This window comes from Vibrio sp. UCD-FRSSP16_30 (assembly GCF_001676025.1).
Lineage (GTDB): Bacteria > Pseudomonadota > Gammaproteobacteria > Enterobacterales > Vibrionaceae > Vibrio.
This window is the reverse complement of the sequence record NZ_LZFW01000079.1, coordinates 57,672-148,490: the sequence shown is the minus strand read 5'-3', so window position 1 is coordinate 148,490 and position 90,819 is coordinate 57,672. Positions and strand designations below refer to the sequence as shown.

73 protein-coding genes, 1 tRNA gene, 1 other RNA gene and 1 pseudogene (1 of these 76 cut by a window edge) are annotated in these 90,819 nt (G+C 42.8%); 50 read left to right on the top strand and 26 right to left on the bottom strand.

Annotated elements, in window-relative coordinates; genetic code table 11:
- The coding region (locus A9260_RS15795) for a cadherin-like domain-containing protein (protein WP_197488359.1) at positions 1 to 3,391 on the top strand (3,391 nt) is incomplete at its 5' end.
- Positions 3,392 to 3,651: 260 nt separating this feature from the next.
- Here the strand turns inward: A9260_RS15795 and A9260_RS15790 are convergent.
- The 5 genes from A9260_RS15790 to rpsU form a co-directional block, all read right to left on the bottom strand.
- Positions 3,652 to 3,727, bottom strand: a tRNA-Ile gene (locus A9260_RS15790).
- Between the two features lie 152 nt (positions 3,728 to 3,879).
- Complete coding sequence (gene rpoD, locus A9260_RS15785) at positions 3,880 to 5,724, bottom strand: RNA polymerase sigma factor RpoD (RefSeq protein ID WP_068700662.1); 1,845 nt, start codon at positions 5,722 to 5,724, stop codon at positions 3,880 to 3,882.
- A 96-nt stretch (positions 5,725 to 5,820) separates the two neighbouring features.
- The gene (gene dnaG, locus A9260_RS15780) at positions 5,821 to 7,584 is read right to left on the bottom strand and encodes a DNA primase (RefSeq protein WP_068700660.1); all 1,764 of its coding nucleotides are present in this window, start codon (positions 7,582 to 7,584) and stop codon (positions 5,821 to 5,823) included.
- A gap of 87 nt (positions 7,585 to 7,671) precedes the next feature.
- Positions 7,672 to 8,115 carry a GatB/YqeY domain-containing protein gene (locus A9260_RS15775; protein ID WP_068700657.1) on the bottom strand — a complete coding sequence of 148 codons (444 nt, stop codon included), beginning with the start codon at positions 8,113 to 8,115 and terminating at the stop codon, positions 7,672 to 7,674.
- A 25-nt stretch (positions 8,116 to 8,140) separates the two neighbouring features.
- Positions 8,141 to 8,356, bottom strand: a complete 216-nt coding sequence (gene rpsU / locus A9260_RS15770; protein WP_001145625.1) for a 30S ribosomal protein S21 — start codon at positions 8,354 to 8,356, stop codon at positions 8,141 to 8,143.
- A 221-nt stretch (positions 8,357 to 8,577) separates the two neighbouring features.
- Between rpsU and tsaD the strand changes: the two genes are divergently transcribed.
- Both tsaD and A9260_RS15760 read left to right on the top strand, forming a co-directional pair.
- Positions 8,578 to 9,597 carry a tRNA (adenosine(37)-N6)-threonylcarbamoyltransferase complex transferase subunit TsaD gene (gene tsaD / locus A9260_RS15765; protein WP_068700656.1) on the top strand — a complete coding sequence of 340 codons (1,020 nt, stop codon included), beginning with the start codon at positions 8,578 to 8,580 and terminating at the stop codon, positions 9,595 to 9,597.
- A gap of 171 nt (positions 9,598 to 9,768) precedes the next feature.
- Complete coding sequence (locus A9260_RS15760; RefSeq protein WP_068700654.1) at positions 9,769 to 10,404, top strand: alternative oxidase; 636 nt, start codon at positions 9,769 to 9,771, stop codon at positions 10,402 to 10,404.
- A 251-nt stretch (positions 10,405 to 10,655) separates the two neighbouring features.
- On the opposite strand, the gene plsY is transcribed toward A9260_RS15760, so the two are convergent.
- Positions 10,656 to 11,255, bottom strand: a complete 600-nt coding sequence (plsY, locus tag A9260_RS15755) for a glycerol-3-phosphate 1-O-acyltransferase PlsY (protein WP_068700650.1) — start codon at positions 11,253 to 11,255, stop codon at positions 10,656 to 10,658.
- Positions 11,256 to 11,426: 171 nt separating this feature from the next.
- Here plsY and folB point away from each other — a divergent pair, with 171 nt between their 5' ends.
- The 3 genes from folB to A9260_RS15740 are packed head-to-tail and all read left to right on the top strand — an operon-like array spanning position 11,427 to position 13,092.
- A complete protein-coding gene (gene folB / locus A9260_RS15750; protein WP_068700648.1) occupies positions 11,427 to 11,786 on the top strand; it encodes a dihydroneopterin aldolase in 360 nt (119 codons plus the stop codon).
- Positions 11,783 to 12,289, top strand: a complete 507-nt coding sequence (gene folK / locus A9260_RS15745; RefSeq protein ID WP_068700647.1) for a 2-amino-4-hydroxy-6-hydroxymethyldihydropteridine diphosphokinase — start codon at positions 11,783 to 11,785, stop codon at positions 12,287 to 12,289. Before folB ends, folK begins: the two co-directional genes overlap by 4 nt.
- Complete coding sequence (locus A9260_RS15740; protein WP_068700646.1) at positions 12,289 to 13,092, top strand: undecaprenyl-diphosphate phosphatase; 804 nt, start codon at positions 12,289 to 12,291, stop codon at positions 13,090 to 13,092. Before folK ends, A9260_RS15740 begins: the two co-directional genes overlap by 1 nt.
- Positions 13,093 to 13,157: 65 nt before the next feature.
- Here the strand turns inward: A9260_RS15740 and A9260_RS15735 are convergent, their stop codons facing one another.
- Positions 13,158 to 14,390 carry a multifunctional CCA addition/repair protein gene (locus tag A9260_RS15735; protein WP_068700645.1) on the bottom strand — a complete coding sequence of 411 codons (1,233 nt, stop codon included), beginning with the start codon at positions 14,388 to 14,390 and terminating at the stop codon, positions 13,158 to 13,160.
- A 181-nt stretch (positions 14,391 to 14,571) separates the two neighbouring features.
- On the opposite strand from A9260_RS15735, the gene A9260_RS15730 reads away from it, so the two are divergent.
- On the top strand, positions 14,572 to 16,206 hold the full coding sequence (locus A9260_RS15730) for an ExeA family protein (RefSeq protein WP_068700643.1): 1,635 nt from the start codon (positions 14,572 to 14,574) through the stop codon (positions 16,204 to 16,206).
- A complete protein-coding gene (locus A9260_RS15725) occupies positions 16,206 to 17,084 on the top strand; it encodes a general secretion pathway protein GspB (RefSeq protein WP_068700640.1) in 879 nt (292 codons plus the stop codon). The genes A9260_RS15730 and A9260_RS15725 overlap by 1 nt, the downstream gene beginning before the upstream one ends.
- A 46-nt stretch (positions 17,085 to 17,130) precedes the next feature.
- On the opposite strand, the gene A9260_RS15720 is transcribed toward A9260_RS15725, so the two are convergent.
- From A9260_RS15720 to A9260_RS15710, 3 genes are all read right to left on the bottom strand, one after another.
- The gene (locus tag A9260_RS15720; RefSeq protein WP_068700637.1) at positions 17,131 to 17,742 is read right to left on the bottom strand and encodes a TIGR04211 family SH3 domain-containing protein; all 612 of its coding nucleotides are present in this window, start codon (positions 17,740 to 17,742) and stop codon (positions 17,131 to 17,133) included.
- 155 nt (positions 17,743 to 17,897) lie between these two features.
- On the bottom strand, positions 17,898 to 19,163 hold the full coding sequence (locus A9260_RS15715; protein WP_068700636.1) for an inorganic phosphate transporter: 1,266 nt from the start codon (positions 19,161 to 19,163) through the stop codon (positions 17,898 to 17,900).
- Positions 19,164 to 19,208: 45 nt separating this feature from the next.
- A complete protein-coding gene (locus A9260_RS15710) occupies positions 19,209 to 19,889 on the bottom strand; it encodes a TIGR00153 family protein (protein ID WP_068700634.1) in 681 nt (226 codons plus the stop codon).
- 187 nt (positions 19,890 to 20,076) lie between these two features.
- Between A9260_RS15710 and A9260_RS15705 the strand changes: the two genes are divergently transcribed.
- From A9260_RS15705 to hldE, 3 genes are all read left to right on the top strand, one after another.
- A complete protein-coding gene (locus A9260_RS15705; RefSeq protein WP_068700632.1) occupies positions 20,077 to 21,594 on the top strand; it encodes a CYTH and CHAD domain-containing protein in 1,518 nt (505 codons plus the stop codon).
- Positions 21,595 to 21,715: 121 nt separating this feature from the next.
- Positions 21,716 to 24,580: a bifunctional [glutamate--ammonia ligase]-adenylyl-L-tyrosine phosphorylase/[glutamate--ammonia-ligase] adenylyltransferase gene (glnE, locus tag A9260_RS15700; RefSeq protein ID WP_068700627.1), complete on the top strand. Its 2,865-nt coding sequence runs from the start codon at positions 21,716 to 21,718 to the stop codon at positions 24,578 to 24,580.
- Positions 24,581 to 24,674: 94 nt separating this feature from the next.
- Positions 24,675 to 26,105 (top strand): bifunctional D-glycero-beta-D-manno-heptose-7-phosphate kinase/D-glycero-beta-D-manno-heptose 1-phosphate adenylyltransferase HldE, encoded by a 1,431-nt coding sequence (gene hldE, locus A9260_RS15695; protein ID WP_068700625.1) that lies wholly within the window; start codon positions 24,675 to 24,677, stop codon positions 26,103 to 26,105.
- Between the two features lie 110 nt (positions 26,106 to 26,215).
- On the opposite strand, the gene tolC is transcribed toward hldE, so the two are convergent.
- Positions 26,216 to 27,544, bottom strand: a complete 1,329-nt coding sequence (gene tolC, locus A9260_RS15690; RefSeq protein WP_068700624.1) for an outer membrane channel protein TolC — start codon at positions 27,542 to 27,544, stop codon at positions 26,216 to 26,218.
- Between the two features lie 264 nt (positions 27,545 to 27,808).
- On the opposite strand from tolC, the gene nudF reads away from it, so the two are divergent.
- From nudF to parC, 6 genes are all read left to right on the top strand, one after another.
- Positions 27,809 to 28,456, top strand: coding sequence for an ADP-ribose diphosphatase (gene nudF / locus A9260_RS15685; RefSeq protein WP_068700623.1), 648 nt, complete (start codon positions 27,809 to 27,811; stop codon positions 28,454 to 28,456).
- Positions 28,435 to 28,875 (top strand): DUF1249 family protein, encoded by a 441-nt coding sequence (locus A9260_RS15680; protein WP_068700622.1) that lies wholly within the window; start codon positions 28,435 to 28,437, stop codon positions 28,873 to 28,875. The genes nudF and A9260_RS15680 overlap by 22 nt, the downstream gene beginning before the upstream one ends.
- 34 nt (positions 28,876 to 28,909) lie before the next feature.
- Complete coding sequence (cpdA, locus tag A9260_RS15675; RefSeq protein ID WP_068700620.1) at positions 28,910 to 29,728, top strand: 3',5'-cyclic-AMP phosphodiesterase; 819 nt, start codon at positions 28,910 to 28,912, stop codon at positions 29,726 to 29,728.
- Positions 29,729 to 29,730: 2 nt separating this feature from the next.
- Positions 29,731 to 30,324 carry an esterase YqiA gene (gene yqiA, locus A9260_RS15670; protein ID WP_068700618.1) on the top strand — a complete coding sequence of 198 codons (594 nt, stop codon included), beginning with the start codon at positions 29,731 to 29,733 and terminating at the stop codon, positions 30,322 to 30,324.
- A 341-nt stretch (positions 30,325 to 30,665) separates the two neighbouring features.
- Complete coding sequence (parE, locus tag A9260_RS15665) at positions 30,666 to 32,546, top strand: DNA topoisomerase IV subunit B (RefSeq protein WP_068700615.1); 1,881 nt, start codon at positions 30,666 to 30,668, stop codon at positions 32,544 to 32,546.
- Between the two features lie 2 nt (positions 32,547 to 32,548).
- Positions 32,549 to 34,801, top strand: coding sequence for a DNA topoisomerase IV subunit A (gene parC, locus A9260_RS15660; RefSeq protein WP_068700613.1), 2,253 nt, complete (start codon positions 32,549 to 32,551; stop codon positions 34,799 to 34,801).
- Positions 34,802 to 34,889: 88 nt separating this feature from the next.
- On the opposite strand, the gene degS is transcribed toward parC, so the two are convergent.
- The 3 genes from degS to zapG all read right to left on the bottom strand — a co-directional run bounded on the left by degS (position 34,890) and on the right by zapG (position 38,039).
- Entirely contained in the window at positions 34,890 to 35,960 is a 1,071-nt protein-coding gene (gene degS, locus A9260_RS15655) for an outer membrane-stress sensor serine endopeptidase DegS (protein WP_068700679.1), read from the bottom strand.
- Between the two features lie 141 nt (positions 35,961 to 36,101).
- Complete coding sequence (locus A9260_RS15650; protein ID WP_068700611.1) at positions 36,102 to 37,472, bottom strand: DegQ family serine endoprotease; 1,371 nt, start codon at positions 37,470 to 37,472, stop codon at positions 36,102 to 36,104.
- 132 nt (positions 37,473 to 37,604) lie between these two features.
- Positions 37,605 to 38,039, bottom strand: coding sequence for a Z-ring associated protein ZapG (gene zapG, locus A9260_RS15645; protein ID WP_068700609.1), 435 nt, complete (start codon positions 38,037 to 38,039; stop codon positions 37,605 to 37,607).
- 119 nt (positions 38,040 to 38,158) lie between these two features.
- Between zapG and zapE the strand changes: the two genes are divergently transcribed.
- The 8 genes from zapE to sspB all read left to right on the top strand — a co-directional run bounded on the left by zapE (position 38,159) and on the right by sspB (position 44,497).
- On the top strand, positions 38,159 to 39,271 hold the full coding sequence (gene zapE / locus A9260_RS15640; RefSeq protein ID WP_068700606.1) for a cell division protein ZapE: 1,113 nt from the start codon (positions 38,159 to 38,161) through the stop codon (positions 39,269 to 39,271).
- Between the two features lie 262 nt (positions 39,272 to 39,533).
- Positions 39,534 to 39,962, top strand: a complete 429-nt coding sequence (gene rplM / locus A9260_RS15635) for a 50S ribosomal protein L13 (protein WP_021714364.1) — start codon at positions 39,534 to 39,536, stop codon at positions 39,960 to 39,962.
- Positions 39,963 to 39,977: 15 nt separating this feature from the next.
- The gene (gene rpsI / locus A9260_RS15630) at positions 39,978 to 40,370 is read left to right on the top strand and encodes a 30S ribosomal protein S9 (RefSeq protein WP_017026825.1); all 393 of its coding nucleotides are present in this window, start codon (positions 39,978 to 39,980) and stop codon (positions 40,368 to 40,370) included.
- 330 nt (positions 40,371 to 40,700) lie between these two features.
- Positions 40,701 to 41,291, top strand: a complete 591-nt coding sequence (gene petA, locus A9260_RS15625) for a ubiquinol-cytochrome c reductase iron-sulfur subunit (RefSeq protein ID WP_068700677.1) — start codon at positions 40,701 to 40,703, stop codon at positions 41,289 to 41,291.
- A complete protein-coding gene (locus A9260_RS15620) occupies positions 41,291 to 42,553 on the top strand; it encodes a cytochrome b (protein WP_068700604.1) in 1,263 nt (420 codons plus the stop codon). Before petA ends, A9260_RS15620 begins: the two co-directional genes overlap by 1 nt.
- Positions 42,553 to 43,290, top strand: a complete 738-nt coding sequence (locus tag A9260_RS15615) for a cytochrome c1 (RefSeq protein ID WP_068700602.1) — start codon at positions 42,553 to 42,555, stop codon at positions 43,288 to 43,290. Before A9260_RS15620 ends, A9260_RS15615 begins: the two co-directional genes overlap by 1 nt.
- An 83-nt stretch (positions 43,291 to 43,373) precedes the next feature.
- Positions 43,374 to 44,009 carry a stringent starvation protein SspA gene (gene sspA / locus A9260_RS15610; protein WP_068700600.1) on the top strand — a complete coding sequence of 212 codons (636 nt, stop codon included), beginning with the start codon at positions 43,374 to 43,376 and terminating at the stop codon, positions 44,007 to 44,009.
- A complete protein-coding gene (gene sspB, locus A9260_RS15605) occupies positions 44,009 to 44,497 on the top strand; it encodes a ClpXP protease specificity-enhancing factor (RefSeq protein WP_068700598.1) in 489 nt (162 codons plus the stop codon). Before sspA ends, sspB begins: the two co-directional genes overlap by 1 nt.
- Positions 44,498 to 44,606: 109 nt before the next feature.
- Here sspB and A9260_RS15600 read toward each other — a convergent pair whose 3' ends face one another.
- Genes A9260_RS15600 through A9260_RS15585 form a run of 4 tightly spaced genes read right to left on the bottom strand, consistent with a single transcriptional unit; the run spans position 44,607 to position 48,216 of the window.
- Complete coding sequence (locus A9260_RS15600; protein WP_068700596.1) at positions 44,607 to 45,416, bottom strand: BON domain-containing protein; 810 nt, start codon at positions 45,414 to 45,416, stop codon at positions 44,607 to 44,609.
- 28 nt (positions 45,417 to 45,444) lie between these two features.
- Positions 45,445 to 46,035 carry a phosphoheptose isomerase gene (locus A9260_RS15595; protein ID WP_068700594.1) on the bottom strand — a complete coding sequence of 197 codons (591 nt, stop codon included), beginning with the start codon at positions 46,033 to 46,035 and terminating at the stop codon, positions 45,445 to 45,447.
- 2 nt (positions 46,036 to 46,037) lie between these two features.
- Positions 46,038 to 46,406 (bottom strand): YraN family protein, encoded by a 369-nt coding sequence (locus A9260_RS15590; protein ID WP_068700591.1) that lies wholly within the window; start codon positions 46,404 to 46,406, stop codon positions 46,038 to 46,040.
- Positions 46,390 to 48,216, bottom strand: a complete 1,827-nt coding sequence (locus A9260_RS15585) for a penicillin-binding protein activator (protein WP_068700588.1) — start codon at positions 48,214 to 48,216, stop codon at positions 46,390 to 46,392. The genes A9260_RS15590 and A9260_RS15585 overlap by 17 nt, the downstream gene beginning before the upstream one ends.
- A gap of 62 nt (positions 48,217 to 48,278) precedes the next feature.
- Here A9260_RS15585 and rsmI point away from each other — a divergent pair, with 62 nt between their 5' ends.
- The 16 genes and pseudogenes from rsmI to lpxC all read left to right on the top strand — a co-directional run bounded on the left by rsmI (position 48,279) and on the right by lpxC (position 66,489).
- Positions 48,279 to 49,142, top strand: coding sequence for a 16S rRNA (cytidine(1402)-2'-O)-methyltransferase (gene rsmI / locus A9260_RS15580; RefSeq protein WP_068700586.1), 864 nt, complete (start codon positions 48,279 to 48,281; stop codon positions 49,140 to 49,142).
- A 64-nt stretch (positions 49,143 to 49,206) separates the two neighbouring features.
- An RNA gene (gene rnpB, locus A9260_RS15575) (RNase P RNA component class A) lies at positions 49,207 to 49,598 on the top strand.
- Positions 49,599 to 49,834: 236 nt separating this feature from the next.
- Positions 49,835 to 50,785, top strand: coding sequence for a 16S rRNA (cytosine(1402)-N(4))-methyltransferase RsmH (gene rsmH / locus A9260_RS15570; protein ID WP_068700583.1), 951 nt, complete (start codon positions 49,835 to 49,837; stop codon positions 50,783 to 50,785).
- Positions 50,782 to 51,117, top strand: coding sequence for a cell division protein FtsL (gene ftsL / locus A9260_RS15565; protein ID WP_068700581.1), 336 nt, complete (start codon positions 50,782 to 50,784; stop codon positions 51,115 to 51,117). The genes rsmH and ftsL overlap by 4 nt, the downstream gene beginning before the upstream one ends.
- Entirely contained in the window at positions 51,117 to 52,910 is a 1,794-nt protein-coding gene (locus tag A9260_RS15560) for a penicillin-binding transpeptidase domain-containing protein (RefSeq protein ID WP_082957164.1), read from the top strand. Before ftsL ends, A9260_RS15560 begins: the two co-directional genes overlap by 1 nt.
- A gap of 8 nt (positions 52,911 to 52,918) precedes the next feature.
- Positions 52,919 to 54,406, top strand: coding sequence for a UDP-N-acetylmuramoyl-L-alanyl-D-glutamate--2,6-diaminopimelate ligase (murE, locus tag A9260_RS15555; RefSeq protein WP_068700578.1), 1,488 nt, complete (start codon positions 52,919 to 52,921; stop codon positions 54,404 to 54,406).
- Complete coding sequence (locus tag A9260_RS15550; protein ID WP_068700576.1) at positions 54,403 to 55,764, top strand: UDP-N-acetylmuramoyl-tripeptide--D-alanyl-D-alanine ligase; 1,362 nt, start codon at positions 54,403 to 54,405, stop codon at positions 55,762 to 55,764. Before murE ends, A9260_RS15550 begins: the two co-directional genes overlap by 4 nt.
- A complete protein-coding gene (gene mraY / locus A9260_RS15545) occupies positions 55,761 to 56,843 on the top strand; it encodes a phospho-N-acetylmuramoyl-pentapeptide-transferase (RefSeq protein WP_068700574.1) in 1,083 nt (360 codons plus the stop codon). Before A9260_RS15550 ends, mraY begins: the two co-directional genes overlap by 4 nt.
- 3 nt (positions 56,844 to 56,846) lie before the next feature.
- The gene (murD, locus tag A9260_RS15540; RefSeq protein WP_068700571.1) at positions 56,847 to 58,190 is read left to right on the top strand and encodes a UDP-N-acetylmuramoyl-L-alanine--D-glutamate ligase; all 1,344 of its coding nucleotides are present in this window, start codon (positions 56,847 to 56,849) and stop codon (positions 58,188 to 58,190) included.
- 27 nt (positions 58,191 to 58,217) lie between these two features.
- A complete protein-coding gene (gene ftsW / locus A9260_RS15535) occupies positions 58,218 to 59,489 on the top strand; it encodes a cell division protein FtsW (protein WP_082957163.1) in 1,272 nt (423 codons plus the stop codon).
- A complete protein-coding gene (murG, locus tag A9260_RS15530; RefSeq protein ID WP_068700569.1) occupies positions 59,479 to 60,546 on the top strand; it encodes an undecaprenyldiphospho-muramoylpentapeptide beta-N-acetylglucosaminyltransferase in 1,068 nt (355 codons plus the stop codon). Before ftsW ends, murG begins: the two co-directional genes overlap by 11 nt.
- Before the next feature lie 28 nt (positions 60,547 to 60,574).
- Entirely contained in the window at positions 60,575 to 62,035 is a 1,461-nt protein-coding gene (gene murC / locus A9260_RS15525; RefSeq protein ID WP_068700567.1) for a UDP-N-acetylmuramate--L-alanine ligase, read from the top strand.
- Between the two features lie 126 nt (positions 62,036 to 62,161).
- Positions 62,162 to 62,938 (top strand): cell division protein FtsQ/DivIB, encoded by a 777-nt coding sequence (locus A9260_RS15520; protein ID WP_156684075.1) that lies wholly within the window; start codon positions 62,162 to 62,164, stop codon positions 62,936 to 62,938.
- Between the two features lie 2 nt (positions 62,939 to 62,940).
- Positions 62,941 to 64,209 carry a cell division protein FtsA gene (ftsA, locus tag A9260_RS15515; protein WP_068700564.1) on the top strand — a complete coding sequence of 423 codons (1,269 nt, stop codon included), beginning with the start codon at positions 62,941 to 62,943 and terminating at the stop codon, positions 64,207 to 64,209.
- A 29-nt stretch (positions 64,210 to 64,238) separates the two neighbouring features.
- Positions 64,239 to 65,229: pseudogene (gene ftsZ / locus A9260_RS15510) on the top strand (cell division protein FtsZ); the annotation flags it as partial.
- 342 nt (positions 65,230 to 65,571) lie between these two features.
- A complete protein-coding gene (gene lpxC / locus A9260_RS15505) occupies positions 65,572 to 66,489 on the top strand; it encodes a UDP-3-O-acyl-N-acetylglucosamine deacetylase (RefSeq protein WP_068700560.1) in 918 nt (305 codons plus the stop codon).
- Positions 66,490 to 66,575: 86 nt separating this feature from the next.
- Here the strand turns inward: lpxC and A9260_RS15500 are convergent, their stop codons facing one another.
- Positions 66,576 to 67,043 (bottom strand): DUF721 domain-containing protein, encoded by a 468-nt coding sequence (locus A9260_RS15500; RefSeq protein WP_068700557.1) that lies wholly within the window; start codon positions 67,041 to 67,043, stop codon positions 66,576 to 66,578.
- Between the two features lie 284 nt (positions 67,044 to 67,327).
- On the opposite strand from A9260_RS15500, the gene secA reads away from it, so the two are divergent.
- The 6 genes from secA to A9260_RS15470 all read left to right on the top strand — a co-directional run bounded on the left by secA (position 67,328) and on the right by A9260_RS15470 (position 77,309).
- Positions 67,328 to 70,057, top strand: coding sequence for a preprotein translocase subunit SecA (secA, locus tag A9260_RS15495; RefSeq protein ID WP_068700554.1), 2,730 nt, complete (start codon positions 67,328 to 67,330; stop codon positions 70,055 to 70,057).
- Between the two features lie 77 nt (positions 70,058 to 70,134).
- The gene (gene mutT, locus A9260_RS15490; RefSeq protein WP_068700552.1) at positions 70,135 to 70,539 is read left to right on the top strand and encodes an 8-oxo-dGTP diphosphatase MutT; all 405 of its coding nucleotides are present in this window, start codon (positions 70,135 to 70,137) and stop codon (positions 70,537 to 70,539) included.
- A 72-nt stretch (positions 70,540 to 70,611) separates the two neighbouring features.
- Positions 70,612 to 71,421 (top strand): 4-hydroxy-tetrahydrodipicolinate reductase, encoded by an 810-nt coding sequence (dapB, locus tag A9260_RS15485; RefSeq protein WP_068700550.1) that lies wholly within the window; start codon positions 70,612 to 70,614, stop codon positions 71,419 to 71,421.
- Between the two features lie 459 nt (positions 71,422 to 71,880).
- Positions 71,881 to 73,020, top strand: a complete 1,140-nt coding sequence (gene carA / locus A9260_RS15480; protein WP_068700548.1) for a glutamine-hydrolyzing carbamoyl-phosphate synthase small subunit — start codon at positions 71,881 to 71,883, stop codon at positions 73,018 to 73,020.
- 16 nt (positions 73,021 to 73,036) lie between these two features.
- Positions 73,037 to 76,267 carry a carbamoyl-phosphate synthase large subunit gene (gene carB, locus A9260_RS15475; RefSeq protein ID WP_068700546.1) on the top strand — a complete coding sequence of 1,077 codons (3,231 nt, stop codon included), beginning with the start codon at positions 73,037 to 73,039 and terminating at the stop codon, positions 76,265 to 76,267.
- Between the two features lie 247 nt (positions 76,268 to 76,514).
- On the top strand, positions 76,515 to 77,309 hold the full coding sequence (locus tag A9260_RS15470) for a TSUP family transporter (protein WP_068700543.1): 795 nt from the start codon (positions 76,515 to 76,517) through the stop codon (positions 77,307 to 77,309).
- Here A9260_RS15470 and A9260_RS15465 read toward each other — a convergent pair.
- The 6 genes from A9260_RS15465 to gltB form a co-directional block, all read right to left on the bottom strand.
- Complete coding sequence (locus tag A9260_RS15465; RefSeq protein WP_068700541.1) at positions 77,245 to 78,090, bottom strand: LysR family transcriptional regulator; 846 nt, start codon at positions 78,088 to 78,090, stop codon at positions 77,245 to 77,247. The two genes, A9260_RS15470 and A9260_RS15465, sit on opposite strands and share 65 nt — an antisense overlap.
- Positions 78,091 to 78,221: 131 nt before the next feature.
- Positions 78,222 to 78,836 (bottom strand): trimeric intracellular cation channel family protein, encoded by a 615-nt coding sequence (locus tag A9260_RS15460; RefSeq protein ID WP_068700538.1) that lies wholly within the window; start codon positions 78,834 to 78,836, stop codon positions 78,222 to 78,224.
- On the bottom strand, positions 78,836 to 79,537 hold the full coding sequence (gene mtnN / locus A9260_RS15455; protein WP_068700536.1) for a 5'-methylthioadenosine/S-adenosylhomocysteine nucleosidase: 702 nt from the start codon (positions 79,535 to 79,537) through the stop codon (positions 78,836 to 78,838). Before mtnN ends, A9260_RS15460 begins: the two co-directional genes overlap by 1 nt.
- 75 nt (positions 79,538 to 79,612) lie before the next feature.
- Complete coding sequence (locus A9260_RS15450) at positions 79,613 to 80,038, bottom strand: DUF1499 domain-containing protein (RefSeq protein WP_068700671.1); 426 nt, start codon at positions 80,036 to 80,038, stop codon at positions 79,613 to 79,615.
- A 142-nt stretch (positions 80,039 to 80,180) separates the two neighbouring features.
- Positions 80,181 to 81,647 (bottom strand): glutamate synthase subunit beta, encoded by a 1,467-nt coding sequence (locus A9260_RS15445; RefSeq protein ID WP_068700535.1) that lies wholly within the window; start codon positions 81,645 to 81,647, stop codon positions 80,181 to 80,183.
- 2 nt (positions 81,648 to 81,649) lie between these two features.
- On the bottom strand, positions 81,650 to 86,191 hold the full coding sequence (gltB, locus tag A9260_RS15440; RefSeq protein ID WP_068700532.1) for a glutamate synthase large subunit: 4,542 nt from the start codon (positions 86,189 to 86,191) through the stop codon (positions 81,650 to 81,652).
- A gap of 522 nt (positions 86,192 to 86,713) precedes the next feature.
- On the opposite strand from gltB, the gene A9260_RS15435 reads away from it, so the two are divergent.
- The 3 genes from A9260_RS15435 (at position 86,714) to A9260_RS15425 (ending at position 90,716) form a co-directional block, all read left to right on the top strand.
- Positions 86,714 to 87,667, top strand: coding sequence for a TIGR01212 family radical SAM protein (locus A9260_RS15435; protein WP_068700530.1), 954 nt, complete (start codon positions 86,714 to 86,716; stop codon positions 87,665 to 87,667).
- A gap of 113 nt (positions 87,668 to 87,780) precedes the next feature.
- Positions 87,781 to 90,150, top strand: a complete 2,370-nt coding sequence (arcB, locus tag A9260_RS15430; RefSeq protein WP_068700528.1) for an aerobic respiration two-component sensor histidine kinase ArcB — start codon at positions 87,781 to 87,783, stop codon at positions 90,148 to 90,150.
- A gap of 104 nt (positions 90,151 to 90,254) precedes the next feature.
- Positions 90,255 to 90,716 carry a hypothetical protein gene (locus tag A9260_RS15425; protein WP_068700525.1) on the top strand — a complete coding sequence of 154 codons (462 nt, stop codon included), beginning with the start codon at positions 90,255 to 90,257 and terminating at the stop codon, positions 90,714 to 90,716.
- An 85-nt stretch (positions 90,717 to 90,801) separates the two neighbouring features.
- Here the strand turns inward: A9260_RS15425 and arcA are convergent, their stop codons facing one another.
- Positions 90,802 to 90,819 carry the final stretch of a two-component system response regulator ArcA gene (gene arcA / locus A9260_RS15420; RefSeq protein WP_068700523.1) on the bottom strand. Its footprint extends 699 nt past the window's final position, so only the last 18 of its 717 coding nucleotides appear in the window; its start codon lies off the right edge, out of view; it ends in the stop codon at positions 90,802 to 90,804.

Sequence of the window (90,819 nt, the reverse complement as noted above, 5' to 3'; positions counted from 1 at the left end):
GATATCAGGTACGACTTCAGGCATTGAAGATCATCAAGTGGTGACCGTGAGCTTTAATGGTCAAGATTATACCGCGACTGTTAGCAATAACGCTTGGACACTCTCAGTGCCAGCGACGGATTTATCGGGCATTAAGGATGCGACGCCCCTGCCTATCACAGCGAATGTTATGGATGCAGCAGGTAACCCAGCACCGCAAGCAAGCCATACCATTGATGTGGATTTAAGTACTACCGCATCAATAAGCATCACAGATGGTTYGACCGGCGATGGTRTTATTAATGCAGCAGAGAGCAGTAGTGCACATATTGAGGGAACAGCCGAAGTGGGTGCGACATTATCGGGTTTGAGTATCCATGATAGTGCAGGCAACACGGTTAATATTTCTGCTAAAGATATGCCTAAGGTAGATAGTAATGGTCACTTTAGTTTAGATAATGTAGATGTGAGCAGCCTGACAGACGGTAAGTTGACGGTACAGGTGACTTCAACAGATGCTGCAGGCAACACGGCCTCAGCGTCAGGGCATATTGAACTTGATACGAATGTTGTTGTTTCAGGTACGCTGGATGATGGTCGTAGTCATACTGATACAACTCACCTATTCCAAGGTGACGGCTTTATTAATATTAATGAACAGATGCAAACCCGGTTGTATGGTACCTTGGAAGCTGGCGCTACATTGGAAGATGTCACATTATCTGATGGAACACATACTTATCATATTGCGCAGCATATTTTAGATGGAGTGAAGCCAGGACATTATTCATTGCATGTCAATTTATTGAGTGATCTTGTTGATGATAATGGTGACAAAGTAAATCTGAACTCTAATCAAGCAAGCTTGTTTACAGTAGGAGATAACACTCAGTTAGAGGTAAGAGTAACAGCGAAAGATAATGTAGGTAATACTGGTACTTCAATAAGCTCTGCTCAATTAGATACTCACGTTCATACTCCGGGTAAACCCGGCTTGACACATATTTCTGACGGTCGTGGTGGCCGTAGTAATCATGATCTTAATACAGTAGATGGCACACCAGGTATTTCCTTTACTGCAAATCAGCTAGATAAGACCTCAGAGAGTGTCCATATCTATGATACGTTCAAGCAACACCGCTATGAGATCGGAGAAGGGAACACTCATAAAGCCAACGAAATCGCATCAGGACACCACTTTGGTCAATTTAAAAGTGGCTATTATTTAGATGAGACTTCTAGTGTAATACGTAAGCTTGGAGTGGATGGCACACACATATATCAAGCTGAAATTCATGATGAGCATGGTAATGTTGGTCAAGGTGCAGCTACGGATATTATTATTGATACGCATATAGAAAAACCAATATTATCAATAAATAATCCGGCTGAAAATATCACGCCTGCAGGGTATCATCATGCAAGTAGTGGCGTAACGCCAGCAGATGATCTTTTAGTTAGTACTTTACGCCCAGATTTGAAGATTTCTAATATTGATAGTCATGAAAATTTGTGGAAGGTTGAGCTTATTGAAGGAAATAAATCACTCGGTATCGCAGCAAAAAATGAAAGTGGTGAATGGGGACATTTAGACAATAACGGGAAATGGGCGAATGGCTTGCCGAAAGGCTTTAGTCATAATGGCAATGAGTGGGTATATACGCCACAACATGATCTGAATTCTGGTCCTAATCAGTTTCAAGTTAAGGTAACTGATGTTGCAGGAAATCATATAGAAACGATACTGAAGCTAACACAACTGAATCATGCTCCAACAGCAGAGAACTCAGAGGTATCTGTTGCACAAAATAACAGTCATACTATGGCTATATCAGATTTTGGACACCCAACAGATCCAGATGCGGGTGATCATCTATCAGTTGTCATTGAGACCCTGCCAGATTCATCTCATGGAAAGCTATTATTAAACGGTTATGCAGTTCATGTTGGAGACAGTCTATCTATTAGTGAAATTGAAAATGGGCATGTAACATTTACAGCACCAGATTCTGTAACATTTAATGAGGAAGTTTCATTTCATGTAACTGATGGCAGGCTTAATTCTGAGACCCACTATATAAATATTCATGGTGCCACTATCAAGAACCAAGGTGGAAAAGTAGTCATGGAGCAGCAAGGACAGCGCTTGGTTTATGACTCCAGTGGTTTTGGATCAAGTAGAGAACAATCGCATAGTGATGGTGTGAATGACGGGCAAAGTGGTACAGAAAGCACACAGTACACGCGAGATCAACATGCAGGTATTAACTTCTGGAAGTTAGATTTTGCAGATTCAGTGCACTTAACGCAACACGTCGACAATGTGCATTATCGTATGGAGCTATTATCTGAAGATTCGAGTACTAAGCCCGGTACAGAGATTGGTTATTTCGATGGAAATAAATTTGTTGTTATATATCAAGAGCCTAAAAAATTAGATAAGTATCATACAGATCCGACTCAACCTGGTTATAAGGATGATCCACACTTACCCCAAAACCAGAGTGGTTCTATTTGGGAAACTAATTCCAATGGTGAAAAAGTTCTAATTATCCCTGATATCGCTATTCAACATGGGTTATATTTACATGGCGTTGGTGCCGATTCTAAGTCTGGGGATGCTAACGATATTACTTATCATTTCATTGCTCACGCACAGGTTAAGATTGGAGGCACAGATCAATCTCCAGCATTTACTGACTTAACTGATCCTGTTTATATCTATGTAAATAAAGATCGTGGTCTGGTTAAGGCCAGTGTAAAAGGAAGTGATAGCAGTCATAATAGTGGTGCACCACATAGTGACTGGCAGAAGGTAGCGCAGCAAGCTCATGACCATGCTCAGCAGCAAAATGATGAACCGATTCATAATGGGGCTCAGTCTGATGATGTAATATTAACGTTTAATTTCGATGATATTCCTGTGTCAGAAGTTAATAACAAACAACAAAGTAGCCATGTTGATAATCCATATTTAAATATGGTTCATAATAAAGGGATAAAATCTGTTCAGCATTCAAAGCATGATATACAGCATGAAGATCTCAACGATGGTGTGAGTCATAGTCAACCATCACACGATGCCAACCCATATCTTCATATGGCAGGCGTCGATCCCAAAGACGTAAAAACTGAGCACACAATCCACGATGACCATAATAAGTTGATGGATAAGCACTTTGCGCATAATCCATTAGCTGATGATTTCCACGATCCAAATCATGGGCAAGATACACATCATGATGCGTTTGCTAATCCGCTAGAGGATAAGCATGAGCATAAAATAGATAAACATCATCATGATGTTAAACATAACGCTCTTGATGACACGGGTATTCATGATGGTAACCATAAAGCGCATGACCACTTGGATAATCATTTGAGTGACCCAAATGCTCATCATAATAGTTAGTTAAGGGTTTTATCATTAATCAAAAACAGCCAAGCGAAAGCGAGGCTGTTTTTTTGTATATAGCCGTTGCTGACTAATACTGTTTTTCTACGCTATTTATGAGAGCAAACTTACATAGCTCTGCTATGAAAGTTTCAGCAGTTAATTATTGAGGATTAAGTAGCAGAGAAATAAAACCTAACTTAACCCCTAAGTGAACCCTTTTTGCTCCCCATACAAAAAAGCGCAGTAGGTATTAACCTGCTGCGCTTTCTATAATTTGGTGGCCCCTCGCAGACTTGAACTGCGGACCAATCGATTATGAGTCGAGTGCTCTAACCACTGAGCTAAGGGGCCTTGTAGGGTGAAGATTATATGAGATGGATGGGGGAGTGTCTAGATTTAGTCGCGAGAATAGAGCGCTTTTACGTATAGTTTTTATGCGATTAAACCATCAGATACAAAAAAGGTGAGCTAATGCTCACCTTTTGTACATATTGACTTGTTGTCTACTCGTCTAGGAAGCTGCGCAGAGTTTCTGAGCGGCTTGGGTGACGCAGTTTACGTAGTGCTTTTGCTTCGATCTGACGGATACGTTCACGTGTAACGTCGAACTGTTTGCCCACCTCTTCTAGAGTGTGGTCAGTGTTCATATCGATACCAAAGCGCATACGCAGTACTTTTGCTTCACGAGGTGTTAGGCCTGCTAGAACGTCTTTAGTTGCAAACTTAAGGCTAGTTGCCGTTGCAGAGTCTAAAGGAAGCTCTAGAGTAGTATCCTCGATAAAGTCACCTAGATGCGAATCTTCGTCGTCACCGATTGGTGTCTCCATTGAGATTGGCTCTTTAGCGATTTTAAGTACTTTACGAATCTTGTCTTCTGGCATTTGCATGCGCTCTGCCAGTTCTTCTGGAAGTGGCTCACGGCCCATTTCTTGAAGCATTTGACGAGAGATACGGTTTAGCTTGTTGATGGTCTCAATCATGTGCACAGGGATACGAATAGTACGCGCCTGATCAGCAATAGAACGAGTAATCGCCTGACGAATCCACCATGTCGCATAAGTTGAGAACTTATAACCACGACGGTATTCAAATTTATCAACCGCTTTCATCAAACCGATGTTACCTTCTTGGATAAGATCCAAGAACTGTAGACCACGGTTGGTGTATTTCTTCGCGATAGAGATTACAAGACGTAAGTTCGCCTCTACCATCTCTTTCTTAGCGCGACGAGCTTTAGCTTCACCAATTGACATACGACGGCTGATGTCTTTAATAGACTGAACCGTTAGTGATGTTTCTTTTTCGATGCTTTTAAGCTTTTGAATTGAGCGACGGATGTCTTCTTCGTTACGACGAATCTTTTCTTTGTAAGGTGCGTCAGAAGCTAGAGTTTTGTCTACCCATGCATCGCTTGATTCATTGCCAGTGAAAGTTTTTACAAATTCTTTCTTAGGCATGCCACCGTATTCTACGGTTTGGCGCATGATCAAACGCTCTTGTGTACGAACTCGCTCCATTGAGGTGCGAAGTTGAGTAACAAGATGATCAAATTGTTTTGGTGTCAGACGGAATTCACGGAAAACATCGTTAACTCGAGACGTTGCAACTTTAAAGGCTGCGCTATCACGGCCTTCTGTATTAGATACAAGTTGTAGGTCTTGGTAAGTCTTACGAAGATTAGTGAATTTTTCTAGAGCAAGCTCAGGATCAATACCTGTATCTTCCTCTTCTTCGTCTTCCTCATCGTCTTTGTCTTCTGAGTCATCAGCTTCAAGATCGGTTTTAGCCAGTTCAGAACCAACGTGAGTTGCCGTAGGGGCCGTTGTACCATCATCATCTGGGTCTACAAAACCTGAGATAATATCTGTTAGGCGAAGTTCTTCAGCTTGTACTTTATCGAACTGCTCTAAAACATACGGTATTGTGCCTGGAAACTCAGCAACAGATGCTTGAACTTGATTAATGCCGTCTTCGATACGCTTAGCGATATCGATCTCGCCTTCACGAGTAAGAAGCTCAACCGTACCCATTTCACGCATATACATGCGCACAGGATCGGTAGTACGACCAATTTCACTTTCAACGGTGCTTAAAGCGGCAACAGCTGCTTCAGCAGCATCTTCGTCGACTTCGGTGCTTTCGTCATTGATTGTGTCGTCATCAATCTCAGTGGCGTTTTCTACCACTTTGATGCCCATGTCATTGATCATCTGAATGATATCTTCGACTTGTTCTGAGTCGACTATTTCTGGCGGTAGATGGTCATTAACTTCAGCATAAGTAAGATAACCTTGCTCTTTGCCTTTAAGAACAAGTGCCTTAAGCTGTGACTGCCTATTTTGATCCATAGATGGTATCCAAATTCTGGTCTGGTGAAGGAACTAGTTTGCGAAATGCAGACCGGTAATTATAGCAAAGTTTTTACGTTACAAGCGTTGAGGGTCTCATGCTTTTAAATCTAGCATTAAAGCTAGCAGCTCCCTTTTTTCATCGACTGATAAGCCGATACTTCTTTCTTTCGCTTGTAGGGTTTCAATTTGCCTTTCGATACACTGATAAATTACTTTATCGAGTGAATCGCAAAAAATATCGTCGTGATTGTCTTCTTCTCGATAAGTGGGAAGATCCCAGCTTGCCAGAAGTGACAATATTCGTTCATCTTTCTCGTTTCGCCAGCATTCTAATAACTGGCCAGTGGTTATATGGGGACGATTTATACATTTATCAACCACATCGAGCAATAAACTTAGACCAGGTAGCTGAGTTTGCCTAATAGAATCTAAGTTTGGCATTAACTCCACATAATGTGGATTTTGCAGCAATAAAGCGATCACGACACGCATCGGTGTTCGCTCAATTTTTTTGTGTGGTGCTGGGCGTGAAGATTGCTCATCTGACTTTGCAATCAGTTGTTGCAGTTGCCTTTCATCGACCAACCCCAGTTTTCGACCCAGTAATTCGCGTAAATACATACGCAATGTACCGCCGGGTATTTTATTAATCAGAGGAATTGCTAGCGTGCTTAATTTCGCCATTCCTTCTCTGCTGCTTGTATCAACCTGTAGCATCAAGGTTTGAAACATAAACTCAGATAGCGTGGTTGCACTTGCAACTTGCTCTTCAAACGCTTGTTTACCATGTTGACGAATATAGGTGTCTGGATCTTCACCATCAGGCAAAAACATAAATTTAAGCTGACGCCCATCGTTTAAGAAGGGTAGTGCATTTTCCATCGCTCGCCATGCTGCATCGCGACCAGCGCGGTCGCCGTCATAACAACAAACAATGTTGCTGGTTTGACGAAACAACATTTGTAGGTGGTCACCTGTCGTGGATGTACCAAGCGAAGCCACGGCATAATCGACCCCAAACTGGGCTAGGGCGACCACATCCATATAACCTTCAACGACAAGAACATGCTCTGGTGAACGATGAGTTTGTAGAACCTCATATAGACCATAAAGCTCTTTGCCTTTATGGAATATCGGGGTTTCTGGTGAGTTGAGATACTTAGGTGTACCGTCACCAATAACTCGTCCACCAAAGGCAATAACACGACCACGGCGATCACGAATAGGGAACATAATACGCCCGCGGAAACGGTCATATCGGTTGCCTTTATCGTTTTCTATCAACATGCCGCCACTCACGAGAGCGTCTTGTGCCTGCTTTTGTTGACCAAATTGTTTTCGTACAGAATCCCATTCATCCGCTACGAAACCAATTTCAAATTTTTGTGCTATTTCTCCACTAAGACCTCGATTTTTAAGGTACTCAATCGCGGGTTTTCCGGCACTGGTTTTTAGCTGAGAGCGATAAAAGTTAGCAATACTACCAAGTAGGTCGTAAAGGCTGCGTTTTTGCTCTGTATTTGCTGTAGGCCCTTGGCTAAAACTGCCTTGGCGCTGTTCTCTTGGGACTTCGATGCCAAGATGTGAGGCAAGCTCATCGATGGCTTCAACAAACTCAAGACGTTCGTATTCCATCATAAAGTCGATAGCATTACCGTGCACACCACAGCCAAAGCAATGGTAGAACTGTTTTTCTTGGCTAACGCTAAAAGAGGGGGTTTTTTCGTTATGGAATGGGCAGCAAGCGCTGTAGTTCTTGCCTTTTTTCTTTAGTTTTACTCGCGCGTCAACGATATCGACAATATCCAGTCGAGCAAGTAGGTCATCAATGAAGGTACGGGGTATATGTCCAGCCATAGATCCTAAAGAATATGCTTGTGTGCAAGATACAAACAAGCCGTGCATTCAGAGAAAGCACGGCTTGCTTTAATTTTTAATCTGGGTCTAAGCGAGTTTAGAACGAACTAAACCACTTACTTGACCCATATCTGCGCGCCCTTGAATTTGAGGTTTGAGAACGCCCATTACTTTACCCATGTCTTGCATGCCCGCAGCACCAGATTCAGTGATTGCATTATCAACTAACGCAGTTACTTCTTCTTCAGATAGCGGTTGAGGCATAAATTCCTCAAGTACTGTAATTTCAGCTTTCTCAACATCAGCAAGATCTTGACGACCGGCAGATTCGTATTGAGCGACAGAATCGCGACGTTGTTTAACCATTTTAGTCATCACAGCAATGATATCATCGTCGGTCAGAGTAATCCTCTCGTCGACTTCACGCTGTTTAATTGCGGCTAAGGTTAAACGAATAGTGCCAAGGCGCGGTTTGTCCTTGGCTTTCATCGCTGATTTTTGCTCTTCTTTGAGATTATCAATAAGAGCCATTACTAGTTCCTAATTAAATTGGGGACTAGTAAAGACGAACGCGACGTGCGTTTTCGCGAGCTAGCTTCTTAGCGTGACGCTTTTGAGCTGCTGCTTTAGCGCGTTTACGAACTGTAGTTGGTTTCTCATAGTGCTCACGACGACGCACTTCAGAAAGAATACCTGCTTTTTCGCAAGAGCGCTTAAAGCGACGTAGAGCTACGTCGAACGGTTCGTTTTCACGTACTTTAACTACTGGCATATGCCTTTCACCTCAGGGGTTATTCGTTAATACTGGGTTCCACTTTCCGGGCAAATAAACTTGCAGGGGGAATTACCAGTTTGATCAAAAATGGTGCGGAATTTTAATCCGAACTGATAGTGTTTGTAAAGTATTTTATTGCGGAGAAAACGATCAATTATTTGTTTGAACAATTAGGACAAGGTAAACTTGCCACATATTAGAGACCTCGCGAGAAATGTATGCGTATTTTAGGTATTGAAACCTCCTGTGATGAAACAGGCATTGCTATTTATGATGATGAAAAAGGTTTGCTATCCCACCAACTGTATAGCCAAGTAAAACTGCACGCCGATTACGGTGGTGTGGTTCCAGAATTAGCCTCTCGCGATCATGTGAAAAAAACCATTCCACTGATAAAAGAAGCGTTAAAAGAAGCCAACTTAACCTCTGATGACATTGATGGTATTGCTTATACGGCAGGTCCGGGTCTTGTGGGAGCATTACTTGTGGGAGCCACTATTGGTCGCAGTATTGCGTATGCATGGGATGTCCCAGCAGTGCCTGTGCATCACATGGAAGGTCATTTACTTGCTCCAATGCTAGAGGATAACCCACCGCCGTTTCCTTTTATTGCTCTATTAGTTTCGGGTGGTCACACCATGATTGTGCAAGTAAAGGCGATTGGTGAGTACCATATTTTAGGGGAATCGATTGATGACGCAGCAGGTGAGGCGTTTGATAAAACCGCTAAATTAATGGGTTTGGACTATCCTGGTGGGCCATTATTGTCACGTTTAGCTGAAAAAGGAACCCCAGGGCGCTTTAAATTCCCTCGTCCTATGACAGATAGACCAGGTCTTGATATGAGTTTCTCTGGGCTAAAAACATTTGCCGCTAATACTATTTCGGCTAATGACAATGATGATCAAACTCGCGCTGACATTGCTTACGCCTTTCAAGAGGCGGTCTGTGCGACTCTCGTGATTAAATGTAAGCGTGCCTTGTTACAAACGGGTATGAAGCGCATCGTGATTGCCGGTGGCGTTAGTGCCAATAAGCAATTGCGTTTAGAGCTTGCTGCACTGGCTAAAAAGGTCGGTGGTGAAGTCTATTATCCGCGTACTGAATTTTGTACCGATAATGGTGCGATGATTGCTTATGCGGGTATGCAACGTTTGAAGAATGGTGAAACATCGGATCTTGCTGTAAAAGCACAGCCTCGCTGGCCAATCGATCAACTTAAACCCGTTACTGATTAGCTTTAAGACCTAGATCTGTTTAAGCGCTCTCATTTGTAGGGCGCTTTTTTTATGTTTAAATCATTTTAGATTGAAAATAGTTTAAACTTTAAACGCTTATTTAACAAAGGCTTGCGCTAGATCAATAAAAAGGTATATTAAATGCATCTTTAGATTGAAAAGCGAAGCAACATGACAGACTTCCAAGTAACTCACCGAACGACTAAGAAAGTAAGCGATTATATTGCTTATAAAATCACCCAAATATTAAAATTCACTTTGAATGTATTTTATGGAAAAAAATACGCTAAAAGAGCCGTGATCCTTGAAACAATTGCCGCTGTTCCTGGCATGGTGGCAGGTATGTGTAATCACCTTAAAGCACTGCGCCGAATGAAAGATGATGAGGGTTGGATTCGAGAGTTACTCGATGAAGCAGAAAACGAACGTATGCACTTGATGATCTTTCTTGATATCGCTAAGCCTAGTTGGGTTGAGCGTTTGTTAGTCCTTTTAGGGCAAGGTACGTTTATTGTTGTGTATGGCACACTTTATCTTCTATCTTCAAAAATTGCGCATCGTATTGTGGGTTACTTCGAAGAAGAGGCGTGTAAAAGTTATACCGAGTATTTAGAGAAAATTGATTGTGGTGAGATTGAAAATGTAATTGCGCCAGAAATTGCGACTAAATACTATAATTTGCCTGCGGATGCTAAATTAAGAGATGTGATCTTATTGATTCGTGAAGACGAAGCTAAGCATCGAGACAGAAATCACGAATTTGCTGACTCATACCAATCGCGTGATCTTCCTGCGCATCAGAGCTAATGCTCTTTGATTGATTGGTTATAATTGGTTGACTAATTGATTTGAATAACAGAACCAGCTAGGGCGAACGCATGAGTGAACGCTTTTCGACCAATCATGTGCATCATCTCCACAAGACGCCGTGAAATCATCCTTGATGGCTTCATTGTGGCATCCATGCCACAAAGACTTGTTCCGATAATGCACATGATTTTGTTCAAATAACGTTCGTGATCTCACCCAGCAGAACCAGCCCTTTGAGGCTGGTTTTTTTAACTCTGATTTTTCTTTGATCCCAATTTGGGTTCATCTCCAGCCAATAAACGTTTTATATTACCTTGATGACGCCAAATAATAAGGCAACAGAGCATGGCTACAGGCAGGGTGTATTGCGGTTTAATCATCCAAGTATAAAACGGAGCGATGAGAGCGGTAACTAAGGCCGCGAGTGAAGAATACCGAGAAACTAATGCGGTAATTAACCAAGTGCCCATTAGCATGCCGGTGAGATCAAACCCAATGGGCGCTATTGCTCCAACCGCTGTTGCCACGCCTTTTCCCCCTTTAAAATGGAAAAAGATCGGATAAATGTGGCCGATACAGGCAGAAATACCAATTAGACCTAACATGACCGGTTGTAAATCAAGATAATAGGCCGACCATACCGGAATGGTTCCTTTCGCCATATCAAAAATTAGCACCAGTGCTGCGGGTAACCGACCGCCAATTCTCAGAACATTGGTCGCTCCAGGGTTATTTGAGCCCGAACTTCTAGGATCTGGCAGGTTAAATACTCGGCAAATTAAGACGGCACTCGACACCGAGCCTAGTAAATAGGCCAGAATAATCATGAGTAGAGCCGTTGCTGACATAGGGTTCCTTTACACTTTGTAGCTATTATCGCGTTAATCGGATGATAGTTAGGTATCTGATGTAGTATATTACGTTTTTTTATACTTTTGGCTTATCCGACCTCAATCTTTGTATTTGAACTTGTTTTGCAAGTATTTGCTACAGAAAGAGGCAATTAAAGGATCGAAATAATGAATCAAGACAGAGTCTTCATTGAACAACTTGAAGTGATCACCACCATTGGTGTTTATGATTGGGAGCAAGAAATTAAGCAAAAATTGGTGCTTGATATTGAAATGGCTCACAACAATCAACCAGCGGGCAAAAGTGATGATGTTGAAGATGCATTAGATTATTTCTCTGTTAGCCAAGCGGTTTTGAGCCACATTGAAAACGGCCGTTTCTTGTTAGTAGAGCGTGTTGCAGAAGAAATTGCCGCTCTTATTATGAATCAGTTTAATGTCCCTTGGCTGCGAATAAAGCTGCGTAAGCCTGGCGCTGTGCCTCAAGCGGCAAGTGTTGGTGTGGTCATTGAACGAGGTTCATTGTGACCCAAGCCTATCTAGGCATAGGAACAAATATTGATCGAGACAAATATGCCAAAGTTGCCATCATAGAATTGCAACGTTTTGGGCGTAATCTGCAAGTCTCGACGATTTATCGTTGCCCTGCTTCAGGGTTTAACGGTGCCGAGTTTTATAACTTTGTTATTGGGCTTGATACCGACTTAGCGCTCGCAGATTTCAGCCATCAGTTACGAGCTTTAGAGTTGGCCTGTGGTCGTCCTGAAGATGCTAAAAAACAGCAAGATCGTACTTTGGACATAGATATTCTTTTGTTTGGAGATGTGCTTAGTCAACATTCTCCACAGTTGCCAAGAAGCGATATTGTTAAGTTTAATTTTGTTTTACAGCCGTTATACGAACTTTGTCCTGAGCTGATAGTGCCGGGTGATGGCCGTAGCATTGAGCAAATTTGGCAACAACAATTTTTGTCTATGGGTGGTATGAGCAATCTTACTGCTACCTCTTTACCTTTAAGTGATGATTATTAATGAGTTATTTAGAAGCATTTGCATTGGCCTTAATTCAAGGGCTGACTGAATTTTTACCTATATCGAGCTCGGCTCATCTTATTTTGCCTTCAGCTGTATTAGGTTGGGAAGATCAAGGCTTAGCTTTTGATGTTGCGGTACACGTTGGCACCTTGTTTGCCGTGGTTATTTATTTTAGACATGAAGTTGTGACCCTTTTGCGCGCATTTTTCGGCTCTGTGTTTAAACAGCAACAGAATAAAGAATCTAAGCTGGCTTGGATGATTATTCTGGCCACTATTCCCGCGGGCCTAGCCGGATTGTTTTTGAATGATCTTATTGAGCTGTATTTACGCAGTGCTTGGGTCATAGCCTGTACGACGATTATTTTTGGTTTACTGCTATGGCATGCCGATAAAGTTTCGACCTTATCTAAAGATGAGTATCAAGCCACTTGGAAAAAGACTTTAATTATTGGTATTGCTCAGGCGATGGCGATGATTCCGGGTACTTCACGCTCTGGTGCAACTATCACCGCTGCTTTGTACCTTGGCTTTACCCGAGAAGCTGCCGCTCGATTCTCGTTTTTAATGTCGATCCCAATTATTACCCTAGCGGGCGGATATTTAGGCACTAAGCTCGCTCTTAGTCCTGAACCGATGCACCTAGGCGTGTTGTTCACTGGGATTTTAGTGTCATTTGTTAGTGCTTATATTTGTATTCACTACTTTTTGAAACTGATCTCACGTATGGGAATGACACCGTTCGTTATCTATAGATTAATATTGGGTGCAGGCTTATTCGCCTTTTTGCTTACCCAGTAATATCAACGAACTATGCGCCCCAAGTTAAAGCTCTTTGAGTTAAAGCTTGGGGCTTTTTAAATCCCTTAATCCCATAACCAATTTTGTTTAACGCCCTCTATCGCTTCTACTCGACGCTTATTGAGTTCTTCTCGTATCTCTTTTCCATTAAACCCATCTTGGATGACTTGTTGCACGTTAACCGCTAAAGCACTTTGATAGGCCGCTTCAATGTAATCAGGCTGCGGATATGGGCTCGAAGTATGTCCTAGGCGACCTTGGCTATCGGCCTGACAGGTAATTAACACCTGTTGTAATACTTTGGGCTTTCGCCATACATCAAAACTATCAAGCACTCGCAGCAGGGTGGAAGCTTTTAATTCTTTTGCTCTGTGGATATTTGAATGCTGTTTACAAACATGCAGTGCTAGTTCTTTGTATTGATTTGGTACTCGCAGGCGCTGACATAATTTATCGATGATAGTTAGGCCAGTATGACAATGCATTTTATGGCTTGGCCATTCAGTTTGTGGTGTGACGCCTTTACCTAAGTCGTGCAGTTGTGCGGCAAAGCGAATTTCGGATTCATCAGTAAGCTGCGCGGCACGTTTAGCGACCATTAATGTGTGAATGCCAGTATCAATTTCAGGGTGCCACTTTTCGGTTTGAGGCACGCCAAATAAACGGCTTAATTCAGGAATGATGACATCTAGTGCGCCACACTGCTGTAGAACTTCAATGAAGATCTGCGGATCTTGAGTTAACAATGATTTATGCCATTCTTGCCAAACTCGCTCTGCTGTTAATGTTTCTAGCTCCCCAGAGTTAACTATTTGCGCCATTAAATTTTGCGTCTCTTCGGCTACGCTAAACCCTAAATGATGAAGTTTGGCGGCAAATCTTGCCACTCTCAGTACTCGCAGGGGATCTTCGGTAAATGCATCCGAGACATGTCGCAGAAGTTTGTTTTGTATATCTTGTTGACCACCATAAGGGTCATAAAGCTTGCCGGATGCATCTTGAGCGATGGCATTAATAGTAAGATCGCGACGAATAAGATCTTCTTCTAAGGAGACATCTTGAGCAAAGTAACAATCAAAGCCAGTATAACCACTGCCAGATTTTCTCTCAGTGCGAGCTAATGCATACTCTTCATGAGTCTTGGGATGCAAAAATACAGGGAAATCTTTGCCTACAGCCTGATAGCCGAGATCGAGTAATGCTTGTGGCGTACTGCCAACAACAACCCAGTCTTGATCGTAGTTATCAATGTTGAGCAGTTTATCTCGAACTGCGCCGCCCACTAAATAGGTTTGCAAAATAGATCCTCTCTTTTAGCCTGCATAATTCGCGCTATTATCGCTTGATAGTATACCAATAGTATATCTCTAATCCTTCTCAGAGTTACGTGCATCACCTGCTGGCAAAGGATTGCTTTACTTTCTTTGTTTCAGTGGTAGCGTGACCTCATCAGAAAAGAAGTGTGTACAGAAGTGCTAAATGTATAAGGATTTTTTTGGCTTTTTAGACGAGCCGTTTTCAATTGTTCCTAGTTCTAAATATTTATTCTTGAGCGCGCGTCATCGCGAGGCACTATCACACCTGCAAATTGGGATTAATAGTGGCGGTGGTTTTGCCATGCTGACCGGAGAGGTGGGCACAGGTAAAACAACAGTATCAAAAGCGATGTTGGCGAATTTGGATGGCAATTGGGTGACAGGATTCATTCTTAATCCTACATTCTCTGAAATAGAGTTGCTGGAAGCGATTTGTGATGAGTTCTCGCTATCTTATCAACAGCCTTCAAGCTTAAAGCAGTTATCTCAAGCGCTGTATAAATACCTGTTAGATAACCATAAGCAGGGTAAGCAAACTTTACTGTTAATTGATGAAGCTCAACATCTATCGGCTGGTGTTTTAGAGCAGCTACGCCTGTTGACCAATTTAGAAACAGATAGCCATAAGCTACTGAAAGTTTTGCTGGTGGGGCAACCTGAACTGCAACATAAGTTGCAAACGGTTGAATTACGTCAGTTGGCTCAGCGCATTACCGGTCGTTATCATTTACTGCCATTAGTTGAGAAAGAAATTGCCGACTATATTGGTTTTCGCTTGCGAGTATCTGGGGGGGATGAAGCGTTATTTTCATCTAGAGCGATTCAGCTTATTGCTTCTCAATCCCAAGGTATTCCTCGTCTTATTAATTTGATTTGTGATAAAGCACTGTATTACGCCATGCTTAGTCAGCATAAATCGGTGGATCATAAGATAGCGAAGAGTGCGTGTGATGACGTGCTTGCCTATCAAGCGCCAAGCATTAATAAACCCCAAGCGGTGGCGACAACTAAACTGCATCGCTGGGTGTCTCCAACACTGTTGTCTTTGCTGATTGCTAGTGTCACTTATGCGGGTTTAACCTCTTGGCAGCAGTGGCAACAATTGCAGTCTCAGCATCAAACAGAGCTAGTGCAAGCCAATTTATTACATCAACAAAAAATGGCAGAGCAACAAGCTAGCAATGAACAGCAACAGAGCTTAAGTCAGTTGATAGAGAAGAGCCGCTCCCCAATGGGTGCAATGCAAGCTCTCTATCGATTGTGGGGCTTTGATGCGTCAATTGTCGACTCTGACTGTGAGTACGGCACTACGCCGCCATTTCATTGCTTTCAGGGCGCAGCAGGCTTGCCTGAGATTGTCGCTTCCAATAGACCAGTAGTGATGACCTTGTATGATGCAGACAAACCTTACTTTGCCATCTTCCAGGGAATACAACACGATAGCGTGACTTTGCAATTAGCAGGGCAACGTGTGCAATTGCCGATTACTTGGTTCGAGCAACATTGGAAAGGGCAGTTTAGATACCTTTGGTACAGTGAGATACTCGATACCCTGAAGCTCAATAGCTCTGGCGAACAAGTTGTTGCTTTAGACAAACTGTTGGCCAAAGTACTTAATGCCCAACCTTTAGAGACGAGCGTTTATAATCGCGCGCTACAAAAGCGTGTCTCTACCTTCCAAGCATGGCAAGGGTTGGATGACGATGGCGTTGCCGGAAGTCAAACTTTGCGTCAGTTAGATAGATTAACCAGTGATAATGCTCCCAAATTGCTTGGTTACAGCAAGGAGGATAAGTAATGTCACAGGTATTAAAAGATCTACAGCAGTCTCAGCAACAGTTTGAACAGACTTTGCCTGTTGATAATGGCATTCGAGGTAAGCTGCATAACCCGCAAAGAGGTAATGGCAAAGTAAGACTGATGTGGGCTATTGCGGTTGGTTTAGGGCTTGGCGTTGCCAGTCATATCGCCTTCTCTAACTCGGCTCTTACCCGCTCAATAGAGGCTTCGATAACGCCAACGTTGCAGCAGTTACTTATCTTAGAAGATGCTCCTGCAAGCGAAGGTAGCGCTGTTACCACGCCAAGTGTTGATATTACGTTTTTACCTCAACTGCCGATAAAAGCATTGGTTCCATTACCTAAGTTCATTCCTGAGGTGGTTGAAGAGTCGTCAGTCAATGTTAAGCCAATACCAAGCAATGTGTCCAAGCCTGTTGCCGTGGCTAAATCAACAGATGTGCCAGTAAAAAATAATCATACGACCGCTAAATCGACAACAACCCCTAATGATGATTGGAGCTTACCAAAATTAGATCTATCTAAATTATCACCAGAGCTTGCTGGGCGTATTTCTAATGTATTGGATAATCCGTCTGATTATAGCGTTGATGAGATGAGTGATGTGGATGACAGTAAGTTAGACCATACTCACATGAGCCAACTGGATAAAGATGGGGAGCGTTACAAAGGGCGTTTACCTGCGATGAATCTACAGACTCATATGTACGCCAGTAACTCAAAGCATCGATGGGTTAAAATTAACGGTAAAGAGTTACAAGAAGGCGATGCGATAAATAGCGATGCGAAGCTCATTGAAATTGCGCCTCGATATGTGGTCATTGAATTCTTGGATGAGAAAATCAAAGTTCCAGCACTGTATGACTGGAAAGGTTAAAACAAAAAAAAGCTGCCGAAAGGCAGCTTTTTTTTGTTGTTAGGTATTACGCCCAGCCGTTAGGAGACTTCTTACGACGAGGGATAACGTGTGGAAGTAATAGACCAAAGAGTAGGCCTAGTCCTGCAACACCGCCACCGTACATAAAGTACTTCAGTAGAAGGTCTTCTTTTTGTGTATCAAGACGAGCTCTTAATTCACGAACCTCTGTTTGTGCTGATAGCAGTTGGTCACTCACTTTCTTGTAGTTCGTTTCCATTTCTGCAATTTGTGTATTACGAGTATCTAGAGAATGAACCAGACCTTCTTGTTCTTTTTCTGCTTTATCATTAAAGCCGGCTAATTCAGCTTTAACATGAGCAAGTTCTTTTTCAAGGCGAGGCATACGAGTAACCATACCTTCAGTCTTGGTCACGTATTTTGACTCAACCCATCCTTTTCGACCACGTTGGTCAACGATTTCGGTATAGCCACTTTTCTTGTTAGTTTGAACTAACGTTACTTTTGCTCCAGCATCAACACTGCCGATAATTCGGTATTGAGCGTTAGGACCCGAGTGCATGTAAGTAAATAGATTGTCGGAGATGTAGATCGTCTTAGCCCATGCCGCAGGTGCTGCAATCACAGCTATAAAAGCGATCAATAAAAGTTTTTTCACTGTAAGTCCTTCAAAAAATCAGATTTAGGTGAGGGAAGCATTCCATCGTTGCCTAAATAGTAAGTAGATTATAGGTTGCCTGCAACTAAAAGAGGGGGCAATGCCCCCTCTATAACGTTACTTTGTCAAAATATGACAAATATCTGACATATTGTTTAGGTGAAAATCACTAGCATGATTTCATAGAATACAATCGCAAGTAGTGCACCAGCGGGTAAAGTTACAACCCATGAGACCACAATGTTGCGAACCACACCTAAGTTTAGAGCTGCGATACCGCGGGCAAAACCCACACCAAGTACAGCGCCAACTAATGTTTGAGTCGTTGAGATCGGCAGACCAGTACCAGAAGCTAATACTACAGTACTTGCTGTTGCCAACTGAGCAGCAAAGCCTCGGCTTGGGGTTAATTCTGTAATACCAGTACCAACGGTAGACATTACTTTATGGCCCATAGTAGCAAGACCCACAACAATACCCACGCCGCCTAATGGTAGAATCCACCATGCGATTTGTGTTTTCTCAGAAATCTCACCCATGTTATTGATAGTAGAAACAATAGCAGAAAGTGGACCGATCGCATTTGCTACGTCGTTAGAACCATGCGCAAATGCCATAGCACATGCAGTAATTACCATTAGAGTACTGAATACTTGCTCTACGCCGGTAAAACTATGTTCATGGTTATCACTATCAAGCTTGAATCGTTTTTGAATGTATAGGTAGCCAATTACCATCACTAGTAATGATAGTGCGATGGACCACATCCAAGCTTCACCAGTGGTTAGGTATAAGCCAACATGCTTAAGACCTTTTTTGATGGTCACAAGTGCAATAACGATAGTCGTTAGGAACATGTATACCGGTACATAGCGTTTGGCATTTTCCAGCGGATTGTCGGTGTTGAAAATAAACTTCTGAGCACTGACAAATATAAAGTAGGCAAATAACCCCGATATAAATGGCGTAATGACCCAGCTGCCAACAATACCTTGTACTGAACTCCAATCCACTGCATGAGAGCCAACGGAAACGACAGCAAAGCCGATAATTGCGCCAATAATTGAGTGAGTAGTCGAAACTGGCCACCCCATATAAGAGGCCGCTAATAACCAAGTACCCGCTGCCAGAAGCGCAGACATCATGCCAAACACCAGTAGATCGGGCGAATTAGCAAATAATGTTGTATCAATGACACCCTTTCGAATGGTATCGGTTACTTCACCGCCGGCAAGATAAGCGCCTGCGAATTCAAAAATCATAGCGATAATAATCGCTTGCTTAACAGTTAACGCTTTAGAACCTACAGAGGTACCCATTGCGTTAGCGACATCATTGGCACCGATACCGATGGCCATCATGAAACCGAATACGGCAGCGCATATAAGAAGTATCATGCCGTAGTTAGCTAGAACATCCATTAAATATCCTTTGATATTAACAAGTTGAAATGAGGTGGAAAGTGATTAGCTACGCGCTATCATCAACTCTAAACGAGCGCAAACACGCTGTGCTTGGTCCGCTATGCCTCCAACCCACTCGAGGATTTTATACAAGAACATCACATCAATTGGATTGTATTGATCTTCAATGTCTCTAAGGCTTCGACGCAAATCGATTTGCATTTGGTCGGTATCATCTTCGATACGATCTAATTCATCGATCATTGATTCAACCAGTTCTGCTTCACGTCCTTTGAAGCCCGTTTCTAGCAATTCATCTAACCCATTGATCACTCTGTACATCTGACCAACAGCATCTAGGCAACGTTTAACGTAGACTAAAAACTCTTCATGCAGATCTTGAGGGATGAGTAGATTTCGGCCTAGAACACGGCCACAGATATCTTTAGCAATATTTGCTACTTTATCTTGTTGGGTCAGCAACTCCAGCAAATCACCTCTATCAAAGGCCATAAATAGACCTGTAGGTAGATGCAAACGAATCTGACGCTTGAGGGTGTCAGCTTCTTTTTCTAGTGTTGAAATTTGTTGACGGTATTCTGCCGCCTTCTCCCAGTTGTTAGCATTTGACGCAGCAAAAAAGTCAGGCAAAAGTGATGCACACTCTTGGACCTTTGCTCCGTGTTGCTGCAACGGTTTTATTGGCGATTTTGCGAATAAACCAATGATGGTATTGACTGGCATATTTGTATTGTCATGTGATTGTCATGCTGGGGTGTAACTATAATAGGTTTTTTTAGTATTAAAAGGGTTTCTGTGATTTAAAATTGCACAAAAGTGGATTTTTTTGTGATTTAGATCAGTTGAAAGCCACTTGCCGATGACGTAATTTCATCTTAATCTGCTATAGACCGTCGATTATGAGTGAATTATGGAAACTGAAATAGAGCTGAAATTTTTTGTTTCACCGCAATTCTCAGAAGTTTTGAGAGAAAAAATTCCGCACAATAAAATTCTACAACACAACTGCCGAGAGCTGGGGAATATCTATTTTGATACTCCAGATAACTGGTTACGCAATCATGATATCGGGATGCGTATTCGTCGCTTTGATGATGTCTATGTGCAAACTGTTAAAACATCGGGCCGAGTGGTGGCCGGTTTGCATCAGCGTCCAGAATATAATGCCGAGCATAATAGCGATGAACCTGATCTTTTTTTACATCCTAAGAGCATTTGGCCAGAAGGTCGAAGTGTCGAAGAGCTGTCCGCGCAAATAACGCCCTTGTTTGCCACCAACTTTACCCGAGAGTTATGGTTGGTTGGAATGGCCGATGGTAGCCAAGTTGAAGTGGCCTTTGATCAAGGCTTAGTGATTGCAGGAGATCAGAGCTCAACGATTTGCGAAGTGGAACTTGAGCTAAAATCAGGCCAAACGGATGCTTTATTTACTTTGGCTCGTCAGTTATGTGAAGACGGCGGAATGCGTCTTGGCAATCTTAGCAAGGCAGCAAGAGGCTATCGACTCGCACAAGGGTTCTCTGGCAGTAAACCTAGGCATTTAGGTTTGGTTGATGTCTCTGTACAAGACAATGTTGAAACTTGCTTTATAAAATCTTTAGAGCACGCACTTTCTCATTGGCTTTATCATGAGCAAGCTTATGTTGAATCGCCATCAATGGCATGCCTGAATGAGATTTGTTATTCCTTAAGTTTTGTTAGGCAAACCTTAGCGGTATTTGGTGGTATTGTCCCTCGTCGCGCCAGTGCGATTTTAAGACAAGAGCTTAAATGGTTAGAGCAAGAGTTAAATTGGGTGCGCGCTGCTGATTATCTTGATGATCTAACTGAAGACAAAGGGCATGCATTGCGCAAGCTTGATGCGCAAAAGACATTAGTTAAGCAACTAAAAACAATGCGTGGAAAACTGTCATCAGAAGAGGAAACGCTGCAGTTGCTTCGGTCGGCGCGATATACCGGTGTTATTCTTGATTTGAGCCGTTGGGTTCTTGCTAAAGGCTGGCAACCATTCTTAGATGATAACGCCCGCCAAGAAATGTCAGCTAATCTAGTGAGCTTTTCTCAGAATCAACTCGATCGCACGTGGGCTGAGTTAGTCAGTGCCTTTCCGGTTGAGCAAACACTGACCTCAGAAGATTATATAGAAGAGCATTACCATCTTAATCGATGTCTATTCTCTGGTATTTGCTTTGCCGCATTGTTTGATCAAGATATGCGTCAAGCGTTTCGCTTGCCTTGGGCTGATTTGGCGCAAGGAATTGATGATTTGTTAACTTTGGCTCCTGTTCGTCAACTTGTGGATCAACTGCAAGGGGATGAGAAAGAACAACTGCAACGTTGGCTCGATCGCCAGCAAGCTTCTATTTTACATGCCATGGAACAAACTAGAGCCATGTGCATGGAAGTGCAGCCATACTGGAAAGGTTAATTGTTTAATCATTTCTCAGCATAGAGACACATTTTATTAATACAGCGCTTGCCCTAGGGTGAGCGCTTTTTTATGCTAAATTCACCATTCCCCTTTTGCTGAACGCAACCATGGATCTTTTATGTCTTCGAACTCAGAACAAGCCACAGTAAATAGATATCAGCAACTTATTAGTAAATTCACGTTCATAACAGAGCTATGGCCTCAGCATAGGCTCGAAGAACTCGACAAAGTGATTAACTTTAGCGCCTTTATCTTTAATCGGCTTCTTTCTGATGAAGCGTTATTAAAAAAGCTTCCTGAGATGCTAGACAGTGCTGAGAGATGTGCGCATTACCGCACGGATCTGAATCAACAGTTGGCGCAATGTCTTGATGAAAATAGCATAATGCAAGAGCTGCGTGCCTTTCGTAATCATGAAATTATCACCATAGCGTGGAGAGACATCGTTGCAAGCTGGTCGGTAGAAGAGAGCTTGTGTCACGTATCAGAACTGGCAGAAGCGATGATTTTTGAGAGTTACGCTTGGCAGTATGCCGATTGCAGCAAATTATGGGGTACGCCAAAAAGTGCTGATGGCACAGAGCAACCTATGTTGGTCATTGGTATGGGCAAACTAGGCGGTGGTGAACTTAATTTTTCATCGGACATCGACCTTATTTTCACCTATCCAGAAAATGGTGAAACAGAAGGGGTAAGACGCTCTATTTCTAATGCGCAGTTTTTTACTCGTTTGGGGCAGCGTTTGATCAAATCTCTTGATCAAGTCACTTTGGATGGATTTTGTTATCGCGTTGACATGAGGCTACGTCCTTTTGGTGAGAGCGGCCCATTGGTGATGAGTTTTGCTGCATTGGAAGACTACTATCAAGAGCAAGGGCGAGATTGGGAACGTTATGCGATGGTGAAAGCTAGGGTCATGGGACGGGAAATGTACCCTCAATATCAAGAGCTTCGTCAGATGTTACGTCCATTTGTATTCCGTCGCTATATCGACTTTAGTGCTATTCAATCATTACGCCGCATGAAAGCGATGATTCGCAGTGAAGTTCGTCGTCGAGGACTGACCAATAATATTAAACTAGGGCCGGGTGGAATTCGTGAAATTGAGTTTATTGCGCAGGTTTTTCAGCTCATTCGAGGCGGCAGAGAACCTAGTTTAAGAGGGCGAGGATTACTGGAAACCCTAGAAGCAATTAAACAACAACATCTGCTTGAACCTGAGGATGTTGATGGCATGCGCTCCTCTTATTGCTTCTTACGTCGCCTTGAGAATCTACTGCAAGCGATGGAAGATAAGCAAACGCAAACGTTGCCTGATGACAGTGACAATCAACAAAAACTGGCCAGTGTTATGGGCTTTGCTACTTATCAGCAATTGCAGGCTGAATTAAGCCAACATATGGCCAATGTTCACCAAGTATTTGAAGATCTTATTGGTGATGAAGAAGAGAATGGTCAGGTTATTGATTCTATCTACCAAGAGTTATGGAGTGTGGCAAAAGATCCTGAGCAGGTTATTGGTATTTTGCATGAACTGTCTTTGGACGTAAAAGAGAAACAACTGTCCGATTTATCAAACAGTTTGTGCTCGTTTAAGGCAGAGTTGGGTAAGAAAACCTTAGGTCCAAGAGGGCGAGAAGTGGTTAGGCACTTAATGCCTAAACTTATTTATACTGTGTTATCTCACCCTGAGGGTGAGTTTGGGTTGGAGCGAGTACTTACCGTACTTTCTAAGATAGTGACTCGTACAACGTATTTAGAGCTTCTTGATGAGCACCCTGCGGCATTAGAGCAGTTAGTTAAGCTGTGTACTGCAAGTCCTATGATTACCGAGCTATTGGGCCGTTATCCTATTTTGCTTGATGAGCTCTTAGACCCTCTACAGCTGTATAAGCCTGTAGAGCTAAGCAGTTATAAGAGTGAGCTTCGAGACTACCTTGCACGTATCCCCGAAGAGGATATGGAGCAGCAGATGGAGGCACTTCGCCAGTTTAAGCAAACGTGTATTTTACGTATTGCGGCAGCTGACATTACTGGAGTCCTGCCTGTGATGCAGGTGAGCGATCATTTAACATACTTAGCTGAGGCAATCGTTGAGCAAGTGGTTAATCAAGCTTGGCGTCAAATGGCAGAAAAGTATGGCGATCCAAACCATTTACTTAATCGAGAAGGGCGTGGTTTTGCTGTGCTTGGCTACGGTAAAGTGGGTGGCTGGGAGCTCGGCTATAACTCTGATTTGGACATTGTATTTGTTCATGATTGTCCTTTATCTGCGTATACCGATGGAGCTAAGTCTATTGATGGCAGGCAGTTTTATCTTCGTCTTGCGCAGCGAATCACTCATCTATTTTCTACCCGCACCGCTTCTGGGATCCTTTACGAAATTGACACAAGATTAAGACCGTCAGGTGCTTCAGGTTTGATGGTAAGCCCAATCGACTCATATGAAGAGTATCAACTCCAAGAAGCGTGGACTTGGGAGCATCAGGCGATTGTGCGTGCTCGCCCTATTTATGGTGATAATATTTTGCTGGATGCCTTTGCTAAGGTAAGAAAGACAGTATTGTGCTTACCTAGAGAGCAAGATCAACTGCGCACAGAGGTTGTAAAAATGCGCGAGAAAATGCGCGATCATTTAGGCAGTAAAAAGAAATATCGTTTTATGCTAAAGCAAGATCATGGCGGCATTACCGATATCGAATTCTTAACGCAATATTGGGTGCTTAATTACTCTCATAAAGATCCGAGTCTTAGTCAGTGGTCTGATAATGTGCGGATCTTACAAAGTTTAGTTGATGCCGATTTGTTGAGTGCAGAACAGTCAACAAAACTGATAGAAGCTTATACCTCAATGCGAAATGAAATACATCGACGTAACTTACTCAATTTAGATGCGGATGTGGCTGAGGATAAGTTTGTTGAACAACGTAAATTTGTCAGTGAGATGTGGTGTAATTGGATGAATAAAGAGCAACAAAGTTAAATTGCTCAAATGCTTAGCCATACTTTGATGTATCCTTAGCTATGCTAGAATTATTACCAGAAATTGTTATCAAAAATTATTATGTGGAGTCGTTATGAAACCAGTCTTGCCTGACTATAGCCAAGCCGATGTTCTTATTATCGGAGACGTGATGCTTGATCGCTATTGGTACGGTCCAACAGGACGAATCTCACCAGAGGCTCCTGTACCTGTCGTGAAGGTTGAAAATAACGAAGAGCGTCCAGGCGGTGCTGCGAACGTTGCGATGAATATTGCCTCACTGGGCGGGGCCTCTCATTTGATTGGTTTGACCGGAACCGATGAACCGGCGCGCGTATTGACAGAAAAACTGAGTGCACTCAATGTTCAGTGTGACTTTATTGCTCTACCTGATTACCCAACAATTACTAAGTTGCGTGTCATGAGTCGAGGCCAACAACTGATTCGTCTTGATTTTGAAGATAAATTTGAAAATATAGACTCAAAGAAAGTGCTATCTCGATTAGAACAGTCTATTCAAAACAGCAAAGCTATCATTTTGTCAGATTATGCTAAGGGCGCTTTAGAGCACTCTAAGGCAATGATCGAAAAAGCGAAAAGTGCAGGAGTGCCTGTTTTTGTTGATCCTAAGGGGGCTGACTTTGAACGCTACCGAGGTGCAACGTTACTTACGCCCAATATGTCAGAGTTCGAATGTGTAGTTGGACCAATTAAAGATGATCAGCAGTTAGCAGAAAAAGGGCTACAACTGATCGAACAATTTGATTTTGAAGCGTTATTAGTGACTCGCAGTGAGCATGGCATGACATTACTGCGCCGAGGCCTAGAACCATTCCATTTACCGACTCAAGCTCAAGAAGTTTATGATGTGACCGGTGCGGGCGATACAGTGATTTCAGTATTAGCCGCGTCTGTAGCAGCAGGTAAGCCACTTGATGAAGCTTGTGCACTGGCTAATGCAGCAGCAGGCGTTGTCGTAGGTAAACTAGGTACATCGACCTTATCTACCATTGAATTGGCTGAAGCAATACATGGTTCTCAAGATACTGACTTTGGTGTGATTGGTGAGCAAGCTCTAATTGCTGCTGTGAAAAAAATGCAAGCTAAGGGCGAGCGTGTTGTCATGACAAATGGTTGTTTTGATATTTTACATGCCGGGCATGTCTCTTATCTAAACCACGCAGCAGGGCTTGGCGATCGCTTAATTGTAGCGGTGAATACTGATGATTCAGTTAAACGCTTAAAAGGACCTGCAAGACCGGTTAACCCAACAGATCGCCGTATGGCAGTCTTAGCGGGATTAGGCGCTGTAGATTGGGTTGTGCCGTTTACCGAAGATACACCGCAGCGACTTATTTCTGAGGTTCTGCCTGATTTATTAGTCAAAGGTGGCGATTATAAGCCAGAAGATATTGCCGGAGGCAAAGAGGTGATTGACGCTGGTGGACGTGTAGAAGTGCTTAACTTTGAAAATGGCTGCTCTACTACTGAAATTATTGAAGCGATTAAGGGCGGAAAAGAGTAATCCTAATCACTGGCTTCTCTTTATTCCATTTCGCTTAAAACAAAAAAGCTGATCATTATGATCAGCTTTTTTATTATTTGATAATCACATTATTGCGATTAAAGCAGTAATTAAGATGCTTTAGCTTTGCTATCTATGGCTTTAACTTGTAGACCATCATTAATGTCTAATACATCTTGTTCGCTAAGTGTCCCTACCGCTTCTTTTAGTTGAAGAACGCTAAGAACATAATTGTAACGAGCATCAGATAGGTTACGTTTTGCTTCAAATACACGACGAGTAAAATCTAATACATCAACAACGGTACGTGAGCCAACTTCATAGCCTGTTTCAACCGCTGCTAGAGCTGATTCAGCTGAAACAAGAGATTGTTCAAAGGCACGAATAGAGCCAATCGTAGCATCAATGTTGTTGTTTGATGCGCGCACTGTTTTAACAACAGAGCGATAAGACGCTTCCAGATCTTCACTCACTGCGACATAGTTGTATTCAGCTTGTTTAACCTGAGAAGTGGTATTGCCACCAGTGTAAAGAGGTACGACAAGGTTGATACCTAAGTTGTATTTAGTGCCATCGACATCGCCACCACCAATAGTACCGTTGCCATATCCAGCATCAGCATCAAAGGTTAAAGAAGGCAAGTGACCAGAGCTTGCTAGGCGAATATTATCACGTGCAATATCTTGGTTAATACGAGCAGCAAGTAAGCTTAAGTTCTCTTCTTGAGCTTGCGCGACAAGAGCATCGGTTGATTTTTCGCTTTTAGCGGCAGAGAAGCGATCAATATTCAGTGAATCTAAATTTTGATGTCCGGTACCTGTGATTTCACGTAATGACTCGTAGCTATTAACGAGCGCATTTTGCGCCGTAACTTCTTCTGCTAATACGCTATCGTACTCAGCTTGAGCTTCATGAACGTTAGTGATTGCAGAAAGGCCAACATCAAAACGTTGTTTTTCTTGATCAAGTTGACGCTCAACAGCGCTTTTTTCTGCTTGAACAAACTCTAGAGTATCTTGAGCTCGCAATACTTCAAAATAAGCAGTAGCAACACGCAAAATCAGATCTTGCTGTTTTGCCGCGTATGCTGAATCGGCTTGACGGGCTTTTTTCTCTGTTGTTTCTAGCGTTATCCAGCTTGAGCGTTGATAAAGCTCTTGGCTTAACCCGATACCAGCGGTAAAGGCATCAGTTTTTGCCGAATTTGGTTGGTAACCTTCACCGTAATTGTAGCCTGCAGTAAGATTGATTTGAGGTAGCAGGGTACTACGTGATGAACTGATAGATTCAAAGGCTGCGTCACGTTGAGCAGCTGAGCGTAATAGTTGAGGGTCACTATTTTTCGCTTGATTATAAACATCCGCTAAGTTTTCTGCTGCGGCTGATAAAGACAGACCACACAGGGAAGCTGAAATAAAAATGGACAGCGCTTTTTTCATTGTCGTAACTCTTCCTGCTACTTAAATTGAGACTCAATAACTAGATTATAGGTATTTAATTGAATTTGAACCGATTTTACACAGCTTTACATAGAGTACTCAAAAATCAGCAAAAACTCTATTGTTAAGGCGGTTTAGTTTTAAATTTTTATCTGCCTAGATTATAAGGCAATATTATTCTGGCTTTACAGGGAGCAAACTATAGATAAGTGTTGCTTACACTTATCTATAGTTTGCCACGTCACTTATTTACAGAGAGTACCTATGCCTAACTCTAATTCTAGAGCTTATCCCACATTTGACAGTAATGATGTGGAAATCATAGACACTAAAACTGTTTTTAATGGTTTTTTTAGTGTGGTTGAAGTGAAGTTTCGTCACCGATTATTTGCTGGTGGATGGAGTGAAAGCATTAGTCGAGAGTTGTTTGAGCGTGGGCATGCGGTTGGATTGTTACCTTATGATCCTATTAGTGATCAATTGATCATGGTAGAACAAATACGAGTAGGTACATTGCATGAGCCACGTCCTTGGCAATTGGAGATTGTCGCAGGGATGTTAGATAAAGAAGGTGAAAAACCTGAAGATGTGGCAAGACGAGAGACAATAGAAGAAGCAGGCTTACAGGTAAAGCGCATTCAACACATCAGTGGTTATTATCCGTCTGCCGGTGGTTGCTCTGAACGTTTAGAATTATTTGTGGGTCAAGTTGAAGCGCCAAGTGTTAGTGGTGGTGTTTTTGGCTTGCAATCAGAAGGGGAAGATATTCGCGTGCATGTGTTAAGCCGAGAAGTCGCTTATGAATTAGTGAAAAATGGTACAATCGAGAACGCAGCATCAATTATTACCATTCAATGGCTAATGCTTAATCATCAACAATTGAGAGAACAATGGTTAACTCAAAGCAAGTAGATTCAATTTATCATGTTGATTTCGTAGGACTCATGCGCCTATACGAAACCAATTATGCCAAATTAAATGCTTTGTTACCGCATCAAGCGGAGGTGGGAGATAGTCGAACTTATCAAGTTCAAAGCATGGTTTATCAGATTAATATTATCGAAATCACGCGCTACACTACTGTCGTCGATATCTATCAGTGTGATCAATGTCCCATTTTTCCACTTCCACATATGACGGTACGCCTATATCACGATGCAAGGGTTGCAGAAGTGTGTGCAAGTGAAAAAATAAGAGTAATTCATGCACGTTATGATTATCCAAATAAAAAAATGATGCAGAAGGATGAAAAACACCAGCTCAATCAGTTTCTCGGTGATTGGCTGACCTTTTGTTTAAAACAAGGGATAAGCAGAGAGCCCTTATTGTGAATTCGGCCTATAAATAATATTGGAAAGACAGATTGTGGAACCTCAAATAGTTGTGACAGAAGATACTGTCCAATTGATACAGATTACAGATACGCACTTATTTGGTGACGGTGAAAGGTGCCTGCTAAGTGTGAATACTGGACTGAGCTTTCAAGCTGTGGTCGAGGATATTGTGATGAAAGACTTATCTTTTGATGCGATTGTCGCAACGGGTGATATATCACAAGATCACACAACCGCCTCGTACGCTCGCTTTGCTGATGGAATCGAAAGGTTAATTAAACCTTGCTATTGGTTGCCGGGTAATCACGATCAAAAATCAACTATGAGCAGCGTATTACCTTCTGAGCAGATCCATGAGGTTGGGCATGTGCTGGCCGGTGATTACTGGCAGTTGATAATGCTTGATAGTCAGGTAGAAGGTTTACCTCATGGCTACCTTGAACAACAACAATTGCAATTGCTTGAGCAAAAGCTGAACCAATATCCAGAACGCCACACTTTAGTCATGTTGCACCATAATTCATTACCTATTGGTAGTGCTTGGCTTGATCAACATAAATTACAAAAAGCGCATCAGCTATGGGAAGTGCTCGATCGACATCAAAATGTACGAGCAGTATTGGGTGGGCATGTTCACCAAGATTTTGCAAAAGAACATAATGGGGTGCAGGTTATTGCTACGCCCTCAACCTGCATTCAATTTAAAGCCAATACCGATGAGTTTGCCTTAGATACTCTGCCCCCAGGTTGGCGCTATTTACAGTTACATAAAGATGGTCATTTATCATCGACACTTTATCGTCTTGCCGAAGGATGTTTTGTTCCCGACTTTGATGCTCAAGGCTATTAAAAATGACGGTTAGCCGTAAGCCTTCAATGCTTCTTTATTTGCATGGATTTAACAGTTCACCGCAATCACATAAAGCGCAAGTGATGCGTCAATTTTGTACTCAATATAGACCTGATATTCGTTTTGTTGCGCCGGCACTGCCAGTCTATCCTGATGCCTGTATCAAACGTCTACAAGAGCTGTGTGATGAATGGGTTACTGAGTATGAAGTGGCTTTAGTTGGAAGCTCTATGGGCGGATATTTATCAACATGGCTAAATCAAAAGTACGGTTTCAAAGCGGCTTTGATTAATCCTGCGGTTAAACCTTTCGAGTTACTGCAAGACTACCTAGGACCTCAATTCAATCCATACAGCAAAGAACAGTATCTTTTAGAGCAAGTGCATGTTGAGCAACTTAAAGCGATTTATGTACCTTTGATAAGCAATGTCTCAGATTTTTGGCTGCTGCAGCAAAAAGGTGATGAGGTATTAGATTATCGTCAAGCAATCGACAAGTACCAAGGGTGCAAACAGACGGTTGAAGAGGGCGGTGATCATAGTTTTATTGGGTTTGAGCGCTACTCAAGTGCAATAGTAGAGTTTCTTCAACTCTAGGTTAAACCTTAAGCTACAATTTACTATCTTCGTCTAATAAGCGCACAATCATCATGCTTTTTAATCAGGAAACGGGCGCAAACTTGACATAACCGCCACAGCGCCAGACTATGTAAGGTAGTCTAGTTGTATTGAGGTTATGGAAGATTAATTAGTGAGCTAAAGTTCAGCTATTTACCATACCTGTTTAATAACTAATTATTGTTTATCAGTTTTGTATCTATATCAGATGCCTATTTTCCAAATTGATAGACAGTAACACTCCCATTAAGTAGTCGATTGCTGTTTTCATCAATGATGAAAAGCGATGTTTAACAACGCCAAGAGTAAATTTTCAAATTATGACTGAACAATATAACGCTGGGGCGATAGAAGTCTTAAATGGTCTAGAGCCAGTCCGCCGCCGCCCTGGTATGTATACCGACACTGTCCGCCCCAATCACCTTGGGCAAGAAGTCATCGATAACAGTGTTGATGAAGCATTAGCTGGGCACGCATCCAAGATACAAGTCATTCTTCATGCCGATCAGTCATTAGAAGTGATTGATGACGGGCGAGGTATGCCTGTTGATATCCATCCGGAAGAAGGTATCTCTGGTGTCGAGCTTATTTTATGTAAGCTGCATGCTGGTGGTAAGTTCTCGAATAAAAACTACCAATTTTCGGGCGGTTTGCACGGGGTTGGTATTTCAGTTGTAAACGCACTATCAAAACGTGTCGAAGTGAATGTTCGTCGTAATGGTGAGGTTTATCAAATTGCTTTTGAGCATGGCGATAAGGTAGAAGATCTATCAGTCGTTGGCACTTGTGGCAAACGTAATAGTGGTACCAGCGTTCATTTCTGGCCTGATAGTAAATACTTTGATTCTGGTAACTTTTCGGTATCAAGATTGGTTAATAATCTTAGAGCTAAAGCCGTATTGTGCCCAGGCCTTGAGATTATATTTAGCGACAAGGTAAACGGAAAAGAACATAAGTGGTATTACGAAAGTGGCCTTAAAGACTACCTAATCGAAGGTGTGAAAGGGTATACATTATTACCTGAAATTCCTTTTACAGGTGAATTTACCACCGAAGTTGAAGCTGCTGACTGGGCCATTGTTTGGCAACCTGAAGGTGGTGAACTGATCACCGAAAGCTACGTGAATTTAATCCCAACATCACAAGGCGGTACGCATGTTAATGGCCTTCGCCAAGGTCTACTTGATGCTATGCGTGAGTTTTGTGAGTTCCGTAATTTATTACCTCGTGGGGTCAAAATTACTGGAGATGACGTTTTTGAGCGTTGTTCCTATGTCTTATCGATTAAAATACAAGACCCTCAATTTGCAGGGCAAACGAAAGAGCGTTTGTCCTCACGTCAATGTGCTGCATTTGTGTCTGGTGTGGTTAAAGATGCCTTTAGTTTATGGCTCAATGAAAAACCTCATATTGCCGAGCAACTAGCAGAAGCTTGTATTGCTAACGCACATCGCCGCATGCGAGCGAGTAAAAAAGTAGTACGTAAAAAGGTAGCATCAGGCCCTACGCTCCCAGGTAAGCTGACGGATTGTTCTGTTCAAGATTTAGCTCGAACAGAGTTGTTCTTAGTGGAAGGGGATTCCGCGGGAGGCTCTGCAAAGCAAGCTCGCGATCGTGAGTTTCAGGCTATCATGCCTTTGCGTGGTAAAATCTTAAATACTTGGGAAGTGAGCGCAGATCAAGTGCTTGCGTCACAAGAAGTTCATAATATATCCGTTGCTTTGGGGATTGATCCCGACACTGAAAACTTAGACGGCTTACGTTATGGCAAGGTGTGTATTCTAGCGGATGCGGATTCTGATGGTCTGCATATTGCCACACTATTGTGTGCTTTATTCACTCGTCACTTTGGTGCTTTGGTGCGTGCAGGGCATGTGTATGTTGCCATGCCGCCGTTATTTAGAATCGACTGTGGTAAAGAGATTTTCTATGCTCTCGATGAAAGTGAGAAAAATGGCATATTAGAGCGTTTAAGTAACAAACGAGCCAAAATTAATGTTCAGCGATTTAAAGGACTGGGTGAGATGAACCCATTACAGCTTCGCGAAACAACAATGGATCCTAATACTCGTCGTCTGGTTCAGTTGACTATAGATGATGATGAGAAAACGATGGAAATGATGGATATGTTGCTAGGTAAAAAGCGTGCAGATGACCGCCGTCATTGGCTGCAAAGTAACGGCGACATGGCTGAGGTATAAGAATGTCAAACGAGATTACATACGACGGCGTTGAGCAGTTACCGCTGCGAAAGTTTACCGAAGACGCTTATTTAAACTATTCAATGTACGTCATTATGGACCGTGCATTGCCGTATATTGGCGATGGTTTAAAACCGGTACAACGTCGTATTATTTATGCGATGTCAGAGCTGGGTCTATCAGCATCATCAAAATATAAAAAATCGGCCCGTACGGTTGGCGATGTATTAGGTAAGTATCACCCACATGGTGATTCAGCCTGTTATGAAGCGATGGTACTAATGGCTCAGCCATTTACTTATCGTTATCCGCTAGTCGACGGACAGGGAAACTGGGGGGCACCCGATGACCCTAAATCTTTTGCCGCAATGCGTTATACCGAGTCTAAATTATCCAAATTCGCTGAAGTTTTACTGGGCGAATTAGGCCAAGGTACAGTGGAGTGGCAGCCTAACTTTGATGGTTCGATGAAAGAGCCACAGATGTTACCTGCACGTTTACCGCACATCTTACTTAATGGTATCACCGGTATCGCTGTGGGTATGGCGACCGACATTCCACCACATAACGTGCGTGAAGTGACGAGTGCAACGATCGAATTAATTGATAATCCAAAGGCTGAACTGCCGGATGTCATGAAATTTATTCAAGGACCAGATTACCCAACAGAAGCGGAAATCATTTCGCCTAAAACCGATATCGAAAAAATCTATCGTACCGGTCGTGGTAGCATCAAAACTCGTGCGGTTTGGCATAAAGAATCCAGTGATATTGTGATTACGGCACTGCCTCATCAAGTTTCAGGCTCTAAGCTTCTTGAGCAAATAGCCAACCAAATGCGCGCGAAAAAGCTGCCTATGGTGGATGATTTGCGTGATGAGTCTGACCATGAAAATCCAACTCGAATTGTGATTGTGCCACGCTCAAATAGAATTGATTGCGATCAGCTGATGAACCATCTATTTGCTTCGACTGATCTCGAGAAAAATTTCCGCGTTAACTTAAACATGATTGGGCTTGATAATCGCCCACAAGTTAAAGGTCTAGTTCAGATACTTACCGAGTGGATTGAGTTTCGTCGCACTACGGTGCGCCGTCGCCTGCAATATCGATTAGATAAAATCTTAGCTCGCTTACACATCTTAGAAGGTTTACTGGCCGCTTATCTTAATCTTGATGAAGTGATTGAGATAATCCGCACCGAAGATGAGCCTAAAGCGGTATTGATGTCGCGATTTGAGCTGACAGATATTCAAGCTGATGCGATTTTAGATACTAAATTACGTCAATTGGCGAAACTAGAAGAATTTAAGATCCGTGGTGAGCAAGAAGAGCTAGAAAAAGAGCGTAAGCAACTAGAGTTGTTATTAGGTTCTGAGCGTCGTTTAAATACGCTACTGAAAAAAGAACTTATCGCCGATGCTGAAAAGTATGGTGATGATCGCCGTTCTCCGTTGATGATACGTGCGGAAGCAAAAGCGTTAACCGAGAAAGATCTACTGCCGAATGAACCGATTACGGTAGTCCTATCTGAAAAGGGTTGGATTCGTCATGCCAAGGGACATGAGGTTGATGCCTCAACCTTAAATTATAAGTCTGGCGATAAATTCCTTACCTCAGCAAAAGGTAAGAGTAACCAGCAAGCGATATTCCTTGGTACTGATGGGCGAAGTTATTCACTTGAATCTCACTCGCTACCTTCAGCAAGAAGCCAAGGTGAGCCAATCACCGGACGCTTGAACTTGTCTACCGGTACGCATATTCGTCAGGTATTGATGGGTGAAGAAGAACAGCTATGGCTAGTTGGTTCTGATGCGGGCTACGGTTTTGTGTGTCGTGGCAGTGATTTACTGTCGAAGAACCGCAATGGTAAAGCGCTGGTTAATTTGCCTCAAAGTGCTGAGATTTTAGCACCAAGCGCTATATCAGAGCTGGATCGAGATGAAATTCTTGCGATTACCAACCTTGGGCGGATGTTGATCTTTGCTATTAAAGATCTGCCTCAGCTAAGCAAAGGTAAAGGCAATAAGATCATTAATATTCCTTCTGCTAAAGCGAAAAGTCGTGAAGAGTTTGTCACTCAGCTTATTGCTATTCCAGCCAATGCAACGGTAACGTTATATGCAGGTAAGAGAAAGTTAGGCTTAAAACCAACCGACCTTGAAAACTTTAGAGGGGAGAGAGGACGCCGAGGCGCTATGTTACCTCGTGGCCTACAACGAGTTACCGCGATTGAAGTTCAGGAAAATGACTAAGTCTTAATTTCAGTAACATAATTAGAAATAAATAAGCCCCTTAATAATATGAATTATTGAGGGGCTTGTTGTTTTAGATGCTTATTTATTAAGGCGTCAAACGTCGGTTATCTTCGCCAATTTCTACGGTAAGATGTTGCTGTTTACCGTCACGGACAATGACAATGTCAAGTTTTGAGCCCGGTCTAGAGTCGGTTACTGCATCCATAACGTTTTGGCGATTATCCGCCACCATATCGCCAATTTTTACAATGATATCTTGAGCTTTCATTCCGGCTTTATCAGCAGGGCCACCCGGTTCCACCCCTAATATAATAATGCCACCGGTAAAGTTTCCAGCTAACAATCGGTTAGTCATAGAACTAATGTTTTGACCATCAACACCGATATATCCACGAATGACGCGCCCATCAGCAATGATTTTATTCATGATTTTCCAAGCCAGCTTTTGCGGAATAGCAAAAGAAATACCATAGGTCTCTAAGTCAGTCGCTTGCTGAAATGAGGCGGTATTGATACCGACAAGCTCTCCTTTAGAGTTGACGAGAGCTCCCCCGGAGTTACCGTCATTGATTGCAGCATCGGTTTGAATAAAGGCCTGCCTACCATCGGCACTAATTGATGAGCGACCTGTGGCTGAGATAATGCCAAAGGTGGTGGTTTGTCCTAGGTTGTAAGGGTTACCTATTGCTAAAACAATATCCCCAACTTTTGCTGAATAATTAGGGTTTAGAGGGATGACAGGAAGATCCGACATGGATATTTGTAATACCGCAATATCGGTACGACGATCTTGTCCAATTAACTGAGCGCTGGCAACACGTCCATCTTGTAGCGCCACAATGACTTGATCGGCACTGGCCACAACATGGTAATTTGTGATGATATAGCCTTTATCACTGACAATAACACCTGAGCCTAAGCCTTGAGTTTTTAGCTTACTGCGATCACTTTCAGAGTATTGACGACTATAAATATTAACAACCGCAGGGGCTGCGCGTTGCACCGCGTCGTTGAAGGACATTGCACTGGAGTTGAGAGCAGTGTTTGCCTGAGAAGATGTAGGTATGATTTTACTACGCAGATTGGGCACCACAGCAATGATCAATGCGGCTGCTAGTAATCCAAGTAAAACGGAGCGTAATAAGAATTTCAGCATGATGCCCTCAGAAAGTGATGTCTCAATGCAAAGCATAACACTCAATTTTAAGTAAGGAAAAGGGAAGCCGATCAGCTTCCCTTCATTTACTTAAAATAGAGTCAATAGTTTGTTTTAACGAGTTATTTTTAGCGAACCGTTTTAACGAACAATCACCACGACTTTTCTATTTCCGCGAATAATATTTAAAGCAAGAATACCGTCTTGTTTTTCAATAATAGAGCGAAACTCTTTTAAATTAGATGTTGGTTGACGGTTAACACCGACAATAATATCACCTTGCTCAATTTGATAAGATGCTGCCGCTGAATTCTCAGCCACAGAAGTAACTTTAACGCCCTGATGAGGCTCATTTTTACTTGTGTTACTAAGAGCTGCACCCGTTAAACCAGGATGGAGTTGTTCGGCTTTGGTTTGCTGAAGCGATGATTCTCCAAGAGTGACATCAAATGTCTTATCTTTACCATCACGAATGACGCCAAGCTGAACTTTCTTACCTGCGCCTAAAGTGGCTACTTTTGCTCGTAATTCACTAAAGGTATCAATGCTTTTGCCATTGACTGAAACAATGACATCGCCAGCTTGCAGGCCGGCTTTTTCAGCGGCGCTGTCTGGCATAACTTGGTTGACGAAAGCACCTCGGCTGGATTCATAACCTAAAGCATCGGCTAATTCGGCCGTGATTTCACCACCTTGTACACCGAGCATGCCGCGTTTTACTTCGCCAAACTCAATGATTTGATCGCTTAGATTGCGAATCATATTGGCCGGAATGGCAAACCCAATACCGACATTGCCGCCGTTTGGCCCAAGAATAGCGGTATTTATCCCAATTAAGTTACCATTGAGATCAACCAGTGCCCCTCCTGAGTTACCCGTATTAATCGCGGCATCGGTCTGGATGAAATTCTCCAGATTATCAAGGTTTAATCCGCTGCGTCCAAGCGCAGAGACAATACCCGAAGTCACGGTTTGACCTAGCCCGAATGGATTACCTATCGCCACTGCAAAATCGCCAACTCTAAGGTTATCGGAGTCTGCAAACTTGATCTCAGTGAGTCCTTTGGGCTTTTTATCTAGCTTTAGTAGTGCGATATCAGACATCTGGTCACTACCAATAACCTCCGCATCGTACTCTCTGCCGTCGGTTAACTGCACCTTAATACTGTCTGCGCCGTTAATGACATGATAGTTAGTCACTATATGTGCATTATCGGCATCAATAATCACCCCAGAACCTAGGCCTCTAAATGGTCGCTCTTGTGCTTGTTCTGTGGGAAGTTCATCGCCAAAGAAAAAGCGAAAGCTATCTGGGATCTGCAGTTTAGATACTTGAGTGCCTTCTACAGCAATGGTGACAACCGCAGGAGAAACACGCTCAAGCATTGGCGCAAGACTTGGCAGTTCATTGTTATCCACTTGTACAGGTAGGGCTGCACTGGCGTGCAATGGGGTGATGATGGAACTTAAGCTCAATGCGATAGCCGATAAGGTCAGCAAAGGTCTTTTCATCGTTAACTCCTTGTAGTCGATACTTTCAAGCTTGAGACAGAGAAAAGGAGCGTAAGTTCCATAAAGAGATGCAAACCTAAAGGATGGTTGCATACTCAAGTTATTGAAAGTTCCAGTTTTTAAAGTATGGAATTATGTCGCTTTAATTGCGTCAGGTGCTTTCAGAATTTCCTTTTCTTCATCTTTAAGCATACCTGTTGCGCCATTAGCGTAATCTTTTGGTGGTAAACTACCTGAGTCCTTTTCTTCAGTCTCTTTTTCAGTTGCTTCAAGACGTTTTGCAAATGGATTGTCTTGAGTTGGGAGATTAGGTAGCAACTCATTTGATGTTTTTGCCATATGCTCATAGAGCTTACGGTAATCTTTACCTATGTTATCGAGGATTTGAGCAGACTCTGAAAAATGGTCATTGATATCCTGACGTTGCTGTTCAAGTTCGAATTTTTTAGTTTCTAATTCTTTTTGCAGTTCTTTTTGTTTTTTATATTGAGGCGTGGTGATACGAGAAACGATCACTCCAACAATGATTCCCACGAATAAACCGACAATCGCATAAATCCAAGGCATAGTATTTCCTTTTGTTAATCTGTTAACAATCTAGTTACTGCGTTCTTACACCGCAACATAGCTCATGTTACTATGAGAACCTTATCCAATAAAGAATCTAATTTAGTTCATCATTTAAAATGACGCCCTTAGACAAATATCAATACGATATAAATCATCACGGATTTCAGTTTGATCCCCAGCAGCATAAGGCTGTACAAGCGTTTGACGACTTATATAGTCGTTTGACTGAGTTTGCTCAGGCCCCTGAGGCTCCTGTTGTTAAAGGATGGCGAGGTTGGTTTAGTAAGCCCCAACCGGTCATTTCACCTCAAGGTCTTTATATATGGGGGGGGGTAGGTCGCGGAAAAACCTATCTTATGGATACGTTTTTTGATTTATACCCAAGTAAAAGAAAAATGCGTATGCATTTTCATCGCTTTATGTATCGCGTGCATGATGAATTAAAACAACTTCAACAGCAAAGCGATCCCTTAGAACTCGTTGCTGATAAGTTTAAGAGTGAAGCTGATGTTATTTGCTTTGATGAGTTCTTTGTTTCAGACATTACCGATGCCATGTTGCTAGGAACATTATTTGAAGCTCTGTTTGCGCGAAATATGATTCTTGTGGCGACATCAAATATTCCCCCTCATCTTTTATACCGCAATGGGCTGCAGCGAGCTCGATTTTTGCCTGCTATAAAGCTGATTGAACAAAACTGTCAGGTATTTGAATTAGACAGCGATAATGATTTTCGAATGCGAACCTTACAACAAGCTGAGTTGTATCATTATCCTTTAGATGATTCGGCACAGCATAATCTTGATGCCTACTTTGAATCGTTAAGTGCTGTTAATGTCGAAAATGGCAAGGTTGAGACAATAGTCGAGGTTAATCACAGACAAGTTGATGTTATCCGAGCTTATAACGGCGTTTTGATGGCAAGTTTTGCTCAATTATGCCAAACGCCACGTAGCCAGAACGACTATATTGAACTTTCGCGTGAATACCATACGGTATTGCTCAGTGATATGCCTAAGCTAGATGCCAGTAATGACGATGCGGCTAGGCGCTTTATCGCTTTAGTCGATGAGTTTTATGAACGACGTGTTTGTTTGATCATTGCCGCTCAAGTGCCATTAATGGAACTTTATGCTGGAGGTCGACTGGAGTTTGAATTTCAGCGTTGTGAATCACGCTTAACTGAAATGCAAAGCAGTGACTACTTAGCTCAAGAACACTTAGCTTAAATGAGGAATATCTGAACTCGATTGAGTGTCGATATGAATTGAGATAATGATTGGTGAAAAAATACGCAAGAAATTACTCGTGTAGGATTGCGTTTTTGCTACGCTTCGGTATAATCCTGCGACCCACCGTTACTGCTGGTAATTTTTTATTTTAAAAATTGCCAAAGAGTGCCACCACTCGAAGGGGTGATGACTGGGCTCTTAGACAGTGGGAGCAACCGCTCCTTAAAGTTTAATTTCAAATTAACGGGTTATTATTAGCATGAAAACATTCGTTGCTAAACCAGAAACAGTAAAACGTGACTGGTATGTTGTAGACGCAGAAGGTAAAACTCTTGGTCGTCTTGCAAGTGAAATCGCTTCTCGCCTACGCGGTAAGCACAAAGCTGAATACACTCCTCACTGTGACACTGGTGATTACATCATCGTTGTTAACGCTGAGAAAGTTGCTGTAACAGGTAACAAGGCTAAAGGTAAAGTGTATTACCGTCACTCTGAATTCCCAGGTGGTCTAAAATCTATCACTTTTGAAAAGTTGATCGACAAGAAACCAGAAATGGTTATCGAACTAGCTGTTAAAGGTATGTTACCACGTGGTCCTCTAGGCCGCGCAATGTACCGTAAGCTAAAAGTATACGCTGGCGCTGAGCACAACCATGCTGCTCAACAACCACAAGTACTAGACATCTAATCGGGGATATTGGAAATGGCAGAGAATCAATACTACGGCACTGGTCGCCGCAAAAGCTCAGCTGCTCGTGTTTTCATCAAACCGGGTGCTGGTAACATCGTAATCAACAAGCGTAGCCTTGATGTTTACTTTGGTCGTGAAACTTCTCGTATGGTTGTTCGTCAGCCACTTGAGCTAGTTGAAATGTTAGACAAGCTAGACCTTTACATCACTGTTTCTGGTGGTGGTATTTCTGGTCAAGCTGGCGCTATCCGTCACGGCATCACTCGTGCTCTTATGGAATACGATGAAACTCTACGTCCTGCTCTACGCGCAGCTGGCTACGTTACACGTGACGCACGTCAGGTTGAACGTAAGAAAGTTGGTCTACGTAAAGCACGTCGTAAACCACAGTTCTCTAAGCGTTAATCTTTCTTATTCAGAAAGGGCAATGCTCTGGCTTTCGAGCTGGAATTGTGTCAAAAAAGCTCGGTATTATACCGGGCTTTTTGTTTTTTTATCTCCGCAAAATCTCCTCAGTCGTTACTATCTCCCACAGTAAATGTTTCACTTTCCCTTCTTTTGTGACCTATGCTCTGATTTGCTTCAGAGATGTTGTGAAAAAGTAGCTTTATCTTGTCATAAACTGGTGTTTTCTTTATCATTTCACCCACAAAAATAGAATCTAAGTTTTAATTTTTAAGCTGAGCTCTGTTGCAGGGGTAATTCTATCCAAAGGAGCAAATGGGAGAATGTTGGATGAGCAATGCGCCACTAAATAATGGACGTCGCAAGTTTCTAACTGCCACCACAGCCGTGGTCGGTGGTCTAGGAGCAGCAGCTGTGGCTGTACCCTTTATCAAATCTTGGAATCCAAGTGCTCGGGCTAAGTCCGCTGGCGCTCCAGTTGAATTCGATATAAGTAAGTTAGAAGAAGGGCAAATGGCCCGAGTAATTTGGCGTGGACAACCTGTTTGGGTTGTTAAGCGTGGACAAGCGACTTTAGAAGAGCTTGATCAACTTGCAGAGCAACTGCGTGATCCAGATTCAGTTGAGGAACAGCAACCAACTTACGCACAAAATATATATCGTTCCTTGAAGCCTGAAATCTTTATTGCAGTCGGTTTATGTACGCACTTAGGCTGTTCACCTACTTACCTTCCAAATAGTTTTGGTGAGCAAGTAAGTGGTGTGAAATCCGGTTTCTTCTGTCCATGTCACGGCTCTAAGTTTGATATGGCAGGGCGTGTATTCCAGGGTGTTCCAGCACCTTATAACCTCGCAGTACCGCCACATATGTATCTGAATGATAACTTAATTTTAATTGGCGAAGACCAAGGAGAGGCGTAATGGAGGCTTTACTCGGCTGGATTGAAAAACGCATCCCGGCGATGAATACTTACCGAAAGCATATGTCGGAGTATCCACAGCCTAAAAACTCAAATTTCTGGTATATCTTTGGCGCATTAGCCATGTTGGTATTGGTCAATCAGTTTGTGACTGGTATTTGGCTTACCATGAACTATGTACCATCAGCAGAAGGCGCATTCGCTTCTGTTGAATACATCATGCGTGATGTGGAGTACGGTTGGCTTCTTCGCTATATGCACTCAACTGGCGCATCCTTCTTCTTTATTGTTGTTTACCTGCATATGTATCGCGGATTAATTTACGGTTCTTATCAAAAGCCTCGTGAATTAGTATGGCTATTTGGTATGTTGCTGTTTGTTGTATTGATGGCCGAAGCCTTTATGGGGTATATGCTACCTTGGGGACAAATGTCTTACTGGGGTGCTCAGGTAATCATTGGTCTATTTGGGGCCATTCCTGTTATTGGTGATGACCTAACGCAATGGATTCGCGGTGATTACGTTATCTCTGGCGCGACACTAAACCGATTCTTTGCACTGCACGTTATCGCTCTACCTATCGTATTACTATTGCTTGTTGCTCTGCACATTTTGGCATTGCATGAAGTAGGCTCAAATAACCCAGATGGTATTGATACCAAACTGCCAAAAGGCTCGATGGGTGATGACTATGAGTCGGAATTTAAATTCCATGAAGATTACACTAAAAAATATGACATCATCGATTCGATGCCATTCCACCCTTACGGTACGGTAAAAGATCTGTTCTATGTGGGTGTATTCTTGTTGTTCTTTAGTTATGTACTCTTCTATGCGCCAGCAATGGGCGGCTTCTTCCTTGAGCCACCTAACTTTGAAGTGGCGAACCCACTGAAAACACCTGAGCATATTGCACCGGTTTGGTATTTCTCTCCAAACTACGCCATTTTGCGTGCCATTCCTGACAAGTTGATTGGTTTTGTCTTCTTTGGTGGTTCGATTGTAGTGTTGTTCTTACTGCCGTGGATTGACCGTTGTAATGTGCGTTCGTTCCGTTACAGAAGCAAGCTGCATTTGATTAACCTGATTCAGTTTACGATTTCGTTTATCGGTCTAGGTATACTTGGTGCGCTTCCTGCAACTGAGTTGTACACCAATCTATCTCGTTTGTTCAGTCTGGGTTACTTCATGTTCTTTGTGGTTTTGTTTATCTACAGTAAGAACGAGAAGACTAAGACACTACCGACAAGGATTACCAAATAATGAAAAAGTTATTTATATTGTTATTTGCGTTAGTGCCTGCTCTTGGATTTGCCGCGGGTGGAAACTTCGCTCTCGATAAAGCAAACAATGATATTCGTGATAAAGCGTCTTTGCAGCGTGGTGCTCAGACGTATATGAACTACTGTTTTGCTTGTCACTCTACTCAGTACCAACGATATGAACGTGTCGCTAATGATCTTGATATCCCATTGGATCTTATGCGTGACAATCTGATGTTTGATTCTGAAGCGGTGGTTGGTGACTTGATGGTCAACAACATGCCACCACAAGATGCCGCTAAATGGTTTGGCGTAGCGCCACCGGATCTAACCTTGACAGCTCGTGTACGTGGTACAGATTGGTTATACACTTACCTGCGATCTTTTTATGAAGATCCAAGCCGTCCATTTGGTGTTAACAACGTGATTTTCCCAAGCGTTGGTATGCCACATGTATTGCAGGAGTTGCAAGGTGTGCCTAAGCCGGTGTTTGAAACTCATTTAATTGGTGGTCAAGAGCAGCAGGTTGTAGTGGGTGTTAAAGCCGATGCAACCGGTGAGTTGAGCCAAAGTGAGTACGACGATACCGTGCGCGATTTGGTTAACTTCCTTGAGTATGCTGGTGATCCGGTACAAGTTGAGCGAGAAAACTTAGGTATCTGGGTGTTGTTGTTTGTAACACTGTTTACCTTAGTGAGCTATTTCTTGTACAAAGAGTATTGGCGTGATATTCACTAATTGTGATACCATCTAATGCTGATTTCTGAAATGGAGGCATGTTGCCTCCATTCTTCTATTTAAATTACCATACCGGAGGGCTCATGGCTGTAGCTGCCAATAAACGTTCTGTGATGACTCTATTCTCAAGTGCTACTGATATGGCTAGCCATCAGGTACGTATCGTCTTGGCTGAGAAAGGTGTCGCTGTTGAAGTTGAGCTAGTCGACGAAGCGAATCTGCCTGCTGAACTTGTAGAGTTGAACCCATACAAATCTGTTCCAACTTTAGTTGATCGTGAACTGACTCTTTATGATTCAAAGATCATCATGGAATACTTAGATGAGCGCTTCCCGCACCCACCTTTGATGCCTGTTTACCCTGTTGATCGCGGTAAAAATCGTCTGATGATGTACCGTATTCAACGTAACTGGTACAGCGTAGCTGAGAGAATCATCTCAACTACAGGTGAAGAGCAAGAGAAAGCTCGTCAAAAACTACGTAACGATCTGCTAATGCTTGGTCCTCTATTTGCTGAAAGCGAATACTTTATGAGCGAAGACTTTAGCTTGATTGATTGCTACCTAGCTCCGCTATTGTGGCGTTTACCTACTTTTGGTATTGAGCTAACAGGTCCTGGTTCAAAAGAACTTAAGATCTACATGAGCCGTGTATTTGAACGTGACTCGTTCCTAGCTTCTCTTACTGAAGCTGAACGTGAGATGCGTCTAGTTCGTTAATGGATATTTCAACCATGACTCCTCGCCGACCTTATTTGCTTCGTGCATTTTATGATTGGTTGGCTGAGAACGAACTAACACCGCATTTAGTCGTAGATGCAACTATGCCAGGTGTTCGCGTGCCGGAAGAGTATATCCAAGATGGTCAAATCATTTTGAATGTTGCTCCTCGCGCTGTAGGCAACATCGAAATTGGTAATGAAGCTCTGACGTTTAATGCTCGTTTTGGTGGTCGACCTCATTCGGTCATTGTTCCTATTTATGCCGTACAAGCAATTTATGCTCGTGAAAATGGCGCAGGTACAATGTTCGAGCCTGAGGAATCGTACGATAACCTCAATCTTGAGGAAGACAATCATCTAGCACCAGCAGATTCTTTTTCTATTGTTGAAGATCTATTGGATGATGTTGTTGATGAAAGCTCACCAGAGCCGAACGATGAACCGCCAAGACCTAAGGGACGCCCTAGTCTTCGAGTGGTAAAATAACTTAAGCTAAATAGTTCTTAAGCTAAACTGTTCTATTCTTAAGTTAGATAGTAAAAAAGGAGCCTTATGGCTCCTTTTTGTTTTTATACACTGAGATAAAATGAACAGATTAATCAGCAATAGGTTCTTCGACAATATCATTTGAACGGTCGATAAGAACATCGCCACCCATGACATTATCGTCTTCTACAGCATCAACCGTTGCAGTCTCTTCACTTAGTGCATCTTGAGTATTTGACGTTGTCTGATTTCCAACTGTATTAGTCTCAACAGCAGTATCTTCAATTGGTGCACTAACGTCAGCCGCCGCTACAGGTACGCTATTGGCTGGGTTGTCAGTCGTTACCGCGGGACTGGCTATTTCAAATCCACGAATGACTAACTTTACACTACCAACATTACGTGCGGTATTTGTCGCAATATCAGCGCTTTGCGGGCTCACATAGCCAAAAAGAAAGACTTCACGATTTTCTGTGACCACTTTAATGGATATGCCGTTCAGTTTTTTCTCACTGATTAAAGCTGATTTTACCTTGGTAGTAATCCAGCTATCTTGGCTCATTTGAGCAAAATCAATCGTTGGCTGAATACGAAGTTGGTTGTAAACCTTATTGACGCCAGGTATATCGGTGACACGCTTTTCTATGGCTTGATTTAGCTCAGCGGTTGGCGCTTGACCAATAAGAACCACTTTACCTCTATAGGAGTTAGCCGCGACGCGCACTTTTCCGGCAAAGGGCGGTTTATTACCTAAAGCTGCCGCCTCAAACTCGATATTATTATCATTCCAAATATCTCGTGTTGAGCGATTATCAGTGACAACCGATGAGTCACTGACAAACAGATTGGCACAGCCTGTCAGCATCAGAGATGCCAATAATGCTGTGACATATAACAAAAATTTCCGAGTGTACAACATGGATAGATATCCTCACTGGTGATCTATATTACTCAACGTGCTCCGGGAATAGTACCTGATCGATGAGATCACAGAGACAGTGCAGTGTCAGCATATGCACTTCATGAATACGCGCTGTTCTATTTGAGGGGATGCGTATTTCAACATCATGCTCGCCGAGTAAGCCGGCCATTTCGCCACCATCTTTACCGGTTAACGCGATAATAGTCATATCTCTTGTGACCGCCGCTTCCATAGCTTTAATAATATTTTTACTGTTACCACTGGTTGAAAGGGCGAGTAAAATATCACCTTGCTGACCTAATGCTCTCACTTGCTTTGAAAAGACTTCTTGGTAGTGATAGTCATTGGCTATCGCAGTTAGAGTCGTGATATCAGAGCTAAGAGTCATTGCTGGAAGACTGGGTCTTTCGGTTTCGAATCGATTTAATAAACTGGATGCAAACTGCTGAGAGTTTGCGTTAGAACCGCCATTACCACAGCACAGGATCTTCTTTCCATTTAATAATGTACTCACCATTGCCTGCGCAGCGTGCGTTATCGCATCAGGCAGTTCTTCAGCGGCGGCGATTTGAATTTGTATGCTTTCAGTAAAGCTCGCTTTTATGCTCTCGTGCATTTTTATCCTTCAACAATTGCGTTTTGTATCCATTCGACTTGCTCTGATTGACCACTTAGAGAGACGACATCAAATCGAAAATAGGTGTTATCGGGGGAATGGTTATTTTTCATTAGCCACAACATTGCAGTTTTTTTGAGTCTTGATTGCTTAGTCTTTGAGACTGCATCGACTCCACTGCCAAAGTATTGCTGCGTCCTGTATTTAACCTCAATAAAGACAAACTCTTGTTTATCTTGCATTATTAGGTCTATTTCACCGCATTTAGCGTGAAAGTTTTTCTCAATAAATACGAGGCCTTGCTTGGCGAGATATCGCTGAGCTATGGCCTCATATTTATATCCTATCGCCTGTTTATTTAACAGACTCATATTCTGCCCAGCTTAGTTGACGCTGAACGACACATCGGTCATCAATACTTAGAACGCCCGTTTGTCCTTTAATCGAATGACTTGGGCTGACTTTCATATTTGGCAGTGAATTTACCAGACTATAAGCATCCATACCTAATGCTCGTAATCGTTTTTGCTGGTTATTGGACTTAGTCCAGATACCTTGCATTTGATTATCTAGATCTTCATTAGGATCAACAAGCATTGGAATATCACTATAGATAACCCCTGAAAGATCTTGAGAGGCGCGTTTAACGCCAGTATTGCTTAGGGAGTTAGCGTACAGTTTTGGTGGTGTGGCTTCTGGGTTAATGGCAACATTGATGAATGGTTTGATTAGATTCAACTCTGCATCACCGGCCACGATGTAAACTGCATCGATATCTCGGCGAGAGCGTTCTTCTGACTCCATTTCCATACCCATCAGCTTATTCATCTGGGCAATGCGTTGCTGACTACCCTGTAGTCCAAACACACCATTCACAGCACGTTGTAATTGGTTTTTTGAACTAAAGTACGAAACCGCACTTTTTGTTTCATTGTTTTTCTTCCACTCAGTGGTGAAAGCAGCTGCTATACGCTTACCGTAATTGCCACGAGGAGCAATAATCAGAGGATACTTAGCGCCAGATTCAGCTAAGTGTCGCGCCGCTTCTTCCGCTTCTTGCTCTGGAGAAAGAGTGACATAACAGAAATCGCTGCCATCGAGAATGTCTTTAGGGAAATTCAAAGCCAGCATAGGGACTGGGCTTGAGCTTTGTTGCTCAGCATCTTGCAGTTTTTCGATGGTATTACGCATCAAAGGCCCAACAATAAAATCAACGTCTTGCTCTTCTAGTTGCTGCTGAATTTGCGGTACGTCATTTTTGTTACTATCAATCACAACGTATTCGGTTTCAGGAAGACGGCTTTCGTCTTGCATCATCGCAAACACAAAACCATCTTTGATTAAGTTAGCTTGTTTAGCAAATTTACCGCTTAAAGGTAAAATTAAAGCGGTCTTATTTGGCTGGATAATTTCTAGAGCCAAGATTTCTTTAATCTCTTTTGGCGTATATAACGCCGCTGGATGATGCACATTGCTATCTATCCAGTCCTGTAATGACTTTTGTAATTTTGGCAGATTATGTCTGTATGATTGGTTATATACCGCCAGCTCACGCCAGCCTAGAAGCTCATGCTCTGTTTCAGCAATTTGCATTGCTTTTAGCTCATCAACGGTAACACTGTTCATTAGTGCCCAGATTTGATCCACATTTTGCTGTTGTTGATCTTCTGATAAGAAATCTACTAGCATCACTTGTTCGCGGGCTGCTTTAAGTGGCTGATAGAGTGCTTGGTAGATATCAGAGCGGAGCTGGTAGTAATGCTGCCATTGAGATTTATCAAGACGCCATTCATTACGGAAGTTTAATTGTTTTATCGCATCGGTAGGCTGTTCATCGTTTAATAACAGCTGAGCGCGCGCGAGTTGCCATTCGGCTTGCTGACTTTCGCTCATGTTCTGTTGAGCTAATCGATGAATGATACGATTAGCTAATCCGCTGTTATTTTCTGTAACTGCAGCTTTTAAAGATAGAATGAGCCAATCTATTTGTTCTGAACCATCAGAAGCATCAGCTTTAATCAAATAGTACTCAGAGGTCTGAGTCGGTTGATTAAGTATGTTAGATTGCTGCGCAACTTCTGGATCAGAGGATGGGCTCGAACAAGCTGCAAGGAGCACAGACAATGCTATGGGAGTAAGAATGCGTGATACACTGTATCCAGATCGATTTTTTTGCGCCATGAGTTCTTTAATAATTGTGGATTAATTACTTCTATAATAATCCCTCAAGTGACGGTAAACAAATGACAGATAACAATTCTTTTGATTCTTCGCCTGCAATTCTCTATATCGTCCCAACTCCAATAGGAAATTTAGGCGATATTACGCTACGTGCGGTTGAAGTTTTAAGCAGTGTAGACCTTATTGCAGCTGAGGATACACGTCATACAGGACGGTTACTTTCCCATCTCAATGTATCAACTCGTACTTTTGCTTTGCATGATCATAATGAACAGCAAAAAGCTCAAGTTTTAGTCACAAAGCTTTTAGAAGGGCAGTCTATTGCCTTAGTTTCGGATGCTGGGACGCCTTTAATTAGTGATCCTGGCTACCATTTAGTCAATCAGTGCCGAAAAGCGGGTATTCAAGTTGTCCCTCTGCCGGGGGCTTGTGCTGTGATTGCCGCATTAAGTGCGTCAGGCCTGCCTTCTGATCGTTTTAGCTTTGAAGGTTTTCTTCCGCCAAAAAGCAAAGGTCGTAAAGACCGCTTTTTAGAATTAGCCTCAGTAGAGCGTACTTGTATTTTTTATGAGTCACCGCATCGAATCATGGATTCATTAGCCGATATGCTCGATGTGCTTGGTCCTGATCGCCAAGTGGTATTAGCTAGAGAGCTAACCAAGACCTTTGAAACCATTCAAGGTTTGCCTTTGGGTGAGCTTATCCCTTGGCTTGAAGAAGATTCAAACCGTATTCGCGGCGAGATGGTGCTGTTGGTTCATGGGCATCGTGAAGACAGCAGTGATGAACTGCCAGAAGAGGCGCGTCGCAGCTTAGCTATTTTAACTAAAGAGTTGCCACTGAAAAAAGCCGCAGCATTAACAGCTGAAATTTATAGCCTGAAAAAAAATGCGTTATATAAATGGGGATTGGAGCACTTAGATTAATCAATAAAGCTTATCGCTTTTATTTGATTAGACATCTGTAATCTTTGTCAGTACAATCCGCGACGGAGCTAACCAGATAGTCGCTGCTTCGTTGATGTCCTTAGGGAGACTGACGGAGGGGAGGAAAGTCCGGGCTTCATAGAGCAGGGTGCCAGGTAACGCCTGGGGGGCGCAAGCCCACGACAAGTGCAGCAGAGAGAAAACCGCCGATGGCTCCTATCTTGATAGTGAGCACAGGTAAGGGTGAAAGGGTGCGGTAAGAGCGCACCGTGCGTCTGGCAACAGTTCGTAGCAAGGTAAACTCCACCCGAAGCAAGACCAAATAGGCTCCCACATTGCGTTGCTCGCGTATGGGAGCGGGTAGGTTGCTTGAGCCAGTGAGCGATTGCTGGCCTAGACGAATGGCTATCACCGCGCAAGCGGATACAGAACCCGGCTTATAGGTATGCTCCAACTCTTAAAAAAACCTCGCTTCGGCGAGGTTTTTTGCTATCTGCTCAACATACTGCTCAACATAAAACCAATTCAATGTTTCTCATTAATAAACCATCTATTGGCTAGATTACTATTAATGGTGCAACTCTTTGCATTATTTAAGTAATAATTATGTGATTTTAGTTACTATCGCTGACTAAACCAGACTATTTAAGTACACTAAGCTCATAGTTCTCTAATTAACTCGAGCTTTTGCAATGAGCGAATCCTTTAAACACGTCTCCGTTTTGCTAAATGAATCAATTGATGGCCTAAATATCAAACCAAATGGTACTTATATTGATGGTACTTTTGGTCGAGGTGGTCATAGCCGTAACATATTGTCTAAATTAGGTGACAATGGTCGCTTATTTAGTATCGATAGAGACCCTCAAGCCATTGCTGAAGCTGCAAAAATTGATGATCCAAGATTCACGATTATTCATGGCCCATTCTCTGGAATCGAAGAGTACGCGATAGAACGCGGACTGGTTGGTCAGGTTGATGGTGTATTGCTTGATCTTGGCGTGTCATCTCCGCAGTTAGATGATGCTGAGCGTGGCTTTAGCTTTATGAAAGATGGCCCGCTTGATATGCGTATGGACCCAACATCTGGGATCCCTGTTTCGCAGTGGCTAAAAGATGCCGATGTTGAAGATATTACCTGGGTTATTCGTGAGTTTGGTGAAGACAAACACGCGTGGCGAATTGCGAAAGCCATCGTAGCCTACCGTGAGAATGAAGAGAACGAACCTTTATTGCGTACCGGTCAACTAGCGAAGCTTATTTCTGAGGCCGCGCCAAAAAGCTTTAAAGAGAAAAAGCATCCAGCAACTCGTTCATTTCAAGCATTCCGCATTTACATCAACAGTGAGCTTGATGAAATTGCAACCGCACTAAATGGTGCTAAAAATATTCTTGCAGCAGAAGGTCGTTTATCGGTTATTAGCTTCCACTCTTTAGAAGACCGTATGGTTAAACAATTTATACGTAAAGAGAGTCGTGGGCCGCAAGTTCCGCATGGTATTCCTATGACTGAAGATCAAATCCGTGCACTTGGTAGTGCGGCGATGAAAGCGATCAGTAAGGCAATTAAACCTTCTACTTCAGAACTCGATGTTAATATTCGAGCAAGAAGTTCAGTGCTAAGGATTGCGGAAAAACTATGAGTGAATCAGAGAAATTGATTCAGCCTAAAGTCCCAAGATTAGGGCTAATCATTGTACGCGATTTATTTACAGCAGGTCGCGTACCTCTATTTCTATTAATCACGGTGTTTTTTACCGCGATTACAGTGGTGTTAACCACGCATATGACGCGACAGGTTATCTCACAAAAAGATCAAGAGCTTGAGCAACGAGAGCAACTTGATGAAGAATGGCGCAACCTGATTCTTGAAGAAAATGCCCTTTCTGAACATAGTCGCGTGCAAAAAATAGCGACCTCTGATCTGGAAATGAAACGTCCAGATTCCGATAAAGAAGTCATAGTTAAATTGTAATGAAATTACCCAAGAAAAAACCGGCAAAGCCGACCAAAGCAACCAAGTCGACTAAAACAGCTAAGCCTGCCAAGAAGCGCACTGCTAAAAAAGCCGTTCCGATTAAAGTTGTTCCCGCCGACACTAGCATTATTGAATGGCGCTATAAAGTTGTTATCGCCTTCATACTTATTCTTTTAGGCGCATTACTTGTCAGGGTGGCTTACATCCAAGTCATTGAACCTGATTCATTGATTAAACAAGGTGATATGCGTTCTGTTCGTGTAAAGGCTCTGCCTTCTGCTCGCGGTATTATTTCCGATCGTAATGGTGAACAAATTGCGGTGAGTGTGCCTGTTGAAGCGGTATACGCTGATCCGAGAACCATTTTTGAAAAAGGGGATGCCCTACAAGATGTGACTCGTTGGCATGCACTTGCCGATGTCTTGCACCTTGATAGAGAAGCTTTAATTCATCAAATAGATAAAAATAAACATCGCCGTTTTATCTATATTCAGCGCCAAGTTAGTCCTGCAATGGCTAAATACATTAAAGAGCTAAAGCTCAAAGGTATCGGGCTGCGTGATGAATCTCGTCGTTACTATCCAACCGGTGAGGTCAGTGCTCATGTGGTGGGTGTGACGGGGATTGATAGTCACGGCTTAGAAGGTGTAGAAAAAAGTTATGACAAATGGCTATCAGGCCATGATGGTTCAAGAAAGGTTCGTAAAGATCGAGATGGGCGTGTAGTTGAAAACATTTCGATGACAAAAAGTGAGCAAGGAAGTCCGTTACAGCTCACTATCGATCAACGTTTGCAAGCCATCGCCTATAGAGCAATCAAGCAGGCGGTTGCTGATCATCGAGCAACATCAGGCAGTGTAGTGCTCATTGATGTTCAAACTGGTGGGATACTGGCAATGGTGAACTCGCCATCGTATAACCCGAATACTCGAGATCAGCTACAAACATTTAGAATGCGTAACCGCTCTATTACCGATGCATTAGAACCCGGCTCGTCAGTGAAACCTTTTGTGGTATTAGCTGCTTTAGATAATGGAACCGCGGATCTAAATACGATCATCGATACTGGTAACGGCATCATGCGTATTGGTGGTAGTCGCGTTCGAGACAGTGTCAAAATTGGTAAGGCTGATTTAAAAACCATTCTTAAAAAATCCAGTAACATTGGTGTGACTCACTTAGCGCTGGGTATGCCATTGGACTCGTTATTAGGGATGTATCAATCGGTTGGTTTTGGTTCAGCATCGGGTATTAACCTGGTGGGCGAAACCACGGGCTTATTCCCTAATCGACGTCGTTGGTCGAAGTTTGAAATTGCAACCTTAGCATTTGGTTATGGTTTGACGGTATCGCCATTACAACTGGCTCATGCCTACGCCACTCTTGGTAGTTATGGTAGTTTTAAACCTTTGCATATCGTCAAAGGCAGTAAACAGCTACCCGCCAAACAAATCGCCGATTCTAAGCATGTGCGAGAAGTATTAGAAATGCTCGAAGGTGTGACCCATAAAGGGGGCACGGCGACGAGAGCGGCAGTACCGGGATACCGAGTGGGTGCAAAAACCGGTACTTCAAGAAAAGCAAAAGCAGGTGGCTATAGTGATGAATACGTGACTATTACCGCCGGTGTCGCGCCAATTAGTAACCCAAGAGTTGCTTTGGTTGTCGTAGTGAATGAGCCGCAAGGTGATGATTACTATGGTGGTTCAGTTGCCGCGCCAGTCTTTTCTGTCGTACTCAAAGGGGCATTGCAGATCCTTAATGTGCCGCCTGATGCAAATACAAATTAAGAAGTAGTATGAATTTTCAATGCAACTTACAGTACTTAGTCGAGCCTTGGCTGAGTAATCTCAGTGATGATCTTGCCAGCATCAATATTGGCGATCTTGAGTTAGATAGCCGAAATATTGTCGCAGGTTCAACCTTTGTGGCAATTAAAGGGCACACTGTTGATGGACGCCGTTTTATCTCTAATGCGGTGACATCTGGTGCCACTCTGGTACTTGCAGAAAGTGACGTCAATCTCTGTCATGGCACTGTGGTGTGGATGGAGCAGACCCCGATATTGTATCTCGATAATCTTGGGGTAAATTTATCGGCACTTGCTCATCGTTTATATCATTTTGATGGGATGAACCTAATTGCGGTTACGGGGACCAATGGTAAGACAACCATTACCCAAATTATTGCTCAGTGGTTGGACAGTATCGGTAAGCGGGCCGCGGTAATGGGCACTACCGGAAATGGTTTTTTAGCCTCTTTAAAAGAAGCGAAAAACACCACTGGAAGCGCCATTGAAATATGTAAAACACTGGCGCAACTTAACGGATTAGGCGCTGATCTTACTGCTCTGGAAATTTCATCTCATGGTTTGGTTCAGCACAGAATTAAAGCATTGCAGTTTGATGCTGCTGTTTTTAGTAATTTGAGCCGTGATCATCTTGATTACCACGGTGATATGCAAACTTACGCTAACGCTAAATTAAGCTTATTTACCGAGCATGAATGTAAGCACAAAATTATCAATGTGGATGACGCTGTTGGTCAACAATGGCTAGCATCTGTACCTGATGCTATCGCGGTCTCTATGACGGAAAAACCGTCCACTGAACGCTATATGTACGCCTCTGATATTCACTACTCAGAGCAAGGTATTGATATTGCCTTTGATAGTTGTTGGGGCGCAGGAAGAATACAGACATCATTAATTGGTGAGTTCAATGCCAGTAATGTACTGCTTGCTTTCACGACGTTATTAAGTCTTGGCTTTGATATCAAACAGTTACAGCAGACATCAGTACAACTAAAACCTGTTATTGGTCGGATGGAACTTTTTCAAACTGCTGACAAAGCCAAAGTAGTGGTGGATTATGCTCATACTCCAGACGCACTAGAAAAAGCATTACGTGCATTACGTGTGCATTGCAAAGGCAAGCTGTGGGCTATTTTTGGTTGCGGTGGCGACAGAGATACGGGCAAGAGACCGATGATGGCTAAGATAGGTGAGACATTTGCTGATCATGTGATATTAGCAGATGATAACCCACGTAGCGAAAGCCCCTCAATAATCATCGAAGATATGCTAAAAGGCGTTTCAAATCAAAAGTCTGTCACTGTTTTACATGATAGATTCAATGCCTTGTCCTATGCTATTGAAAACGCAGCATCTAATGACATCATTTTGTTAGCAGGCAAAGGTCATGAGGACTATCAAATCTTAGGAGATAAGACCATTCATTATTCTGATCGCGAATCCGCTATGCAGTTATTGGAGCTAGGTAAATGATTCGTACTTTACTCTCCGAAATTGCCCTAGCCGTCAATGGACGTCTCGTTGGCGATGATGTTGCTATCGAATCAGTATCAACGGACAGCCGAAATATAGCCGCTCATGGATTATTTGTGGCACTAGTAGGGGACCGTTTTGATGCTCATGACTTTTGTGAACAAGCCCTTTCTCAAGGCGCTGTTGCACTTTTAGTTGAGCGCGAACTGCCTTTATCATTACCACAAGTGATTGTGACCGATAGTAAGTTAGCTTTAGGGCAACTTGGCGCGGCGAACCTTGCCAAAACGTCTATCCCAAAAGTCGCTATTACCGGAAGCTGCGGTAAAACCACCGTCAAAGAGATGTTAACTTCTATTTTATCATTGAGAGGGGAAACGCTGGCGACGGCGGGGAACTTTAACAATGATATCGGCGCTCCGTTAACCTTGCTTCGTGCCACATTACAACACGATTTTGCGGTTATCGAATTAGGCGCTAATCACGAAAAAGAAATTGAATATACCGTCAACTTAGTTAAGCCAGACATTGCCTTAGTAAATAACGTGGCAGCCGCGCATCTTGAAGGTTTTGGCTCTTTGCAAGGCGTAATGAAAGCCAAAGGTGAGATCTTTTCCACTTTAGATGAGAAAGGCTTAGCACTGTACAACCTTGATAGTCAGGGTGGCGAATTGTGGTTGCCATTATTACAAGATAAACGAGTACAAACCTTCTCTTTTGATAATGCTTTAGCCGATTATTACGCGACTAATATTCAAGTCAATCATCATGGTTTAGCTAAGTTTCATCTTCATTCTCCTTTTGGGATGGCTAAAGTACAGCTGAGTATTGTTGGTGAGCATAATGTTGCCAATGCCGTTGCAGCCGCTGCCATCGCATTAAATATGGGCAGCGCATTATCAACTGTGGTTGCAGGCCTTGAAGCTGTAGCCCAAATGAAAGGGCGAGTTGCAGTAGAGCGTTTGTCTGACACAATACAGCTCATCGATGATAGCTATAACGCGAGTGTGCCTGCGATGAAGGCTGCCGCTGATTTATTAAGTCACTTTGAAGGAAACCGCTGGCTTATTCTTGGCTTTATGGCTGAGCTAGGCAAAGAAAGCCTTGAACTTCATCGTCAAGTCGGTGAATATGCCGCAAAATTTAAGTTTGAGTATGTGCTGACTTACGGTGATGACACTAAGGTAATTAGTGATGTTGCTGGTGGTCATCACTTTGAAAATCATCAAAGCCTTTTAGACTTTGTTGAACAACACATCTCTAATCAACCCAACATTCAACACACCTTGCTTGTGAAAGGCGCTAACAGCGCACAAATGAGTAAAGTGGCCGCTGCTCTTAAGGAGAAATTTCAATGATTATCTGGCTAGCGGATTTACTACAGCCTCATTTTTCGTTTTTTCGTCTATTTGATTACCTATCTTTTCGCTCGATTTTAAGTGTGCTGACTGCCTTAGTGCTTTCACTATGGATGGGGCCGAAATTAATTCGTCGTCTACAACTATTACAAATTGGTCAAATTGTTCGTCATGACGGACCTGAATCTCACCTAAGTAAACATGGCACTCCTACTATGGGAGGCGTAATGATACTGGCGGCGATCACCATTACGGTTTTGTTATGGGCAGACTTATCTAACCCTTATATATGGGCGGTATTGTTTGTGCTGCTTGGCTATGGTGTGGTTGGCTTTGTGGATGACTACCGAAAAGTTGTGCGTAAAAATACCGATGGTTTGATTGCTCGCTGGAAGTACTTTTGGCAGTCAGCGATTGCTATCGTGGTCGCTTTTGCACTATACGCTCACGGTAAAGACACTACTGCAACTCAGTTAGTGGTTCCTTTCTTTAAAGACATCATGCCTCAACTAGGGCTGTTTTATATTGTTCTGACTTACTTTGTTATTGTCGGTACCAGTAACGCGGTGAACCTAACTGACGGCTTAGATGGCTTGGCAATCATGCCAACTATCCTTGTCGCATCAGGCTTTGCGATTATTGCTTATGCGACCGGTAACGTTAACTTTGCCCAATATTTGCATATTCCTTATGTGCCACAAAGCAGTGAGCTTGTTATTTTCTGTACGGCAATTGTCGGTGCTGGGTTAGGCTTCTTATGGTTTAACACTTATCCTGCGCAAGTCTTTATGGGTGATGTAGGTTCTCTGGCATTAGGTGGAGCGTTAGGCACCATTGCAGTTTTAGTGCGTCAAGAATTTGTATTGGTGATTATGGGTGGGGTATTTGTTATGGAAACCCTATCGGTAATTCTTCAGGTTGGTTCATACAAATTGCGCGGTCAACGAGTATTTCGTATGGCGCCAATACATCATCACTATGAGCTAAAAGGCTGGCCAGAGCCGCGTGTTATTGTACGTTTTTGGATTATTTCTATCGTACTTGTGCTTATTGGTCTTGCGACATTGAAGGTACGTTAATTCATGCAGCAGTGGCAAAAAATTCAAGAAGTGGTCGTTATAGGGCTTGGCATTACTGGTTTGTCAGTGGTGAAGCACCTACAAAAGGTATCGTTACAATTAGGCCGAGATTTAACCATCAAGGTGATTGATACACGAGAAAACCCTACTGGGGCTGAACATCTTAGTGATGATATCCCTTTATTTAGTGGCGGCTTAAATCAACAATGGCTAGAGCATGCTGATCTTATTGTCGCAAGCCCTGGAATTGCTTTAGCAACACCTGAGTTACAAAAGGTGATTGCGCAAGGGATACCGGTTGTTGGTGATATTGAATTATTTGCTTGGGCTGTCACTAAGCCTGTTTTAGCCATTACGGGCTCAAACGGAAAAAGTACCGTAACGGATCTTACCGGTGTTATGGCCAATGCTGCCGGAGTTAAAACGGCAGTGGGTGGTAATATAGGTGTCCCGGCATTAGAGCTATTAAATACTGATGCCGATCTGTTTGTTTTAGAGTTATCAAGCTTTCAACTAGAAACAACATCTAGCCTTTCTTTACAAGCGGCAGCGTTTCTTAATCTATCTGAAGATCATATGGATAGGTATGAAGGCATGCATGATTATCGTGATGCCAAATTGCGCATTTTTGATAATGCGAACATTAAGATAGTGAATGCAGATGACAAAGCGACTTACCCTAGTGAATCACTAGGATTAGTTGAGTTTGGAGTAGAGCAAGGAAAATACTGCTTATCTGAACATCAAGGTCAGTTATGGTTAACTTGTGATAATCACCCAATATTGGCGACCAATGAGCTTTCTATTGTCGGTCAGCACAATATGTTAAATGCGCTGGTTGCTATTGCGCTTCTTGATGCTGCTGAGGTTAATATTGCAGCCGCTCTTGATGCACTTAAATCTTATGTTGGTTTAGCGCATCGCTGTCAGGTTGTCAGTCGTAATGACGGTATTGTATGGGTCAATGATTCAAAAGCCACGAATGTTGCCAGCACTTTAGCTGCACTGAAAGGACTGCATGTTAGCGGTCGTTTATATTTGTTAGTCGGTGGTGCCGGTAAAGGTGCTGATTTTTCTGAGTTAAAGCCTGCGCTTTGTTCGTTAAATGTAGAGTTATATTGCTTCGGCGCTGATGGTAAGCAGTTACTATCATTATCTGAAAACAGTGTTTACTTCGATAGCATGCAAGAAGCGGTTACCGTGATTCGACAGAAAGCCAAGCTAGGTGATATGGTGATGCTTTCTCCGGCCTGTGCCAGTTTAGATCAGTTTGCTAATTTTATGCAGCGCGGGGATATCTTTACTCAGCTAGCTCAGCATAATGGTGAGCTGCAGGATGCAAATTAAAAAAGAGAACGGAAAAAAGTGAGAAATATGCGTTGGCTCTCTCGGTTTCATGGAAAGGAATCGACTCCTACATCAAATGATGATGCTGTGGCATCCCCAGATGTATTGGATGCTCAGGAAAATTCAACTTTACCCGTTCTTTATGACCGACATCTAGTTTGGTTAACATTAGCATTAATGTTAACTGGTTTGGTGATGGTGACATCGGCTTCTTTACCAATAAGCTACTCGCATTTTGGTTCACCTTTCCATTTTGCTATTCGCCATGCTTTTTATCTTATATTGGCACTTTGCGTGATGGCTGTTGTTGTCCATATCCCGACAAAAATGTTGTTGCGTTACAGTACGTGGCTACTCGCCCTATGTATGTTTTTATTGTTTGTGGTGTTATTTGCAGGTAAGTCTGTAAATGGTGCATCACGCTGGATCTCCTTAGGTGTCATCAATTTTCAGCCAGCTGAACTTGCCAAACTTTCATTGTTTATCTTTATGGCAGGTTATTTATTCCGTAAGCAACATGAAGTAAGAGCCAGCTTTTTTGGCGGTTTTTTTAAGCCTTTCGTAGTATTTGGCTTATTAGCTGTTTTGCTATTAGGACAGCCCGATCTCGGAACAGTAGTGGTAATGCTGGTGACCATTTTTGCTATGTTATTTATTGCCGGCGCTAAGCTGTGGCAGTTTTTAGCTCTAGCGTTTGCTGGCATGATGGGTATTGCTGTTCTAATCATGATTGAACCTTACCGAATGAAGCGTGTGACTTCATTTTTAGACCCGTGGGAAGACCCTTTTGGCAGTGGCTATCAGTTAACACAATCATTGATGGCGTTTGGTCGTGGTGAATGGTTTGGTCAAGGGCTAGGAAATTCAATTCAAAAACTGGCTTATCTTCCTGAAGCGCATACCGACTTTGTATTTGCAGTAATGGGTGAAGAGCTGGGCTTTATTGGCGTAACTTGTATATTGCTGCTGATCTTCGCTTTAGTGTTTAAGGCGGTATTTATCGGTAAGCGAGCATTTGAATCCGGAGATGTTTTTAGCGGTTATCTTTCGATTGGCTTTGGTGTTTGGTTTGCCTTTCAATCGGTGGTTAATGTTGGCGCAGCAGCCGGCATGGTACCAACCAAAGGTTTGACATTACCTCTGATCAGTTACGGTGGGTCGAGTTTAATTATTATGTCGATTGCGGTAGGTATATTGATCCGCATCGATCATGAACAGCGGCTGTTTGAATACTCAGAATCATTAACGCAAGACGAAGATCAACAAGATAAACAAGGTAAGACGCAAAATGACAACTAAAAATAAGCGCCTCTTGGTTATGGCCGGAGGAACGGGCGGACATGTTTTTCCAGGTCTTGCGGTAGCTAAGTACCTACAACAGCAGGGTTGGGAGATCCGCTGGTTAGGTACCGAAGATCGTATGGAAGCTGATTTAGTGCCTAAACATGGTATCGAGATCGATTTTATTAAAGTCAAAGGACTTCGAGGCCAGGGAATAGCGAAGCTGATTAAAGCGCCATTTCAGATTATCAACGCTATTTTTCAGGCGAAAGCACACATTAAACGATACCAGCCTGATGTTGTTTTAGGTATGGGTGGCTATGTGAGCGGCCCGGGTGGTATTGCGGCTCGTCAGTGTGGCATTCCTTTAGTGCTGCATGAGCAAAACGCAGTTGCAGGCCTAACCAATGGTTGGCTCGCTAAAGTGGCAAGTAAAGTATTTCAAGCTTTTCCTGGGGCATTTCCTAATGCCGAAGTTGTGGGTAATCCAGTACGAACGGATGTAACGACTCTTGAGTCCCCACAGCAAAGATTAGCCTCTCGTGATGGTGATATTCGTATATTAGTGATGGGTGGCAGCCAAGGGGCGCGCATTTTAAACCATACACTAGCGCCGACTTTAGCCGAACTAGGTGATGGTTATACGGTTTGGCATCAGGTAGGAAAAGACAATCAAGCCGATGTGGAAGCTCGTTATCATCAAGCTGGTGTGACAGCTAAGGTGACTGAGTTTATTGACGATGTTGCTGGCGCCTATGCATGGGCCGATTTAATTGTGTGTCGTTCGGGCGCACTGACCGTTTCGGAAGTCTCAGCAGCAGGCCTTGCGGCAGTCTTTATTCCTTATCCACACAAAGACAGACAGCAAGCACTCAATGGTGACTACCTAGTGGATGCTGGCGCTGCAAAAATGATTGAACAACAAGATTTATCGGTTAGTAAGCTAACACAAATAATTCAGGAATTAGACAGAGCTTCATTACTTGAGATGGCTATCAAAGCACGTCAGGCGGCTAAGCTTGACGCAGATAAAATTGTCGCAGAGGCAATTATCTCATTAAGCGAACGCGGTTAATCTCAACAGTATTGAGCAAGAGAATATTATGGTAATTGAACACAAACAAGATTTAGCACGTATCCGAGCGATGATTCCAGAAATGCGTCGCGTAAAATGCATCCACTTTGTTGGTATTGGTGGTGCGGGTATGAGTGGTATTGCGGAGGTGTTGCTAAACGAAGGCTATACTATCTCAGGCTCCGATATCAATCAGAACGTAGTGACTGAGCGCCTACAAAGTAAAGGCGCTACTATTTTTATTGGCCATGCCGAGAGTAACGTTGAAAATGCCAGTGTAGTCGTAGTATCTACTGCGATTGATAAAAGTAACCCTGAAATTGTGGCTGCGCAGTCTTTACGAATTCCTATTGTTCGTCGCGCGGAAATGCTGGCAGAGATTATGCGCTATCGTCATGGTATTGCCGTTGCCGGTACTCATGGTAAAACTACAACCACAGCGTTAGTGACACAAATTTATTCTGAAGCGGGTCTCGATCCAACGTTTGTTAATGGTGGTCTGGTAAAAAGTGCGGGCACAAATGCTCGTCTAGGTTCAAGCCGTATTCTGATTGCAGAAGCCGATGAAAGTGATGCTTCATTTTTACACTTACAGCCGATGGTTGCGATTGTAACGAACATCGAAGCTGACCATATGGATACTTATGGCGGTGATTTTGAAGTTCTGAAGCAGACATTCCGTGACTTCTTACACAAACTGCCTTTCTATGGTCAGGCAATTATGTGTATTGATGATCCTGTGATTCGTGAAATGCTGCCAACGATCAGCCGTCAGGTCATAACCTACGGTTTTTCTGATGACGCAGACGTTAAGATAGTTAACTATCGTCAACAAGGTCAGCAAAGTTTCTTTACCGTTAAACGTGAAGGGCAAAGTGACCTTGATATTACTTTGAATATGCCAGGTAAACACAATGCGTTAAATGCTTCAGCCGCTATTGCAGTTGCAACCGAAGATAGCATTTCAGATGACGCTATTTTATCTGCGCTATTGTCAACACAAGGTACCGGACGTCGATTTGAACATCTTGGTGAGTTTGAAACAGGTAATGGTAAAGCCATGCTGGTGGATGACTATGGACATCACCCAAGTGAAGTTGATGTGACAATTGATGCAGCAAGAGCAGGTTGGCCTGATAAACGTTTAGTGATGGTTTTTCAGCCTCACCGTTATAGCCGAACTCGTGATTTGTTTGACGATTTTGCTAATGTTCTAGATAAAGTTGATGTGCTATTAATATTGGATGTCTATTCGGCAGGTGAAGCACCGATTGCGGGCGCAGATAGTCGTTCTTTATGTCGCGCAATTCGCGGACGAGGAAGAATCGATCCTATCTTTATAAAAGAACAAAATGACTTACCTAATATTTTGGGTAATTTATTGTGTGATGGCGATCTTGTTCTTACACAAGGTGCCGGTGATGTTGGAAAGGTAGCTAAAAAATTAGAAAAGCTAGAGCTGAATATCAGAGCAATGCAAAAAAACTAGTTTCCGTATCGAAATATCCCGTATAGCTATGGAAAGATCATGTCGGGTAAGTATAATCGAATGATAGATATACTTGCCCTTGTTGGCGTATGTGCCGTTTATTAGGAAGTCGACGATAATATTACAATGGAATCTACATTAGACGTCGAAACCGAATACCAATCAAAGCCACGATTCAAGTTTTCTTGGGTTGATGCGAGTTTTTTACTCTTCGTGGTGATGTTGATCGTTTTTGGTATTTATTCCACGGTTGCATGGATGCGAGATAGTGGACGATTGCCCCTTTCTCAGTTTGTCCTTGAAGGTAACTTAGAATATGTGCATAACTCTGATGTGCAGAGTGCTTTAGCGCGTGTTCAGCCGTTTGGCACCTTTATGACGCAAGATGTAAATGAACTGCAAAATGCAGTTGAAACACTTCCTTGGGTTGCCAGCGCAGCAATTCGTAAGCAGTGGCCAAAAACAATTAAGGTCTTTGTAATTGAAAACCATCCAGCTGCAATCTGGAATGGTAATGCACTATTAAATGATACAGGTCAGATTTTTTATGCCGACCCTGGTCAGTTGCTAGAGCAAGACCAAGATATTGTTAAGCTCTATGGTCCTGAAGCAGAAGCCGATAATGTATTGGCAACTTGGCGTGATATAGAGCCGAAGTTTTCAGACCTAGGTTTACAGATAACGTCAGTGGTATTAAATGATCGACATGCATGGCAACTGATACTAGATAACGGTATTCGCCTAGAATTAGGTAAAGATGCGTTACAAGAAAGAATTAAGCGATTTATTGACCTTTATCGACATTTGAATGAAAAAGCTCAACAAATAAGCTATATAGATTTGAGATACGACACCGGGGCCGCCATTGGTTGGTTAACCGACGAGAAAAAACATAGAGAGTAGTAATGACCAAGGGTATGGATGACAATCTGATTGTTGCTCTGGATATCGGTACAGCGACTGTATTAGCGTTAGTAGGCGAGATTCTTCCAGATGGACAGATCAATATTATTGGAGCTGGTAGCAGTCCATCCCGCGGCATGGATAAAGGCGGAGTTAATGATCTTGACTCTGTTATTAAGTCCGTAGAACGTGCTGTTAACCAAGCTGAATTAATGGCTGAACATAAGATTAGTAGTGTTTATCTTTCTATCTCTGGTCAGCATATTACCAGTCGCTTTGAAAAAGGCATGGGAACCATCTCTGATGAAGAGGTTTCTCAGGACGATATGGATCGTGCGATTCATACTGCTCGTTCAATTAAGATTGGTGAAGAAGAACGTATTCTGCACGTTATTCCACAAGAATTTAAAATAGATCATCTAACGAGCATAAAAAATCCGTTAGGCTTATCAGGTGTACGTATGGAAGTTAGCGTACATATGATCTCATGCCACAATGACATGGCTAAAAATGTCATTAAAGCGGTTGAGCGTTGTGGCTTAACGGTTGAACAACTTATTTTTTCCGGCCTTGCTTCTAGCGATGCCGTGATTACTGAAGACGAGAAAGAGCTCGGTGTATGTGTTGTCGATATCGGCGCAGGTACAATGGATGTTGCTCTTTGGACTGGTGGCGCTTTACGCCATACCGAAGTCTTTTCCTATGCAGGAAACTCAGTCACCAGTGATATTGCTTACGCATTTGGTACACCGATTAACGACGCTGAAGAAATTAAAGTGAAGTACGGTTGCGCGATGAGTGAGTTGGTTAGCAAAGACGATACAGTGAATGTACCGAGTGTGGGTGGTCGTCCATCACGCAGTTTGCAACGACAAACTTTATCTGAAGTGATAGAACCGCGTTATACTGAACTTATGGGTTTGATCAATCAAGCGATTGAAAATGCACAAACCAAAATGCGCGAAAACGGTGGTAAGCACCACCACATCGCAGCCGGTATCGTTTTAACCGGTGGAGCGTCACAAATTGAAGGTTTGGCTGAGTGTGCAGAACGTGTGTTCGGCAATCAAGTCAGAATCGGAAAGCCTAGAGAAGTCAAAGGCTTAACAGAATATGTAAAGGAGCCGTACCATTCTACGGCAGTTGGTTTATTGCATTATGGCAAAGACAGCAATTTTAATGATGATGGTGAGTATTCGGAACCGAAGCAGCAGTCATCACTTACTAGCTTGTTTAGCAAAATGCGTAATTGGATACAAAAAGAATTTTAACCTGAGTAGACAGGGAACGGAGAAAGCAGATGTTTGAACCGATGACGGAAATGAATGATGAAGCCGTAATTAAGGTCGTTGGTGTTGGCGGTGGCGGTGGTAATGCCGTTGAACATATGGTTCGTGAATCCATTGAAGGTGTGGAATTCATCAGTGTTAATACCGATGCGCAGGCGCTTCGTAAAGCAAGTGTAAATTCCGTAATTCAAATTGGTACAGATATTACCAAAGGACTGGGCGCTGGTGCGAACCCTCAAGTTGGCCGTGATTCGGCTCTTGAAGATCGTGAAGCAATTAAAGGAGTGCTAAATGGCGCTGACATGGTATTTATCGCAGCTGGTATGGGCGGCGGTACAGGTACTGGTGCAGCTCCAGTTATTGCAGAAATAGCTAAAGAACTGGGTGTTCTGACGGTTGCTGTAGTGACAAAACCATTTGGTTTTGAGGGTAAGAAGCGTCTAGCATTTGCTGAACAAGGCATTGAAGAGCTTTCTAAGCATGTTGATTCCCTTATTACTATCCCTAACGAAAAGTTACTAAAAGTTTACGGCCGTAACGTAACCCTGCTAGAAGCATTTGGTTATGCAAACGACGTACTAAAAGATGCCGTACAAGGTATCGCTGAATTGATTACTCGCCCAGGCATGATCAACGTCGATTTCGCGGATGTTCGCACTGTGATGTCGGAAATGGGTCAAGCAATGATGGGTAGCGGTATATCAACCGGTGAAGATCGTGCAGAAGAAGCCGCAGAAGCCGCTATTTCTCACTCTTTACTAGAAGATATCGACTTAGCTGGTGCGCGTGGCGTATTGGTTAATATTACTGCTGGTATGGACATGCGTCTTGACGAGTTTGAGATTGTTGGTAACACAGTTAAAGCGTTTGCATCTGATAATGCGACGGTTGTTATTGGTACTTCTCTAGACCCTGATATGTCTGACGAGTTCCGCGTAACAGTGGTAGCAACAGGTATTGGCAACGAGAAGAAACCAGAAATCACCTTGGTGACAGGTAGTGCTTCTAAGCCAAAAACAGTTGCAGCAACAGAATCTCGTATTACGACGACTACTAAAGTAGAGTCAGAAATGAAAGTTCAACCAGCGCCAGTAAAACCAAAAACAGAACCTGTTGTTTCTCGCCCTGCGGCAGGAAATCAACAACAAGCAGCTAAAGCGGGTCAAACAGAGAGTGCTTATTTAGATATTCCAGCATTCTTACGCAACCAAGCTGACTAATTGTTTATTTTTTGACAATTAAGAAAAAACTGGTAGGATGTGCGACCAAGCTAAAATAGCGACTAAGCTAATATAGTGACCGAGCTAAAATAGCGAGCAACTTTGCTTTAATGAGAGGTATTGCATGATTAGGCAGCGTACTTTAAAAGAAATTGTCAAGACAACTGGAGTGGGTCTGCACTCTGGGCGGAAAGTGACATTGACGCTTCGCCCTGCAGCAGCAAATACAGGTGTGATTTATCGTCGAACAGATTTGGACCCTGCAGTGGATTTCCCTGCGGATGCTAATTCTGTACGTGATACTATGCTTTGCACCGCTCTTGTTAATGACGAAGGCGTACGTATTTCCACCGTAGAGCACCTTAATGCTGCTCTTTCAGGTATGGGCATTGATAATATTATTATCGAAGTCGATGCACCTGAAATTCCTATTATGGATGGTAGTGCTAGCCCGTTTGTTTACTTGCTTCAATCTGCAGGTATCGAAACGCAAAACGCCGCTAAGCGTTTTATTCGTATTAAGAAGCCTGTTCGCGTAGAAGACGGCGATAAGTGGGCTGAATTAGTCCCTTATAACGGTTTCCGTTTAGACTTTGAAATTGAGTTTGAACATCCTGCTATTGATTCTGATGAGCAACACATGTTGTTTGATTTCTCATCTAAGTCTTTTGTAAAGGAAATCTCACGCGCTCGTACTTTTGGTTTTATGCGTGATATTGAGTATTTACAGTCTCAAAACTTATGCTTAGGCGGTAGTTTTGACTGTGCAATCGTACTTGATGAATACCGAATTCTAAATGAAGATGGTCTACGATTCTCTAATGAGTTTGTTACTCATAAGGTATTGGATGCTATCGGTGATATGTACATGTGTGGTTCTCCTATCGTTGGCGAATTACGTGCATTTAAGTCGGGTCACGGTCTAAACAACCAACTTCTACGTGCAGTTCTTGCCGATCAAGAAGCTTGGGAGTGGGCGACCTTTGAAGAGACCGCCGGCTCACCTGTTGCTTTTGCAGAACCAAACATGGTGCTTGCATAATCGCGACGACTAGATGAATTAAATAAAAAAAGCAGCCATTGGCTGCTTTTTTTTGTATTTGATTTCCTGCTTTCTGCTTTGTCTTTCTAGCTTCTTTCTGACTTATTCGCCAATTTAGCGATATTCCTTAATCTTAGCTTTATCTTATCGGGCGCTATTTCTGCGAGCATTTCTAAATTATCAGCTGTAGCTTGTGAAAGTGGCGGGCGAGATGGTGTGCTTTTTTCCGCGACAAAGAGTTGTTCGTTTTTATACAGATCGGGGCAGATTTTTATTTCGATGCTGACTAGGCTTGCAAATCCTTGTCCTCTTAACTGAGACAAAAGATAAAGACGATCATAATTTAGCTTCATCATAATCGAGGCATTAGCAACTTCTAGCACTAACTGGCTATCTCGGCAGTTGGCCACTCGACAAAAGCGTCTAATTTCTTTAGGGAGTAATTCTAGTACTGTATTGTTGAGTTTATTGATCGCGGCCGCGTGCTCTTGGATGGCACCAAGTTTGGTATTTTTGATTACTTCTTCAGTTAACGTCGGTCTATGGTCTCGCACAATTTAGCCTTTCCAACAAATTACCCGCTGATTTTATCATGTTTGAACACTTGATTCGCTTTATCCTTGTGCAGTTTGCTCAAAAAAATGGAGCTCTGTTCAAACTAATTTAGTTTCTAATGGTCGACGACTTTAAAATTTCATACACTATAGCGCATTAAATATAGCTTTAAGCTTGAAATTGCTTGCTTTGAACTCAATATCAATAAGCACTCGCTTAATAGATAAACAAGCTGAACAAGTATTTTGGGTCATGGCGATCCTCAACGAGAGAAACGAAAACAATGATAACTAAGCTACTGACAAAGGTAATTGGCAGTCGAAACGAGCGTACTCTTCGCCGTATTGGTAAGATCGTTAAAGAGATCAATAGCTACGAACCTGATTATAATAAATTAAGTGACGAAGAGCTAAAAGCCAAAACAGTTGAATTTCGTCAGCGTTTAGAAAACGGTGAAGACCTAGACAAACTATTACCTCATGCGTTTGCGACCGTTCGTGAAGCCTCTAAACGTGTGTATGGCATGCGCCACTTCGACGTACAGTTAATTGGTGGTATGGTGCTAAACAATAGCCAGATTGCCGAGATGCGTACTGGTGAAGGTAAAACCTTAACCGCAACATTACCTGCTTACCTTAATGCCTTAACCGGTAAAGGTGTTCACATCGTTACTGTGAATGACTACTTAGCAAGTCGTGATGCTGAAACTAACCGTCCATTATTTGAATTCCTTGGAATGACGGTGGGTGTCAATATCCCTAATATGGCACCTCCTGCAAAAAAAGAAGCTTATAAAGCTGACATCTTATACGGAACGAATAATGAATTTGGTTTCGATTACTTGCGTGACAACATGGCATTTCGTGCAGAAGACCGTGTTCAGCGTGAGCGCTTCTTCGCTGTAGTGGATGAGGTTGACTCAATCTTAATTGATGAGGCTCGTACTCCACTTATTATCTCAGGCCCTGCTGAGGATAGCTCAGAGCTATATACTCGCATTAATGTCTTGATTCCTAATCTTGAAAAACAAGATAAAGAAGATAGCGAAGAATATCGTGGTGACGGTCACTACACTTTGGATGAGAAAACCAAGCAAGTACACCTAACGGAAACAGGTCAAGAATTCGTAGAAGAATTAATGATCAAAAATGGACTAATGGAAGAAGGGGATACACTGTACTCTCCGACTAATATTAGCCTATTACACCATGTTAACGCAGCGCTACGTGCCCACGTACTGTTTGAGCGTAACGTTGACTATATCGTTAGTGACGAAGGTGAAGTGGTTATCGTTGATGAACACACTGGCCGTACTATGCCAGGTCGTCGTTGGTCTGAAGGTCTACACCAAGCTGTTGAAGCTAAAGAAGGCGTTAAGATCCAAAACGAAAACCAAACTTTGGCTTCTATTACCTTCCAGAACTACTTCCGTCTCTACGACAAGCTGTCAGGTATGACAGGTACTGCCGATACAGAAGCATTCGAATTCCAGTCCATTTATGGTCTAGAAACGGTTGTTATTCCAACCAACAAACCTATGGTTCGTAACGATATGCCGGATGTGGTTTATCGTACCGAAACTGAGAAGTTTGCGGCGATTATCGAAGACATCAAAGACCGCGTTACTGCGGGTCAACCATCATTGGTTGGTACTATCTCTATTGAGAAATCTGAACTTCTATCGAATGCATTGAAAGAAGCGAAAATCCCACATAACGTTCTAAATGCTAAGTTCCACGAACATGAAGCTGAAATTGTTGCTTCAGCTGGTATGCCTGGTGCGGTAACTATCGCAACTAACATGGCAGGTCGTGGTACCGATATCGTATTAGGTGGTAACTGGAAAGCGGAAGTTGAAGCGCTGGACAACCCAACCGAAGAGCAAGTTGATAAGATCAAACAAGAATGGCGTAAAATCCATGACTTAGTTCTAGCATCAGGTGGTCTGCACATTATTGGTACTGAGCGTCATGAATCTCGCCGTATCGATAACCAGCTACGTGGTCGTTCTGGTCGTCAGGGTGATGCAGGTTCTTCTCGTTTTTATCTATCTATGGAAGATTCATTACTGCGTATCTTCACTTCAGAGCGTATGGCTGGTCTTATCCAATCGGGTATGGACGAAGGTGAAGCGATCGAAAGTAAAATGCTTTCTCGTTCTATCGAAAAAGCTCAACGTAAAGTGGAAGGCCGTAACTTTGATACTCGTAAGCAGTTGCTTGAGTATGATGATGTTGCCAATGACCAACGTAAAGTAGTTTACGAGTTACGTGATGAGTTGATGGAAGCTGAAGATATCAGCGAAATGATCGAACTAAACCGCGCGGATGTTATTGAAGGCACTATCGATGAATACATTCCACCACAATCTATTGAAGAAATGTGGGATATCGAAGGTTTAGAGAAACGTCTGAAAACAGAGTACGATCTTGATCTGGGCATTCAAGCTTGGTTGGATGAAGACGATAAGCTGTATGAAGAAGCATTACGTGAGAAGATCTTAAGCAGTGCTGTTGAAGTTTACAAACAGAAAGAAGAGTCTGTTGGTGCGTCAGTACTACGTAACTTTGAAAAATCAGTTATGTTGCAATCTCTTGATGGACTTTGGAAAGAGCATTTGGCTGCTATGGATCACCTGCGTCAAGGTATCCACTTACGTGGCTACGCTCAGAAGAACCCTAAGCAAGAATATAAGCGTGAATCATTTGAGCTATTTGAAGGACTACTAACAACACTTAAAAGCGATGTAATTTCAATTTTAAGTAAAGTTCGTGTTCAGCAACAAGAAGAAGTAGAGCAAATGGAAGCTAAGCGTCAAGCTCAAGCTGAAGCAGCAGCTCGTCTTGCTCAAACACAACATCAAAAAGCGGAAAGTCAGCTTGGCGGTGATGAGTCAGCACCAAGTGCAGCAGCGCAAACACCTGTACGTAACGATCAGAAAGTCGGTCGTAATGAACCTTGCCCATGTGGCTCAGGTAAGAAGTACAAGCATTGCCATGGCAAAATTGCTTAATTATTCACTTAATGATTAGCTGAATAATAGAAAAGAGTCGCTTATGCGACTCTTTTTTTGCATCTAAAGAGGACATAATGAAACGAGTGCATATTGTTGCTGGGATTATCTGTAATCCAGAAAAAACACAAGTTTATATAACAAAGCGCCCAGATAACGCACATAAAGGTGGGTTTTGGGAATTTCCAGGAGGCAAAGTCGAAGCTGGGGAATCCGCCGAACAAGCAATCGAAAGAGAGTTGTTTGAAGAAATTGGAATTTGCCGCTTAAATAGTGAGATTTTTCAACACTTTGATTTTGATTACACGGATAAAGCGCTGAGTTTTGATTTTTTGCTCATCCATCACTTTGAAGGCACTCCTTATGGTAAAGAGGGGCAGTTAGGTCACTGGGTTGAGATTAAAGATTTGGCAAATTATACGTTTCCTGAGGCTAATGTTCCGGTTGTGAATGCTGTTATGAAACAGTTTTACATCGAATAGTGAATTGGCTGGATTCTAAACTGTGATTCAGATACATTTACCTATCCCAATTTTATACTGGAGACTAACGTAGTGGTGCGAATAGCAGTTGCCGGAGCGGCAGGCCGCATGGGCCGTAATTTAGTTAAAGCAACAAATTTCATGGAACAAGTCACCCTTGGTGCAGCCAATGAACGTCCTCAAACCTCTTTAATTGGTGTGGATGTTGGTGAACTCAGTGGTGAAGGTAAGCTTGATGTTGCTTTAGTTGATGATTTCAACAAAGTAATTGATGATTTTGATGTAATTGTTGATTTCACTGCGCCAGTTAATACGTTAGCGAACCTAGAGTTATGCAAGAAGCACGGTAAAGCCATTGTCATCGGAACAACCGGTTTTACAGAGCAACAAAAGCAGCTGATTAATGAATACGCTCAACATATCTCTATTATCATGGCGCCTAACTTTAGTGTAGGTGTGAATTTGGTATTTAAACTGCTAGAAAAAGCAGCCAAGGTAATGGGCGATTACACTGACATTGAGATAGTAGAAGCTCATCACCGTCATAAGGTTGATGCTCCTTCTGGTACCGCGATTGGTATGGGTGAAGCGATTGCAGGAGCAATGGGTAATAATTTATCTGATGTTGCTGTCTATTCTCGCGAAGGCATTACCGGCGAACGAACTCGTGATGAAATTGGTTTTGCTACAATTCGTGCAGGCGATATTGTTGGGGAACATACTGCTATGTTTGCTGATGTGGGGGAGCGTGTAGAGATTACCCATAAGGCAACCGATAGAATGACCTTTGCCAATGGTGCGGTGCGCGCCGCACTTTGGTTGGATAAAAAACCTGCGGGTTTATATAGTATGACGGATGTTCTCGATCTGAATAACCTTTAAAAAAACGCCAGCATTTGCTGGCGTTTTTTTTGTTTATAGTTATCTGATGTATTTTAGCGTAATAACCCTTATTTAACGTGCCTTTATGTGGCTCTTGGTCTTTATTTTCCTCAAGGCATCCAAATCCATAGGTTAAGTGGGCAGGTTAACGTTTGCTATTTTAGTGAAGCGTATTTTTATTTACATCCAGTATGTTTTTTGAACTTTTTTAGGATCTTGGCTGTTAAATATCAATCTAGATGCAGGTTAACTCTGGTTTTTGAGGGTTTCATATTCTAAATAAGCAATGTTAGTTAAAAAAATCACTTATTATCGGTCGTTTAATTGACAGTTTTGTATCATGTTATTAGAATACCGCCAATTTGTCTGAGTTCAGCAAATGTGATCTGTTTCTATGTTAGAGCAGACGCTTGAAATTTAATTTACTAATTTCACATATTTATTTGTTTGGAGGTTGTCTTGAATAAGCCAGCAATATTGGTCCTAGAAGATGGGACTGTGTTCCGCGGTGTTGCGATTGGAGCTGTAGGCTCTGCAGTTGGAGAAGTTGTTTTTAATACCTCGATGACGGGGTACCAAGAAATTCTTACTGATCCTTCTTACTCTCAACAAATCGTTACTCTTACTTACCCTCACATTGGCAATACCGGAACGAATTCCGAAGATGAAGAATCTACTTCTATTCATGCTCAAGGCCTTGTGATTCGCGATCTTCCTCTTATCGCTTCTAACTTCCGCAATGAACAAACGCTTTCTGATTACCTTAAATCTCAAAATATTGTCGGTATTGCTGACATTGATACACGTAAATTGACTCGTATTTTACGTGAGAAAGGTGCACAAAACGGTTGTATCTTTGCTGGTAACAGCCTTGATGAAGCACTGGCAATTGCTAAAGCAAAAGATTTCCCTGGCCTAAAAGGCATGGACTTAGCAAAAGAAGTGACGACTAAAGAAGCGTACCAATGGAAACAAGGTTCATGGACACTTACTGGTGGTCTTCCTGAAGCTAAAGATGATTCAGAGCTTCCGTACCATGTTGTTGCCTATGACTTTGGTGCAAAACGCAACATCCTACGCATGCTTGTTGACCGTGGCTGTCGCCTGACGGTTGTGCCTGCTGAAACATCAGCAGAAGAAGTATTAGCAATGAATCCTGATGGCGTGTTCCTATCAAATGGCCCTGGCGATCCAGCGCCTTGTACATACGCTATCGAAGCAACACAAACTTTCCTAGAGAAAGGCTTACCAATTTTTGGTATCTGTCTTGGTCACCAAATTCTAGCTCTAGCATCTGGTGCAAAAACAGCAAAAATGAAGTTTGGTCACCATGGTGCTAACCACCCGGTTAAAGACTTAGATCGTAATGTAGTTATGATTACTTCTCAGAACCACGGTTTCGCGGCTGATGAAGAAACATTACCTGCTAACTTACGCGCAACACACAAATCGCTATTTGATGGTTCTTTGCAAGGTATTCACCGCACTGACAAACCAGCATTTAGCTTCCAAGGTCACCCAGAAGCAAGCCCTGGTCCGCACGATGCAGCACCACTATTTGACCATTTCATTGACCTGATTAAAGAACATAAAGCGTAAGTTGGAGTAGAGAAAAATGCCAAAACGTAATGACATAAAAAGCATTCTAATTTTAGGTGCTGGCCCGATCGTAATCGGTCAGGCGTGTGAGTTTGACTACTCTGGCGCTCAAGCGTGTAAAGCACTTCGTGAAGAAGGCTACCGAGTAATTCTAGTTAACTCAAACCCAGCAACTATCATGACTGACCCTGAGATGGCCGATGCAACATACATCGAACCAATCCAATGGGAAGTGGTTCGTAACATCATTGCTAAAGAACGTCCTGATGCAGTCCTACCTACTATGGGTGGTCAGACTGCGCTTAACTGTGCTCTAGAACTTGAGAAGCATGGCGTTCTTGAAGAGTTTAATGTTGAGATGATTGGTGCAACGGCTGATGCGATTGATAAAGCAGAAGACCGTTCACGTTTTGATAAAGCGATGAAATCCATTGGTCTTGAGTGTCCAACAGCGGACACAGCTAAGACAATGGAAGAAGCTTACAAAGTTCAAGAGTTGGTTGGCTTCCCTTGTATCATCCGTCCATCATTCACTATGGGTGGTACTGGCGGTGGTATCGCATACAACAAAGAAGAATTTGAAGAGATCTGTCGTCGTGGCCTAGATCTTTCACCAACTAATGAGCTTCTAATTGATGAATCTCTTATTGGTTGGAAAGAATATGAGATGGAAGTAGTTCGCGACAAAGCGGATAACTGCATCATCGTTTGTACCATTGAAAACTTTGATCCTATGGGGGTTCATACTGGTGACTCAATCACAGTAGCACCTGCACAAACCCTAACGGATAAAGAATACCAACTAATGCGTAATGCTTCTCTAGCAGTATTGCGTGAGATTGGTGTTGAGACGGGTGGTTCAAACGTACAGTTTGGTATTAACCCGAAAGATGGCCGTATGGTTATCATCGAGATGAACCCACGTGTATCTCGCTCTTCAGCTCTAGCTTCTAAAGCGACAGGTTTCCCAATCGCTAAGATTGCGGCAAAACTGGCTGTTGGCTTTACTCTTGATGAGCTAATGAACGACATCACAGGTGGCGCAACTCCAGCATCATTTGAACCAACAATTGACTACGTTGTGACTAAGATTCCTCGTTTTAACTTCGAGAAATTTGCTGGTGCAAACGATCGTCTAACTACACAGATGAAGTCTGTGGGTGAAGTGATGGCGATTGGTCGTAACCAACAAGAGTCACTACAAAAAGCACTGCGCGGCCTAGAAGTTGGCGCAACAGGTTTTGACGAAATGGTTGATCTTGATGCTCCAGATGCATTAACTAAAATCCGTTACGAACTGAAATCTGCAGGCGCTGAGCGTATTTGGTACGTTGCTGATGCATTCCGTGCGGGCATGTCAATTGATGGCATCTTCAACTTAACGCAAATTGACCGTTGGTTCTTAGTACAAATTGAAGAGATCGTTAAACTTGAGCAAGAAGTTAAAGCTAACGGCTTTGCTGGCTTAAATAAAGACGTGCTCAATCAGCTAAAACGTAAAGGTTTCGCTGATGCTCGTCTATCTAAGATTCTTGGTGTTGCAGAAAACGAAATTCGTCGTCTGCGTGACCAATATGATATTCACCCTGTTTACAAGCGTGTTGATACTTGTGCAGCTGAATTCTCTTCAGATACAGCTTACATGTACTCATCTTATGACGAAGAGTGTGAAGCGAACCCAACAGATAAAGACAAGATCATGATCTTAGGTGGCGGTCCAAACCGCATCGGTCAAGGTATTGAGTTTGACTACTGTTGTGTACACGCCTCTCTAGCATTACGTGAAGATGGCTACGAAACTATCATGGTTAACTGTAACCCTGAGACAGTTTCAACTGACTACGATACTTCTGACCGTTTGTACTTCGAACCAGTTACTCTGGAAGATGTACTAGCGATTGCTCGCGTTGAGAAGCCAAAAGGCGTTATCGTACAATACGGTGGTCAAACACCACTTAAATTGGCTCGTGCTCTTGAAGCGGCTGGCGTACCTATCATTGGTACTAGTCCTGATGCTATCGACCGTGCCGAAGACCGTGAGCGTTTCCAAGTTGCTGTTGACCGTCTAGGTCTTCTACAGCCTGAGAATGCGACAGTGACTACAATGGAACAAGCGATTGAAAAATCGCGTGAGATTGGCTTCCCATTAGTGGTTCGTCCTTCTTATGTTCTTGGTGGTCGTGCGATGGAAATCGTTTACGATGAGCAAGACTTACGTCGCTACTTCAACGAAGCAGTTAGCGTTTCAAATGAATCTCCAGTACTACTTGATAGCTTCCTAGATGACGCTGTAGAAGTTGATGTTGATGCAATTTGTGATGGTGAGCGTGTTGTTATTGCCGGCATCATGGAACACATTGAGCAAGCGGGCGTTCACTCTGGTGACTCTGCATGTTCATTACCGGCTTACACTCTAAGCCAAGAAATCCAAGATGTAATGCGTGAGCAAGTTGAAAAGCTAGCATTTGAGCTAGGTGTTCGTGGTCTAATGAACACTCAGTTTGCTGTGAAAAACAACGAAGTTTACTTAATCGAAGTGAACCCTCGTGCAGCACGTACCGTTCCATTTGTATCTAAAGCCACTGGTGCGCCAGTTGCTAAGATTGCAGCTCGTGTTATGGCTGGACAATCTCTAGAATCTCAAGGATTCACTAAAGAGATCATTCCACCGTACTACTCAGTAAAAGAAGTGGTACTTCCGTTTAACAAGTTCCCAGGTGTTGATCCACTGTTAGGCCCAGAAATGCGCTCTACTGGTGAAGTTATGGGTGTTGGCGCAACATTTGCTGAAGCTTATGCTAAAGCAGAGCTTGGTTGTGGCAGCGTTTACCCTGAAGGCGGCCGCGCACTACTTTCTGTTCGTGAAGGTGATAAAGAGCGTGTTGTTGACCTAGCTTCTAAGCTAATCAAACTGGGTTACCATTTAGATGCGACTCACGGTACAGCGGTTATTCTTGGCGAAGCGGGTATTAACCCTCGTCTAGTAAACAAAGTACATGAAGGTCGTCCTCATATTCTTGACCGTATCAAGAACAATGAATACACCTACATCGTAAATACTGCAGCAGGTCGTCAAGCGATTGAAGACTCTAAAGTACTACGTCGTGGCGCACTCGCTGAGAAAGTGAACTACACCACAACGTTAAATGCCGCATTTGCAACTTGTATGGCTCACACTGCTGATGCCAAAACGAAAGTAACTTCGGTTCAAGAACTACACGCACAAGTGAAAGAAAGCTTAGCGTAATAAAAACTTTAAAAATAATAATCAGGCGGGGGAGTTTCCTTCGCCATGACAACCTCATTTGCCCGCTTTTTTAGCGGGCTTTTTTATGCCTGTTTTTCCTACGCTATTTCTGACCACTTAATTACTGTGATTGGCATAAGAAATTATTGATGAAAATTTGGAATGAGTCGCTTTCTTAGGTTTCTCTATTGTGATTGGTGTCACAGTGCTACTGTAGCGTTTTATTATTGATGATAGGCGGCTATATATGGATGTAAGCATTCAGGTACTTACGTTTTTATTTTTTATTGCGGGTTTAGCCGCTTTTATTGATGCGATAGCTGGGGGCGGTGGCTTACTTACTGTACCTGCTTTATTAGCTGCAGGTGTTCCTCCGACACAAGCACTTGCGACCAATAAATTGCAAAGCTCATTTGGTAGTTTCTCTGCCAGTTTTTACTTTGTGCGCAATGGGTTAGTCAATTTAAAAGAGATGCGTCTTGCCATTCTCTGTACCTTTATCGGCTCGGCGATTGGGGCTGAAACTGTTCAGTATGTCGATGCGAGTATTTTAACCAGTCTTATCCCAGCTTTGCTTCTGCTTATCTCTTTATATTTTTTACTTGCGCCGCAAGCTCAGGAATCGACCGGCACACAAAAAATGTCAGAAGTGATGTTTGCTTTGTGCATTGGTGGCTGTATCGGTTTTTATGATGGTTTCTTTGGCCCAGGCACAGGTTCAATTTTTACTGTTTGTTTTGTGGTGATTGGCCGTTTTTCTTTAGTTGAAGCGACAGCAAGAACCAAAGTTCTGAACTTTACCTCGAATATCGCCGCGCTGACCTTTTTTATCATTGCCGGTCTACCAGTGTGGAAGATTGGTCTTATTATGGCGATAGGCGGCTTTATTGGTGCTCGCTTAGGCGCAAAAATGGTGGTAGCAAAAGGTCAGCGCTGGATACGACCTCTAGTGATCTTTATGTCGATGACCATGGCTTTTAAACTGCTTTGGGAACAACATCACCAATGGTTTCTATCATTATTTTCACTCGTTCATTTTTAAGTGATTTTGCTCTGACACATAGATTGATTGGACGATTGAGTGGTTTTAGCTCATCAAAATGATAAATGTTGTCTGCGGTAATATTTAAGGTCCTTATTGTTGAGAGCGGAATAAGGGCCGCCGCAAGTCCACCTAATGCTAATTTTGCCGCCGCAGTGTAAGAGTCCATTTCCATAATCGGACTAATCCCTAGTTTTTCTAATAGTTGCAGTTGATAGGTATTTGCCGGGTTATTTAAGTCATTACAGATAAGCTGTTTAGGTAAGCTGGTGATGGGTTTATGACTGACAATAAAGAAAGGCTCATCGAACAGATGAAAGATCTTCAGGCCATGTTGCTTGGGGAGATTACCGGCACAAAGACCAATGGTGACTCTTCCTGATTGGACATTTTCGACGATACGAGGTGTATGGTTGGTGGTAATGGTTAAAGTGTTTTCTATATTGGTGATCTTATCGACTTGAGTCGATAAATATCCGGCAAGAAGGGTTTCTGAGCAATCAATCTTAATTACCGCATCAGACGATAAGCTTTGTTCGTCACTAATCAGCCCCTGTAATTCAATAAAAGTGGGGGCAACATTGCTGATTAAGGCTTGAGCGGCTGGAGTTAATCGGATTAAGCGACCATCGGGTTCAACAAGCTTCTTATCTAACTTCTTTTCAAGATTAGCGATACGTTTGCTAACGGCAGATTGGCTAATATAGAGCTGTGAGCCGGTACGGCTCATAGTTTTCTCTTTGTGCAACACCAGTAGTGTCTCAATACCTTCTAGTAACATATCGTACTCATGAATATTAGGAATGGGAATAACGCTAGATGATTTAAGCTATAGATGCGAGAAAAATAATCAGAAAATAACAAAAGGCAGTGATATACGTTTATCGTAACTCGCTGCCTTTTGTTTGGATATTAGGGTTTGCCTAATGCGAAGGTGGGCAGTGATAAGTGCCAACGAATAGCCGCTAATCGTATAACCAGGGTTACTGTGATACCACCTAACATAGCATGGGTATTTGGGACGCCCAGTTGCATGAGTCCGGTGTGAGTACATCCGCCGGCAATACAGGCTGTTGCGTAAACTTCACTGCGCAAAACCATTGGGATTTCCCTTGCCAATATATCGCGCAAGATCCCGCCGCCACAGCCGGTTAATACACCCATCATCACCGCAATCATATAAGAGTCTTGGTAGCTAAGGGCTTTTTCTACACCGATTCCGACAAAGGCAGCTAGACCAATGGCGTCACAAACTGGTAATAGATACCAAGCAATTCTTTTAGGGCGTCTGACTATAAGCATGGTGAGCAGACTGGTGATAATGATCACCCAGATATAGCTAGTATTGCCTATCCAAAATACAGGGGCACCGAGCATCATGTCTCGTATTGTGCCACCACCTATTGCTGTCACTGCAGCTAAAACCATTACCCCAAACGGATCCATTCTTAATCGACCCGCCAGTAATACCCCTGATACAGCAAAGATGGCAGTACCAAATAGGTCGATAAAGTACAACAGGCTCATTATGCTGTTTTCACCAATGAAAGCATGTTGATCACCATTTCAGATGAACTCTTAGCCGCAAGAGGCAGGAATTCTTCAAAGCTCATTGGTGATTCTTTGTCTGCGATATCAGAGATGGCTCTAACCACCACAAAAGGTACATCAAACTGATGACAGGTTTGAGCAATTGCAGAGGCTTCCATTTCAACAGCGATAACTGATGGGAAGTTAGTGCGAATGCGTTGTTGTGCTTCAGGTGTGCAAACAAACGTATCACCGGTACAGATAAGGCCGTGTACCGCATGCTTGTCTGTCATGTTATCTAGGGCCGATTGAGCTAAAGCGATGAGCTTCTCATCTGCTTTAAATGCGGCAGGTTGGCTGGCCATTTGACCAATTTCATAACCAAAGGCTGTGACGTCGGCATCGTGATGACGAACTTCGGTTGAGATGATGACATCGCCTAGGTTGAGGCTGGCATCAAAACCGCCAGCAGAACCTGTGTTGATGATAATGTCAGGTTGATAGTCGCTGATCAGTAAAGTCGTACCAACAGCTGCGGCAACTTTACCAATACCTGATTGAAGTAAAACTACCTCAACACCATCAATATCACCGGAGAAAAAGGTACAACCGCCTTTTTTCTCTTCTGTCATGTGGTTGATAGTTTGTTTTAGGATGGCAACTTCTTGTTCCATCGCGCCGATAATGCCGACTTTCATGAAAATCTCGCTCTGATCAATGTAGCAACTTAGATAGGGCGAGATTGTATCATAGGAGTTTTATAGAGTTGAGACCTAGATTAAATTGGCATCTTTTAGTGCCTTTCTTAGGGCATCTACACGTTTTCTGTTTACCCCAAAGTCAGAGCGGCCGGTGCGAGACTCTGAGCGAACAATAAGGTTATTACCTTCTATGCGAAGCTCAAGATCATCGACAAATCGAAAGACTTTACTGGTAAATTCGATTCTTAAATAGTCGCTTTGTTTAGTGGCTGTTTCGGCTCGCCCTAAGCTCAAGGCGACCGTTTCTATTGCTTCTATTGTGGCACCAGACTGCAGAGTAAAAGGAGCAAGAGAGAATTTTTCTCGGCTGTCTTGTGTTGAAACACAGTTAGGATTGTTAGCACATGGCTGAGTACTTCTATCTTGCATTGTCTGGTCTCCGTTAGTACAACCGCTAACAATAAATAGGGCTGTAAGTAGTGTGAGTAGTTTACGCATTTTAATCATTCTCTATTTCAATCATTCTCTATGTCAACCAAGTACAGTTTCGTAGAAGGTGACTTAATAAAAAAGGTAAGAGTCATAAAAAAGGCCAGCGTTGTAGGCTGGCCAAAGATTGGAATTTTTAAATATTACTTTATTAGGAAAGCATTAAAGAGTTTGCTTTCGCTTCTAAGTTAGAACCTTGCATTAAGTATTCATCAACCGCGATTGCACACTCGCGACCTTCATTAATGCAGCGAACAACCAAAGATTGACCTGTACGCATATCACCAGCGGCAAAGATGCCTTTTTGGTTTGTTGCAAACCCGTCAGTTGCAACATTACCACGGTCATCTAGCTTGATATCAAGTTGAGCAAGTACGCCGGTTGGTTCAGGGTGTAAGAAACCCATCGCAAGGAAAGCATTATCACAAGGGATAACACGTTCACTACCTGCAACTTCTTCAAATGATGGACGCTCACCGGGAGCGGCATCTTGCCAAACGATGTCAGCAATGCGTAGACCAGTAACTTCGCCTTTATCGTTACCGATAAACTCTTTAGTCAGGATATTCCAATGACGCTCACAGCCTTCTTCGTGAGAAGTGGTTGTTTTCATAATCATTGGATATTGAGGCCAAGGCATATTTGCAGGGCGCTTCTCTGGTGGAATCGGCATGATTTCAACCTGAGTAATGCTTGCTGCTTTATGACGGTTAGAAGTCCCTACACAGTCAGAACCCGTATCACCACCACCAATGACCACAACATGCTTATCAGCAACGTGAATTTCATCACTTTGTAGATCCATATCGTTAGCACGGCGGTTGTTTTGACCTAGGAATTCCATCGCAAAATGAACACCTTCCAGCTCACGACCTGGAATAGGAAGATCGCGTGGCACTGTAGAGCCGCCAGTAAGCAGCACTACATCAAAGTCTTGGCGAAGCTGCTGAGCATTGATATCAACACCGATATGGGCATTAACTTCAAACTTAACACCCGCTTCAGACATTAGATTAATCTTACGATCAATGACGTCCATACTTAGCTTAAAGTCTGGAATACCAAAGCGCAGTAGGCCACCGACTTTCTCATCACGTTCAAATACCGTCACACAGTGACCTGCACTGTTTAGCTGCTCTGCTGCCGCTAAACCTGCCGGGCCACTGCCTATGATAGCAATGCTCTTACCTGTGCGAGAGCGTGGCTTCTTAGGTTTTGCGTAGCCTTCTTTATAAGCACGCTCAACGATAGTTTTCTCGATATTACAGATAGTAATAGGATCTTGGTTAATCCCTAATACACACGCCGTCTCACAAGGAGAGGGACATACTCGACCTGTAAATTCAGGGAAGTTATTGGTCGAGCTTAGAATGTTCCAAGCCTCTTCCCAGCTATCACGATAAACCGCATCGTTAAACTCAGGGATGATGTTACCAATAGGGCAACCGCTGTGACAGAAAGGTACGCCACAATCCATACAACGAGATGCTTGAGTATTGATCTTGTCACCAAACTCTTCGTTTAGGACAAATTCTTTGTTGTCTTCGATACGAACAGACGGGTCACGTTTTTGTGGAAGCTCGCGACCGTGCTCCATAAATCCAGTAGGCTTACCCATGATTAAACTGCCTCCGTTTCGGTTTGTTGCTGTGCTTTTTCCTTATTCTTTTGAAGAACGGCTTTGTAGTCACGAGGCATTACTTTCGCCATAGACTGTAAGTTCGCTTCAAAGTTATCTAGGAAAGACTGAGCAACTTCACTTCCTGTGAATTGAACATGTTTAGTTAACATATCTTGAAGTAGTGCTTTATCTTCTGCTTCGATAGGGTCTAGATCGACAAGTTCAGCATTAAGCTTGCTTTCAAAGTCGCCGCTCTTATCCCATACATAAGCAACACCGCCACTCATGCCCGCTGCAAAGTTACGACCAGTAGAGCCAAGGATAATAGCCACACCACCAGTCATGTATTCACAACCGTGGTCACCAACACCTTCTACAACCACTTTAGCGCCTGAGTTACGAACACAGAAACGCTCACCAGCAAGACCGCGAATGAAAGACTCACCCGAAGTTGCGCCATAGAAACAGACGTTACCCACAACGATGTTATCTTCAGGAACAATGCTTGAGTTAGCATCTGGATACAGTACTAATGTACCGCCAGACAAGCCTTTACCCCAGTAATCGTTCGCATCACCTTCTACTTCAAACTTAACGCCTTTAGCTAGGAATGCACCAAACGATTGGCCGGCACTACCATTGAACTTAACGCTCATTGGCAGTGGAAGACCCTGATCTTTATACACTTTAGAAATTTCGTTAGACAGCATTGTGCCCACGCTTCGGTCAGTGTTAATGATAGGGAATTCAGCTTCTACCGCTGCGCCTTTTTCTAGGGCAGGGGTCGCTAGTTGAATCAGTTTACGGTCAAGTACATCTTCTAGGTTATGGTTCTGCTCAATCTGGTTATAGATGCCATCTTCCGCACGCGCAGGTTCAATATGTAGAACAGGCGTTAGATCTAGGTTCTTATATTTCCAGTGAGTAATATCGTCACGTACTTTCAGTTTCTGTGACTGACCAACCATCTCTTGAATAGTGCGGAAACCAAGCTCTGCCATGATTTCACGTAGGCCTTCAGCCATGTATTGGAAGAAAGTAACTACGTCATCTACACGGCCGTCAAAACGCTCACGTAATGTTTTGTTCTGCGTTGCGATACCAACAGGACAGGTGTTTTTATGACACTTACGCATCATGATACAACCTTCAACGACTAGAGCTGCCGTTGCCACGCCCCATTCTTCAGCGCCGAGTAACGTTGCTACCGCAAGGTCACGAGGTGTTTTCATCTGACCGTCAGACTGAACAACGATACGGTTACGTAGACCGTTTTTCAGTAGTGTTTGGTGAGTTTCTGCTAGACCTAGCTCCCACGGCAAACCTGTATGGCGAATTGATGACATAGGTGAAGCACCAGTACCACCATCAAAACCTGCAATAAGTACAACGTCCGCTTTTGCTTTTGCCACACCAGATGCGATTGTGCCTACACCGGCTTCCGACACTAGCTTGACGTTAACGCGCCCATCACGGTTAGCATTTTTTAGATCATAGATTAGCTGAGCCAAATCTTCGATTGAGTAAATATCGTGGTGCGGTGGTGGCGAGATTAGGCCAACTCCTGGAGTCGAGTGACGTGTTGCACCGATCCAATCGTCAACTTTATCACCCGGTAGTTGTCCACCTTCACCCGGTTTTGCGCCCTGCGCCATCTTGATCTGAATTTCTGCAGAGTTCGTTAGATAGTAAGACGTTACACCAAAGCGTCCAGATGCAACCTGTTTGATTGCTGAACGTTCCCAGTCCCCGTTTTCTTTAGGCTCGAAACGATCTGGATCTTCACCACCTTCGCCTGAGTTTGATTTTGCGCCAATGCGGTTCATTGCAACGGCAAGCGTTGAGTGAGCCTCATAGGAGATAGAACCAAATGACATTGCACCTGTCGCAAAGCGCTTCAAGATGCTTTCGATAGGTTCCACTTCTTCTAGTGGGATTGAACCTGCTGGGTTCTTCACAAAGTCTAATTGACTACGTAGCGTTGCAGCATCATCACCTTGGCTATCTACAGCGCTGGTGTATTGCTTAAACTGGTCAAAGTCTTTGTTACGCGTTGACTGTTGCAGTAGTGAAATGGTTTCAGGGTTAAACAAGTGTTTTTCACCACGTTGTTTCCACTGATAAACACCACCCACATCAAGCATTTGAACTGGGATCTCACGGGTTGGGTAACCAATGCGGTGACGAACAATGACTTCTTTAGCAATGTCATCAATCGTTAGGCCTTGAATACGCGAAACGGTACCAGTGAAATATTTATCAACGACTGACTTACTCACACCTAGAGCTTCAAATATTTGAGCGCCATGGTAGGACTGAAGTGTCGAAATACCCATCTTCGAGAAGATTTTTAGTAGACCGCCGTTGACACCTTTACGGTAGTTTTCAAACAGGTCTTTGATTGCCGCTTGCGGGTCCAGTTTCTTAGTACGCTGTAAATCCACCATAGTTTCAATCACTAGGTATGGGTTAATTGCGTTAGCACCATAACCGATTAGCGTTGCAAAGTGATGGGTTTCACGTGCGTCACCTGTTTCAACAACGATGTCACACTTAGCGCGTAGACCTTTGCGAATTAGGTGGTGGTGCACAGCGCCAACCGCCAGCATTGCAGGAATTGCAGCGTGGTTTGAATTTACCGCGCGGTCACTAAGAAGAATAATCGAGTAGCCATCAACAACCGCATCTTCTGCATATTGGCAGATACGTTTTAGTGCGCGTTCTAACTTGCCTTTATCTTCGCTAGCTTGGAATACGATATCCAGCGTCTTAGATTGTAAGTGCTCGTTATCAATAGCGCGAAGCTTCTCAAGTTCTGAATTTGATAGAACAGGAGATTCTAGTTCAACTTTTTGACAGTGCTCTGGGGTCTCAGTCAGAAGGTTCTGATCCTTACCTAGGTAAGTATTAAGAGACATAACCATGCGCTCACGAATTGGATCGATTGGCGGGTTAGTGACCTGAGCAAACAACTGCTTAAAGTAGTTAGATAGATGCTGAGATTGATGAGAAAGAATGGCTAGTGGCCAGTCAGCGCCCATTGCAGAAAGAGGCTCTTTGCCATCTTTTGCCATAGGAACAATAATTTCATTCACTTCTTCAGAGCTCACACCAAACGATTGTTGTTTGTGCAGTAAGCGTTCTGCTGAAGGTTGGTTAAATTCGTTTTCTGCATCAGGCAGTTTTTTCAGGCTAAGAAGGTTATCTTCAACCCATTGCTCGTAAGGTTGAGCATTAGAGATAGAGTCTTTAACTTCTTCATCTGAAATGATACGACCTTGTTCAAGGTCAGCAACAAAGATACGACCCGGTTGTAGACGACCACGGAATTCAACATTCTCAGGTTCAATCTCAACCACACCAGATTCTGATGCCATAACAAGGAAGTCATCTTTAGTGACAGTATAGCGAGATGGACGTAGGCCGTTACGGTCTAGCGTTGCGCCAACTTGCACACCATCAGTAAAACATACTGATGCAGGGCCATCCCAAGGTTCCATGATGTTTGCGTGGTACTGATAAAATGCACGACGCTTTGGATCCATGTTTTTGTTTTCTTGCCATGCTTCAGGAATTAGCATCATAAGAGCATGTGGCAGAGTACGGCCAGATAGCACTAGAAGCTCTAATGCCATATCAAAGTTAGATGAATCTGAGCTACCTTCTTGACAGATTGGTAGCAACATATCAATTTCAGCTTGGCTGAAAAGATCGGACTCAAGAATTGCCTCACGCGCCTTCATCCAGTTTAAGTTACCGCGAACAGTGTTGATTTCACCATTGTGCGCAATATAACGGAAAGGCTGAGCCAAACGCCATCGAGGGAAGGTGTTGGTTGAGAAACGTGAGTGAACCAAAGCAAGCGCTGTTACCATGGTCGGGTTTTGTAGGTCGAGGAAGTATTGAGGTACTTGCTCAGTTGTTAGCTGACCTTTATAAACCAAGGTCTTGTACGACAATGAGTTGATATAGAAGTCATCGCCAATGTTAGATACGCTTTCAAGACAAACACGAACAGTATAGTTACGTAGTACGTAGAGCTTTCTTTCTAGCTCTTCTGGTGTCGTGCTTGCACCGCCAGTAATAAATACATGTTCAAACTGTGGCTCTGTGCTTAATGGGTCGGCACCCAGCATAGAGTTATCAGTAGGCAAAGCACGGTAACCTAATACTTCTAGGTCAAGTCGCTGTGCGTTACGCTCAAGAATATCGCGACACTGGGCACGTTTGTGCTCATCACGAGGGAAAAGTACAACACCAACACCGTACTTATCAAAAGACGGTAGGCGAATGCCTAGTTTAACGGTCTCTTCTAATAGAAACTCATGAGGTTTTTGCAACAGAATACCTGCGCCGTCACCAGAACATGGATCGCAGCCTTGGCCACCACGGTGCTCCATACGAGCTAACATATCCAGTGCTTGAGTTACTACCCGATGAGATTTTCGGTTTTTTAAGTGTGCGACAAAACCGATACCACAAGCGTCATGCTCCAATTCCGGAGTATATAAACCTTGGGGTGACTGTTCTCTATCCAACATAGGTAAATCCTTCCAATCTAATACGACAGTGGGAGTGCTCCCGTGTCCTTCCTTATTATTGTCTTTTAAAGGGCTAATATGTGTGAATTAGCCTGCTTCCATTCCGTATCCCGCTGAAAAGTTTGCGAGAAAAACATTCCTTGGTCATTTCCAATGTTTAGCTTCTGATTAATAGAATCTTATCAAGGTAGGTGTGGAATATGACCGACTATTCGTCTGCATCTTAAACTCTAGAAGAGTCTATATTAGACGATAGTCGTAACCATCCTACAATTTTGTCTAACGTAATTCCAACGAAAGTTGCACCGAAATGGATTTTTTTGTGAACAGTTTGAAGCTGTATTTAAGTAAGTTTTTCGCGTAGATATTCAATAACTGTCTTTTAAGTGAATAGTTAGTACAAAACATCGTCATCGAAAATAGCAAGTGGAGCTGTTAGAATGCAGACCATATAAGGCAGGGATGTAATTTAGTTTCATGACAGGGTGTCGGGATAGTTAGTCAGTATAGGTTTGAAATTCAATGCAGTTGCACCAACTCGTTAACACTTTAGGGCAAGATCTACAGCGTCGGTATGGCGAAAAAGTACATAAACTGACACTGCATGGCGGTTTTAGTTGTCCTAATCGTGATGGCACTATTGGCCGTGGAGGCTGTACTTTTTGTAATGTTTCTTCTTTTGTCGATGAATCAACGCAAGCACAAGCAATAGAGGTACAACTTAACGCTCGTTCTAAAGAGATTGCTCGCGCTAAAAAGTATTTTGCTTATTTTCAGGCATACACCAACACCTTTGCCGAAGTTCAGGTGCTTAGAAATATGTATGAAGAGGCGCTAGCCTCTGCTGATATTGTAGGACTGTGTGTTGGTACTCGGCCTGATTGCGTACCTGATGCGGTGATGGATTTGCTGGTGGAGTATAAGCAAAAAGGTTATGAGATTTGGTTGGAGCTTGGTTTGCAAACCGCCAATAATAAAACCTTAAAGCATATTAATCGTGGCCATGATTTTGAGTGTTATGCAGAGATCACCAAAAAAGCTAGAGCAAATGGCATAAAAGTCTGTACTCATTTAATTGTTGGTCTGCCAAAAGAAACCAAGCAAGATAACCTAGAAACATTGCAAAAAGTGCTCGATGTTGGCACCGATGGTATTAAGCTGCATAGTTTACATATCGTTGAGGGCAGTACGATGGCCAAAGCTTGGAAAGCAGGAAAGCTGACAGAATTGAGCCTTGAGCAATATGTCGATACCGCCACAGAGATCATTCGTATGACGCCTCCTGATATTGTTTATCATAGGGTTTCATCGGCGGCGAGAAGACCGACGTTATTATCTCCATTGTGGTGTGAAAACCGTTGGTTGGCGATGACCGAAATAGGCCGCAATTTAGACAAAAAAGGCGCGCAAGGCTCTCTTATCAATCAGCCTTTTGAATTTATTCAGCCAGTATTAAATAGCCAACCGACTAATTAAAAAGCCAATAATCCTCACTTACCTCCGTAGACCTCTAAAATACGCTCTTGCTTTGCTTACTTTTATAGCAAGGCAAGATAAACTAGCGCCAGTTACAGCAAATGGACTGCTTGATGAAACAGCTAAAAACCTATTCCCAATATTATGTCGACCTTTTAGTTCGCCTTGGTATTTACCGATTCTCTTTTCTTATTGCTCTAGCGCTAATTTTTACCGCCACCATGGTTCAGGTTGGGTTTAGCTGGGCATTAGGTGAAGCCTTTGAGTACAAACACGCACTTCGATCATTAGCCTTTGGTCTAATAATGACGCCTTGTGCCGTCTATTTTATCTCTATTGTTGTAGAACAACTGGAAGAGTCTCGCCGCCAGTTATCAACACTGGTCTCTGAACTAAGTGAATTAAGAGACCGAGATCTTGAGCTAAACAATCAGCTAAAACAGAACCTACATAAGTTGAATTTAGAGATGAAGGAGCGTTTATCCGCTGAGGATTCTCGTGAACAAGCGATGCTTGATCTTGAGCATGAAGTTATCCAAAGAGAAGTGACTCAGATTGCGTTAGCAGAACGAACCGCATTACTACGCTCGTTTATTGATGCCTGTCCTGATCTTTTTTATTACCGAACTGCAAATGGCGTTTTCTCAGGGTGTAACCAAGCGGTAGAAAAACTCACGGGAAAAAAAGAGAAAGAGTTGGTGGGGTTAACACCTTGGCAGGTTTATAAAAAAGAGATAGCTCAGCAAATAGTCGAAACCGATCAAGTAGTATTTGAAAATAAAGAAGAGCTTATTTACGAGCAATGGCTTGAATACCCAGATGGACGCAAGGCGTACTTTGAATTAAGAAAAGTGCCTTTTTTCGATAAAGATAGTCATTATCTGGGCTTGGTTGGATTTGGTCGAGATATTACCGAGCGCAAGCTTAATGAGAAATCTCTAGAAAAAGCCAGCCGAGATAAAACAACGTTTATTTCGACAATCAGCCACGAGCTTAGAACTCCGCTAAATGGCATTGTTGGTCTTAGCCGAATGTTGCTTGGGACAAGTTTGGATAAAGAACAGCGCCAATATATGCAAACGATCAATGTCAGCGCCATAACCTTGGGGCATATTTTTAACGATATTATCGATATAGATAAGTTTGACCGTAATAAATTGGAACTGGTGCCCACAGAGCTTAATTTTAACGAGTTTGTGACCGAACTAGACAGCTTGTCACGTCTCATGGCTGAGCAAAAAAGCCTGAGATTTGAATTAGAGCGTCTGACGAATATGCCCGATAGCATAGTGGTGGATGCAACACGTCTTCGCCAAGTGTTGTGGAATTTGATCAGTAACGCCATGAAATTCACCGCTGACGGTGGTGTGTTTGTCAACGTGAGCGCTGAGGCGGTTGAGAATAATCAAATCTCAATTCGTTTTGAAATAGAAGATACTGGCGTTGGCATACCAGAATCTGAATTGGATAAGATTTTCGCGATGTATTACCAGGTGAAATCAGAAGAAGGTAATTTACATGCGGTTGGCACAGGGATTGGATTGGCTGTTTCTCAATCTTTAGTCAGAAAGATGGGCGGAGAAATTTACGCGACTAGTGAACTAGGTCATGGCAGTACTTTCTATGTGGAGATGACTGTGCCAAGAGGCACTGGTGTTATTGAGGAGCATGAAGCCGAAGAGCCACTGCAGCGTCCACTTTCGATATTTATGATAGAAGATATCGAATTGAATATTACGGTTGCTCGTTCCTTGATCACCAGTTTTGGACACAAGGTTGATGTCGCAATGACCGGCAAAGAAGCGCTAAGCAAGTTTGAACCTGCAGATTATGATTTGGTGTTACTCGACATACAACTACCTGATATGACGGGGTTTGATATTGCCAATGAATTACAAAATCGCTATACCAACTTACCGCCGATTGTTGCGCTTACCGCTAATCTAGTAAAAGATAAAACTGCCTATATTGAAGCGGGTATGCAAGATGCTATCAGTAAGCCTCTGTCGGCAAAAGCACTGCGTAAAATACTCAATAAATTGTGTTATCTCGATGAGCAAGTGATAGAGGAAAAATCTCATGCCACTAAAGCGGTATTAGAGGATAGCCATTTAGATATAGTATCGGTTGATGAGTTAATTGATAAAGATATGCTGCGTTCATATATTGAGATTGTCGGCAAGAAACCAGTGCTGGACAGCGTGCAGTTATTTAAAGACATGATGCCCGACTATGTGGCGATTTTAGACTCTAACTTAGTGGCCAAAGACCAAGATGCAATCGTCTCTGAAGCGCACAAAATAAAAGGTGCGGCAGGATCGGTCGGGCTTAAACGTGTGCAAATGGTTGCCCAGCAAGCGCAATCACCAGAGCTTCCAGCATGGTGGGAAAACATACATGATTGGATAGATGAGATAAAAGACAGCTATCTTAGTGATATTAATGTTCTTAAAGATTGGATTGAGCAAGAGTTTGATAAATAATAGATACACGCTTTATTGTGTATTTAAGAGACTTCAGAACAGTATCTTTAGATTGAAGTTTCACAGTAACGTTTCAAAGTATTAGTTACGAATAGGAGTTTGCTATGAAAGTGAAAGCACTGGGTGCCATCTTGTTAGGTTCAGCATTATTATTTGGCTGCGCTTCTATGATTAACGTCCCATGGACCGAGGCATCTTCAACGGTAAAAATTGAGCAAACTGATGTAGCATTAAATGCTTCTGTATGGCGCAATAAAATGCCGACATTAAATGAATCTAAAACGTTCGCCCTACATGGCACGGTAGTATTATCTTCAGATAAGATGATTCCGGCTGATGTGATCGTGAAATCGATCTGGCTTAGACATGATGATGAGGTTCTTCAAGTTGATGAAGGGTCATTTGATGTAGAAGCAATTAATGAACAGCAATGGAAGGTGTCTTTTAAGCAGGATGATGATTTTAATGGGGAGATTTCTAATGCTGATTTAGCGGTAGAGCTCGATAATGGAACTCATCAAATCTGGCTCGTAAATTCATCGATTGATGTTGATACCGTGTATTAATCGATTTGTAAAATCAGGCATTAAAAAACCCAGCTTATGATTGCTGGGTTTTTTATAATCAACTCTTGAATTGACTAGTGATTCATTAAGAATCTAACTCACC

Excerpts from the sequence above, each read along its gene's own strand:
- A9260_RS15715 (WP_068700636.1), bottom strand. The coding sequence starts at position 19,163 with ATGGATGTTCTAGCTAACTACGGCATGATACTTCTTATATGCGCTGCC.
- sspB (WP_068700598.1), top strand. The coding sequence starts at position 44,009 with ATGGATATTTCAACCATGACTCCTCGCCGACCTTATTTGCTTCGTGCA.
- rsmI (WP_068700586.1), top strand. The coding sequence starts at position 48,279 with ATGACAGATAACAATTCTTTTGATTCTTCGCCTGCAATTCTCTATATC.
- A9260_RS15775 (WP_068700657.1), bottom strand. The coding sequence starts at position 8,115 with ATGGCTCTTATTGATAATCTCAAAGAAGAGCAAAAATCAGCGATGAAA.
- A9260_RS15435 (WP_068700530.1), top strand. The coding sequence starts at position 86,714 with ATGCAGTTGCACCAACTCGTTAACACTTTAGGGCAAGATCTACAGCGT.
- A9260_RS15600 (WP_068700596.1), bottom strand. The coding sequence starts at position 45,416 with ATGTTGTACACTCGGAAATTTTTGTTATATGTCACAGCATTATTGGCA.
- A9260_RS15620 (WP_068700604.1), top strand. The coding sequence starts at position 41,291 with ATGGAGGCTTTACTCGGCTGGATTGAAAAACGCATCCCGGCGATGAAT.
- A9260_RS15560 (WP_082957164.1), top strand. The coding sequence starts at position 51,117 with ATGAAATTACCCAAGAAAAAACCGGCAAAGCCGACCAAAGCAACCAAG.
- A9260_RS15710 (WP_068700634.1), bottom strand. The coding sequence starts at position 19,889 with ATGCCAGTCAATACCATCATTGGTTTATTCGCAAAATCGCCAATAAAA.
- degS (WP_068700679.1), bottom strand. The coding sequence starts at position 35,960 with ATGCTGAAATTCTTATTACGCTCCGTTTTACTTGGATTACTAGCAGCC.
- dnaG (WP_068700660.1), bottom strand. The coding sequence starts at position 7,584 with ATGGCTGGACATATACCCCGTACCTTCATTGATGACCTACTTGCTCGA.
- gltB (WP_068700532.1), bottom strand. The coding sequence starts at position 86,191 with ATGTTGGATAGAGAACAGTCACCCCAAGGTTTATATACTCCGGAATTG.
- A9260_RS15445 (WP_068700535.1), bottom strand. The coding sequence starts at position 81,647 with ATGGGTAAGCCTACTGGATTTATGGAGCACGGTCGCGAGCTTCCACAA.
- A9260_RS15425 (WP_068700525.1), top strand. The coding sequence starts at position 90,255 with ATGAAAGTGAAAGCACTGGGTGCCATCTTGTTAGGTTCAGCATTATTA.
- murE (WP_068700578.1), top strand. The coding sequence starts at position 52,919 with ATGAATTTTCAATGCAACTTACAGTACTTAGTCGAGCCTTGGCTGAGT.
- nudF (WP_068700623.1), top strand. The coding sequence starts at position 27,809 with ATGCCTAACTCTAATTCTAGAGCTTATCCCACATTTGACAGTAATGAT.
- hldE (WP_068700625.1), top strand. The coding sequence starts at position 24,675 with ATGAAACCAGTCTTGCCTGACTATAGCCAAGCCGATGTTCTTATTATC.
- ftsA (WP_068700564.1), top strand. The coding sequence starts at position 62,941 with ATGACCAAGGGTATGGATGACAATCTGATTGTTGCTCTGGATATCGGT.
- A9260_RS15705 (WP_068700632.1), top strand. The coding sequence starts at position 20,077 with ATGGAAACTGAAATAGAGCTGAAATTTTTTGTTTCACCGCAATTCTCA.
- zapE (WP_068700606.1), top strand. The coding sequence starts at position 38,159 with ATGACGCCCTTAGACAAATATCAATACGATATAAATCATCACGGATTT.
- arcB (WP_068700528.1), top strand. The coding sequence starts at position 87,781 with ATGAAACAGCTAAAAACCTATTCCCAATATTATGTCGACCTTTTAGTT.
- A9260_RS15595 (WP_068700594.1), bottom strand. The coding sequence starts at position 46,035 with ATGCACGAGAGCATAAAAGCGAGCTTTACTGAAAGCATACAAATTCAA.
- plsY (WP_068700650.1), bottom strand. The coding sequence starts at position 11,255 with ATGTCAGCAACGGCTCTACTCATGATTATTCTGGCCTATTTACTAGGC.
- A9260_RS15550 (WP_068700576.1), top strand. The coding sequence starts at position 54,403 with ATGATTCGTACTTTACTCTCCGAAATTGCCCTAGCCGTCAATGGACGT.
- murD (WP_068700571.1), top strand. The coding sequence starts at position 56,847 with ATGCAGCAGTGGCAAAAAATTCAAGAAGTGGTCGTTATAGGGCTTGGC.
- lpxC (WP_068700560.1), top strand. The coding sequence starts at position 65,572 with ATGATTAGGCAGCGTACTTTAAAAGAAATTGTCAAGACAACTGGAGTG.
- glnE (WP_068700627.1), top strand. The coding sequence starts at position 21,716 with ATGTCTTCGAACTCAGAACAAGCCACAGTAAATAGATATCAGCAACTT.
- sspA (WP_068700600.1), top strand. The coding sequence starts at position 43,374 with ATGGCTGTAGCTGCCAATAAACGTTCTGTGATGACTCTATTCTCAAGT.
- zapG (WP_068700609.1), bottom strand. The coding sequence starts at position 38,039 with ATGCCTTGGATTTATGCGATTGTCGGTTTATTCGTGGGAATCATTGTT.
- mtnN (WP_068700536.1), bottom strand. The coding sequence starts at position 79,537 with ATGAAAGTCGGCATTATCGGCGCGATGGAACAAGAAGTTGCCATCCTA.
- A9260_RS15730 (WP_068700643.1), top strand. The coding sequence starts at position 14,572 with ATGTATAAGGATTTTTTTGGCTTTTTAGACGAGCCGTTTTCAATTGTT.
- yqiA (WP_068700618.1), top strand. The coding sequence starts at position 29,731 with ATGACGGTTAGCCGTAAGCCTTCAATGCTTCTTTATTTGCATGGATTT.
- A9260_RS15680 (WP_068700622.1), top strand. The coding sequence starts at position 28,435 with ATGGTTAACTCAAAGCAAGTAGATTCAATTTATCATGTTGATTTCGTA.
- A9260_RS15760 (WP_068700654.1), top strand. The coding sequence starts at position 9,769 with ATGACAGACTTCCAAGTAACTCACCGAACGACTAAGAAAGTAAGCGAT.
- rplM (WP_021714364.1), top strand. The coding sequence starts at position 39,534 with ATGAAAACATTCGTTGCTAAACCAGAAACAGTAAAACGTGACTGGTAT.
- A9260_RS15470 (WP_068700543.1), top strand. The coding sequence starts at position 76,515 with ATGGATGTAAGCATTCAGGTACTTACGTTTTTATTTTTTATTGCGGGT.
- tsaD (WP_068700656.1), top strand. The coding sequence starts at position 8,578 with ATGCGTATTTTAGGTATTGAAACCTCCTGTGATGAAACAGGCATTGCT.
- mutT (WP_068700552.1), top strand. The coding sequence starts at position 70,135 with ATGAAACGAGTGCATATTGTTGCTGGGATTATCTGTAATCCAGAAAAA.
- A9260_RS15460 (WP_068700538.1), bottom strand. The coding sequence starts at position 78,836 with ATGAGCCTGTTGTACTTTATCGACCTATTTGGTACTGCCATCTTTGCT.
- rpsU (WP_001145625.1), bottom strand. The coding sequence starts at position 8,356 with ATGCCAGTAGTTAAAGTACGTGAAAACGAACCGTTCGACGTAGCTCTA.
- murG (WP_068700569.1), top strand. The coding sequence starts at position 59,479 with ATGACAACTAAAAATAAGCGCCTCTTGGTTATGGCCGGAGGAACGGGC.
- rsmH (WP_068700583.1), top strand. The coding sequence starts at position 49,835 with ATGAGCGAATCCTTTAAACACGTCTCCGTTTTGCTAAATGAATCAATT.
- A9260_RS15590 (WP_068700591.1), bottom strand. The coding sequence starts at position 46,406 with ATGAGTCTGTTAAATAAACAGGCGATAGGATATAAATATGAGGCCATA.
- A9260_RS15520 (WP_156684075.1), top strand. The coding sequence starts at position 62,162 with ATGGAATCTACATTAGACGTCGAAACCGAATACCAATCAAAGCCACGA.
- ftsL (WP_068700581.1), top strand. The coding sequence starts at position 50,782 with ATGAGTGAATCAGAGAAATTGATTCAGCCTAAAGTCCCAAGATTAGGG.
- A9260_RS15465 (WP_068700541.1), bottom strand. The coding sequence starts at position 78,090 with ATGTTACTAGAAGGTATTGAGACACTACTGGTGTTGCACAAAGAGAAA.
- rpoD (WP_068700662.1), bottom strand. The coding sequence starts at position 5,724 with ATGGATCAAAATAGGCAGTCACAGCTTAAGGCACTTGTTCTTAAAGGC.
- folB (WP_068700648.1), top strand. The coding sequence starts at position 11,427 with ATGAATCAAGACAGAGTCTTCATTGAACAACTTGAAGTGATCACCACC.
- ftsW (WP_082957163.1), top strand. The coding sequence starts at position 58,218 with ATGCGTTGGCTCTCTCGGTTTCATGGAAAGGAATCGACTCCTACATCA.
- A9260_RS15725 (WP_068700640.1), top strand. The coding sequence starts at position 16,206 with ATGTCACAGGTATTAAAAGATCTACAGCAGTCTCAGCAACAGTTTGAA.
- parC (WP_068700613.1), top strand. The coding sequence starts at position 32,549 with ATGTCAAACGAGATTACATACGACGGCGTTGAGCAGTTACCGCTGCGA.
- A9260_RS15615 (WP_068700602.1), top strand. The coding sequence starts at position 42,553 with ATGAAAAAGTTATTTATATTGTTATTTGCGTTAGTGCCTGCTCTTGGA.
- A9260_RS15740 (WP_068700646.1), top strand. The coding sequence starts at position 12,289 with ATGAGTTATTTAGAAGCATTTGCATTGGCCTTAATTCAAGGGCTGACT.
- murC (WP_068700567.1), top strand. The coding sequence starts at position 60,575 with ATGGTAATTGAACACAAACAAGATTTAGCACGTATCCGAGCGATGATT.
- carB (WP_068700546.1), top strand. The coding sequence starts at position 73,037 with ATGCCAAAACGTAATGACATAAAAAGCATTCTAATTTTAGGTGCTGGC.
- A9260_RS15650 (WP_068700611.1), bottom strand. The coding sequence starts at position 37,472 with ATGAAAAGACCTTTGCTGACCTTATCGGCTATCGCATTGAGCTTAAGT.
- tolC (WP_068700624.1), bottom strand. The coding sequence starts at position 27,544 with ATGAAAAAAGCGCTGTCCATTTTTATTTCAGCTTCCCTGTGTGGTCTG.
- A9260_RS15450 (WP_068700671.1), bottom strand. The coding sequence starts at position 80,038 with ATGCGTAAACTACTCACACTACTTACAGCCCTATTTATTGTTAGCGGT.
- mraY (WP_068700574.1), top strand. The coding sequence starts at position 55,761 with ATGATTATCTGGCTAGCGGATTTACTACAGCCTCATTTTTCGTTTTTT.
- secA (WP_068700554.1), top strand. The coding sequence starts at position 67,328 with ATGATAACTAAGCTACTGACAAAGGTAATTGGCAGTCGAAACGAGCGT.
- parE (WP_068700615.1), top strand. The coding sequence starts at position 30,666 with ATGACTGAACAATATAACGCTGGGGCGATAGAAGTCTTAAATGGTCTA.
- rpsI (WP_017026825.1), top strand. The coding sequence starts at position 39,978 with ATGGCAGAGAATCAATACTACGGCACTGGTCGCCGCAAAAGCTCAGCT.
- A9260_RS15585 (WP_068700588.1), bottom strand. The coding sequence starts at position 48,216 with ATGGCGCAAAAAAATCGATCTGGATACAGTGTATCACGCATTCTTACT.
- petA (WP_068700677.1), top strand. The coding sequence starts at position 40,701 with ATGAGCAATGCGCCACTAAATAATGGACGTCGCAAGTTTCTAACTGCC.